Source organism: Streptomyces bambusae, from assembly GCF_020532645.1.
Classification (GTDB): Bacteria; Actinomycetota; Actinomycetes; order Streptomycetales; family Streptomycetaceae; genus Streptomyces; species Streptomyces bambusae.
On record NZ_JAJAUZ010000005.1, the window covers coordinates 1 to 109,104 of the forward strand.

Genomic DNA, 109,104 nt, shown 5'->3' on the forward strand with positions numbered 1-109,104 from the left:
GCCCGGCTGCGGCAGCTCACCGCCGCCTACCACTCGGCGGCGGCCGAGGCGTTCGCGGCGGCCGAGGGCGCCCCGCGGGTGGTGGGGTCCCCGTGACCGAGACCGCCGCCACCCGCATCACCGACGGCCTGGAGCCCAAGAACTGGCTCCTCGCCGTCACCCTGCTCGTCGGCTGGCACGCGGACCGGATGACCGGCGTCGCCTGGGGCCTGGTCGCCGGCGTGTTCTGCGCGGCGCTGCCGGCCCTGTGGATCGGCTGGGGCCGGCGGCGCGGCTGGTGGGGCGACCGGCACGTGCGCCGGCGTCAGGACCGGCTGCTGGTACTGCCGGGGATCATGGCCTCGGTGGCGGCGGGGATCGCCCTGATCGTGCTGCTCGACGGGCCGTTCGAGCTGGTGGCCCTGATCGCCGCCATGCTGGTGGCGCTCGTGGTGTTCCTGGGTGTCACCACCGTGTGGAAGATCTCGTTTCACACGGCGGTGCCGGCAGGCGCGATCACCGTGGCGGCAGTGGCCTTCGGACCGTGGGCGCTGGCCGCGGTGCCGCTGCTCGCACTGGTGGGCTGGTCCCGCGTGGTGCTGCGGGACCACACCACGGCACAGGTGTGGGCGGGCGCCCTGCTCGGTGCGCCGATCGCCGGTTTCGTGTTCACCGGCCTCAGCTGACCGGCCCGCGGCTCAGGGGGTGAACACCTGGTCCAGGGTGTCGATCGCCCCGTCCTTGCCCAGCCGGTACGTGAACACCAGGCCCGAGTCCGGGTGCGCCTCCAGCCAGTCGAGGAACTCCTGGACACCGATGGGCTGGTTCTCGGTGCTCGCCACGATCGGGTCGGTGACGGTGATGTTCGCGGCCTGGTTCAGCGGGATGAACGTCTCCTTGCCGACCGTCTCGAACGGCGCGCCGTCCGAGTCGGGCGTGCCGCAGCCCCAGTTGCCGTGCCTGACGATGAGGGAGAGGAAGCCGCCCTCGGGGGTGTAGCGGTAGACGGCGATCTCGTCCGGGGAGATCGGCATCTTGTGGTCGCAGGTGGACCCGGGCTTCGGGACCCCGGGCTTGACCGGCTTGGCGGCGGGCGGCGCCGGCTTCTTCGACGCGGCCGCCGTCGGCTTCTCTGTGGTGCCGCCCGCCGGAGTGGCGGCCGTCGGCTCGGCCGGGGCCGTCGTGGCCGTACTGCCGCCCTTGCCCGCACCGGATCCGCCGCCGGCGGACGGCGCCTGGGCGCTGTCCTCCCCGTTGTTGCAGGCGGTGAGTGCCAGGGCGCCGACCAGGGCAAGGGCGGCGGCGAGGGTGCGTCTGTGGGCCATGGTTCCGTCTCCTCCGTGGGAAGTCCGGCGACACCGTAGCGCGGCGCGGACGGGACGGAGAACGGCCGGATCCCGTTCGTCACAGAGCCGGGATCACGCTGTTGCCCGTCAGCGAACTCGTCCGCCCGGGACGGATTCGAGCAGCACGCTGCCGAGGGCCGTGATGGTGTGCAGGACGGCGCCGCCGCGCCGGTTCGTGGTGATGAGGTTGGCGTTGCGCAGCACGGTCGCGTGCTGGCTGGCCGCGGCCGGTGTGACGCCGAGCCGGCGGGCGAGTTCCGTGGTGTTGCAGCCGTGCACGGTGGCCCGCAGCGCGGCCGCCCGGGTGCGGCCCAGCAGCGCCCCGAGGGCCTGCTCGGGTGGTTCGCCGTCCTCCCACAGCCGGGCGGCGGCCACCGGATCGGTGAGGGTGGGCACGGACAGCACGTGCGGGGCGGTGTCGTCGGACGGGTCCCAGTACACCTCCGCCTCGCGGCGGCTGAACACCGTCGGGACGAGGACCAGGCCGCGGCCGCCGAGGCGGATGTCCTTGTCCCGCGGGTGGTCGACTTCCAGGACCGGCGGCCGCCAGCGGATCAGCGGCACGCACAGGGTCTCCAGCACCCGTTCGACCCCGCCGTCCAGGAGGGTCCGGGCGACATCGGCGCGTACGGCGTCCAGATGGGCGGCGGCGCGCGGCCACCAGGGGGCGACGGCCGTGCGGTGGACGGCCCGCAGTGCGTGCGCGACCTCCTCCCGCGCCTCCCGGTCGCCGTCGGCGAACCGCTTCACCCAGGGCAGGTGGCGGGGGTCGAACCGCAGGTTGCCCAGTTCCTCCCGCAGCCGGTGGGCGGGGGTCGCGAGCAGGGACTCCGCGGCCTCGTCGATGTTCCCGGTGTCGCCGACGAGGGTGAACAGGTCCACGGCCGGCCCGGACCGCGGCAGCAGGGCCAGCAGCGGGCGGACCTCGGGGCCCAGTTCACGCGCGACCCTCGTCCGCCAGGGCCGGAACGGCAGGGTCCGGTCGGGGCAGTCCAGCAGGGACAGCGCCTGGTACGTCTCGGCGGCCGCGCCGACGGTGGTGCCGACGCGGGTCCTGGCCAGGTCCTCCGCCGTGAAGTGGATCCGTATCACCGTGGTCTCCCCCTGCTTTCTCGCCCCGAGTCTGCGGTCCGCGGGGACCGGCGTCTACGAGGGTTTCAGCCCAGACTTAACGGGATGTCGCGGGGGCCGGCCGCGCCGCACAGTGGGGACCGGCGTATCGGAGCGCCGCACTGCGGATCCGCCGCCCGCCCCACGGGGGTGGGCGGGTGGCGGACCGGGGCGCAACCGGCAGGGAACGCCGGATTCCGTACAAGTGGTCCGCACGGCAAGGGTTTTCCCTGCTTCCCTTCCCCTGCACCGGTCTGACATCTTGCGTTCACCCCTTTTATTGAGACAGCCCGGCGGCGCCCTGTGCACCGCCGGGTTTTCGGAGGACGCATTGATACCCCACATATTCAGTCGGCTTCGAACCCCCGTCGTGGCGGCCACCGCGCTGAGCGCCGCCCTGGCTCTTGCGAGCAGCACCGCCTTCGCGGACACCAACCCGCCGGCCGGTCAGCCGGCGGCCAAGGCCGCCAAGGCTCCCGCGGCCGCCACCGCGTCCGCCTCGGCGAAGACGGCCGGCTGGGTCGCCGGCACCCGTGCCTACCTGGTGATCACCGCCCCCGGTGACAGCACCGCGGTCCGCACGGCCGTCGCGAACAACGGCGGTACGGTCTTCGCGAACTACGACGCGATCGGCGTCATCGTCGCCCACTCCGCCTCGGCCGGCTTCGCCTCGGCGATGCGCGGCGTCAGCGGCGTGCAGCAGGTCGGTGCGACCCGTACCTCCGACGTGCCGGCGGACGCCTACAACCCGGCGCTGCCCGCGAACCCGTCGCAGACGACGACCACGCTGACCGAGTCGAACCGCTGGGACATGACCCAGATCAAGGCCGACCAGGCCTGGGCGGTCACCACCGGCTCCGCCACCGTCAAGGTCGGCATCCTGGACACCGGTGTGGACGACCAGCACCAGGACCTGGCCCCGAACTTCAACGCCGCCGACTCGGCGTCCTGCGCCTACGGCAAGGCGGACACCCGGGCCGGTGCGTGGCGCGACGTCGGCACCCACGGCACCCACGTGGCCGGTACGGTCGCGGCCGCCAAGAACGGCAAGGGCGTCATCGGTGTCGCCCCGGGCGTGAAGATCTCCTCGGTGCGCATCGCCGAGCCGGGCAGCAGCCTGTTCTTCGCCGAGAACACCGTCTGCGGCTTCATGTGGGCCGGTGACCACGGCTTCAAGGTCACCAACAACAGCTACTACACGGACCCGTGGCAGTTCAACTGCCCGGACAACGTGGACCAGGCCGCCATCATCGAGGGCGTCCGGCGCGCGCAGGTGTACGCGGAGAGCAAGGGCTCGCTGCAGGTCGCGGCCGCCGGCAACAGCAACTACGACCTGGCGAACAAGACGACCGACAGCGAGTCCCCGAACGACTCCACCCCGGTCACCCGCACCATCACCAACGCCTGCCTGGACATCCCGACCGAGCTGCCGGGCGTCGTGACCGTGGCCGCCATGGGCAACGGCAACGTCAAGGCCTCGTACTCGAACTTCGGCAACGGCGTCATCGACATCGCGGCCCCCGGCGGCGACGGTGCCTCGGGCGTCTACTCCACCCTGCCGGGCGGCAAGTACGGCAACATGAACGGCACCTCGATGGCGTCGCCGCACGTCGCCGGTGTCGCCGCGCTGATCGCCAGCACCAACCCCGGCTACACCCCGGCGGACATCCGCACGGCGCTGGGCGTCCAGGCGAACGACACCGCCTGCCCGTCCGACAGCCGCTGCACCGGCACCACGACGAAGAACGGCTTCTTCGGCGAGGGCCAGACCGACGCCCTGAAGGCCGTCGGCAGCACCCCGCCGCCCGGGAAGTTCTTCGAGACCACCACGGACGTCACCATCGTCGACCGGTCGACGGTGGACAGCCCGCTGACCGTCTCCGGCGTCACCGGCAACGCCCCGGCGGCCCTCAAGGTCGGTGTGGACATCAAGCACACCTACCGCGGTGACCTGGTCGTCTCCCTGGTCGCGCCGGACGGTTCGGTGTACCTGCTGGAGGACTTCGCCAACAGCGACAGCACGGACAACGTCATCAAGACGTACACGGTGAACGCCTCCTCGGAGGTCGCCAACGGTACGTGGAAGCTGCGTGTCCAGGACATCGCGAACCAGGACGTCGGCAAGATCGACGCCTGGAACCTGACCTTCTAGGTCCGGTTCCGCCACCGGCCATCACCGGTAACCCCCCACAGCACCGCCCCCGGGACCCCGCCGTTACGGCCGGGACCCGGGGGCGGTGTTTCAATGCGGGGGTGACCGGATTCCTCAGACGCTCCCTCGGCCGCCCCGCCGCGCAGGCCGCGCCCGCCGCCCCGCCCGGGGTGCACTGCATGCTGCGGCGGACCGCCCTGGCCCGCCGCTGGCGCCCCGGCCGGCTGCTGACCGGGGCCGTCCCGCTGGGCTGGGCGCCGTCGTTCGGCCGCGGCAGCCTCCAGACCCTGCCCGCCGACCTGCGGCGTACCGGCGTGCGCGGCCCGACGGTCCGGGAGGGCATGTCGGTCAACCCCGGCTCGCGGATCGTGGAGTGCGGCTCCGCCGAGGGGCCGGTGCTGATCGCGGTGATGCCGGGCGACCTGGCTGCGGTACTGGCCGCGGTCCCGGAGGCGGCTCCTGCCGCGGACGGCTGAGGCCGCCGCTCCTCCCGGCCGGGGTCAGTGTCGCGGCCGGGCCCGGTGGGTCTGCCAGGCGGCGAGCGCCTCGGCCCGGCCGGCCCCGGGGTGCGCCGCGTGCCAGTCGCGCAGGAAGCGGTTGAGCTCGAACTGCTCGCCGATCTCCTGCGGGCGGGCCGCCTCGTCCCGGGTCTCCCGCCAGTGCCGGGCCGCGTCCGCGAGGGTGCGGCCGGCGTTCCCGGCGATGTAGGCGCGCATGAACGCGTCGAAGTGGAAGGCGGGTCCGAGTTCCTCGCGGAACCATGCCCGCAGCACCTGGCTGCAGCGCTGTCCCTCGGGGATGACGCTGGTGCCGTCGACCGGAGCGGTCAGCTGGCGGGCCGAGGGGCGGCGGGGCGCGGCGTCACGGGCGGGCAGCGGCCTGCCGTCGAGAGCGGCGGCGAGGCGTTCCGTCAGCGCCGCCTTGCCGCCTCCGACGGGTACGGCGAGCAGCCGGGCGAGTCCGGTGAGTTCGGCCAGGGTCCAGTACCAGCGGAGGAGTTCGGTGCCGGTCAGGGCGGCCGTCAGAGCGGGCCGGGCCGGGTCGCCGGGCCTCACGCGGGGCCGCTGTCGAACCGGCTGCGAGCCGTGGACATGCCAGAGGATCTCATCCAATGATCGTAACCCGGGCGTTCCCGGTCTCCGCCGGGCCGGCACGGCCTAACCTCGGGGCATGACCGACAGCAACGACGCAGCGCAGCTCGACGGGCTCGCCTTCCTCCGCGCCATCATCGACGGCCGGATCCCGCAGCCCCCCATGTCGAAGACCCTCGGATTCCGGCTGGTGAGCGCGGAACCCGGCACGGCGGTGTTCGAGGGCGAGACCGGCGAATACCTGTACAACCCGATGGGAACGGTGCACGGCGGCTACTTCGCCACCCTGCTGGACTCGGCGCTGGGCTGCGCGGTGCTCACCCGGCTGCCGGCCGGCGTGGGCTACACGACGGCCCAGCTCAACCTGAACCTGCTGCGGCCGGCCACGGCCGCCACCGGCAAGCTGCGGGCCACCGGCACCGCACTGCACATCGGCCGGACGCTGGCCACGTCGGAAGCCCGGCTGGTGGGCATCGAGGACGGCAAGCTCTACGCCCACGCCACCACGACCTGTGCGGTCTATCCGGCCTGCTGAACGGCGCCCCGGGCCCGGGCACCGGCCCGGGTGCGGCTCGGGGAGGTGGCCCGCCGGGGGTGCCGGCGCAGGTACTCGTCCTCCAGCTCGGCCATCCTGTGACTGTGCGTGTCCAGGGCCTCGTCCGAGCCGTGCAGCAGGGTCTCGTGCCGGGTCCGGTGGATGGCCTCCAGCTCCTTGAGCAGCCTGTCCTCGGCAAGCTCTCCCGGCGGTACGCCTTCGTGGTGATCGGGCATCGCTGACTCCTCCCGGAATCCGTCTCCCCCGACCAGCATGTGCCCCGTCGCCCGGCCCGGCATCCGGACTGCGGAGGCGGCCCGCTAGCGTGTGCGAAACCCGGAGCGGACGCTCGCCGTCCGCTCCGGAAAAATCTTCGGCGGATTTCCGTTATCGCGCGGGCGCCCCGGGGTCTCCCAGGTGTTGGGCAACATCGTCGTCCGGGACAGGCAGGGTTGATCGGAACATGGGCATACAGCAGGGAACGGCACTGGTCGTGGCCGCTCAGGGCGGCGACATGCGGGCGCAGGACGAACTCGTCGGCGCGTACCTGCCGCTCGTCTACAACGTGGTCGGCCGGGCGCTGAACGGCCATGCCGACACCGACGACGTGGTGCAGGACACCATGCTGCGGGCCCTGGACGGTCTGGGCGGCCTGCGGACGCCCGAGAGTTTCCGCTCCTGGCTGGTGGCGATCGCCATGAACCGGGTACGGGCCCACTGGCAGGACCGCCAGGCCCGGCAGGCGGCCACCGGCGCGACCGGACTGGACTCGGCGTACGACGTCGCCGACCCGGGGGCCGATTTCGTGGACCTGACGGTGGTCCGGCTGAACCTGACCGGGCAGCGGCTGGAGACCGCCGAGGCGACCCGCTGGCTGGAGCCCGACGACCGGGCCCTGCTGTCCCTGTGGTGGCTGGAGTGCGCCGGTGAGCTGACCCGCACCGAGGTCGCGGAGGCGCTGGAGCTGTCCCCGCAGCACGCGGCGGTGCGGGTGCAGCGGATGAAGGCGCAGCTGGAGTCCGCACGGGTGGTCGTGCGCGCCGTGCAGGCGCAGCCGCCGTGTCCGGCGCTGGCCTCGGGTCTGGAGACGTGGGATGGCGTGCCGAGCGCCCTGTGGCGCAAGCGAATAGCCCGGCACGCCCGGGACTGCGTCCGCTGCTCGGGGCTGTGGAGCGGACTGTTCCCCGCCGAGGGGCTGCTGGCCGGGCTGGGCCTGGTCGCGCCGGCGGCGGGCCTGATCGCCGCCACCCGGGAGTCCGCGGCGGCCGGCATGGCCTCGGTCGGGTACGGCACGTCGGTGGCGGCGGGCGCCGGGTCCCGCGGGGCCCGGCGGGCGCTGCAGCGGCGCCGCGGCCGGCGCCGGGCGGTGGCCGCCGGTGCGGTGGCCGTGGTCGCGGTGTCGGGCGGCGCGTTCTGGCTGTTCGGCGGTGACGAGGAGCAGGCCGAGCGGTCCCGGCCGCTGGCGGCCCCCGCCGAGCCGGTGTCGGACCCGGCCCTTCCCTCGCCGTCCGCCTCTCCTTCCGCTTCGGCTTCGCCCTCCGCGTCGCCGTCGCCGAGCGCGACCCGCTCGCCGAGCCCGTCGGCGACGACCCGTACGCCCACGCCCGCCCCGAAGCCGGCGAAGACGACGGCGAAGCCGCGCCCGGCCGCGACCCGCGCCCCGGGGGGCTCCGGCGGCGCGACCGGGACGGCCGGGAAGGTCATATCGCTCGTCAACAAGGAACGCGCGGCGGCCGGCTGCGGCCCGCTGACGTCCAACTCCAAGCTGACGGCGGCGGCCCAGGGCCACTCGGACGACATGGCCGCGCGGGACTACTTCGACCACACCAACCCGGACGGCGACGGCCCCGGCGAGCGGGTGACGGCCGCCGGCTACCGCTGGTCGACGTACGGGGAGAACATCGCGCGGGGCCAGCAGTCGGCGGCGGACGTGATGGACTCGTGGATGAACAGCTCCGGGCACCGGGCGAACATCCTCAACTGCTCGTTCAAGGAGATCGGCATCGGCATCCACTCCGGCTCGGGCGGCCCCTGGTGGACGCAGGTCTTCGGCGCGCAGTGACCGTGCCCCGCCGGGCCGGCTCCCTCGTGGGGCGGCCCGGCGGCTCCGGGTCAGACCTCCAGTTCGGCCTCGATGCTCCGCAGCTGGTGGCGGGCCATCGCCAGGTTGGCGCGGTTCTTGTCCAGGGCCAGGTAGAGGAAGAGCCCGTTCGTGTTGCGCGACTTGAGCAGCCGGATCAGGTGGTACTGGCTTCCGAGCGTGATGAGGATGTCCTCGATCTCGTCGTTGAGCTTGAGCATCTCCATGGTGCGGACCTTGGCGCGGACCACGTCGGTGTTGCCGGCGGCCGCGATGTTCAGGTCGAGGTCCTTGCCGCCGCCGAGCAGGCCGAGGGCCATGCCGCTGGTGTAGTCGACGAGGGCTACTCCGATCGCGCCGTCGATGGCCGTCATTGCTTCTTTGAGGGCGGTTTCGGTGTTCGCCATGAGGGTTGTTCCTTTTCTGGTGTGCGTCGTGATGTGACGGTGGTGCGTGTGGGGTTACGGGGTGCGGATGCCCGGGCCTTCGCGGCGGGCGAGCGCGCCGTCGACGAGTTCGCCGATGCGGGCGCTGGAGCGGCGCGCCTCCAGGTGGAGGCGGCCCACGTTGATGCGCGGTTCGGCCAGCAGGGTCAGCACCGCGGAGCGGCCCGCGGCGTAGGTCGCCACGTAGCCGTCCTCACCTCGGACGAGCAGTTCACGGAAGCCGCCCTGCCCGGTGAGGTCGGTCAGCCGCTGGGCGACGCCCAGTGCGGAGGCGGTCAGCGCGGCGACACTCTCGGCCTCTCCCGCCGAGGTCTCGCGCGCGAGCACCAGCCCGTCCACACTGGCGGCCAGGGCTCCGGTCAGCTGCGGCAGGCGCGCCCTTAAGCGGCGGAGCTCTCCGAGCACTTCAGGCTCTGCCGTCATCAGCTGTCTCCTTTCGTCGAGGCTCCGGCCGGCCGTCTTCCCCGTGCGCTGGCGCATCGGGAGCCTCATGACGGCGTACACGCAGCCTGGCCGGCGGAACGGGGGGAGAGCACGGTCACAGGGTTGCCTCCAAGGCGTCACGGAGCCGACGGAGCAGGGCGATGTCCGGGGAGTCGACGTCGGTTACCCAGCCGGGAAGGGTGGTCGGGGGTATCGGGGTGGGGTCGCGCGGGGTCTCGACCAGTCCGGTCGCGGCCAGACGGCGTACTTCCAGCAGGGTGTGGAACGCGGAACGTCCCATGTCCCAGGCGAGCTGGGCCGGGGTGCGCAGGCCGTCGGCCCGGTGCAGCAGGGCGCGCTGCCGGGGCGTGACGGTCTGGCCGGGGGCCGCCGGGCGCGGCACGACGGGGGCGGAGTCGACGACCGGGTACGGCCAGACGCTGTCGAGGAGTTCCCGCCGGCGTACGGTCTCGCGTTCGACGGCGGCCGCCGATACGGAGCGCAGGGAGCCGATCCAGTGGGTGGCGCCGCGTCGGAACCGGGTGGGGCCGCTGCCTGGCCCGAGGGCGAAGAACGCGGCGTCGAAGACCGCGCCCAGGTGGCAGATCTCCAGTTCGCCGCCGCCGACCCGGCCGCTCTCGACGAGGAAGCGGCCCACCTGCCGGTGCGGGCCGGCCCGGTCGACGGCCTCCTGCCAGCTGGAGCGGGGCAGCCGCCCGCCGGCGGTCAGCAGCACGTCGAGGCCGGGCGTGGCCGGGCTCTCCGCGTGGACGATCCGGCCGTCCTCCAGGAACAGCGTGCCGTGGTCGCGCAGCAGGGCGCCGGTGGCGCGTTCGGCGGCGAGCCGCAGGAGCATGGAGGAGACGGCGACCGCCGCGTGCACGCTCATCCCAGGACCAGCTCCCCGGCGAGGTCCCGGAGTCTTATCCGGGCGAGGGCCAGGTTGCCGGCGGAGCGGTCGAGCCACAGGTGGAGGAAGACGCTGCTGTCGAAGCTGGTCTCCACGAATCGCAGGACGTGGTATCCGTTGCGGGTGGTGACGATGACGTCCTCGAGGGGCGGGCCGTCGTCGGCCGGTCCGGGCCCGGGCGCGAAGGACTCGTACTCGGCGGCGGCGCGGGCGAGTTCGGCGGTCTCGGCGGCGGTGGTCTCGTGGTCCCCCACCGGCGACTCCCCGGCCGTTCCCAGTGCCAGACCGCTGCTCCAGTCCACCAGCGAGGCCCCGAGGGCGCCCGGCAGCGCCATGGCCTCGAACAGGCATTCATCGATCCCGGGCACGCGGGCTCCCCTCCCTGCCGGCCGTGCGGGTGGGTCACGTAACGGCGGCGACACAGAACGCTACTCAACATCCGTGTGGAGTAAGTGTGTTCGGGCACATTCCATCGGAACATGCCGAAAAACAGCGGCCCTCGGCCGGAAGAGGATCTTCCGGCCGTCGGCGGTGACCGTACGACGATCGGTTGAGATCACTTCCGACGGGTTCGGGAACGCCGAAGGCCCCGGCGAAACCGCCGGGGCCTCCGCAGCGAGCCGGAATCAGCCCTCGTCGCCCACCGCACCCGCGGCCCGGCGCCGGCGCGCCGCATAGAGCGCCCCGGACCCGAGCAGCAGCGCGCCGACCGCACCCGCCGCAGCCGGCCAGGCCGCCCCGGCACCGGTGTTCGACAGGTTGCCCCCCGTCCCGGCCGTGGTCCCGTACGAGGGCGACGGCGAGGCGGTGGCACTGGCGGACCCGCTCGGCGTGGGCGACGCAGTGCCCGACGGCGTCCCCGAGGGCGTGGCGCTGGGCGAGGGCCCGGGCGTGACCGCCAGGTAGACCGGCGCCTTGTTGTCGGCGGGGTTCACCTCGCCGTTCGCAGGCTCGCTCCCGAGCACGAGCTGCCCGCGCGCCCCCTTCACCTCCTTGAGGATCCGCAGCCGCAGCACCGCCTTCCCGGCGGCTTCGCACGACACCTGCTGGTACTCGTTCAGCCCGCAGTACCGCACCCCGGGCCGCCCCTCGCCGGGCCCGGGCAGCTCCAGCTCGGTCCCCTCGGGCAGGTCCACGCGCACGAACGACGGCCGCGGCCCCTCGGGCACCACGGCCGGGTTGGGCACGTCGGTCTCGACCACGTCACCGACCCGCCCCCGCACGGTGATCCCCTGGACCGTCCAGTCGGCGCCCTGCTCGTAGTCCTCGGACTGGAAGGAGTACTGCCCCTCCCCGCTGAGCGTGTCGGCCGGCACGGACACGAGCCCGAGCGGCTGCCCGGTGCCCCGGACCAGCTTCCGGTAGCCCCGGTCGTACTCGGGCAGCGCCCCGAGCGTCTCGATGCGGTACTCGTACCCGCCCTTCATCTGGTCGTGCACGGTCCGCGCCGTGAACGGCTTCTCCGTCCGGAACGCGGTCCCCGGCTTCAGCCCGCCGGCCTTCGGGAACGCGCAGTAGAAGTACGTCGTGTCCCGCTGCTGCGGATAGAAGCAGTTCGAGTACCGGGGCCCGGTGAACACGGCCTCCGCGGCCCGCACGTACAGCAGCACCCCGCGCGGCGCCGCGACCTGTCCCTCGTTCCCGAAGGCGGGGGTCAGCGGCGGGGCGGCCCGCCGCTGCGCCACGGGGATCCGGTACGCCGGGTGCGCCCCGAGCGCCGCCTTCGGCTTCCCGACGAACACCCGCGTGTCATGCGTGAAGGCGCCCGCGTTCGAGCTGGAGAACCGGGCCCGGACGGTGCCCGCCTCCCCCACCGGCACGCCCGCGACGCTCACCATCGTGAACGGCACGACCTCGGTCCGCTGGTAGAAGTCCCCCCGCCGGCAGGTCACCACGTAGTCCACGGCGGTGCACCCGACACCCAGCCCCGACAGGGTGACCTTCCCCTTCAGTTCCGAGGCGTCGAACTCGGCGACGACGTCCTCGGCGTTGATCTCGTCCCCGCTCGCCGTACGCCCCTTCGCGTACAGCACGGACTCGAACCGGTTCCCCGCGTCCGGCCCGCCCTCGGGCGCCACGAAGTGGAAGTCCTGCGGGGCGTACAGGGCGAGCTCGGGCCGGTCCGCGGCCTGCGCCGGGGCCGTGCCACCCAGCCCCAGCAGTGCGGCGGCCAGCACGGCCCCTCCCCCTCGCCTGCGTCGGCTCACGCTCACCTGGCGCCCCTCTTCCCGGCCGGTCGGCCATGGTGGTTCACATACGTCTGCACCCACAAGACACACGAGAACCACGAAGGGTTGTACGCCCGCAGAGACTTTTTCCGCCGGTCCGGCGGACCGGTCACACCTCGATGATGATCTTCCCGGCCGCCCGCCCCGTCTGACTGAACTCGAACGCCTCGGCGAGCGCCCCCAGCGGGAACGTCCGCGCCACCGGCACCGTCAGCTTCCCCTCCCCCGCCAGCCGCGCCAGCTCCTCCAGATCGCTCCCCACGGGCCGCACCCACATCCACTGCCCGCCGGCCCCGAGCACGGACGCGTCCGCGACGGACGCATGCCGCCCGCCCTCCTTCAGCACGGCCGTGGTCACGTCGAGCACTCCGCCGACGAAGTCGGCCACCACGCTCACCCCTTCCGGCGCGATCTCGTGCACCCGGTCGGTGAGTCCCTCCCCGTACTGCACGGGATCCGCCCCGAGTTCCCGCAGCCGCTCGTGGTTGCGCGGCGAAGCCGTCCCGACGACCCTCGCGCCCAGCGCCCGCGCGATCTGCACCCCCAGCGACCCGACCCCGCCGGCCGCCCCGTGCACGAGCACGACGTCCCCCGGCCCGGTCCCCAGCCGCGTCAGCAACTGGTACGCGGTCAGCCCCGCGAGCGGCAGCCCGGCCGCCTGCTCCCAGCTCATCCCGGCCGGCTTGTGCGCGAGCGCCCGCACCGGCACGGTCACGTACTCCGCGAACGTCCCGCCGTGCACGTAGTCCTTCCGCGCGTACGCGAACACCTCGTCCCCGACGGCGAACTCGGGCACGTCGATGCCGACCGCCGCCACGGTCCCTGCCACGTCCCATCCGGGCACCACGGGAAACACCACGTCCATGAGCGCGTCGAGATGCCCGCCCATGATCTTCCAGTCCACCGGGTTCACGGCGGCCCGGTGCACGCGCACGAGCACCTCGCCGGGGCCGTACTTGGGGCGCGGCACGCGGGTGTCCCGGAGCACCTCGTTCCCGCCGTACTGCTCGTATGTCATCGCCCGCATGTCCTCGGCCATTCCCTGCCCTTCGCTCGGCCCTGCCCCCCTCTCGGCGCGGCCCATCCCATCACACGGCCCCGACCCGTCCGCTGCGCTCGGCCTGCGCGTGTCGCGGGGTCCCGGGCACCACCCGTGATGCAGGTGTCAAGAAGTGGCCTTGAGCCGTTATTCCTGGCAAATCAGCCGCTGCCGGTGATGCACGCAAATCCGTTGCTACGTTCTGCGCGTCGTGACAGCGGCACGGGCCGCCGTCCTTGCAGGGAGGGCATGCATGAGCATCGGAGAACGGCAGTCGAGTCGGCGCGGTCTGCCATGGCAGGCACGGAGCGGTGAGGCGGCCGGCGCCTTCCGCAGGGCGGGAAGAATCCGTACCGGCACGGCGGTCGCCAGAGGCAGAATCGCGGCGGTGATCGGGGCCGTCGTCCTGATCGCCACCGCGATGATCACGGGCACGGCGGGCACGGCCGCCGCTGCGGAACGGGGAGCCCGGGCCGCGACGTCCGGGTGGGCCTGCTCCGGGACGCCCGTTCCGGCCGGGTACGTCATCACCGACTACAACCGCAGCCTCTGCAACGGCCAGGGCGCCTGGTACCAGCAGCCCGTCTACGACGGCGTGTGGGCCTGCACGGGCTCGCCCATCGTGCCCGGATACGTGATCACCGACCACAACCGCAACCTCTGCAACGGCCAGGGCGCCTGGTACCACGCCCAGCCCCGCAACGGCACCTGGGCGTGCTCCGGCTCGCCCATCGTGCCCGGCTACGTCATCACCGACCACAACCGCAACCTCTGCAACGACCGCGGCGCCTGGTACCACGCACCGGCCCGCGACGGCATCTGGGCCTGCTCCGGCTCGCCCATCGTCCCCGGCTACGTCATCACCGACCACAACCGCAACCTCTGCAACGGCCAAGGCGTGTGGTACCACCAGCTCGCCCGTGAGGGCCTGTGGACCTGCTCGGGCTCACCCATCCCGTCCGGCTTCCGGACCACCAACGACAACAACCGCAACGGCTGCAACGGCCAGGGCTCGTGGTACCTCGTGCGCACCTGACGTTCCCCCAGGGGGCGGCCGGGCTCTCGTCGGCGGCCCATGTCCGGCCGCCGACCGGCCCGGTGGCCGCCGGGCGGGGGCGACTGCGCAGCGGTCGGAGGCGCGGGCTCCGCCCGCACCCCGCCCCCCATCACCTCCCCCGCCCCCGGCCCCTCAGCACGCAATCCCCGCAGTACCCCCCGCCCTCCACCCGGTAGTACAGGCAGCAGCTGTTGCGCATGAACGCGAAGCCCAGGCCCTGCTCGTGGATGAAGGTGCCCGTCCCCGCCAGGGGGCCGGTGTCCAGCAGGGAGGCCGCCAGCGGGACGGGGTCGTGAGGTGTGCCGGGGAGCGCTCCGGTGAGGACCCTCAGGGCCCCCACCAACGCGGATGCGGAGTTGCCGCGCAGGACCTTCGGCGAGATCCCGTACCCGCCTCCCCGCAGCGCCTCGTCCAGAACGTTCAGGTTCGCTTCAGCCACCGCCGTCAGGCCGTCCCCCACCGGCCCCGGCAGCGCCACCGGCTTCGGCAGGGCCAGCACCAGTGAGCCGCCCGTCGGCACCCGCCAGTGGACCCGCTCCGGTGACAGGTCCGGGACCTGCCCCGAGAGGGCCGCGGCGCCGAGCGCGAGCGACCACAGCCGGGAGGCGATGCCCAGGTGCGCGGTCGAAGCGGCCACCTTGTCCGGCCCGGTGCCGATGCGCAGCCCGACCTGGGCGACGTACCCGGCGAGCCCGTCCCCGTACAGCTCGGTCAGTGGCCGGTACCCCTCCCCCTCGCCCGCATCGGCAGTGAAGAACGGCCCGACGGCCGCGAGCGCGCGCATGATCTCTTCCACACCCAGAAGTATCCAGGCACGGGCATGCCCTCAGCCGAGGGTCCCCTCACCCGGCCACCGCCACCGGCGACGACCCGCCCGGCACGAGGATGCGGGCCTTCCCCGTCCCGTCCGCAGGAACAGCCCACACGTCCGGGGTGCCCTTGCCCATCAGCGCGTACGCCACCGTCCGCGCGTCCAGCCAGGCCGCCTGGTCGTCGACGCTGCGGGTCTCGGCGAGCGGAGTCTCCCGCATGGTCCGCAGGTCGAGTACGTGCAGCCGCCAGGGCCGGCCGGCGTCGCCGGACACCTTCTTCTTGAAGGCGATCCTCGTACCGTCGGGCGACAACGAAGGGCACTCGACGTTCTTCCGCAGCGCCTTCGCCGACCACTTCCGCACGTCCCCTTCAACGAGGTACGTCCGCCCCTTCGTGGCGACGGTCGCATAGAAGCGGTTGTCGTCGCGGGCGAAGGTGACACCCCAGTAGTTCACGTCGGGCGCATGGTGGCGACGCCCGTCCACGGACAGCGGGATCTGCTCGATCGACGTCACGAGGTACCCGGTCCGCAGGTCCAGGACGCCCGTCCGGGTCGAGAACCCTCCCCTCGCGTACGAGTCCCCGGACGCGAACACGGTCCACGACAGCATGCGCCCGGAGGCCGACACCCGGGCCCGGTTGGGAACCCCGGGCACCGTCACCCGCCGTACCTCCCGCATCCGCCGGTCCAGCACGAGCACGTGGGTCCTCGGCGCCGAGAGCCCCGGCGCCGCCCGCAGGCACACGGCGGTCCCGGCCGCGGCGTGGAACCGGTCGCACCGGGGCCCGCCACGGTGGCGCCCCGTCCGGCTCACGCCCCCGCCCACGTCCCCGTACGCCACCCGCCCCGTCCCCGCGTCGCGGAAGTACAGCGCCGGCCCGCTCAACCGGAACCCACGGTCTTCCGGCTGTTCCCGCCCGGCCGCCCCCTCCGCTCCCCGGACCACGGCCCCCACCGCCACCACGGCGAGCACGACCAGCCCGACCACGAGAGCCACGGCCCGCCCCCGTGCACCCAACGGCAGCGCAGACGCCTCCCCGCCCCCGCCCACGTCAGTGGCACCCGTACGCCGGGCTGGTGTCCTTCGCCTTGCCGTCCACCCCGATGTAACTCCAGCTGAAACCGGCGTCGTTGAAGTCCAGCTTCACCACCCCGTACCCGCCGCTGATCCGCTTCTGGCTGTTGGGCCGAACGTTCTCGATCGGATAGGGATCGGCTCCTCCCATCCCGCCCACGATCTCCGTGATGCCGTCCGCCGCGGCCCGCCCGTCGGGGTCCTGCGGCGCGAACCGCTCGTAGTGGTGGTCGTGCCCGTTCAGCACGAGGTCCGCCTTCGCCCCGTAGAGGATCTTCCACACGGGCTTGCTCACCGGGTCGTTGCCGTGTCCGCCGGAGGAGAACAGCGGGTGGTGCCAGTAAGCGGCGATGCATGTGCGGGTGTTGGCGGCGAGGTCGGCCTTCAGCCAGTCGATCTGGGCCTTCTGGTCGAAGGAGTTGGAGTCGAGGGCGATGAAGTGCCAGTTGCCCTCGTCGTAGCTGTAGTAGCTCTTCCCCTGCGGGTAGGCGAGGGCGCCGAAGTACGCCTTGTAGCCGGCGAGCGGTCCGGCGGGGTCGTACGTCTCGTGGTTGCCGGGCGTCGGGCGGGTCTTGGCCTTGAAGGTGCCCCAGGTCTTGTCGTAGTAGGCGCGGAAGTCGGCGAGCCGGGCGTCGTCGTACTGGTTGTCGCCCATCGTGAGGTAGAACTTCGGGTTGATCTGGCGGGCGAGGGCGGCCGTCTTGGGGTGGGCGCACCCGCTGTCGGAGGCGGTGCACTGGGCGGCGATGTCGCCGGCCGCGACGACGCTGAAGGCGCCGGTGGGCGGGGTGCCGCCGTCGAGGGTGCCGTAGACCTCGGCCTCGTACAGCGAGTAGCCGTAGGCGGTTCCGCGGGCGGTGCCGTACATCCGCAGGTAGCGGCCGGTCCCGGAGAGCGAAGTCCACTCGTCGGTACCGCCGTTGCCTGCGGTCTCCTGGGCCAGTGTGGTCCAGGCGGCGCCGTCGGCGGAGATCTCCAGCCGGTAGGCCTTGGCGTACGCGGCTTCCCAGCTGAGCTTCACCCGGCTGATCCGGGCGGTGGCGCCGAGGTCGACGCGGAGCCACTGCGGGTCCCGCCCCTCCTCGCTCGCCCAGCGGGTGGCGGGGTCCCCGTCGAAGGCCTTCTCCGGCCCGAAGGCGGAGGTCTCCACGGACGAGGAGGCGGCGGGCTTGCCGCGCGACACGAGCGGATCGGCCGCCGCCCCGGCCCGTGCGGAATGACTGAGGAGCAGCCCCGCGACCAGGGCCGCCACGACGACCAGCAGCAGAACCACCCGCGACGGACGCAACCCCGACGCCTGCGACAACGGAACAGATCCACGCATCCGAGAACCCCTGACCGAGAGTCTTTCAGGACGACGACACGGCCCGGATGCTAGCGAATAGGAAACTTTACTACCAGTCCCTGAACGGGATCCGGACCCTCGGAATCCTCCATCCACGCACCCGTCGGAATCCTCGTCGCCGGGTTCCCGCCCGCGCGCCCTTCAGCCTCCTGCCCGCCCCAACTCCCCCTCCGCGCTGTCCAGCAGCATCTCCAGCGCCACCGGATACGCGCTGTCCTTCATCCGCGCCGCCAGCAGCGGGGCCGTGGCCGCGATGTGGGGATAGGCCTCGGCCGGCAGATGCGCGTACGTCGTCTCCCACAGCCCCTCGTCCGCCTCCCGGGTCTCCGCGGCGAGGGCCAGCGAGCCTGCGTCCAGGGCCGCGAACGCCAGGCTCTGGTCGATGAACGCGTGGTAGATCCGCACGGCCGCCCCGTCCGGGAACCCGGCCCGGCGCAGCACGCCGAGCACCGCCTCGTCCGCGGCGATCTCGCGGGGGCGGCCGGTGACCCGGCTGGCCGTGAGGACCGCGGCCTGCGGGTGCGCGAGGTAGGCCCGGTGGATCCGCAGCCCGAGGTCCCGCAGATCGCTCCGCCAGTCCCCGCCGGGCCGCCAGCCGTCGAGCGCCCGGCCGGTCAGCTCCTCGCCGATGGCCCGGGTCAGCTCGTCCATGCCGCCGAAGTACCGGTACAGGGTGCTGGGGTCGGCGCCGAGCACCGCACCGAGGCGACGCGCGCTGAGCCCGGCGCTCCCGTGCTCGCGCAGCATCCGCAGCGCCGTCTCGACGATGAGCGCCTCCGAGAGCACCGTTCCGCTCCGCGTCGGCCGGCGCCGCCGGCGCGCAGCCTCGGACACCACGGGCTTGGCCATGGCACACCCCTTCCCCTCCGCCACGGAGGGCATTGACACCACTACACTCCGTGCGCACATGCGCCTTATGCCAACACCATTGACGTTATCGCGGCCCCGCGGGTTACATCACCCTCCAAGGCGCCCCACCGGTCACATCAGCACAAATCGTGAGGTACTCCCATGCGTGTTCTCCTCGTCGGTGCCGGCGGTGTCGGTACGGCCATCACCCGGATCGCCGCCCGCCGCTCCTTCTTCACCCGCTTCACCGTCGCCGACTACGACCTGTCCCGGGCCGAGGCCGCCGTGTCCTCGGTCGCCGGGGTCACCCCGCCGGGCGGCACGACCGCCCCCTCACCCCGCTTCGACGCCGTCCGCGTCGACGCCTCCGACGAGCCCGCGGTGACGGCCCTCCTCGCCGAGGGCGGCTACGACGTTCTCCTGAACGCGACCGACCCCCGGTTCGTGATGCCGCTGTTCCAGGCAGCGCTCGCGGGAGGCGCGCACTACATCGACATGGCGATGTCCCTGTCGTACCCGCACCCGGAGCGGCCGTACGAGCTGACCGGGGTCAAGCTCGGCGATGCGCAGTTCGAGCGGGCGGCGGACTGGGAGAAGGCGGGCCGGCTGGCGCTGGTCGGCATGGGCGTGGAGCCGGGGCTGTCGGACGTGTTCGCCCGCTACGCGGCCGACGAGCTGTTCGACGAGATCGAGGAGGTCGGCATCCGCGACGGCGCGAACCTCACGGTCGAGGGCCACGACTTCGCCCCGTCGTTCAACATCTGGACCACCATCGAGGAGTGCCTGAACCCGCCCGTGGTCTACGAGGCGGACCGCGGCTGGTTCACCACGGAGCCGTTCAGCGAGCCCGAGGTGTTCGACTTCCCCGAGGGCATCGGGCCGGTGGAGTGCGTGAACGTCGAGCACGAGGAGGTCCTGCTGGTGCCGCGCTGGGTGGACGCCCGGCGGGTCACGTTCAAGTACGGCCTGGGCGCCGACTTCATCGACAAGCTCAAGACCCTGCACGCGCTGGGCCTGGACCGTACGGAGCCGGTGACGGTCCGCACCGGTGAGGGCCCGGCCCGGGTGGCGCCGCGCGACCTGGTGGCGGCGGCGCTCCCGGACCCGGCCACGCTCGGCGACCGGATGACCGGCAAGACGTGCGCCGGCACCTGGGTGAAGGGCGTCAAGGACGGCCGGGCGCGCGAGGTGTACCTGTACCACGTGGTCGACAACCAGTGGTCGATGGCCGAGTACGGCTCCCAGGCGGTGGTCTGGCAGACGGCGGTGAACCCGGTGGTCGCCCTGGAGCTACTCGCCGACGGCCGCTGGGGCGGCGCGGGCGTGCTCGGCCCGGAGGCACTCCCGCCCCGCCCCTTCCTCGACCTGCTCACGGCGTACGGGTCGCCGTGGGGAATGCGCGAGCAGTAGACGCCGGGCGGCTACCGCGCCCCGGACCCGCCCGGCCCGCCCGGTCCGCCGGGTCCGCCCGCCGGCGGGAACGGGATCTCGGCGAGCACCGGGATCAGGGACTCCTCCTCGTAGTCCAGGTGGGCGGTCAACTCCCTGGCCATCCGGTCGAGATCGGCGAGGAACGGCTCCGCTTCGCTCTCCGCGATGCCCCCGAGCAGGGCCAGCAGCTCCGCCTTGATCCGGGCGACCGTCCGGTGCTCCTCCCGCAACCGGGCGAGCGGCGCCGCGAGATGGGCGTACTGCGCCTCCAGCGCGGGGAAGACGTGTGCGTCCTCCGCGGTGTGGTGGAACTCCAGCGACTCGCAGAAGGCCAGGCAGTGCTGGCGCAGTTGGAGTCCGAGACCCGGCGCGGGCGGGGCGCCCTTCCCCCGGTGCGCGGCGCGCGCGGCGAAGTGGGCCGTCGCCTCGTCCCGTACGTGCCCCAGCTGGGCCCGCAGCCAGCCGTGGATCTCGACGAGCTTCTCGGCCATGTTCGTGGCTGCGGCCTGCGCCTGCACCCCGGCGCTCTGCAGCATCACCACCGGCAGGACCCGCCGGGTCTGCCGCTGGTAGTCGCCGTAGCCGGGGGCGGTGCGTACGGCCGCGGCGAACAGCCGGGCGTGCTGCTCGCCCTCGGCGGGCACGGCGACGGCCTCGAACTCCTCGGTCCCGAGCTCGACCCGGACCATCGGGTGGGCGAGGAGGTTGTGGTACCAGGCGGGGTGCCGGTCGGCGCCGCCCGCCGAGCCGATGACGAAGAGCACGCCGCCGTCCCGTACGTAGCCGAGCGGGACGGTGTGTTCGGTGCCGGAGCGGGCTCCGACGGTGGTGAGCAGCAGCAGGTCGCCGCCTTCGAAGGGGCCTCCGACCTTTCCTCCGCCCGCGCGGAATTCTTCGATGACGCGCTGGTTGAAATCGGCGAAGGCGGGGTCGGGGGATTCAGTGGACACGGAAGAGGACATGACGGTGGAAGTCTCCGGACTCGTGTGAGGAATGGCGCCGGCACGTCCGGACGGACGCGCGCACGGCGGCAGATGAGAATGAAGCGGGACGGCACGGCGCTCCAAGACGCTCGTGCCGTGCACGCTGGATGTCGTACGCGCCGAATGCCGCGGGCTTCGCGGCTACGGGCAGCGCAGCAAGGCGGTTGCACCACAAGGCAACCGGGCGGCTACGCGGCTAGGCGGAGTGAGTACTCATGACATCGCCCCCTGTGTGAAAGGTGCTTGCCCGACGACCGGCCGGCCCACTGCTCTTTGGCCGGTGCCACACAGCACCTTTCCCCATACAACCCTCAACGGCCCGGCGTGTCAACGCCGGTTCTCCCGGGCCCCGGTCACCCCGGGGCCGGGCTCACTCCCCGTCGTACGCCTTCTGCAGTGCGGCGATGTCGAACTTGACCATCTTCAGCATGGCGGCGGTCGTGCGGGCGGCCCGCTCCGGGTCCTCGTCGCCGATCAGGTCGACGACGATGCCGGGCACGACCTGCCAGGACACTCCGTACTTGTCCTTGAGCCAGCCGCAGGCCACCCCCTGACCGCCGTCCGCGGTGAGCCGGTCCCAGTAGTGGTCGACCTCCTCCTGGTCGGCGCAGTGGATCTGGAACGAGACGGCTTCGTTGAACGTGAACTCGGGTCCGCCGTTGATCGCGACGAACTTCTGGCCGTTGAGCGTGAATTCCACGGCGAGTACCGAACCGGCCGGTCCCGGACCCGCTTCCGTGTAGCGGCCGATCCGGCCCAGCCGGGAATTCTCGAAGATCGACAGATAGTGGGCGGCGGCTTCCTCGGCCTGCCCGTCGAACCACAGACAGGTGGTGAATCCGTCACCGGAATTCCCGAGGGTCATGATTCTCTCCTTCGCATCGTTCGCATCGTTCCTGTAGCGGTCTTATCGGGATGGACCGCCCGGCGGCCGGAAACACGTCCGCACCCACTCGTATGGCCCCGCCGCTGCTCACATACCGGACGGCGGGCTCCGCATTCAGGGTCGATTTCCGGCCGGGCGGTGAATTGGAGAGGATGGGGCCCATGACCGAGATCTACACCCCCCGTCTCCTGCTCCGCCGCTGGCGCGAGGAGGACGTGACCGCCATGGCCGAGATCCACGCCGACCCCGCAGTCATGCGCTGGATCCGCGACGGTTCCGTCCTGGACGTGGACCGGACCGCGGAGGCGATCGAGCGGTGGGAGGAGGAGTGGGACGACGAAGGTTTCGGGCTGTTCGCCGTCGAGCTCCTCGGCTCGGGCGAGCTGGCCGGCTTCACCGGCCTGTCGGTGCCGCACTTCCTCCCGGAGCTGAGCCACGAGGTCGAGATCGGCTGGCGGCTCGGCCGCCCGTTCTGGGGCCAGGGCTACGCCTCCGAGGCCGCGCACGCCTCGCTGGAGTTCGCCCTGCAGGACCGCGGCCTGGAGCGCCTGGTCAGCATCTGCAACCCGCAGAACACCGCCTCCCTCAACGTCATGCGCAAGCTCGGTCTGGCCCTGGAGCGCGAGACGGTCCACCCGGAGTACGGCCACCCGCTCCTGGTGCACGGCATCGACCTCACCGAATACGCGGCCTGACCGGCCCGCCCGCACACCACCCCTCGCAGCACCCGCACCACCCACCCCCGCGTCCGACCCGCACGTCGCGCACCACCCCCACCCGCAGGAACGAGGCACGACGCATGACCATCGAGTGGCGCTACACCACCCAGCAGGGCCTGGGAGTCCTCTCGCTGGCCGGATATCTCGGCCCGGACGCGACCGGACGGTTCACCGGAGCGGTGGGCTGGGCCCTGGCCCGCGGCACCGGCCCGGTCGTCCTGGACCTGACCGAGCTGCGCGGCTGGTCCGCGGGCGGCCGCACGGCCGTCGCCGAGGCGGCGCGGCGGCTGGCCGCCGGCGGCCGGGCCCTGGAGCTGGCCGCGGTGCCGGCCGAGGGCGCGCTCGCCCCGGACGGCTCGCACCCGCCGATCCCCGTCCACCGCGACCTGGAGTCGGCCCTCGCCCGCCACGGGGACCCGTCCGGTGCCGCCCGCGAATGGCGCACGGACGCCTGGCCCACCGGCAGCTGACCCCGCCGGGCGGCCCGCCGCCTCGCCCCGCCCCGCCCCCTCACGTCCCGTCACGTCCCGTCACGTCCCGTCACGTCCCGTCACGTCCCGTCACGTCCCGTCCCGGAAAACCCTTTCGCTCCCGCCCCTCCGCCTCCTTACCCTCCCGCCATGGGCAAACCTCTTGTCGCCATCCTCAGTGGAGCCGGCATCTCCACGGATTCGGGCATCCCGGACTACCGCGGACCGAACGGCCTGTGGCGCCGTGATCCCGGCGCCGAGAAGCTGGTGACGTACGACGCGTACATGGCGGATCCCGAGGTGCGCCGCGCCTCCTGGCAGCTGCGGCGCGAGGTCGGGGCGCTGGCCGCGCAGCCGAACGCCGCGCACCGGGCGGTGGCGGCGCTGGAGCACAGCGGGGTCGCGGTCCGGGTGCTCACCCAGAACGTGGACGGACTGCACCAGCTGGCCGGCGTGTCCGAGCGCAAGGTGCTGGAGCTGCACGGCACCGCCCGTGCCGTGACCTGTACCCGGTGCCACGCCCGGTCCCCGATGGCGGAGGCGCTGGACCGGGTGGCGGCCGGCGAGGCGGATCCGGCGTGCCGGGCCTGCGGCGGGGTGCTGAAGGCGGCGGTGGTGATGTTCGGCGAGCGCTTGGACCCGGTGGTGCTGGGCCAGGCGATGGCCGTGGCGAAGGGCTGCACCGTTTTCATCGCGGTCGGTACGACCCTCCAGGTGCAGCCCGCCGCCTCGCTGGCGGGCATTGCGGCGGACGGCGGGGCGCGGCTGATCATCGTGAACGCCGATCCCACGCCGTACGACGATCAGGCCGCCGAGGTGATCCGGGAGCCGATCGGCACGGCGCTGCCGGCGCTGCTGGCCCGGCTGACAAGCGAGGCCTGATCCGCGAGGGATTCGTGGGCGGCGGCCGGCGGGGTGTCCTCCTTGGTGTCGGTGTGCCGGAAGACGGACGAGCCGACGGGGATGCCGCGCTCGGCGCCCAGCTGGGCGGCGAGTTCCTGGAGGACCACCGCTTCCAGGACCACTCGGGGTGCCTCGGCGGCACCGGGCAGCCGGACGGTGAAGAGGTGCTCGGCGGGTTCGACGCGGGCGGTGGTGATCAGCAGGGTGCAGTGGCCGGCGGCGGCGAGGGAGCGGGCGAGGGGGATCTCCCGGCCCGCGCCGATGATCACGTGCAGGGTGTTCCCGGCGGATTCCATGGAGCCGTGGAGGTAGTTCCGGGTGGCGGCGGCGGTCGCTGCCATCCGGGCGACCTCGCGCAGCAGGAGCGCGCCTTCCTCGGCGGAGGCCCGGGAGGTGCCGGCGGCGACCACGTCGGCGGCGATGCACTGCGCGGCGCGCCGGCGGAGGCCGGTGACGACGGCTGCGGCGTGGCGGCGGACGGCGTCGGTGCGGGCTGCGATGTGCGCCCAGCCGTCCTCGTGCCGGGGCCGGCCGGTGAGGGCGCCGGTGATCAGGTCGAGGGCGACGAGGGTGCCGGTGTAGCCGACGGTGGAGGCCAGCGAGTCGGGTTCGCCGCCGAGGTGCACGACGCGGTCGGCGAGCCGGCCCAGCGGTGAGGAGGCCGCGTTGACGACGGCGGTCTTCGTCTCGTCGGGTGCGCTGCGGAAGGCGGCGAGGGTCTCGGAGCTGCGCCCGCCCTGCGAGATGGCGATCAGTGCGTCGGTGTCGAAGCCGCGGGGGCCGTCACCGATCTCGCTGGCGAGCACGCGTTGGGCGAACACGCCGTGCCGGCGCAGTTGTTGGACGGGCAGGGCGAGGGCGGCGTACGAGGCTCCGATGCCGGTGAACAGGGGGCGGCGGGCGGTGCGCAGCCTGGCCATGCCGGGTTCGGCGAGGGTGCGGCGGACCCGGGCGGTGATGCGTTCCAGGGCGGCGCCCTGGCCGGCCTGGCCCTGGAGGAACGTGATGCGGGATCCGGACATGCGGTTTTCCTTTCGGCAGCGCGGACTTCGGGCAGCGGTCGGCTGTGCGTAGGGTCCGACGATGACGCAGGGCAGGTCCGGGCAGTAGGGGTGCGGGCGGTCGGGTTGGAGCATGTGCGGGGCGAGTGACACGCGAACATGCCGGGACCCGGGACCCGGCGGGCCCCGGGTCCCGGGCATCACCGGCCTCACCTGGCCGTCTTGTCCCGCGTGGGTCGCGCAGCCGTGCGCCGCGCACGCTCCCGCCCGTGCTCCCGGGCGCCGGTCCGCCCGCCGTCGCGCGGGCCGGAGCGAGCCGGAACGGGCCGGCGGGCAAGGTCCTGCCCTGCATCACCCCAAGAGAAGGAAAAGCGGGCAACCTGCGGCGCCTGATCGACATCTTCAGGACGGAACCCGAAGAAGCACAGTCCGGAGCAGTCAGAAGATGTCGTACGCACCCCACGGCGCACCTCAGGGCGCACCCCACGAGCACCGGCCCGAGGGCCGCCGCCCCCGCCGCGCTCGGCGCTGGGTGATCGCCGGCGCCGCCACGGCCGCCGTCGGCGTGATCGCCTGGCAGGTGATGGCGTACTACGAGATACCCCCGTTCACCGACAAGGGCGACCCGGTCTCGTTCGGTGCCCCGGCCGACCGGACGCACACCGGCCCCCCGAAGACGGGCGGCGGCGGGAAGCAGCCGGGGCGGAAGTCGCAGGTGCTGATGCCGACCGGGCCGGCCGCCGACTTCAAGAACTCGATGACGCTGCCGGACGGCACGCACGTGGCGGTGACCACGTTCGACGGCAAGAAGTCCGGTTTCAAGGGCAAGGTGTGGGTCTGGGCACCGAAGGAGTACGGCGAGAAGGAGTTCGCGAACAGCGGCTTCCCGGTGATGATCGCCCTGCCCGGCGGCCCCGGCTTCCCGAGCAACTACTGGATGGGCACCGACCTGGGCCTCCAGACGAGCATCTCCCGGTGGTACTCGGAGGGGAAGAGCAAGCCGTTCCTGCTCGCGATGCCGGTGCTCAACCCGGCGCCCGACGACAACGGCATCTACTGGGATGGCTCGGACATCCCCGGTCAGCCGAAGATGGGCACCTGGCTGACCGAGGACGTCCCGGACCTGATGCGGGAGAACTTCCGCACCATCGACTCGCGTGACGGGTGGGCCTTCATGGGCTCCTCCACGGGCGGGTTCGCGGGCCTGAAGGCGGTGCTGAAGCACCCGGACAAGTTCAAGGCCGTGATCGCCTCCGGCCCGGACATCGTCCCGGACTCCCCGCTGTGGAAGGGCCACGAGCAGGAGAAGGCGGCGAACAACCCGGAGCTGCTGGCCAAGGAGCTGATCGCCCGCAAGGGCCCGGACGTCTACCTCGCCTTCCAGGTCGGCACCAACGAGAGCAATGCGAACACCCTGCCGAACGTGAAGAAGTTCATCGCCACCTACGGCAAGGGCCCGGTCCACACCCACCTGAACGTGATCCAGGGCGGCCGGCACAACGCGAAGACGTACGTGCCCGCGATGGGCGAGGGCTCCATCCAGTGGATCAGCAGGCACATGGCGGGCCCGGTCTCCGACTGACCCCGCCCAGCGGTCCGGGTGCGTGCGGGGCGTGTGCCCGTACCCGGGCCGGTCAGACGAGCACGTCGTCCGCGCCGGAGGCGGTGCCGGCCGGCGGGCGGGTCGTGCCGGCCGGTCCCTGGCCGGACCGCCGGCCCCGCACCGGGGCCGCGTCGAAGCGGTACGGGCGCTCCGCGGAGTCCCAGGCCGGCCAGCCGGGGTCGCCGTCGGTGGCGAACCGCACCCAGGCCGCGTGCATCCGGTCCGCGAGCTCCTGCGGCGCCTCCGGCCCGGCCAGCCAGGACGACTCGGGCACGTCCAGGGTGTCGAAGACGAACCCGAGCTCCAGGGCGTGGCAGGCGCCCATGCCCTCGACGCCGGACGTCCAGGCGAACTCGTACACGTGGCAGGGCGTCCCGGTCCGGGAGCGGGCCAGCTCGCGCAGCGGATCACGCAGCAGGTGGTCGGTGAGCAGCTGCCCGATCACGTCGCCGGCTCCCTCGCCGGGCTGGGCCGCGCGCCGCGCGCGCACCTCGGCGAGGCTGCGGCCGGAGCGCAACATCCCGAACCCGAGGGTGAGCGGGCCCAGCCGGTTCAGGCGGGGCAGCAGCCCGGTGGGCGCCAGCCAGAGCCGGTACTCCTCGGTGGTCCAGCCCAGCAGAAGCGGGATCCCCTCGGCGGCCCGGCCGGCCGCCAGCGCGGTCCGCGGGTCCTCCGGGAGCACGTCGCCGTCGACGACGATGCCGAAGGCCGGGCCGCCGATCAGCGGGCCGGAGCGGCGCAGGGCGGCGGCCTGGGCGGCGAGCACGGCGCCGCGGTCGGCGGCGGCGAAGGCGGCGGCGGTGGCGGGCACCTTCAGGCTGCCGGCCATCCGGCGGACCATGGCGCGGACGGTGTCGCGGGGCAGTGCCTCGGGGGCGCCGCTCTGCAGGACCGCGCGGGCGTAGAGGCCCCGGGCGCGGGGGGCGGCCAGCAGGGCGCCGATGCTGATGGCGCCGGCCGATTCGCCGAACAGGGTGACGCGGGCGGGGTCGCCGCCGAAGGCCGCGATGTTGTCGCGGACCCATTCGAGGGCGGCGATCTGGTCGCGCAGGCCGCGGTTCTGGGGTGCGTCCGGGAAGACGCCGAAGCCCTCGACGCCCAGCCGGTAGTTCACGGTGACCAGCACGACCCCGTCGCGGGCGAAGGCCCGGCCGTTGTAGACGGGCACCGCGGAGGAGCCTCGGGTGAAGGCGCCGCCGTGGATCCACACCATGACCGGCAGCCGGGCGCCGCGGTCCGGGGCGGGGGTCCACACGTTCAGGTTGAGGCAGCCGTCGCCGGGCACGGACGGGTCGGGCAGCAGGCCGTCGTACGGCGGGGTGTGCGGGACCTTGGGCGCGGTGGGTCCGTAGACGGCGGTCTCGCGGATGACCTCCCAGGGCTTGGGCGGTACGGGTGCGGCGAAGCGCAAGGGGCCGAACGGGGGAGCCGCGTACGGGATGCCGCGGAAGACGGCGATGCCGTCCTCGGTGCGGCCCCGGACCCGGCCGTGGGTGGTCGTGACCTCGGGCTGCGCGTTCTCCATAGGACACTCCCTGCTCTCCTGCGTACTGCCGTGCCGCCCATCCCAGCATCCCGCGGCCGGTGCCGCCAGTTGCCCCAACGGGTGACGTGGCGTGACCTGCGTCCGGACGGGTGGTTGAGCCAAGGGCGGCCGGGTGCCGGTCCGCCGTCGGCAGCGCCGATCCCCCGATCCCACGGACACCGCGAGGCTTCCATGCGTTTCCACACCACCCTCCTGCTGGCTGCGGCGGCCGCCGCGGCGGGCGCCGCTCCGGCCCATGCCGCCGGTCCGGAGTTCCAGTACCTGGGGACCGACGACAAGGTCCACGTCGTGCGGACGACCGAGGGCTGCGTGCCCGCATCGGGCGGCGCGGGGCAGGGCGTGGTGAACCGGACGGGGCGGCCGGCGGTGCTGTACGCGACGCCGGACTGCAGCGGTTCGCCGGTCGCGGTGGTGGCCGCCGGGGGCAGCCGGATCGTGCCCGGTTTCGGCTCGGTGGAATTCCCCGTCACCAGGTAGGACCAGCGGCCGTGACCATGAGGCCGCGGCTGCGTTGTATGCCATGTCAACGCCGCGGGTTCCCCGCGGTTCTTCAGCTCTCAAGGAGATACTCGATGTCGCGTATCGCGAAGGCGGCGGCCGTCACCGCTGCCGCCGGTAGTGTTCTGGCCGCCGGCGCCGGTCTGGCCGTTGCCGATGCCGGAGCGCACGGCGCTGCGATCGGCTCCCCCGGCGTCGGCTCGGGCAACGTCGTTCAGGTCCCGGTCCACGTCCCGGTGAACGTGTGTGGCAACGCGATCAGCGTGATCGGCCTCCTGAACCCGGCCTTCGGCAACAACTGCGCCAACGTCTCGGACCACGACGAGAAGGCCGCCTACGGCGACTGATCGCCGGCTGACGGATCACGTCGTACGGCCCCCCTCCGCAGCCTGCGGAGGGGGGCCGTTCCGTCTGCGCCGCGGGCGGGGGCCGCGGGCGGTCAGACCTCGTACCGGTAGATGCCCTTGTGGCTCATGAGCTGGGCGGGGGTGACGTTCCACGGGGGCATCGGGTCGTCCCGGGTCAGCACGCGGCCGCGCTGGCGGTCCCAGCGGTCGAGCGGGGCGGCGGGCAGGTAGCCGGAGCCCGGGTGGCGGGCCTGCCAGCGGTCCCAGATCAGGTCCACGAAGGCGTGGTGCAGCCAGAACACGGGGTCGTTGGGGGCGGTGCCGCCGGTCATGTGGCCGCCGATCCACTGGTGGACCTTGTTGTGGTTGCTCCACCGCTCGGCGCCGTTGCGGGCCCAGCCCTCCAGCTTGTTGCGGAAGCTGCCGGAGGCCCGGGAGTCCCACGGGGAGACGTCGTACGCCGGCTCGTCGATCGCCCACTTCAGCTCTTCGGCCGTGGGCAGGGTGATCGGCTTGTGCGGGCGGCCGAGGTTGCGGGTCAGGTAGCGGGCCTCGGTGACGCCGACGGTGATCTCCCAGTTGCCGCGGTCGTGGGCGAACGGGCCGGTGTCGACCTTGCGGTCGGGTCCGCGTCCGGTGCCGCCCATGAAGTCCTCGCCCCACAGGGAGGAGGCGGGGCTGCGGTCGGTGGTCCAGTCCCAGTACGGGACGGACACGGTGGGGTCCAGGTCCCGGAGGGCCCGCTCGAAGTCGAGCAGGTAGCGGCGGTGCCAGGGGAAGAACGACGGGGACATGTGTCCCACCCGCAGGCCGTCTTCGTCGTCCGGCACGAAGTACCGGTCGTGGGTGCGGACGAACTCGTCGTAGGTGCCGTTGCGCTTGAGTTCCAGGACGGCGGCGACGAAGCGTTTGCGCTGGGCGCTCGTGAGGTTCTTCTGGTTCTGGCGGGTGTACACGCGGGCGGTTCCCCTTGCGGCCGTGGTGTCGGGTGGCGGCTGTGTTCAGCCGTGGTGGGCGGGTGCGGCGGCGAGGCGGACGGATCCGAGCTCGTCGACGGCGGCGCGCGCGAGGTCCAGCGGGCTGTCGAAGGACTCGAAGTGGTTGACCCCGCTGAGGTAGCTGCCGTCGGCGCGGCGCATGACGTGCAGGGGCCGGCCGTCGATCCGTACGTCGAGCCCGCCGCGGGAGCCGTCGGCGGCCGGGGCGGCGCTGATGTGCCGGCCCCGGTAGGTCTCCTCGAAGAGCGGGGCGGGCCGCGGGCCGGGGGTGGCGGCGGGCGCCACGGTGCGCCGCGAGCGGAACACGGGCGCGAGGGCCGCCGCGGTGGCCGAGACCACGCCAGCCGTGAACACGGTGCGCAGCACCGCGCGGCGGGTGAGTACGGCCGCGGCGGTGCGCGGGTTGCACCGGGTGGGGTACGGGCGCATGGGTTCTCCTCGGGTCGCGTCGTTGACCGCCTCTGGCGGTCTAACGCGGCGGTGGACCCGAGGTCACCGGCCGGCGGTCCCGGGCGCAGCCGGACGGAGTCGGGCCGGCTGCGCCGTGTGGGTTACGCGCGGGGGCCGGGGAGGTCGGCGAGGGCGGCGATGCGGGTGCGGTGGTGGCCGGGGGTGCCGAAGGCGAGGGCGTCGGCCTTGGCCCGCTTGAGGTAGAGGTGGGCGGGGTGTTCCCAGGTCATGCCGATGCCGCCGTGCAGCTGGACGCACTCCTCGGCGGCGTGGACGGCGGCGGTGGAGCAGGAGGCCTGGGCGACGGCGACGGCGAGGGCGGTGTCGGGGGCGCAGGTGGCCAGGGCGTCGGCGGCGTTGCGGGCGGCGGCGCGGGCGCCGGCGATCTCCAGCCAGAGCTGGGCGAGGCGGTGTTTGAGGGCCTGGAACGAGCCGACGGGGCGGTTGAACTGGTGACGGCCGCGGACGTGCCGGACGGTCTCGGCGAGGCACCACTCGGCGAGGCCGAGCTGTTCGGAGGCGAGGAGACCGGCGCCGGTGGTCAGGGCCCGGTCGAGGGCGGCGCGGGCGGTGGCGGGTCCGGCGAGCAGGTCGCCGGGGGTGCGGTCGAGGGTGATGCGGGCGAGCGGGCGGGTCAGGTCGAGCGGGGTCTGCGGGGTGATCGCCGCGTCCCGGGTCCGTACGGCGTACAGGCCGGTGTCGGCGGGGACGAGCAGGACGTCGGCGGCCGCGCCGTCGGCGACCGCGGAGACGGTGCCGGTGAGGCGGCCGTCGACGGTGGTGACGGCCGACGGGTGGGGCGCGCCGGGGCCGAGGGTGAGCGGTACGGCGAGCACGCACAGGGTGCTGCCGGCGGCGAGGGGACGCAGCAGGCCGGCCACGGCGGGCTGCGCGGTGTCGCAGCCGAGGAGGGCGGTGGCGGCGGTGACGGGGCCGGTGAGGTAGGGCAGCGGGGCTGCGGAGCGGCCGAGTTCTTCGAGGACGACGGCGGCTTCGCGGGGGCCGGCGCCGTGGCCGCCGAGGTGTTCGGGAACGAGGAGTCCGGCGGCGCCGATGCCGGTGGCGAGGGTGTGCCAGAGGGCGGGGTCGTGGGGGCTGCCGGCCTCGGCGCGGGCGAGGGTGGCACCGTGGTCGGCGGCCTTGGTGTCGAGGAGGGCGCGGACGGCGGCGCGCAGGTCGTCCTCGGCGGCGGTGTAGAGGAGGTCGGGGGTGGCGGTCATCGGGCCAGGTCCTTCCAGGGCAGGTCCTTGTCGTCGCGCGGCTCGGCGGGCAGGCCGAGGACTCGTTCGGCGACGATGTTCAGGAGGATCTCGCTGGTGCCGCCCTCGATGGAGTTGCCCTTGGAGCGCAGGTAGCGGTAGCCGGCGTCGCGTCCGGTGAAGTCGACGAGTTCGGGGCGGCGCATGGTCCAGTCGTCGTACAGGAGGCCCTCCTCGCCGAGGAGTTCCACTTCGAGGCCGCTGATCTCCTGGTTGAGGCGGGCGAAGGTGAGCTTCATGCCGGAGCCTTCGGGGCCGGGGCGGCCTGCGGCGAGCTGCTGGCGGAGCCGTTCGCCGGTGAGGCGGGCGACTTCGGCCTCGACCCACAGCTCCAGGAGCCGCTGGTGCAGGGCGTGGGTGCGCAGGGCGGGGCGGTCCCGCCAGACGGCGGCGAGCGGGGCGATCATGCCGCCTTCGCGCGGGAGCCGCATGCCGCCGATGGAGACGCGTTCGTTCATGAGGGTGGTGCGGGCGACCTCCCAGCCCTGGCCGACGGCGCCGAGGCGGTGCCGGTCGGGGATGCGGACGCCGGTCAGGAAGACCTCGTTGAACTCGGCCTCGCCGGTGATCTGGCGCAGCGACCGGACCTCGACGCCGGGGTCGGTCATGTCGCAGAGGAAGTAGGTGATGCCCTGGTGTTTGGGCAAGGCGGGGTCGGTGCGGGCGACGAGGATGGCCCAGCGGGCGAGGTGGGCACTGGAGGTCCACACCTTCTGGCCGTCGACGATCCAGTCGCCGGTGTCCTCGTCGCGGACCGCTCGGGTGGCGAGGGCGGCGAGGTCGGAGCCGGCGCCGGGCTCGCTGAACAGCTGGCACCAGACTTCCTCGCCGGTCCACAGGGGGCGCAGGAAGCGCTGCTTCTGCTCCTCGGTGCCGTAGGCGAGGATCGTGGGGGCTGCCATGCCGAGGCCGATGCCGATGCGGCGGGGGTCGTTGTCGGGGGCGCCGGCGGCGCCGAGGACGCCGTCGACTTCGGTCTGGAGGGTGCGGGGGGCGCCGAGGCCGCCGAGGCCTTCGGGGAAGTGCACCCAGGCGAGGCCGGCGTCGAAGCGGGCGCGCAGGAACGCGGTGCGTCCGGTGCGGGCGGGCGGGTGTGCGGCGAGGAACTCCTCGGTGCGGCGGCGCAGGGCGGCGGCGTCGGGGGCGGCGCTCATCGGGCGGCCTGCTGCGGGAGGACGGCGATGCGGCCGGTGGTGGTGCCGTCGGCGAGGCGCTGGACGGCGTCGGAGGCTGCGGCGAGCGGGACGCGTTCGCTGACGAGGGGGCGGATGGCGCCGGTGGCGGCGAGCCGGGTGAGTTCGTCGTGGCAGGTGCGGACGGCGGCCGGGTCGTGGGTGGCGTAGAGGCCCCAGTGGAGGCCGACGATGGCGTAGTTCTTGATCAGGGCGTGGTTGAGGGCCGGGGTGGGGACGGTGCCGCCGGCGAAGCCGACGACGAGGATGCGGCCTTCGAAGGCGATGCACTTGGCGGAGGCGGCGTAGGCGTCGCCGCCGACCGGGTCGTAGACCACGTCGGCGCCGCGGCCGCCGGTGAACTCCTTGACGCGGGCGGCGATGTCCTCGGTGGTGCGGTCGATGACGAGGTCGCAGCCGAGTTGTTCGGCGACCCGGGTCTTGTCCTTGCCGCCGGCGACGCCGATGACGGTGGCGCCGGCGGCCTTGCCGAGCTGGACGGCGGCGCTGCCGACGCCGCCGGCCGCCGCGTGCACGAGGAGGGTTTCGCCGGGCTGCAGCCGGGCCCGGCGGTGCAGGCCGAACCAGCCGGTCTGGTAGCCGATGTGGAGGGCGGCGGCCTCGGCGTCGTCGAGGGAGTCGGGGGCGGGCAGCAGGGCGGCCGCGTCGGCGGTGGCGTATTCGGCGAAACCGCCGTGCGGCAGGCGGGGGTTGGCGATGACCCGGCGGCCGTCCTCGGTCTCGCCGCAGATCTCGACGCCGGGGGTGAACGGGAGCTCGGGCCGGATCTGGTACGTCCCTCGGACGAGGAGGGCGTCGGGGAAGTTGACGTTGGCGGCGAGGACCCTGAGCCGGACCTCGCCGGGTCCGGGGTCGGGCGCCGGTACCGTGTCGAGGCGCATCGCCGCGCGGGGTTCGCCGTGGGTGTGTACTCGCCAAGCCTGCATCCGGGGCCTCCAGCCGCCGTCGAGGGACCGCACTCGGCGGCATACTAAGCGGTCGCTTGGCCTCAGGGGAACAGGGGGTGTCCCTCGCGGGGGCGATACCGCGCCGGATCCGGCCGGAAAGCGGTTGATGATGTTCCGCCCCGTTCTGCCCGGACACAGGGCACCATGTTCGACGCACACCGTTGTGCAACATCCGTACTGGCCGGGCTCCGGCCCGATGCTCGGCCTGCCGCGGCCGGCCGCGACCGGCGCCTCGGGCGCCGAGGCGGTCTCCGACAGCGACCGCGTCGGCGGCTACGCGGTGAACGCCAAGGGTGTCCGCAAGGCCGTGGTGTGGACCTGCGCGAGCAAGCAGGCGTACCTGCCGGGCTGATGCGGGCCGGCGCGACCATGGCCTTCTGGGCCGGTGCGCGCTATCGATGGCGCATGACCGAGCCTCCGCAGAGCCAGCACCGCGCCGCGTCCGGCCCGCCCGGACTGCCCGCACCGCCGCCGCCCGGCACCAGCGCCCTGCCCTCCGGTACGTACGAGGGGCGGGTGGTGCTGGTGACGGGCGGCGGTTCCGGGCTGGGCAAGGCCATCGCGGCGGAGTTCGCCCGGCTGGGCGCCGATCTGGTGATCGCCGGGCGGACGGCCGGCCGGCTGGACGCGGCCCGGGCCGAGCTGGCGGCGATCGGCGGCGGGCGGGTGGCGGCCGCCGTGTGCGACGTCCGGGACCCGGAGCGGGTGGCGGCGGTGTTCGACGCCGCCGAGGCGGCCTGCGGGCTGCCGGACGTGCTGGTGAACAGTGCGGCCGCCAACTTCCCCTGCCCGGCCGAGGACCTGTCCCCGAACGCCTGGCGGGCGGTCGTCGACATCACCCTGACCGGCACCTGGTTCGCCACCCGCGAGTTCGGCCGCCGCCACCTCGCCGCGGGCACCCCCGGCTCGGTCCTCAACGTGGGCGCCTCGTACGCCTGGACGGGCGGGCCGGGGTTCGCGCCGAGCGCGGCCGCCAAGGCGGGGGTGAAGAACCTGGTGGAGACCCTCGCCGTCGAGTGGGGCCCGTACGGGATCCAGGTGAACGGGCTGGTCCCGGGCCTGTTCCCGCACGCCGACCTGCCCGCGGGGATCCGGGCGGGCCTGGCGGCGGCCGGGCCGGATCCGGCCGGCGCCCGGCAGCCCGCGCTGCGGGTGGGCCTTCCGCGGGAGCTCGGCTGGGCGGCCACCTTCCTGGCCTCGCCGTACGCGCGGTTCATCACGGGGCACACGCTGGTGGTGGACGGGGCGAACTGGCAGCGGCGGGCGGTGGTGGCGCCGGCTGCCGTCCCGGTGCGCGAGCAGCTGGGGCGGGGGCCGTTCGCGGGCCCGTGAGGGCGGTCAGCGGCCGCCGAACTCCGGGGGCCGGCGGGCCGCCTGGGCCCGGTAGCCTTCGGCGCAGTCCTCCGAGGTGAGGGTGAGCGCGGCGGTCATCGCGGTGCGTTCCAGCGCGGCCGCCAGCCGGTCGTCGGCGAAGGCGTCGACGGAGCGTTTGATGCCCTGCACGGCGAGCGGCGCGTTGGCGGCGATCTCCGCGGCGACCGTGCGGGCCTCGCCGTCGAGCGCGGCGGGCGGGACCAGCAGCTGGACGAGGCCCAGCCGGTGGGCGGTGGCCGCGTCGATGCGGCGGCCGGTGAGGGCGAGGAACTTCGCCCAGCCCGCGCCCGCCTCCCGGGCGATCCGCAGGTCGCCGCCGGCGTCCACGGCGACGCCCAGCCGGGCTTCGGGGAGGGCGAACACGGCGTCCTCGGCGGCCACCCGGACATCGGCCATCAGGGCGAGCTCGAAGCCGAAGCCCAGGCAGTAGCCCTGGACGGCGGCGACGACGGGCTGCGGGAGCCGGGCGAGGACGGCGAACCGCTCGTGCGCCCAGCGGACGCCCTCGTAGTAGTTGCGGGTGCGGGCGGCCGGGGAGTCGCCGGTGATGCCGCCGCCGGGCGCGGTGACGTCGATGCCGGCGCAGAACGCCCGGCCCTCGGCACGCAGCAGGACCACGCGGACCGCCGGGTCGAACCGGATCCGGTCGGCGAGCAGGCCGAGTTGCCGGGTGGACTCCCAGCTCCAGCCGTTGAGGGTGGCCGGGCGGCAGAGGGTGAGGACGGCGATGCCGTCGTCGCCGACGTCGAGGCGGATCCGCTCCTCGCCCTCCGCGATGTCCGTGCCGATGGTGTCGATCACCGCACCCACCCCCTCCTGACGATTCGTCAGAATAGGGGGGCCGGGTCAGCGGGGGAAGAGTTCGAAGGGGACGGCGGGCCGGCCGCCGAACCGGGCCGCGGTGCGGTCGGCGACGCCCGTGAGGAAGGTGCGGCAGTACGCCTCGGGGTCCTCGTCGGTGAGCGCCTCGATGTAGGCGCGGTGCGCCAGCAGCGACTGCACGGAGCGCTCCAGGCCGGCGGTGGCGTCGGCGGCGTGGGTGGGGGTCGGGGAGTTGGCGACGGCCACCCAGCGGACCCCGTCCCAGGGCTCCAGGCCCTGCTCGCGGAGTTCGGGGAAGATCCAGCGGTTGCCGGCGTCGGCGGCCGCGTCGAGGACGGCCCGGCCCACGGCGCGGTGGTCGGGGGTGTTCCATCCCTGTCCGGGGCCGGGGCCCCAGGTGTCGCGGTGGTTGAGGGTGACGACGAGTTCGGGCCGGTGGCGGCGGATCGCGGCGGCGATGTCGCGGCGCAGGGCGGTGCCGTACTCGATGATGCCGTCGCGGTGGTCGAGGAACTCGACCGCGTGCACGCCGACCACCGCCGCGCTCGCCCGCTGCTCGGCCTCGCGGAGCGGGGCGCAGGCGTCGGGGTCCAGGGTGTCGATGCCGGCCTCGCCGCGGGTGGCGAGCAGGTAGGCGATCTCGCGGCCGCCGTCGGTCCAGTCGGCGATGGCGGCGGCGCAGCCGTATTCGAGGTCGTCGGGGTGGGCGACGACGGCGAGGGCGCGCTGCCAGTCGGTGGGCATGGGTTCCAGCTGGTCGGTCATGATCGCACCCTAGGTCATGCCTGCCCATGGGCAGGCGAACTGTCCGCTCAGCGGGCAGACTTGACGGCGGCGTGCGGCCGGCCGGGGCGGACCCGGCCGGAGGAAGGGGGGAGCCGGGATGGCCGTGGATCTTGAGGTGGTCGCCCTGGTGGATGCCGCGGGGACGTTTCCCGAGCCGGCCCGGCAGGCGTTCCCGAACGCCTCGGAGGCCGACTGGGAGCGGGCCGCCGCGGCCGATCCGGGGGCGTTCGGGCCGGCGGACGGCTGGCGGCTGGACTTCCGGTGCTTCGCCGTGCGGCGGCCCGGCGGCCGGGTGGTCCTGGTCGATGCGGGGGTCGGCGGGCCGGGCAGTCCGGCCGCGGACTGGGCACCGGTCCCCGGGCGGCTCCCGCAGGCGCTCCGGGAGGCGGGGATCGCCGCCGCCGACGTGGAAGCGGTGGTGCTGACGCACCTGCACAACGACCACACCGGCTGGGCGGTCGGGCCGGACGGCGCACCGTTCTTCCCTGGGGCGCGGTACGTCGTCCAGCGCGCGGAGACGGCGGCGCTGGCCGCGGAGGCGGCCGTGCAGGAGCACGTCGTACGGCCGCTGCGGCGGGCCGGGGTGCTCCAGGAGGTGGCCGGCCGGCACCGGCTGTGCCCGGGAGTGGAGCTGCTGCCCACCCCGGGCCACACGGCCGGGCACCAGTCGGTGCTGGTCACCGCTGCCGGGCAGGAGACGCTGCTGACCGGTGACGTGCTGGTGCACGCCGTGCAGTGGGTCAACCCGGCCGTGCGCTACCTCTACGAGGACGATCCGGAGCGGGCCCGGGAGACCCGCGAGGCACTGCTGGCGCGGGCCGCGGCGCGCGGGCAGGTGCTGGGCACACCGCACCTGACCCGCGCGTTCGTCCGCGCGTTCGTCCGCCCGTAGGGGCAGCCGCCGGCTCGCGTCAGAGTTCGTCGTGGACGAGCGCGAGGAGGCGGTCGAGGACGCGGGGGCCGCCGGCGCGGACGCCGTCGTGCTCGAACTCGTCGGTGACCCAGGTGCGCAGGCCGCGGACGGCCCGGGCGGTCTCCAGGGAGTGCGCGGTGTCCACGTACATGTCGTCGTGGTACACGGCCGCGGCGACCGGCACCTCGTTGGCGCCGAGCCGGGCCGGGTCGTACAGCGGCTGCCAGCCGGTGCGCTCGGCGAGGAGGTGGGCGGTCTCGCGGAGCGGGGCGAGCGCGGGGTCGGTCTCGAAGTGCCAGGGGTGGATGGTCTCGCCGCCGAAGAGCACCGGGTCGTCGCCGGCGAGGGCCTTGGCGGCGTCGAAGCCGGGGAACTCGGCACGGACCCGTTCCGCGGCCCAGCCGGTGGGGCGGGCCGGGTCCTGGGCGTAGATGGCCTCGTGCAGGACGGCGTAGAGCGGGTTGGCGGCGAACGACAGCTGCGCCTGGACGGCTTCCAGGAAGGCGTCGGAGAGTTCGGTGCCGGCCGGGGTGCGGACGAAGGCGTTCTCCAGCAGGTAGTGCAGGTGGTGGCTGCCGTCGCCGGAGCCGAGCAGCATGCCGAGGGACTGGAAGGCCTCGGGGGTGAGCCGGTGGCCGTTGCCGAGGACGGCGGGCCGTTCGGCGAGGTGGGCGGCGATCCGGCGGGCCCGCTCGACGTCCATGGGGTACCGGCGGTAGTGGGCTTGGTTCTTGCGGGCGATGCGCGGGTACGCGGCCCGGTAGACCTCGTCGGCGGTGGCGTGCAGCGAGGGCAGGCCGCCGGTGATCAGGGCGGCGCTCAGGCCCTCGGGGGCCGTGGAGAGGTAGTGGGTGGTGCAGAACCCGCCGAAGCTCTGGCCGAGCACGGTCCACGGCGCGCCGCCGGTGAGGGTCTTCCGGATGCTCTCGCAGTCGCGGACGATCGCGTCGGCGCGGAAGTGTGCGAGGTAGCCGGCCTGTTCGGCGGGGGTGCCGCGGAGCGGGAGGGTCTGCCGGTTCGCCGGAGTGGAGCGGCCGGTGCCGCGCTGGTCGAGCAGCAGGACGCGGTGGTCGCGGACGGCGCGGCCCAGCCAGGCCTGGCCGCCGACGAAGCGGCGGGCGGCGCAGCCGGGGCCGCCCTCCAGGTACACCAGCCAGGGCAGGCCCGACGGGTCCTTGCCGGCGGCCACCACCTCGCGGGCGTACAGCTCGATCTGCTCCCCGGCCGGGTTCCGGTGGTCCAGGGGGACGGTGAAGTGGTGGTCGGTGAGGACGACTCCGGGCTGGCGGTAGCTGCTCGTCACGGGTGTTTCCCCTGAGGTGTCGGCGGTGCGGCGGTGGCACGAGTGTATGCAGCACCGGCCGAGCCCCCGCGGGGGCCGTGTCCCGGCGCGGAGCGGGAGGCTCCGCGCCGGGGCGGGTCAGAGGACGACGACGGAGCGGAGGACCTCGCCGCGTTCCATGCGGGCGAAGGCCTCCTCGATCCCGTCGAGCGGGATGGTCTCGGAGACGAACGCGTCGAGGTCGAGGCGGCCCTGGAGGTACAGGTCGATGAGCATGGGGAAGTCCCGCTCGGGCAGGCAGTCGCCGTACCAGCTGGACTTCAGGGCGCCGCCGCGGCCGAACACGTCGAGGAGCGGCAGTTCCAGCTGCATCTCCGGGGTGGGGACGCCGACCAGGACGACGGTGCCGGCGAGGTCGCGGGCGTAGAAGGCCTGGCGGTAGGTCTCGGGGCGGCCGACGGCGTCGATGACGACGTCGGCGCCGTTGCCGTCGGTGAGGGCCTGGACGGCCTTGACGACGTCCTCGGAGCGGCCGTTGACGGTGTGGGTGGCGCCGAGGCCGCGGGCGAGCTCCAGCTTGCGGTCGTCGAGGTCCACCGCGATGATCTTCCCCGCGCCGGCCAGCCGGGCGCCGGCGACGGCGGCGTTGCCCACTCCCCCGCAGCCGATGACCGCCACCGAGTCGCCGCGGCCGACGCCGCCGGTGTTGACGGCGGCGCCCAGTCCGGCCATCACCCCGCAGCCGAGGAGGCCGGCGGCGGCCGGGGCGGCCGCCGGGTCCACCTTGGTGCACTGGCCGGCGGCGACGAGGGTCTTCTCGGCGAAGGCCCCGATGCCGAGGGCGGGCGCGAGCGGGGTGCCGTCCTCCAGGGTCATCCGCTGGGTGGCGTTGTGGGTGGCGAAGCAGTACCAGGGGCGGCCGCGCCGGCAGGCCCGGCAGCTGCCGCAGACGGCACGCCAGTTGAGGATGACGAAGTCGCCGGGGGCGACGTCGGTGACGCCGGCGCCGACGGACTCGACGACGCCGGCCGCCTCGTGGCCGAGGAGGAACGGGAACTCGTCGTTGATGCCGCCCTCGCGGTAGTGGAGGTCGGTGTGGCAGACGCCGCAGGCCTGGACGCGGACGAGCGCCTCCCCCGGGCCCGGGTCCGGCACCAGGATGGTGGTCAGCTCCACCGGCGCGTTCTTGGCGCGCGCGATGACTCCGCGAACGTGATGCGTCACAGTCAACCGCCTTGATTCGTCGTCAGACCAGGGCTTCCGAACGTAGCAGCCCGGACGGCGGTGTGCGCCGTCCGGGCCGACGCCGTGTCAGCTCGGGATCAGTCGACGACCCGGATCACCTTGCAGTCCATGTCGGCGTACACGTATCCGCCGCGGCCGTAGGCGTCGCTGTAGTACGGGCGCACCGACGGGTCGTTGGTGCCGTCGAAGACGAACGGCTCGACGATCAGGTAGCGGGAGGTGGGCTTGGTGACCCCGAGTTCCTTCTGCGAGCGGGTGAGCAGGGCGGGCAGGGCCTCCCACTTGACCTTGCTCATGTCGATCAGGTTGCCCTGGTCCTTGACGATGCCGCCGGGGCCGCGGTTGGTGACCTTGCCGTTGCGGTACTCCCACTCGTCGGCGACGCCGGCGTCCTTCGTGGGGACCGAGGCGAAGGCGTACTCGGGGTAGATCTTGAGGTCGACGAAGACGGTGGTTCCGGTCTTCTTTCGGAAGGCCTCGACGACGGCGCGGGCGCCGGCCGTGGTGAGCAGGTCGTCGGGGGCCTCGGCCTCGTCGCCGGAGTCGGTCCCGCCGCTCGCGTCGCCGGCGGCGGGCCCGGGGCCGCCGCTCTCCGTGTCGGTGACCTTGTGCGTGGCGCTGCCGTTCGGGCCGGCGGAGGTGCTGGTGTCGCCGCCGTTCGCCCCGGTCTTGCCGCCGTCGTCGCCGGGGAGCAGCTTGACGACGCCGAAGGTGCCGCCGACGAGGGCGGCGGCGACCAGCAGGCCGGTGAGCGCGTTGGTGCGGGCGCGGCGGGGGCGGACCGGCTCCGGGTAGGGCACCGGGGTGGTGGCCGGGGGCACGAAGGCGCCGGGTGCCGGGGCGCCGCCGGCGGGGTGTGCGGCGTACGGGTTGGAGGCCGCGTACGGGTTGGCGGGGCCTGGCGTGTGGGGGTAGCCGTAGCCGGGTGCGGGCGTGGCGGCGGCCGGCGGGACGGTCGCGGGGCCGGGCACCGGGGCGGCGGGCGGGGCGGTGCCGTCGCCGCCGGCCGCCTGCAGGAGGCGTTCCAGCTGCTCGCCGTCGGGCCGGGCGGCCGGGTCGCGGACCAGCAGCCCGGCCAGGACGGGGGCGAGCGGCCCGGAGCGCACCGGGTACGGGATCGGCTCGTCGAGGACGGCGACCACGGTGGCGAGGCTGGTGGCGCGGCGCAGCGGGTGGGTGCCCTCGGCGGCGACGTACAGCATCATGCCGAGGGACCAGAGGTCCGAGGCGGGGTTGCCCTCCTCGCCGCGGACCCGCTCGGGGGCGATGTACTCGGGCGAGCCGATCAGGTCGCCGGTGGCGGTGAGGCTGGTGGACTCGCGGAGGGCCGCGATGCCGAAGTCGGTGAGGACGGCGCTGCCGTTGGCGCGCAGCAGCACGTTGGCGGGCTTCACGTCACGGTGCTGGACGCCCTCGGCGTGCGCGGCGCGGAGCGCGGAGAGCACTTCCAGGCCGAGCCGGCGGACCTCGGCGACCGGCATCGGGCCCTGGACGAGGCGGTCGTAGAGGGAGCCGCCCTTGACGAACTCCATGACGATCCACGGGTGGGAGCCGTCGGCGGGTTCGACGATGTGGTGGATGGTCACCACGTGCGGGTGGGAGAGCCGGGCGAGGGCGCGGGCCTCGCGGACGGCCCGCTGGCGCAGCTGGACGGCGAGGTCGGGGCGGGCCTCGGCCAGCGCGGGGTCGGGCGGACGGACCTCCTTGAGGGCGACTTCGCGGTCGAGCGCGATGTCGCGGGCCCGCCACACGGTGCCCATGCCGCCGCTGCCGAGCGGGGAGATCAGTTCGAAACGTCCGTCGACCAGCCGTCTGCCGGCCTCACTGGTGTCCATGGCGGGCAATCGTATGAGGCGAGGATCGGCTGCTCCAGCCGGGTGGTCCCCAGCCGGTGCCGAGCGTGCCGCAGGCCGCGGCGCGGCTGCCGGACGCCCTTGTAGAGCACAGGACCAGTGGAGCTACTGGAGGTGCGATGAACGACGGAGGCACGGACCACGGGCCGAGCCGGCGGGACGTCCTGCGGACCACGGCCGGGGTGGCCGGCACCGCGGGTCTCGGGCTCGGGGCCGCGGGCGGGGCACCGGCCGCGGCGGCCGGGCCGGGGGCGGCGGCCCGGGGCGAGGGGGCGGCCGGGGGCGACGGGACGGAGGCGCGCCGGTATCCGACGATGGCGGGGGTGCCGTTCGAGGGGCGCAGCACGGTCCGGGTCGGGATCGTGGGCCTGGGCAACCGGGGGGCGCTGATGACGGACCTGTTCCTGCTGCTGCCGGGGGTGCGGGTGGTGGCGGTGTGCGACCCGGTCCGGGCGAAGGTGGAGCGGGTGGCCGCGAAGGTGGTGAAGGCGGGTCAGCCGGCGCCGGGGGCGTACGCGGCGGGCGAGGAGGACTACGCGAACCTGTGTGCGCGGGGTGATCTCGACCTGGTGTACGTGGCGACGCCGTGGGAGTCCCATGTCGAGGTGGCCAGGTCGGCGATGCTGCACGGCAAGCACGTCGGGGTGGAGTGCCCGCTGGCGATGGAGGTCGCCGAGCTGTGGGAGCTGGTGGACCTGTCGGAGCGGACCCGCCGGCACTGCATGCAGCTGGAGAACTGCTGCTACGGCCGCAACGAGCTGCGGGTGCTGCGGATGGCGCACGCGGGCCGGTTCGGCGAGCTGCTGCACGCGTCCGGCGCCTACCACCATGATCTGCGGGAGCTGATGTTCTCGCCGACGTACTACGAGGGGCCGTGGCGCCGGCAGTGGCACACCCGGCTGCGCGGTGACCTGTACCCGACGCACGGGTTCGGGCCGGTGGCGAACTACCTGGACGTGAACCGGGGCGACCGGGCGGTGTCGATCAGCAGTTTCGGCACGCAGGCGCTGGGGCTGGCGGAGTACCGGGAGGCGAACACCCCGGCGGGCGACCCGAGCCGCGGGGAGACGTACGTGGGCAGCGACCGCACGGTCAGCCTGGTACAGACGGCGCTGGGGCGGCTGATCCGGCTGGAGCACGACGTGTCGACGCCGCACCCGTACAGCCGGGTCAACAGTCTGGGCGGCACGCGGGGGGTGTTCGAGGACTATCCGGCCCGGATCTACCTGGAGCCTGACCACAAGGACGAGAAGTGGGGCGACTTCGCGGCGTACGCGAAGGAGTACGACCACTGGCTGTGGAAGGAGCACGCCAACCCGCCGGGCGGGCACGGTGGGATGGACTACATGATGCTGTTCCGGCTGGTGCAGTGCATGCGGCTGGGTCTGGTGCCGGACTTCGACGTGTACGACGCGGCCACCTGGTCGGCACCGGTGCCGCTGAGCCATGCGTCGATGCGGGCGCAGGGTGCGCCGCAGCCGATCCCCGACTTCACGCGCGGGGCGTGGCGTACCGCGCGCCCGGGCATCGACGCGCCGAAGCCGGTGTGAACGGCCCGGGCCCGGGGGGCGTGCCCCGGGCCCGGGGCGGCGGTCAGCAGCGGCGGCGGTCCTGGGTGACGGTGCCCTGGGCGGTGCTCACGGTGCGGTCGTGGCAGCCGCCGGAGCCGTACGCGCGGTAGCGCTCGGTGGTGGTGCCGACGGCGTGCCGCTGGTCGCGCGGGACGCCGGTGGTGTACGTGGCGTCGCCGCTGTAGCGGTGGTCGCGGCGGTGCCGGGCGGTGGGGTGGCCGGCCCGGTGGGTGGCGGAGTCGATGCGGTCGCCGAGGGTGAGGACCGTGCGCAGCCGGGCGTCGGCGCCGAGGACGGTCTCGCCGTCCATGGTGTAGGTGCGGTCGGTGTGGGTGGTGGTGCGGTCGGTGGTGACGGTTTCGCGGTCGGTCCAGGCGGCGGTGAGGGCGTCGCGGTCCTCGCCGTCGGTCCAGCGGTGGGCGGAGGTGTGGGCGAGGGTGCGGGTGACGGTGGTGGTGACCCGGCCGTGCGAGGTGTCGAGGTGGCCGGCGGTGGTGAGCCGGTGGCCGGCGCGGGTGTCGACGCGGTGGCCGGTGCCGGGGGTGTGGACGGAGGAGTTGGCCGGATCGCTCTGTTCGTGGCGGGTGAGGGCGCCGGTGACGACGGTCCGGCCGTGGTCCTGCCAGAGCAGGAGGTTGGCGGGGGTGCTCCAGCCCGCCTGGCCGGCGGGCACGCCCGCGACGGACACTTCGATGCGGTGCGGGCGGCCGTCGTTGAGGACGGCGGCGAACGGGGTCAGGTCGTAGACGACGGGTTCGACGTCGAAGGCGCGCGGGGCGGGGGTGACGTACCAGAGGAAGGGGTTGGACCAGCCGCCGGTCCAGACGGTCGGGAAGGGGGTGGCGATGCCGGCGAGGCGGCCGTCCACGGAGATCTGCACCTCGCGGTTCGGGCCGCCGGCGGCCTTGCAGGAGTAGGGGGCGGGGTCGGGGACGGTCAGGTACCAGTACTCCTCGCAGCCGCCTCCGGAGCCGGTGGCGTACACCTCGGCGAGGATCCGTTCGGCGTTGCGCGGGGTGGTGAGGGCCTCGCCGGTGACGGGCAGCACCCGGTCGGGGGTGTCCGCGGCTCCGGTGCGGCCGCCGGTGGCGTAGAAGGTGAGGGTGACGCGGACGTCGATGACTCCGGTGTAGGTGTCGTTGACGACGTTGCCGATCAGCATCTCGACGGGCTGGGGGCGGCCGAGGGTGTCGCGGTAGCGGGTGACGTCCTTCTCGACGGACCAGGTGATGCCGTCGGGCGAGGGCTGGGGCGTGGAGGTGCGGAGGATTTCGACGCCGCCGACGGCGAGGTGGCCGAGCCGGTCGTACTGCCGTCCCTTGACCTTGCCTTCGAGGCGCAGCACCACCTTGCTCCAGGCGGTTCCGCAGCCCGTGGGCGGGGTGTAGCCGCCGCGGTACGGGGTGAAGTCGCGGAACTGTGCGGCGGCGAGGGTGACTTCGCAGGAGCGGGTGGCGGGCCGGGTGACGGGCGGGGCGGCGGTGAGCGGATCGTGCCAGTCGGTGCCGAACTCGGCGGGAGGGGTGGTGCCGCCGGTGCGGGGGACGGCTGCGGGTGCGGCCGCGGCGGGTCCCGCGGCGGCCAGCAGGCCCGCCGCGAGCACCAGCCCGCCGACCGCCCTCATGATCCTCTGTCGTGTCATGGCCAGGCAGTGAAGCGCCCGGTCCGGCCCCGCACCAGAGCGGTCCGGCGGCCCGCGGCCGAAAACCGATGCGGTGCGCACGGGCTGCGGCACCGGGTGGTCCGGGGGCAGCATGGAAGGAGCAGTGGGAGGGGACCCGGTGGCGGGCCCCGGATCCGGCGTGCGGGCCCGTGCCCCGGTGCGGCGGCGGAGGGAGTGACGGGTGACAGCCGAATCCTTCCGGGCGGAGGACGGTGGCCCGGGCGCGCCCCTGCCCCCGTGGGGCCTGCTGGACGTGCTCGGCATCGCGGCGGTGGTGCTGGACGCCGAGGGCCGGATCGTGTTCTGGAGTCCGCAGGCCGATGCCCTGTTCGGGTACACGGCCGCGGAGGCGCTGGGGCGGTTCGCGGGCCCGCTGCTCACCCATCCGGAGCACCTGGGGCTGGTGATGCAGCTGTTCGCCGGGGTGCTGGGCGGCGGCGACAGCTGGTCGGGGGCGTTCCCGGTCCGCCACAGGGACGGCAGCACCCGGGTGGTGGAGTTCCGCAACATGCGGCTGCTCGACTCGTACGGGGACGTGTACGCGCTGGGCATCGCCGCCGATCATGCGGCGGTACAGCGGGTGGAGACGGACCTGGCGCTGTCGGAGCGGCTGGTGTCGCAGTCCCCGATCGGACTGGCGGTCCTGGACACCGACCTGCGGTACGTGCTGGTGAACCCGGCGCTGGAGCGGATCAACGGGATGCCGGCGGAGGAGCACATCGGGCGGCGGCCGGGCGAGATCCTGCCGGAGCTGGAGGCGGAGTCGCTGGAGGCGGCGCTGCAGCAGGTGCTGGATTCGGGGGTGCCGGTCCTCGACCACTACACGGTCGGCCGTACCCATTCGGATCCGGAGGTGGAGCGTGCCTGGTCGGTGTCGTTCTTCCGGCTGGAGGGGCCGCGGCAGCGGGTGCTGGGGGTGGCGGCGTCCGTGGTGGACGTCACCGAGCGGCACAGGGCCACCACGGAGGCGGACCGCAGCCGGCGGCGGCTGGCGCTGATCGCGGAGGCTTCGGCGCGGGTGGGGACGACGCTGGAGGTGGACACGACGGCCCGGGAGCTGGCGGAGGTGGCCGTGCCGGAGCTGGCCGACATCGCCGCGGTGGACGTGCTGGACTCGGTGCTGTCCTGGCGCCGGCCGGGGGCGCCGGACTCCGGCCCGGAGCTGTTCCGGGCGCTGGCGGTGGCGGCCCGGGCGCCGGAGGAGGCGCTGGAGGCGGCCGACCCGGTCGGCGGGATGGCGATGTACGGGGCGGACCGGCTGGTGACCCGGTGCGTGCACACCGGCCGGCCGGTGCTGGTGCCGGAGGTCGGGCCGGACGATCTGCGGGACATCGCGCGCAGTGCGCGGGCCGCCGAGCTGCTGGCCCGGTCGGGGGTGCATTCGTACCTGGCGGTGCCGCTGATCGCGCGCGGCGAGGTGCTGGGGGCGCTGGACCTGAAGCGGATCGGGAATCCGCTGCCGTTCGACGCGGACGACGTGGTGCTGGCGTCGGAGCTGGCGGCGCGGGCCGGGGTGGCCATCGACAACGCCCGCTGGTACCAGAGCGTCCGCAACGACGTGGTGACCCTGCAGCGCAGTCTGCTGCCGGGCCGGCCGTCTCAGCCTGCGGGGCTGGAGGTGGCCTCCCGCTACCAGCCGGCGCTGGCGTCGACGGAGGTGGGCGGGGACTGGTACGACGTGATCCGGCTGACCGGCGACAAGACGGCCCTGGTGGTGGGCGACGTGATGGGCAGCGGCATCGACGCGGCGGCCACGATGGGCCGGCTGCGGACCGCGACCTGCGCGTTCGCGGACCTGGACCTGGAGCCTGCGGAGGTGCTGCGGCACCTGGACCGGATCACGGAGGGGCTGGAGCACTACATCGCCACCTGCCTGTACGTGGTGTACGACCCGGCCCGGTCGCGCTGCCGGCTGGCGAACGCGGGTCACCTGCCGCCGGCGCTGGTGCGGGCGGACGGCCGGGTGTCGCTGGTGGACCTGCCGACGGGGGCGCCGCTGGGGGTGGGCGGGGTGCCGTTCGAGGCCACGGACATCGTGTTCGGGCCGGGCGACCAGCTGGTGCTGTACACGGACGGGCTGGTCGAGACGCGCGACGATCCCATCGACGAGCGGCTGGAGGTGCTGCTGGGGCTGCTGGACGATCCGCGGCGGCCGCTGGAGGAGACGTGTGATCTGCTGCTGACGGCCCTGCGGCATCCCGGTGATCCCGACGACGTCGCCCTGCTGGTCGCCCGGGGGCTGCCGTGACGGCCCGGGCGCGCAGCGTCGCCGGCCAGGTGTTCGCCCTGATCGCCCTCATCGTGGTGGTGCTGGTGGCGGCCGCCGTGCTGGCGCTGGTGCTGCAGGCCCGCAGTGACAGCGAGCAGGACGCGCGCAACCGGTCGCTGGCGGCGGCCGAGGCGTTCGCGCAGGCGCCGGGGCTGGCGGCGGCGCTGCGCGCACCGGATCCGACGGCCGTGCTCCAGCCGCGGGCGGAGGCGGCCCGGCGGGCGTCGGGCCTGGACTTCATCGCGGTGATGACCCCGGACGGGGTGCGTTGGACGGACTCGGAGCCGGAGCTGATCGGCGAGCGGGCCACGGGCGACATCGCGCGGGCCGCGCGGGGCGAGTCGTTCACGGAGGTGTTCCGGGGCGAGCCGAGCGATGCGGTGCGCGCGGTGGTGCCGGTGCGGGACGCGAGTGGTGCGGTGGTCGGGCTGGTGGGCACGGGCATCGAGGTCGGCAACGTGGGCGATGCGGTGGAGGGCCGGCTGCCGCTGCTGATCGGTGCGGCGGCGGGCGCGCTGCTGCTGGGCACCGGCGGGGCGGCGCTGATCAGCCGGCGGCTGCGGCGGCAGACCCGCGGGCTGGACGCGGCGGCGATGGCCCGGATGAACGAGCACCACGAGGCGGTGCTGCACGCCGTCCGCGAGGGCGTCCTGATCATCGGCGCCGACCGGCGGCTGCTGCTGGCCAACGACGAGGCGCGCCGACTGCTGGACCTGCCGGCGGACGCCGAGCAGCGGCACGTCACCGAGCTGGGGCTGGACCCGCGGACGGCGGAGCTGCTGGCGTCGGGGCGGGTGGCGACGGACGAGGTGCACCTGGCGGGTGACCGGCTGCTGGCCGTGAACGTGCGGCCGACGAAGCCGTACCGGGGTCAGGAGTCGGGCACGGTGATGACGCTGCGGGACACCACGGACCTGGCGGCGGTGTCGGGGCGGGCGGAGGTGGCGCGCGGCCGGCTGGAGCTGCTGTACGACGCGGGCGGGCGGATCGGGACCACGCTGGACGTGGGGCGTACCGCGGAGGAGCTGTCGGAGGTGGCGGTGCCGCGGTTCGCGGACTTCGTGACGGTGGAGCTGCTGGAGCCGGTGCTGCGCGGGGAGGAGCCGCGGGGTGGTTCGTACACGGAGATGCGGCGGGCGGCGCTGACCGGGATCCGGGCGGCGCATCCGCTGCAGCCGGTGGGCGATCTGATCCGGTTCGAGGTGGCGCAGACGCCGATGGCGGAGGCGCTGGCGGCCGGGCACGGGGTGCTGGAGGCGGATCTGACGACGGCGGAGGGCTGGCGGGCGCAGGATCCGGCGGGGACGACGGAGGCGCTGCGGTACGGGCTGCATTCGCTGGTGGCGGTGCCGCTGCAGGCCCGCGGGGTGGTGCTGGGGATGGCGAACTTCTGGCGGGCGGACACGGTGGAGCCGTTCGGCGAGGACGATCTGGCGTTCGCGGAGGAGCTGGCGGCGCGGGCGGCGGTCTCGATCGACAATGCGCGGCGGTTCACGCGGGAGCACGCGATGGCCGTCACGTTGCAGCGGAGCCTGCTGCCGCGGGTGCTGCCGGACCAGAGCGCGGTGGAGGTGGCGTACCGCTACCTGCCGGCGAAGCCGGGGGTGGGCGGCGACTGGTTCGACGTGATCGCGCTGCCGGGTGCCCGGGTGGCGCTGGTGGTGGGCGACGTGGTGGGGCACGGGCTGCACGCGGCGGCGACGATGGGCCGGCTGCGGACGGCGGTGCACAACTTCTCGACGCTGGACCTGCCGCCGGAGGAGCTGCTGGGGCATCTGGACGAGCTGGGCGGCCGGATCGACGCGGACGGCGGTCCGGAAGGCGGCGCGGACGGCGACCGGTCGGGCATCACGGGTGCCACCTGCCTGTACGCGATCTACGATCCGGCGTCCGGGCGGTGTGCGGTGGCGAGTGCGGGGCATCCGGGGCCGGCGGTGGTGCATCCGGACGGGCGGGTGGAGTTCCCTGAGCTGTCCACGGGACTGCCGCTGGGGGTGGGCGTGGGCGGGATCCCGTACGAGTCGACGTCGCTGGAGCTGCCGGCGGGCAGCCGGCTGGTGATGTTCACGGACGGGCTGCTGGAGGACCGGGACCGGGACTTCGACACGGGTCTGGGGCTGCTGCGGCGGGCGCTGGACCGGCCGGGCGGCCGGACGCCGGAGCAGACGTGTGCGGACGTGCTGGCCGGGGTGCTGGTGCCGGCGCCGGGCGACGACATCGCGCTGCTGGTGGCGGAGACCCGGCGGCTGCCGGCCGACCGGATCGCCGAGTACGAGGTGCCGGCCGATCCGGCGGCGGTGTCGCGGGTGCGGAACGCGGGGACGGCGCAGCTGGGCGTGTGGGGGCTGGACGCCATCGCGTTCAACGCGGAGCTGGTGCTGAGCGAGCTGGTGACCAACGCGATCCGGTACGGGGCCGAGCCGATCCGGGTCCGGCTGCTGCTGGACCGCACCCTGATCTGCGAGGTCGCGGATGCCGGGAGCACGTCGCCGCACCTGCGGTACGCGGCGACGACGGACGAGGGCGGGCGGGGGCTGTTCCTGGTCGCGCAGTTCGCGGACCGGTGGGGTACGCGGTACGCGGAGCGGGGGAAGGTGATCTGGGCCGAGCTGCCCCTGACGGCGGACGCGGCCGTCGAGTCGGCTGCCGAGCCGGACCTCGACGCGTTCGAGGACCTGGCCTGGTGAGGCCCCGGGGGCAGATCAAGCCGGTCCGGCGTTTGAGGAGCGGGGGTCCGGGGGCGGAGCCGCCGTGACGGTACGGGCCATCAGGACGGCCACGTCGTCCTGGGGCTCGCACGGGAGGAGGTCGGCGAGGACCGCGTCGCAGAGGCGGTCGAGCGGCCGCCCCGCGGGGACCAGCGCGCGCGCCAGCCGGCGCATCCCCTGGTCCAGGTCCCGGTCACGCGCCTCGATCAGCCCGTCCGTGTAGAGCACCAGCAGATCGCCGGCGGGCAGCGGCACCTGCTCGGTCCGGAAGTCCTGCCCGCCCGTCCCCAGCGGCGTACCCGACGGCCCGTCGAGGAACGAGACCCGCCCCGCCCCGTCCACCACCGCCGGCGGCGGATGCCCGGCCCGGGCGACGACCGCCCCGCCGGCCGCCGGGTCGTGGACGGCGTAGACGCAGGTTGCCATCTCGTCCTCGCCGAGGTCGGCGACGACCGCGTCGAGGGAGCGCAGCATGTCGGCCGGCGGGATGTCGTGCCGGGCGAGCGTACGGACGGCGGTGCGCAGCTGCCCCATGACGGCGGCGGCGTGGATCCCGTGCCCCATCACGTCGCCGATGACCAGCCCGGTCCGGCCGCCGGGCAGTGCGATGACGTCGTACCAGTCCCCGCCGACGTCGTGATCGCTCGCCGGCAGGTAGCGTCCGGTCAGCTCCAGCCCGGGCACCTCCGGCAGCGCGTGGTTGGCGAGGCTCCGCCGGAGGGTGAGGGCCGCGGCCCGCTGGTCGGTGTACATGCGCGCGTTGTCGATGTTGAGCGCGGCGCGGGCGACGACCTCGTCGAGGAGGACGCAGTCCTGTTCGTCGAACGGCTCGCGGGTCCGCAGGCGGGTGACGGCGACCGCGCCGAGCACCTTGCCGCGGGCGGCCAGCGGGATCAGCCGGGCCGAGCCGATCTCCTGCATCAGGTACGTGCGCAGGGCGTCGGCCCGCGGGTCCTTGATCAGGGCGGGGACGTCGGACTGGTACAGGTTGACGGGCCGCCCGTCGGCGATGATCTGCTCGTACACCGAGCCCGGTGGTATCCGCAGGGTCTGGCCGACGGCGAGCCTCGCGGTGGGGGCGGCCGGGTCGGGGAAGGAGGCGGCCAGCCGGCGCAGCACGCCCTGGGTGGAGGCGGCGGATTCGTCGGGGTCGAGGACGGATTCGAGCATCTGGACGTCGGCGGAGTCGGCGAGGTGCGGTACGAGCACCTGCACCAGCTCGTCGGCCGTCTGCCGCAGGTCGAGCGTGGTGCCGATGCGGGTGCCGGCCTCGGCGAGGAGCGCGAAGCGGGCGCGGGCCCGTTCCGCTTCGACCTGGGCGCGCTGGCCCTCGGTGATGTCGATGATGGAGGCGATCAGGCCCAGGCGGCGGCCGGAGCCGTCGAGCAGCGGGGCGTACGAGCAGGACCAGGTGCGGTCGTGGTCGGGGTCGTCGGGGGTGCGGCCGGTGCGGCGGGCGTCGACGACGGCGGTGCCGCGGTCGAGGGCGTGCTGCATGGTGGCTTCGAGGGCGGCGGCGTTGATCCCGGGCACCACCTCGGTGAGGCGGCGGCCGAGGTGGTCGGCGGCCGGTACGCCGTTCATGCGGGCGAGGGCGGGGTTGACGCGCAGGAAGCGGAGGTCGGGGCCGAGGGTGGCCAGGCCGATGGGCGACTGGGTGAACAGGCTCTGGAGGGCCGCCAGGGAGTCGCGCATGTGCAGGACCTCGGAGGTCTCCACGGCGATCAGCAGTGCGCCGGCGCGGCCCTGCGGGTCGGTGGCCGGCACGATCCACATCTCCATGGTGACCTGGTGGCCGTCGCGGTGCCGGACGGGCAGCGTGCCGACGACGGTCTCGCCGGCCTGGACGCGGCGGGTGAGCTGGTCGGCGAGGTCGCGGTTGCTGTCGGGGACGAGGGAGGCGGAGGCGGGGCGGCCGAGCAGTTCCTCCGGGCGGTAGCCGAGCAGGTCCTGGGCGGCGAGCGACCATTCGACGACCCGGCCCTCGGCGTCCTCCCGCCACAGGGCGATGGGCAGCAGTTCGCGGAGCACTCCGGCGTACCCCATTGCCGGTGCGGGCTGCGACCGGTGTGTGTCCAAGGCAACGACCTCACGCCGTACCGGGCATTTCCTACCGAATCACCCTATCCGAGGACCCGCCCCCAAGCGCTGCGTCCCACCGCCGTCCGGCAGGTGCGGACTGCGGCCCCCGCCGGACGGACGCCTGCCCCGCCGGCGGTCCCCGTGGTGGTTACGCGCTGACTGTTGTACGAGCCCGGTCCCCCGATGGGATGGCGTGCGCGGCCCGTGTCCCTCGGGCGGGTGAGCACGGCCCGGACCCCGCCGGCCGCCCTGCCATGATCACCATCGACCGGCCCCCACCAAGGAGCTTCGATGATGGATCCGTCCACGACCCGCCGCGCCCGCCGACAGCTGGCGGTGCGCTGCCGGGCCGTCACCGAGGATCCCGCCTTCGCGATCCTCGTCTTCGCACTGATCCTTTTCAACGCGGCCCTCCAGGGAGCCGAGACCTACCAGGGGCTGGCGGCGCAGTACCGGGAGGCGCTGCACGCCGCGGAGGTCTGCTGCCTGGTGCTGTTCACGGGGGAGATCGCGCTCCGCCTCGGTGCGCACGCCGACCGGCCGAAAGCTTTCTTCCGGGACCCCTGGAACGTGTTCGACCTGCTGGTGGTGACCGCCGCGTTCCTGCCGTCGGTGCAGGAGAACACGACCTTGCTGCGGATCCTGCGGCTGGCCCGGGTGCTGCGCAGCGCCCGGTTCCTGCCGCAGCTGCGGGTGCTGCTGCTGGCGGTCGGCCGGAGCCTGCCGGGGACGGTCAGCTTCCTGTTCGTCGGCGCGCTGGTGGTCTACGTGTACGCGATGGTCGGCTGGCTCTGCTTCGCGGAGTCCGACCCCCAGCACTACGGGTCGGTCGGCCGGGCCGCGCTGACCCTGTTCCTGCTGACCACGCTCGACGGCTTCGGCGACGCCGTCCACGCAGGTCTGGCGATCTCCCGCTTCACCCTTCTGTACTACGCCTCGTACGTGCTGCTGGCCTCGTTCGTGCTGGTCAACGTACTCATCGGGGTGGTCCTGACCTCGCTGGACGAGGCCCGGGAGACGGAGAAGGAGGCCGAGGCCCAGCGCCGCCTGACCGAGGGCGGCGACCCTCTGCTGGAGGTCCGCCGCCGGATCGCCGCGGCCCGCGAGGCCCTGGACGAGGTCGAGGCGGGCCTCCGTGGCGTCGGCGACGCTCCGACGCCTGCGGCTGCCCGCCCGCTCGAAACGGCCCGGCGCTCCTGAGGCCCGGGGGTCACCAGCGGTACCACCGCCCGTCGCCCGAACGGGCTGCGAATCCGAGCAGCCAGACCACGAGCAGCGCCAGGGCGATCCACCACAGCACGTCGACGGCGAATCCGGCACCGAACAGGACGAGCACGACCAGCAGAACGATGATCAGCGGAATCATGAACCCCACCTCCGCCCTGGCGTCTGCCCGGCAGTCCGCCGCGCACACCTAGGGCCCGCCGCCCGGGCGTGTCGGTGCGGGGCGGCCCGGGGGGCACGTGCGGAGGGGGACGGTGGCGCGGATGCGTTTGCCGTCGCCCGGCAGGAGGGTGACCGTCACCTCGGCGGACAGCAGGTGCACCAGGGGCCAGCCGAAGCCGCCGTGCGCTCCGGCCGTACGGGGTTCGGCGACGTGCGGGAGTTCGGTGCTGGCATCGCTCACGGTGATGCGGACCGCGGCGCGGTCGAGCTCGACGGCGAAGCCGGTGAGCCCGCCCCCGTGCCGGTAGGCGTTCGAGACCAGCTCGGAGGCGACCAGCAGGGCGTCCGTCAGGGCGGCGGCCCCGACGTCCGGGCCGCCGGCCGCGGCCGCCTCGCCGAGGACGGTGCGCACCCTGCGGCGGGCTTCGGCGGCCCCGCGCGGGACTCCCGGCTGCACCCCCTGCGGTGCCCGCCCGGGCCTTTTCGGTGCCCGCTCGGATGCGGCCACGGCCCCTCATCTCCGGCCCGTGCACGGGCGTCCGGTGTCCTGCGCCCGGCACGAGTCCGCTCGGCGGGCGGCTACCCCCGACCCCGCCCACCATGCCCGGATAGAATGCGAAAAACGCTGATACGTCACGCTGTGCCGTGCCGCGCACGGTCCGATGCCATCCGGAGCCGACATGACCGAGCCCGCACGCGCACCGGGCCGGGATGCCGCCGCTCCCCCGCCCGGCTCCGGGGCCGGGCGGCCCGTCCCGGACCCCGGCCCGTCCGCAGCCGCCGAACCGGACCCCGAGCTGGTCGCCGCCGTCCGTGCCCTGACGCGGGAAGTGGCGGAGCTGCGGGCGGACCGGGCGGAGCGGCACCTCCAGGACCTTGCCGTGGGGGTGCTGGTCGGGCAGCTGGGGCTGCGGCCCGGCGAGGCCGAGGACCACCTGGCCGGGTTGGCCTCGCGCACGCAGGCCGGTCCGGCGGACATCGCCGCCGACATCGTCAACGCCGCCGCCGGCTCCCCCGACGCCGCACCCGGTGCGCCTTCCCCGGACGGTGCGCGGGCGGCGCGGCTCGCGCGGCGGACCGAGGCGGCCGTGGCGACCGCCACCGGCGCGCAGCAGGCCGCCGCCGCTCTGCTCGACGGCGGGCTGCGCCGGCTCGGCGCGACCGAGGTGTGGCTGTGGCGGCGGACCGCCACCGACTGTCTGAGCCTGGCCGCGTACGACGGCGGCGACGCCATGCAGGCGACGCACTGGCAGTGGCTGCCGGGCCACGTGCCGGGCCCGCTGCACACGGCCGCCGCCACCGGCACCCCCCTCTGGCTGCCGGCCGGCCCGGAGCACCGGCAGCCGCTCCCGGGGCCGGCCGGCAGCGCCGCCAGGGCCGTGCTGCCGCTGCGCCGGCACGGCATGATCACCGGGGTCCTGCTGGTGGTCTGGCCGCACGGCCCGGTCGCCTTCGACCGCCTGGTCCGGCACGCCGTCGAGGGCATCGGCGAGACCGCCGCCCGCATCCTCGACGAGGACCCCGCCCCCCGGGGCCTGCCCGCGACCCCCATCGCCACGGTCCCCGGCGTCCTCGGCTCGCTCCTGGACAACCTGATCCACGCCGCACTGGTGCTCACCTTCGACGAGAGCGGCACGTCGTGGCGGATCAGCCACGCCAATCCGGTGGCGGCCCGGCATGTGGCCGACGTGCCCGAGCCGGCCGGCCGGACCCTGGCCGAGGTGCTGCCCGCCCACGCGGTGCCCCTGTCCCGGCTGCTGGCCCAGGCCCGGCAGGCGGCCGCACCGGTCCGCGCCGACCGGATCGCGGACCGCCACGGGAACGCGCTGCTGAACGTCCGGGCACTGCCCGTCGGCCCGGGCCGGGCCGTGCTGCTGTGGCACACCGCCGCCGAACCCGGGCTGCTGCTCCCGCAGGTGCTGGACCGACTGGACCACCTCGCACTGTTCGAGGACGACCTGGTCTCCGGGGTCTCGCGCTGGAGCGAGCGGGCGTACACGGTCTTCGGAATGCCGCTGACGGCCGTGCCGGTGCCGCTGCAGGAGCTGGCGCCCCGGGTGCACCCCGAGGACGCGCCCGGCCTGGCCGCCCTGCTGGAGGCGCTGACCGTACGCCGGGAGGGCGCGCAGACCGTGCTGCGGGTGGTCCGGGAGGACGGCGGGCTGAGGCGCGTCCGGATCGCCGCGGAGCCGCTGGTCCAGGGCACCGAGACGGTGTCGGTGACGGGCATCTACCAGGACATGTCCGCCCAGTACCGCACCGAGGTGGCGCTCGGGGCCACGTACGACCAGCTCACGGCGCTGGAGGCGCAGGCACTGGTGCGCCACCAGCTCGTGCTGGGACTGCAGCGGGCGATCATGCCCGAGGAGCCGGAGTCGGCGCAGACCGCGGGGCTGGAGGTCGCGGCCCGCTACCGGCCCGCCGCGCAGGGGTACCGGGTGGGCGGCGACTGGTACGACGTGCTGCCGCTCCCGGACGGCCGGGTGCTGCTGGCGGTCGGCGACATCGCCGGGCACGGCGTGGAGGCGGCCACCGCCATGGTGGGGCTGCGCAACGCGCTGCGCGGACTGGCGGTGACGGGGCGCTCGGCGGCCCGCCTGCTGGGCTGGCTGAACGAGGCGGCCCTGGTCACCGCCGGCCAGCCCACGGCCACGGCGGTGTGCGCGCTGTACGACCCGGCCCGGCGGATGCTGCGGTGGGCGAGCGCCGGGCACCTGCCGATGCTGCTGGCCCGCGACGGGCGGGTGGCGCCGCTCGACCCGCCGCACGACCTGCTGCTGGGCGCGCTGCCCGGGACCGCGTACACGGAGGTGGAGACCCCGCTGCACCCCGGTGACCTGCTCGTGCTCTACACCGACGGGCTCGTCGAACGGCGGCACGGGATCCTGGACGCGGGGCTGGCGGGCCTGGCGCGGGCGGTGGAGCGGGGGGCGGCCGACGGCCTCGCGGCGCTGGCGGACGGGCTGCTGGCGGAAGTGCACGGGGACACGGACGACGACACCAGTCTGGTGCTCGTCGAGGTGCGGTGAGTCAGCGGAGCCAGGTGCGCAGGCGGGCTGCCAGGTCGGCGGCGTCCACGGGTTTGGTGACGTGGTCGTCGGCGCCGGCGGCCAGGGCCTTGTCCCGGTCCCCGGGCATCGCCTGGGCGGTGACGACCACGATCGGCACGTGTGCGTGGGCGGGCATGCGGCGGATGGCCTCGGTGGTGGCGTAGCCGTCCATGCCGGCCATCATCACGTCCATGAGGACCAGGTCGACCTCCCCGTGCGCGGCGAGCACCTCCAGACCGGACCGGCCGTCCTCGGCGCGCAGGACCCGCACCCCTTCGGCGCGGAGGATCTCGGTGAGGGCGAACACGTTGCGCGGGTCGTCGTCGACGACGAGCACGGTGCGGCCCGCCAGGCCGGCCGCGGGGCCGTCGGCCGGGTCGGCCGCAGGGGTACCGGACCCGGTGGCCGCCCCGGCCGGGTGCGCGGCCGGGGTGGCAGGGCCGGCGCGGCGCACCGGGAGGTAGAGGGTGAACACGCTGCCCTCGCCGGGCACCGATTCGGTGCCGATCTCCCCGCCGAGCAGGCCGGCGACCTCGCGGCTGATGGACAGGCCCAGGCCGGTGCCGCCGTAGTGGCGGCTGGTGGAGCCCTCGCCCTGCTGGAAGGCGGCGAACACGGAGTCCAGCCGGTCCGCGGCGATCCCGATGCCGGTGTCGGAGACCCGGAAGGCGAGCACCCCGCCGGTGTCGTCGAGTCCGGTGGGGACCTCCTCGGGGCCGGCCCGCTCCACCCGGAGTTCCACGTGGCCCTGTTCGGTGAACTTGAGGGCGTTGGCGATGAGGTTGCGCAGCACCTGCCGGAGCCGCGCCTGGTCGGTGTGCAGTTCCTCGGGCAGCCCCGGGCCGGTGTGGATGCGGAATTCGAGGGCGCGGGCGGCCGCCACGGGCTGGAAGGTGGCGTCGCAGTACTCGACGAGCTGGCGCAGCGGGAAGGGGGCGACCTCGACGTCCATCTTGCCGGCCTCCACCTTGGACAGGTCGAGGATGTCGTTGATCAGCTGGAGCAGGTCGGAACCGGCGGAGTGGATGACCTCGGCGTAGTCCACCTGCTTCTCGGTGAGGTTTCCGTCGGGGTTCTGGGCGAGCAGCTGGGCGAGGATCAGCAGGCTGTTGAGCGGGGTGCGAAGTTCGTGGCTCATGTTGGCCAGGAACTCGGACTTGTAGAGCGAGGTGCGGGACAACTGCTGGGCGCGGACCTCGAGTTCCCGGCGGGCCTGCTCGATCTCCAGGTTCTTGCGCTCGATGTCGCGGTTGCGGTCGGCGAGCTGGGCGGCCTTCTCCTCCAGTTCGGCGTTGGACCGCTGGAGTTCGCCCTGCCGGGCCTGGAGCTCGCCGGAGCGGGCGCTGAGTTCGGCGGTCAGGTCCTGGGAGCGTTCGAGGAGTTCGTCGGTGCGGGCGCTGGCGATCAGCGCGCTGACGCTGAGCCCGATGGTCTCGACGACCTGGTCGAGGAAGTCGCGGTGGATGGTGGTGAACGGGGTGAGGGAGGCGAGTTCGAGGACGCCGAGGACCTGGTCCTCGACCACGATCGGCAGCACGACGAGGGCGGCGGGTTCGGCGCGGCCGGCTCCGGAGGCGATGGTCGCGTAGCCGGGCGGCAGCCGGTCCACGGACAGGACGCGGCGGGTGCCGGCGCACTGCCCCACCAGGGACTGGCCGAAGCGGAAGCTGCGGGGCGGTTCGGTGGGGTCGTCGGGTGACCCGTACGCGGCCCGCAGGACCAGGTACGGGCCCCGGTCGTCGGTCTCGGCGAGGAAGAAGGCCCCGTACTGGGCGCCGGCGAGCGGGGACACCTCGTTGGTGATCAGCTGGGCGAGGGCGGTGAGGTCGCGGGTGCCCTGGAGGAGGCCGGAGATCCGGGCGAGGTTGGTCTTGAGCCAGTTCTGCTCCTCGTTGGCGCGGGTGGTCAGGCGCAGCGACTCGACCATCGCGTTGATGTTGTCCTTGAGTTCGCCGACCTCGCCGGGGGCCTCGACGGTGATGGAGCGGGTCAGGTCGCCCTCGGCGACGGCGCTGGTCACGGCGGCGATGGCGCGGACCTGCCGGGTGAGGTTGCCGGCGAGCCCGTTGACGTTCTCGGTGAGCCGCTTCCAGGTGCCGGAGACGCCTTCCACCTCGGCCTGGCCGCCGAGTTTGCCCTCCGTGCCGACCTCGCGGGCGACCCGGGTGACCTCGGCGGCGAACGAGGAGAGCTGGTCGACCATGGTGTTGATGGTGGTCTTGAGTTCGAGGATCTCGCCGCGGGCGGAGACGTCGATCCTGCGGGTGAGGTCACCGCCGGCCACGGCCGTGGTGACCTGGGCGATGTTGCGGACCTGGTTGGTGAGGTTGTCGGCCATCGAGTTGACGTTGTCGGTGAGGTCCTTCCAGGTGCCGGAGACGCCCTGGACGGTGGCCTGGCCGCCGAGTTTGCCCTCGGTGCCGACCTCGCGGGCGACCCGGGTGACCTCCTCGGCGAACGAGGACAGCCGGTCGACCATCGTGTTGATGGTCTCCTTCAGTTCCAGGATCTCGCCGCTGGCCTCGACCCGGATCTTGCGGGTGAGGTCGCCGTTGGCGACGGCGGTGGCGACCTGGGCGATGGAGCGGACCTGCGAGGTCAGGTTGTCGGCCATGGTGTTGACGCCGGTGGCGAGCTCCTGCCAGATGCCGCTGACCCGGTGGACCCGGGCGTGGCCGCCGAGCAGTCCCTGGCCGCCGACCTCCCGGGCCACCCGGGTGACCTCGGAGGTGACGAGGGAGAGCTGTTCGACCATGCCGTTGTAGACGGTGCCGATCTCGCCGAGCAGGCCGCCCTGGCCCTCCGGGAGCCGGATCGTGAAGTCTCCGTCGCGCACGGCCGTGAGCCCGTCCAGCAGCCTGCGCAGTGCCTCGTCGTTCAGGTCGGGCTTGCGCCCCGGTCCGTCCATGCCGGTCCTCCGCCTCCACTCTGGCACGGGGCCGGTCCCCGGACATCCCGGCCCCGCGTCCCGTTCACCCGGCGTGCCCGGCCGGCTCCGGTCCGCACTGCTTGGACCCTCTCGGAAGCGGGTATTCCATTTGGGGGATCTCCTAAGAGGGTCCGATGACCAGACACCCGAGCAGCACCCAGGAATCCGTCCGTACCGGCACGGTCCGCGCAGGCGGCGGCCGCCCCGCCGCGCCACCGGCCCTGGCCGGCCTCCCCGAGATCGCCGACCCGCTCGCCCTGAGCACGGCCGACGCGCGCGCGCTGTCCCCGGCGCTGTTCCGGCGGCTGCGGATGCTGGACGAGGGCACCGCGGAGTACTCGTACGTACGGAACACGCTCGTCGAGATGAACCTGAGCCTGGTGAAGTACGCGGCGGCCCGGTTCCGGCGGACCAGCGAGCCGCTGGAAGACCTCATCCAGGTCGGCACGGTCGGTCTGATCAAGGCGATCAACCGGTTCGACCCGGACCGCGGGTGCGAGTTCACGTCCTTCGCGCTGCCCACCGTCCTGGGCGAGATCAAGCGGCACTTCCGCGACGCGACCTGGGCGGTACGGGTGCCCCGGCGGCTCCAGGAGCTGCGCATCGACCTGGCGAAGGCGGGCGACGCCCTGGAGCAGGAGCTGGGCCGGCCGGCGACCGTGCCGGAGCTGGCCGAGCGGCTGCACGTGACGCCCGACGAGGTCGACGAGGGGCGGCTCGCGGCGAACGGCTTCGCCGGGCACTCCCTGGATCTGCCGCCGGGCGAGGAGGCGGAGGGCGGCGGGCTGCCGGACCGGTGGCTGGGGTCCGAGGACACCGGCTTCGAACGGGTCGAGGACCTCGAATCCCTCAAACCGCTGCTGACGGAGCTGAGCGAGCGCGACCGGACGATCCTGTCGCTGCGGTTCGGCGCCGAGCTGACGCAGGCGGAGATCGGCGCCCGGCTGGGCATCTCCCAGATGCACGTGTCGCGGCTGCTGGCCCGCATCCTGGGACAGCTGCGCACGGGTCTGACCGGGCCCGGGGCGCACGTCCGGACGGGCTGAACCGACGGCCGCGGCCGTCAGCCGCCGGTGGCCGGAGACGGGTCCGGCACTGGAGCGGCGACCTCCATCCAGACGGACTTGCCGGTCCCCCTGGGGGTGACGCCCCAGGCGCGGGCCAGCCGGTTCAGCACCATCAGACCGTGTCCGCCGGGCCGGCCCGGGGGGCCCGGCGGACGCTCCACCGGGAGGTCCGGGCTGGCGTCGCTCACCTCGATGCGCAGGTCGCCCGAGGCTCCCGGCCGCCGGGGGTCGGCCGGGGCCAGGGTGATCGCGAGTTCGGTGGGACCGCCGCCGTGCAGGCTGGCGTTGGTCACGGCCTCGGAGACCAGCAGCAGCACGTCCTCGACGGCGGCCGCGCAGTCCTCGTCGGCGGGCCCGCCGGGCTCCCCGCAGCCGGGCCAGCCCCAGTCGGCGAGCGCCGCCCGGCAGAAGTCCCGGCACCGGCCGGTCTGCCCGGAGCGGCCGTACAGGCCGAGCCGCCGGGTCTGGCCGGCGGACCGCAGGGCATCGGTCACCGCGGGCACCGCCGCTCGGGCCGGGGGCTCACGGCTCCTCCCCCGCCAGGCCGGGCGGCAGCTCCGGGTGGACCGTGAAGAGGTCCCGGGCGCCCGTGACGGCGAAGATGCGGTCCACCGGGGGCCGCAGCGCGGCGAGTTCCACCCGGCCGCCGGCCTCCAGCGCGGCCGCCCGGGCCTTCAGCAGGATGTTCAGGCCGGTGGAGTCGCAGAACGCCAGCCGCGCGCAGTCGACGACGATCCGCGGGGTGCCGTCGGAGAGGGCGTCCGCGAGGGCCGTACGGAGCGGCTGCGCGGTGTCCTGGTCCAGTTCGCCGGCGAGGACGACGACCGCCGCGGCCGGCCCCCGGCGCAGGACGGCGCTGAAGCCCCTGCCGGCACCGGGCTCCGGTCCGGTGCGGCCGCCGGCATCGACTGGTGCCATCCGCGACTCCGGCTTCTGCTCCGGGGCAGGTCGTTCCGACCGCTCTCACCGGCGACGATACGCCGCCCGGCACGACGACGCGCGCGGTGACGACCCTCCTAGCGGGAGCGGCGCGGCTTGCCCTGGCGGGTGCCCTTGGCGCCGCCGGCGCCCGAGCCGCCGCGGCCCTTGCCGCCGGAGGTCCTGCCGCCGGCCGGCTTGCCGCCCGAGCGGGCCGGAGTACGGGCCCCGGCCTTCGCGGCGGGCTTGCGGGCGTCCTTCGCCTTCTTCTCCTGGTCGGCGGGCTGGGCCCGCCGGCCGCGGGAGCTGTTGACGGTCCGGCCGCGGACGATGCCGATGAACTCCTCCACCAGGTCGGTGGTCTCGTCCTCCAGCCAGGACAGCGCCACCCGCGACTCGGGCGTGCCGGTCACCGGCCGGTACGTGAGGTCCTTGCGGTGGTGCAGGCGGGCCAGCGACTGCGGCACGACCAGCAGGCCCACGTTGGCCGCGACCAGCTCGATCGCGTCCGCGGTGGTCGCGGGCCGCTCGAACGCGGGGCGGCCGGGCGGCTGCTCCCAGTCCAGGGTGTCGTCCAGCGGGTGGAAGAAGACCTCGTCGGCGAGTTCCTCCACGGCGACCTCCTCGACCGCCGCCACGACGTGGTCCTTCGGGACCACGACCACGGTGGTCTCGGTGTAGAGCGGGATCGCGCTGAGACCGTCGCGGTCCATGGGGAGCCGCAGCAGACCCGCGTCGGCGCCGCGGTCGCGGAGCAGTGCGGGGCCGTCCGCCGGATCCACCGGCACGAGGGTCAGGGGCACGTCGGGGAGGCGCTCGTTCCAGACCCGGACCCACTTGGTGGGCGTCACGCCGGGGACGTACGCGAGCCGGAACGACGACGGGGTTTCTGCAGGGCCTGTCACCCGCCCAGGTTACCGGGCGTGGTCAGAGGTCGTGCACATGCTCGATACCCTTGACGGTATGAAGTCGCACCAGACCTCCCAGACGATGAAGCCCGCGACCGCGGCGAAGAAGCTGGGTGTGTACCTCGAAGCCACCCCTGCCGAGTTCCGGGAGGGCACCGTCTCCCGCAGTGAGCTCAACGCCCTCCAGGCCGAGCCGCCGCAGTGGCTCACCGACCTCCGGCGCACCGGCCCGCACCCGCGGCCCGTGGTGGCGGCGAGGCTCGGCGTCTCCATCGCCGGCCTGGCCCGCGGCGGGGTGACCGAGGCGCTCACCACCGACGAGATCGAGGCGCTGAAGCAGGACATGCCCGAGTGGCTGCAGAAGGAGCGCGCCACCCAGGCCGAGGTCCGCAAGGAGTCGGCGCGGATCAAGGAGCGGAACGCGGTGCGTGCCGCGAAGACCGCCGCCCGCGGGCCGCAGGCCTGACCTTCCCGTCGTGGTTCCGCGGCGCACCCTTGCGCGCGTGCTCACCGCCGATTCAAGGTGGAAGGCAGTAATCCGGACACTGTCCGGGGGAGCCGGGCGAGGGGGCGGGTCTGCATGGCAGTCGCTGGGACATGGCGGTTCACCGACGACCGGGGCGTGACGGCGGCGGGCCGCCGCCCGTTACGGGTGGCGGCCTACGTACGGGCCGGGGCCGCGCTGGCGGACCTGGGCGTACGGCCGGTCGCGGTGTACGGGTCGGGGCACGACGGAGCCGGGCTGGACCCGGCCAAGGCGGGCGGGCTGGCCGCCGGGACCGCGTACGCGGGGGCCGGGCCGGCGCTGGACGAGCGGGCGCTGCGGGACGCGGCGCCCGATCTGATCGTGGACGTCACCTACGACGGTGAACGGGCGTACGCCCTGCCGGACGGGGTGGGCGAACGGCTGGACGTACCGGTGGTGGCGCTGTCCGTGGCCGGTGACCGGCCGCTGGACGGGATCCTCGAACGGTTCGCGGGGCTGGCAGCGGCGCTGGGCGCGCCGGCGCCGGCGGCGGGTACGGAGCTGGCGGCGGCGGAGGAGGCCGTACGGGTGGCGGCCGGCGGGGCCGGGCCGCTGCGGGTGCTGGCGCTGTCGGCGGCCGGGGGCGACCGGGTGCACCTGGCGCGGCCGGCCACCTGGCCGGATCTGCGGCGGCTGGCCGGGCTGGGCGTGCGGCTGGTCGGACCGGAGGCGGGGACCGGGATCAACTGGGCGACCGGCGGATGGGCGGATACCGTCGCCCTGGACGCCGATCTGGTGCTTGCCGACTGCCGGGGCAGCGCTGCACAGCCGCATGATCTTGCGGGGGTGGCCGGATGGCGGAGCCTTGCCGGGCGGGCCGTCGTCGAGGCGTGGAATCCTGAGATCCCGTGCAGCGCGGTGGCCTGTGCGGAGTTCTTCGTACGGGTGGCCGAGGCGGTGGAACTGCTCGGGGCCAAACGGGCCGGCTGAGCGGCCCGGAACCAGCCCGCCCGGCGCTTGAGGACCGGGGGCCGGGGCGGAGCCGGGGAAGCGCCGCCCCGGCCCCGCCTCACGCCCGGTGGTCCAGGCCCGTGTGGTAGTCGCCGATGACGCGGTGGTAGTCGTCGTTGTTCAGGTGGATGGTGCGGTCGAATTCCGGGGCGGCCTTGATCTGGTCCTTCGTGCGGTCGATGTGGACCTCGTGGTTCTCCGTGTCGATGCGGGCGATGGTGCCGGCGGGGAGGAGGACCTCCTTGCCGAAGATCCACGGGCCCGTGTCGACGACGAGGTAGGAGCCTTCCGGTTCATCGACGTGCGTCACCACCTTGCCGATGCTGCCGTCCTGCGCCTCCACCTTGTAGCCGGTGATCTCGCCGGCGAGCAGCCCCACCGGTGCCTGCCGGTACACCCAGATGTTCGCGGGCATGGTGCACTCCCTTCGCGGTGCCGGTCCCCCGGTCCGCGTCTGCCCGGCCGGCGGCCGGTCACGCGTCGCGGTTGCCGCGGGGCAGGGTGGCGACCAGTTCGGCGAGTTCCTCGCAGGCCTTCTCGACCTTGCGCCGGATGTTGTTCTGCTCGGTGACCAGGGCGGCCAGCAGCAGGCCGGTGAGGGCCGCGGAGCCGTTGAGGGCCTGGAGGTTGACCATGACCTGGAACAGGCTGTGGTCGGCGAACGGCCCGTCGTGGTCGATGGCCGCCGAGATCGCCAGGAACGACACGATGAGCGTGCAGGGTGCGGCCCCGGCCAGCTGGAACCGTACGGCGGCCCAGATGAGCAGCGGGAAGACGAGGAACAGCAGGGACTGCTCGCTGCGGGTGGCGACCTCGGCCACCACGGTCGTACTGACGAGCATGGCGGCCCACTCGGCGGTGCGCAGGTGGTCCCGGCCGATCCGGAGCATCGGCAGGGCCAGCAGCAGCGGGGTGCCGACGAGGACCCCCATCGCGTCCCCGGCCCACCAGGCCCACCAGACGGGCCAGAACCTCGCGGCGGGCAGACCGCCGTCGAGGACGATCACGCCGGTGCCGATGGTGGCGCTGATCAGCATGGGCAGCAGGCCTCCGAGGAAGACGAGCGCCAGCCCGTCCCGGAGCCGGTCCAGCTCGGCGCGGAAGCCGGTGCGGCGCAGCAGGGCGTAGGCGCAGAGCGGGGCGAGGGTGTTGCCGGCGACGATGCCGAGGTCGACCGGCTCGAACGCGGAGAGGGTGTGGACGACGAATCCGGCGCCGACCGCGATGCCCGGCCAGATGCGGAGCCCGAACCGGAGCAGGGCGGCGAGCGCGATGCCGGTGGGCAGCCACAGCGGGGTGACGGACGCCCCTTCGACCTCCACCCGCTGGATCAGGCCGAGCAGGCCGGTGACCGCGTACGCGAGCGCGACGGCGCAGATCCACAGCAGGGTGGTGGCGGGGCCTCGCCACTGCTCGGTGCGCACCACCGTATGAGACACCCGGCGCCGCCCGGGACGGGGGTGTGACACGCGCTACGAAGGGGCTTCGTGGCGGAGGACGAGGACGGCGGCGTCGTCGGCGTGGCCGGTGGAGTCGGCCACTTTCATGACCTCGGCGGCCAGGTCGTCGGGGTCGGCGCCGGCGCCTTCGCGGACCACTCTGGCGACCTCGGCGAGGCCCACGTCGATGGGGAATTCCGGGCCTTCGACGACCCCGTCGGTGAGCAGGACCCAGGCGCCGGCCGCGTCGAGGCGGCGGCGGGTGACGGGGTAGCCGCCGCCGGGCAGCATGCCCAGCGGCAGGCCCCCCTCGTCCTCGACGATGCCGCAGCGGCCGTCGACGGTGGCCCAGACGGCGGGTACGTGGCCGGCGCGGGCGCTCTGGAGTTCCCGGGTCTCCGGGTCGTAGCGGAGGAAGGTGCAGGTGGCGAAGAGGTTCCAGTCGCTGGACAGGAGGAGTTCGTTGGCCCGGCTGAGGACTTCGCCGGGGTCGTCCGCGGCGGCCGCGACGGCCCGGAGTCCGAAGCGGAGCTGCCCCATGAACGCGGCGGCCTCCACGTCGTGTCCCTGGACGTCGCCGATGGAGAAGGCCAGCGACCCCCCGGACAGCAGGAAGCCGTCGTACCAGTCGCCGCCGATGTCCAGGCCGTCGCGGGCGGGCGAGTAGCGGGCGGCGGTGCGCAGCCCCGGTATGCCGGGCAGGGTGGACGGCAGCATCTCGCGCTGGAGGGCTTCGGCCAGCTCGACCCGGGCCCGCTGGCGTTCCGCCCCTTCCCGCGCCTGGGCCGTGAGCCGGCCCAGGGTGTGCAGGAGGTCGTCGGCGCTCGTCGACCGGGGTGGGCGACGCGGGGTCATGTACCGCTCCGATGGCTGTCCGGCTCCCCCGCCGCCCCCATCGTATTTCCGGTGCCGGGAGGCCGCCACGGCGCGCCGGGCCGCCGCAACCTTCGTCCGTTCGGGTGAGGTGCGCCCAGACTGGCCCGATGGATCTTGGTATCGCACTGCCCCAGTACGGAAGCCATGCCCGGCCGGAGCTGATCGCCGGCTTCGCGCGGGACGCGGAGGAGGCCGGGTTCGGGTCGCTGTGGGTCGGGGACCGGGCGCTGGCGCCGGTGGACCCGAGCGACCTGTACCCGGGGCACGCGAGGGAGGAGCCCTACCCGCCGGGGTTCCGTACGTTCCTCGACCCGCTGACCGTGCTGACGGTCGCGGCGGCGGCGACCGGGCGGGTGCGGCTGGGCACGAGCACGCTGAACGCCCCCTGGTACCCGCCGCTGCTGCTGGCCCGTTCGCTGGCCACGCTGGACCGGGTGAGCGGGGGCCGGCTGGTCGCGGGGTTCGGGCTGGGCTGGCTGCGGGACGAGTACACGGCGGTCAACGCCGACTTCGGGAGCCGGGGCGCCCGGCTGGACGAGATCCTCGGCATCCTGCGCGGCCTGTGGACCGAGGAGGAGTTCGGGCACGAAGGGCCGCACTGGACGATTCCGCGGGCGTACGTGGGCCTGCGGCCGGCCCGTCCGGCCGGGCCGCCGGTGCTGCTGGGCGGGCTGAGCCCGGCGGCAATGCGGCGGGTGGGGGTGCGGGCGGACGGCTGGGCGGGGGTGGTGCTGCCGGCGGAGCCCATGGCCGCGCTGTGGGACGTGGCGCGGCGGGCCGCGGAGGAGGCCGGGCGGGATCCCGGGGGGCTGGTGCGGCACCTGCGGCACACCCCTGGCCCGCAGGCCGCGGCCGACGGGGTCGCGGCGGTCGTGGCGGCCGCCCGGGACGGCGGCGCGGACGGCTGCATCCTCGACTTCCAGCAGTGCACGGCCGATCCCGCGCAGGCCCTGGCGCTGGGGGTGGAGGTGCTGGAGCGACTGCGGGCGGGCTGAGACCCGGCCGCCGCGCCGCGCGCCGGGCCGCCGGGGGCCGGTCACTCCGGGTCGGCGGCCTGCCAGACGGTGGTGATGTTGCAGAACTCGCGGATGCCGTGGCCGGAGAGCTCGCGGCCGTAGCCGGAGCGCTTCACGCCGCCGAACGGGAACGCGGGGTGCGAGGCGGTCATGCCGTTGACGAAGACCCCGCCCGCCTGGAGGTCGCGTACGCAGCGGTCCACGTCCTGCGGGTCGCGGGTCCACACGTTGGAGCTGAGGCCGAACGGCGTGTGGTTGGCGCGGGCGACCGCCTCGTCGAGGTCCGCCACCCGGTACAGGGTGGCGACGGGGCCGAAGGTCTCCTCCAGGTCGATCCGCATGGCGGACGTCACCCCGGCGAGGACGGTCGGTTCGTAGAACCAGCCGTCCGGCAGCGCCGGGGGCCGGCGTCCGCCGCACAGCACCTCGGCGCCCTGCCGGACCGCGTCGTCGACGAGTTCCTCCACGTCGGTGCGGCCCTGCTCGGTGGCGAGCGGGCCGACGTCGGTGCCCTCGGCCATCGGGTCGCCGACGGTGAGGGCGGCCATCCCGGCAGTGAACCGTTCCGCGAACTCGTCGTACACGTCGGTGTGGACGATGAAGCGTTTGGCGGCGATGCAGGACTGGCCGTTGTTCTGGACCCGGGCGGTGACGGCGGTCTGCGCGGCGCGGGCCACGTCCGCGGAGGGCAGCACGAGGTACGGGTCGCTGCCGCCGAGTTCCAGCACGGTCTTCTTCACCTCGTCGCCGCACACGGCGGCGACGGCCCGGCCGGCGGGCTCGCTGCCGGTGAGGGTGGCGGCGGCGACCCGCGGGTCGCGCAGCACGCCCTCGACGGCGCCGGATCCGATCAGCAGGGTCTGGAAGCAGCCCGCCGGGAAGCCGGCCCGGTGGAACAGCTCGCCCAGGTAGAGGGCGGTCTGCGGAACGTTGGAGGCGTGCTTGAGGAGACCCGTGTTGCCGGCCATCAGGGCGGGTGCGGCGAACCGTACGACCTGCCAGAGCGGGAAGTTCCACGGCATCACGGCGAGGACCACGCCGAGCGGGCGGTAGCGGGTGCGGACCGCGGAGGCTCCGGAATCGGCCACGTCGGCCGGGTCCGGGTGCTCGTCGGCGAGCAGGGCTTCGGCGTTCGCCGCGTACCAGCGCATGGCCTTGACGCATTTGGCGGCCTCGGCGCGGGCCGCCGCGAGCGGTTTGCCCATCTCGGTGGTCATGGTGCGGGCGATCTGCTCGTTGTCCTGTTCCAGCAGGTCGGCGGCGCGTTCCAGGAGGGCGGCGCGTTCGGCGAAGGTCGTGGTGCGGTGGGCCAGGAAGGCCGCGTGCGCGTCGGCGAGGCACTGCTCGATGCCCTCGGGGCCGAGCGCGTCGAAGGTGCGCACTGTCTCGCCGGTCGCCGGGTTGACGGTCGCGATGGCCATGGACGCCTCCTGCTCGGGTTCGGTCGCCTCGACCTTCGCGCGGGGGCTGCGTCCGCGCAACCGCTCGGCTACGCTCATGATCACTGCATTCACATGGGTGATTCGGGGGGAATCATGGCAGAACTCGGAGTGCTGTTCGGTCTGCTCGGCCTGGCCGTGGTGGCTCTGGTGGTGACCGTGCTGCGGCGCGGCCGGCGGCGGCACGACGACGACGGGCACGGGGCGCTGATCGAGCACGAGCACACGGCTCAGGCGGCGCACACCCGCAAGGAGTACAACTCGTTCTCGGTGCACAACAGCCAGTACGGCGGCAAGCAGGGCGGCTACCGGCCGTAGGCCGTAGGGCCGCTGCCCGCGGCCCGGCGGGTTACTCCCCGCGGGTCCAGGCCGCCAGGCGGTCGGCCGGCCAGGTGTTGACGACGCGGTCCGCGGGGACCCCGCACTCCTCGGCGCGGGCGCAGCCGTTGATCTGCCAGGCCAGCTGGCCCGGGGCGTGGGCGTCGGTGTCGACGGCGAACAGGGTGCCGGCGGCGACCGCCTCGCGGAGCAGGCGGCGCGGCGGGTCGAGGCGTTCCGGACGGCTGTTGATCTCCACGGCGGTACCGGCCTCGGCGCAGGCGGCGAACACCTCGGCGGCGTCGAACTCCGACTCGGGCCGGGTCCGGCCGGTGACCAGGCGTCCGGTGCAGTGCCCGAGGACGTCGGCGTGCGGGTTGCGGACCGCGGCCGTCATCCGGCGGGTCATGGCCCGCCGGTCCATCCGCAGCTTGGAGTGGACGGAGACGACGACCAGGTCCAGGCGGGCGAGGAGGCCGGGTTCCTGGTCGAGCGAGCCGTCGTCGAGGATGTCGCATTCGATGCCGGTGAGCAGCCGGAACGGCGCCCAGCCGGTGTTCAGGGCGGCCACCAGGTCCAGTTGTTCGCGCAGCCGGTCCGGCGACAGGCCGCGGGCCACCGTGAGCCGGGGCGAGTGGTCGGTGAGCACGGCCCATTCGTGGCCCAGGGCCGCCGCGGCGCGCCCCATGTCCTCGACGGCGGCGCCGCCGTCGGACCAGTCGGAGTGCAGGTGGCAGTCGCCGCGCAGCGCGGCCCGCAGCTCCGCTCCCAGACCGCCGTTGTCGAGGGGGACGTCCGCCTCGGCTTCCAGGCCGGCCAGGTAGTCGGGGGTGCGCCCGGCGAGGGCCTGCTCGACGACGGCGGCGGTCTTCGGCCCGATGCCGGGCACCGATTCGAGGGTTCCGGCCGCGGCCCGCTGCGCCGCCTCGCCGGGTGCCATCGCGGCCACCCGCTCGGCGGCGGTACGGAAGGCCTTGGCCCGGTACGCGGGGGCCTGGGCGCGTTCCAGCAGGAAGGCGATCCGGCTCAGGGCGGCCACGGGGTCCATGGTGTCTCCGGGCTCGTGGGGGCGGCGGGGCGGCCGGTCAGGGGTGGCGGCGGGGCGGGCCGGTGGAGCTGCTGCCGGGCCTGCCGCCACAGGCGCAGCCATCCGTACCGCCCGGCTCCCGGACCGGTGGCGGGCCGGCCGTCGGTCACGGCCCGGAACCGACGGCGGGTGCGGAGGGACCGGAGCGCTGCGAGGTCGCCCTGGCCCGGCGGCGGGGGCGGCGGGACGCGGTGCCGGGCGGCCCGGGCGGTGTCGACGAGGTACTGCTCGATCGCGGTCATGACTCCAGCCTGGCCCGGTCGCCCGCCGGGCGCCCGCCGATTGACGCGTGGCGTCAATCGTCCTGGTCGGCGCGGGTACCGGGCAGCCCCGGGGGCCGGCGCCGGGAAGGTGTGGCCGAGAATGTCCGCATGAGCGTGACCATCGACATCGCCGGGCTGCCGCGGGAGCGGATCGTGTTCGCCCCCTCGCCGCTCGCCGAGCTGTGCATGGCCCTGCACGCGCTCTCCCAGCCGGCCCACCATCCCGGGCTCGCCTCCTGGGCCGCCGGTACCTCGGCCGCCCTGGACCCGTGCCTGGCGGACCGGCTGCTGGAGGCCGCGTTCCTGTGGCGCAGCACGTTCTCGGACATCTTCATGCCGTTCGCGCGGCCGCCCGGCTGCGGCGTGCCCGCCGCGACGCTCGCCGAGGAGCTCGACGCTCTGGACCGGATGGACGACGCGCAGTTCGTGGCGTCGGCGCTGGAGCACTGCCGGCTCGCGCACTACAACGAGGGCGGCGACCCGTCGCCGCTGACCGACCCGGCCGCGCGGGCGCGGGCGCTGGAGACGGCGGCGGCGCGCGGGCCGCGGGAGCGGGACTTCTCGCAGCGGCTGCTCGACGACCCGGCCGGGGTACGGGCCTGGCTGCGGCGGCTGTTCGAGGACTGCGACGAGGGGTTCTTCGCGGAGACCTGGCGGCGGATAGAGCCGCAGCAGACGGCGGACGCCCGGCACAAGACGCAGGTGCTGCGGCACAAGGGGCTGCCGGCGGTGCTCAGGGAGGTGTCGGCGGCGCTCGGCGTGGACGAGGCGCAGACCGTGATCACCGCCGACAAGATGGTGAACGGCTGGACCACGGCCACCGATCCTGCGGTGGGACCCGGGCTGGTGTTCGTCCCCACCCACTTCGGCTGGCCGCACCTGCTGGTACTGCACGCGCCGGGCTGGACCCCGGTGGTGCACTACCCCCTCGCGTCGCCGGAACTCGCCCGCGAGCCGGGCTCGGTGGAGCTGCTGCAGCGCCGGATGGAGGCGCTGGCGCACCCGATGCGGATGATGCTGTGCCGGTCGCTGGCCCGGTCCCCCTACACGACGAGCGAGCTGGCCTCGGTGTACGGGATCACGGCCCCGGAGGTGTCCCGGCACCTGGGCGTCCTGCGGAAGGCGGGGCTGCTGCACACGCACCGTCAGGGACGTTACGTACAGCACCAGTTGGATCTGGGAACGGTGGCGCGGATCGGCTCGGACTTCATCGAGGGGATCCTGCGGTAGGCGCGGCGGGCGCTGCCCGGGCGGTGCGGCGGGCGGGTGCGCGCAGGGCGCGGAGCAGCGCCTTGCGGGCGGCTGCGGCGACCGGGCGGAGGGCCGGCGGGAGTGGCCGGTCCGGGCGGGCCGGGGCGGACGCGGCCGGGCAGCGGGGGGCGCGTAGGGGCGTGCCGTGGCGCGCGGGCGGGCGTAAGTACGTGGCCAGCAGGGCTGCGGTGCCCGCCAGTTGCCGGGCGAGGAGTCCGGGCCCCGGGCGGGCGGCCCGGTTCGGCCGGGCGGGACGGCGTATGCCGGGCGGGCGGCCGGGCGGCGTCAGGTCGAGGACGGCGGCGGCGCCGCGGCGCCGGGCCCGCGCCAGCAGGGCGGTGGCGGGCCCGGGTTCGGTGCCGGCGGTGACGAGGAGGACGGCGGGCAGCGATCCGATGCGGTCCAGCAGGTGTTCGACCCCGGCCAGGGTCGAGGGGTCGGCCCGGTGCAGGTCGTCGAGGACGAGCAGGCAGCCCTGCCGGGCGGCCGCACCGCCCAGCAGCCCCAGGACGGCATCGGCGACCGCGCGCGGGTCCGTGCCGCCGCCCTCCGCGGCCGGCCGGCCGGCGAGCAGCCGGGCCAGCAGGTCGTGGGTGCGCACGAGCCGCGGCTCAGCGGGCGTGTCCGCGTCGGTGCCGTACGGGTCGTCCGGCGCGGGCAGCAGGCCGGCGCGGGCCAGCGACAGCAGCGCCTCGACGAGAGGGCGGCAGGGGATGGCGGTGCCGTCGGTGCGGGACCGGCCCTGGGCGGTGGCCATGTCGGCCGCGGCCGCGGCGGCGACGGCGGCAGCGGCCAGCCGGGTCTTGCCGGAGCCGGGGCCGCCGGTGACGAACAGGGTGCCGCCGCGCCCCGCCCGGGCGGCGGTCAGGGCGGCCACGATGCGGTCCAGCCCGGGCTGCCCGCCGCCCGGTTCGGCCCGGTACAGGTGGCAGCAGCTGCACGGGGCGGTGGCGGGGTGCGGATACGGCGTCGTCATCTGCTTCTCCTGGACCGGCAGAGCAGGGGGATGACGGGCGCTGTCGCGGCGCCGTGGCGGGACACGGCGCCGGCGGGGGACGACGGGACGGTGTCGTGCGCAGACCGCTCGCGGCGGCACGGCGGCCGGCCCCCTGCGGGCCGCCGGCAGCGCCCGACCGGGGCACCGGCCGGGTCGCCGTACTGCACATCCGGTGGGCCGCGCCCGCGTCCCCACGCGGCCGCGACCCACCGGCCGGACCGGCCCGGTTCCCGCGGGCCGGCCCGTTCGGCACGTCCTTCTCCCCGTCTCGCGGCCACCCGTTCCCCCACGGGCGGCCGACGTCCGGACGCTGGCACAGGTCCGGACGCGGACCAACGGTTCATCCCCCCGGCGAGCCGTTCTGGCGCCGCCGTGGACGACGGTACGAGAGGGGCGGCGGCCCGCCCCAGCCGCCCTTTTGGGGGGGTTGTCCGCCGGGGGGTTGTCCGTCCGGCGGGTCAGTGGCCGAGGGCGCGCTTGAGCTCGGCCTTGTCCATCTGCGAGCGGCCCTTGATGTTGCGCTGCTTCGCCTCGTTGTACAGCTGCTCCTTCGTCGGACCCCGGGCGCCGCTGTGGGACCGCTGTCCGCCGCGCTTCGACGAGGACATGTCGTGCGTCGAGGACCGGCTGGCGGTCTTCGACTCGCCGGCGCGGGCGCGTTCCTTGTTGACGGTCCGGGCGGCGATCTCCTTCGCCCGCTTCTCGGACTCGCCGCGGTCCAGCGCGGACTCCTTGATGTGTTCGTACTGCCGTTCCCGCTTCGGGGAGGAACCGCGGGGCATGGTGTTCTCCTTCCGCTCCGTGGCCGGTGGTCGTCCCGCGGCTACCCGCAACGGCCGGTGTCATGACCCGGACGGCCCTGGCGGGTCCGAAGACGGCCGCCGCGCGGTTGCGCCGGCGCATGCAGGCGGATTCCGCGGGCAGCCGCCCCGGCAGGGGTCCGGCAACGGCACAGGAGGCACCCCATGTCCACCGACGCGATCGTCATGCTGCGGGAGGACCACCGGCGGATGCGCCGGCTGATCCGCGCCTACCGCACGTCGCGGGGTGCCGCGGGCCCGGAGCGGGCCGAGGACCCGGCCGCGGACACGGACGGCGCGGGCGAGATCGTCACCGAGTTCCTGCACGAGCTGACCGTCCACGCGTTCGTCGAGAACGAGGTCGTGTACCCGCGGGTGCGGCTGCTGGCCCCGGACACGACACCCCTGATCCTGGAGTTCCGGGAGCAGCACCACGTGGCGGAGGTGCTGGCCGGCGAGCTGGCGGACCTGTCCCCCGGCGACGAGGCGTACGCAGCCAAGGCGCGCGTGCTGATGGACCTCGTGGGGCGGCACATGGACGCCGAGGAGGAGGCCTGGTTCCCGCAGGTGCGCAGGGAACTGGGGCGTACGGTCCTGCAGGCCGTCGGCACCCGGATGGCCGAGGTCCGCGAACGGGCCCCGCAGCGCCCGAAGAGGCCGCTGCTGCACAAGATCTCCGACGCCATCGCCGCCTAGGGGGTCTGACGGTGCGTTTCCCCGCCGGCCGGGAGTGAACCGGCCGCCGTCGGGCAGACGCGTACGGCGACGAAAGGAGTGGCCATGCTGCTGCTCGGAATTCTGCTGCTGGCGGCTGCCGGGACGTTCACGGGCCTGGTCGTCAGTGAGAACCTCTCCGGCGGGCCGGAGTACACGGTGATGCTGTTCGGCGAGTCCCTGGCCACGCTGGACACCCTGGGCGTGTTCCTCGCCGGGATCGGGCTGGCCCTGGTCTTCTGTGCCGGGCTGGCCCTGGTGGCCGGTGCGGCCAGGCGCCGGCGCGAGGTGTGGGGGCCGGCTCCCGGAGAGGCCGCCCCGCGCACGCACGGGAGGCACCCGGCCGGCGGGTTCCGGCACCGGTTCGGGAGGTGAACGCCTGACGGCGGCGTCCTACGGCCGGGACCGGTTCCCGGCCGTAGGACGCTGCGCCGCCGGATCCGGGGGCCGGGTCGCCACCGGATCGAGGTGGTAGACGGCGAAGGCGCGGTCGATGACGGGCATGGCCACGTTGCGGACCCGGATCCCGCCCGCCGTCATGCCGTGTTCGATGCCCATGTGGGCGTGGCCGTGGACGGCCAGCTCGCAGCCTGCCTCGTCCATGGCCTCGGCCAGCAGGTAGCTGCCCAGGAAAGGGTGGATTTCCGGGGGTTCGCCGGCCAGCGTGTCGGCCACGGGTGAGAAGTGCGTGAGGGCGATCCGTACGGCGCAGCCCTGCCCGGCGAGTTCGTACAGCGAGCGGCGCAGGCCGTCCGCGCACCGGCGGGTGAGCCGGATGAAGGCCTTCATCTCCGGCTCGCCGAACTCGGTCGCGCATCTCCCGGGGAACCCGCCGCCGAAGCCCTTGGTGCCGGCGATGCCGACCGGGCCGCCCGGCAGGTCCAGGCGGACGGCGTCGCCTTCGAGCACGGTGACGCCCGACTCGGCCAGGATCCGGGTGACGTCGTCCTGGCGGTCGCTGTCGTAGTCGTGGTTGCCGAGGACGGCGACCACGGGAACGGGCAGCCCGGCGACCTCGGCCGCCACCACGCGGGCCTCCTCGGGGGTGCCGTGCCGGGTGAGGTCGCCGGCCAGGAGCAGGACGTCGGCACTGCCGGGCAGTGCGGTGAGCGCGGGCCGCAGCCGGCCCTCCGCACCGGGCCCGAGGTGGATGTCCCCCACCGCGGCGACGCGGATCACGGCAGGGCCTCCGCCCGGCCCGGCGGATCGGCGCAGCTGACCTGTACGTCGTGGTGCCAGGACAGGCCGGCCAGCTCCTCCGCGGCGATCCGCAGCACGGTGTGGCGGGTGCCGGGGTCCGGTACCCGGCCGCGCAGCACCGCGGTGGCGCCGTGCAGTTCGACGAGGAGGCCGATTTCGCCGACCGCGTCGTGGGCGAGCCGGTCGCGCAGGCGCTCGATGCGGTATTCCGCCGGGGGCGTCGGGTCCGCGGGGCCCGGCGCGCGGTGGGTGGTCATGGGGTGCGCTCCCTGGGGTCGATGACGCCGAGGCGTTCGAGCAGGTAGAAGAAGGCGTCGGGCAGCGGGGCGTGCCCGTGTGCCGCGTACAGGGCGTCCCAGTCCATGCGTTCGCGCAGGGTGCGGGCCATGGGGAGCAGGTCGCCGAAGTCGCAGTAGTGCTCGGTGAGGGCGGCCAGCCTGCTGTCCATCAGGTCGGTGGGGGCCAGGACGGGCATCCGGACCGAATCCACCGGGAGGACCTGCGCGCGGGACAGCAGGGCGTCGCCGACGGGCCGGCCGGCGAGTTCGAAGATGAGGTCGATCTCCTCGCCGTCGAGGCTGCCCTTGATCAGCCAGTCCTCCGGTGCGCCCCGGATGGCGATCCCGCCGTCCTCCAGGGCGCCGGTGACGGCCTCGGCGTCCTCGCGGCGGACGCAGAAGTCGGTGTCGTGCTGGAAGCGGGCGGGCACGCCGTGCGCGAAGGCGGCCACGCTGCCGGCGAGGGCGAAGGGTTCGCCCGACGCCTTCAGGAGGGCGGCCACGCGTTTGGTGGTCTCCAGGATCGCCTGTGTGTGGTCGTGCGGCAGAGCGTGTTCCGTCCGTGCCGGGGGGCTGCTCACGGCGTCAGTGGGTGTCTTCACCGTTCGGCCTTCCTGTCGCCTGCGACGGACAGCGGCTGCCCCCTACGCGCATCCGGAAACGCGGCCGTGCCGGAGCGGCTGCGGCCGCCGGGCCCGGCGGTGGCCCCCGCGGGCCCGTTCGAAGGGTGCGGGCCGCGGCCGCCGTGGCCGGGACCAGGCCGCCGGACCGGTCAGGGCCGCTTCCGCGGACGGTGTGTGCATCGCCGGTGTCCTCATCTCCGGCTCTCCTTCCGGTGTGCCGGCGGGCCGCGGTGCCCGGGGCGGCGGGGTGGCCGCCCCGGGCACCGGGCGTCCTGTCTCCGGCGGGTGCCCGGTCCTGCGGCGGGCACACCCCCGCGGGGTGGCACGGCGCGTGCTTCGAGCCGGGTGCGCTCGGGGCCGCGGGGCGCGGCGGTGCCGTCCGGTGCCCGGTGGCGGAGGCCGGGCCGTTCGGGGCGACCGGCCCGCGGGCGGGCGCGACGGGTCAGGCCGGTTGGCCGGGCGGGGTGCGGGCGCCGGCTCGGCCGGCCGGCGTGCTGCCGGGGTCTTCGGGGGGCCCGTGGGCCGCGAAGCCGTCCGGGGGGCCGTAGGCGCCGGTCGCGTCCGGGTGGAGCGGCGGGGTGGGCAGGCCGGCGCCGTCGCGCAGGCCGCGGAGGAAGGCGGCGAGGGCTTCGGTGGCCGTGTGCCGGGGCCGCCAGCCGAGTTCGTCCCGGGCCCGGGCGGTGTCGAGCAGCGGCAGCCGCAGCACGGCGTCGTAGAGGCAGGGGTCGGCCGGGACCAGGCGGAGGTGCCAGGCCGCGGCCAGTGCGGCCCGGACGGCGCCCTGCGGCAGCCGCAGCGGCCGGGCGTGCAGCAGCCGGGCCAGCGTGCCGGTGTCGACGACCGGGTCCGCGGCCAGGTTGAACGCGCCGCGTACGGGGCGTAGCACGGCGGCGGCGTAGGCGGCGGCCGCGTCGTCGGTGTGCAGGGCCTGGAAGCGCAGTCCGGGAAGGTCCGGAACGGCGGGGACGAGGCCGGGGCGTACGAGCCGCCCGGGCAGGAGCGGGCCCGCGAAGATCCGGCGCTGCTCGGCGGCCGCGACCTCCTTGAACAGGAAGGCCGGGCGCATCCGGACCACCCGTATCTCGGGATGGGCCGCCTCGAAGGCGTCGAGGCAGCGTTCCAGGTACGCCTTCTCCCGGGTGTAGGCCGCGCCGGGCCAGCCGTGCGTGGGCCAGGTTTCGTCCACCGGGCGGCCGTCCGGCGGGCCGGGGGCGTAGGCGCCGACCGAGGAGGCGTGCACGAGGACGGGCACGCCGGCCGCGGCGGCGGCTTCGAACACCCGGAGGGAGCCGAGTACGTTGGTCCGCCAGGTCGCCACGGGGTCGCGGGCGGGCTGGAACTTCCAGGCGAGGTGGACCACCGCGCCGGCCCCTTCGAAATGGGCCTCCAGGGCGGTGGCGCCGGGCTGCACGTCGGCCGCGGCCCAGCGGACTCCCGGAGGCCGCCAGTCCGGAAGGCGCCGGGCCAGGCCGAGGACCTCGGTCACCTCCGGTTCGGCGGCGAGCCGGCGCACGAGGCTGGTGCCGGCGTTCCCGGTCGCACCGACGACGACGGTCTTCACGGCGGTCAGGCCGCCTCGGGGCGGCCGGGTCCGGAGGAATCGTCCCGGTCGCCGGAGTCGTCGCCGCGGCCGGTGATCATGTCGCGGACCCGGTCGACGAGGCCGAGGCCCGGGGCCAGCAGCTTGTTCGCGGGCGGTTCGGAGGGCAGGCCCGGGTGCGGGCGGGTGGGTGCGGTCTTCTTCGCGCGGCGGATCCGGTCTCCGAGGTCTTCCAGGTCCTCCTGGGGGCAGGCCCTGCGCAGCGCCGGGAACAACGTGCCCTCCTCCTCCCGGAGGTGCGCCAGGACCTCGGCCTCGACCGCGTTCATCGTGTCGGCGAACCCGGCCCCGGAGGAGTCGAGGTCCTGGAGTTCCTTGAGGAGTTGCTCCACGCGGGCGTGGTCGGCGATCTCCTTGTCGGCGACGGCGTCGCCCCCGTCGATGTGGTCGCGGACCGCCGGGTAGAGGTACTCCTCCTCGGCGACCGAGTGGCGCACCAGCTCGATCGTCATCTTGTCGGCCAGTGTGCGGCGTTCGTCGCCCGCCGCGGTCCGACGGATCTGCCGGAGGAACTCCCTGACCTCGTCGTGGTCCGCGGTCAGCTCTGCGATGACGTCCCCGCCGTGCCCCATGGCCGTGCTCCTCACCGTTCGTGGCGTGCCGTCCGGCGGTGCCCGCGGGCGGGCCGGACGGCCGTACGTCCACGCGCCTGCCCGGTCCGCGCACCGGCATGCACGGCATGCACCGGCCAGCCTGGCTTCCGTTCCGGCTCCGGTTTTGGCCGGACCGCACCCTGTCCGGCCGCGGCAGCGGCTTCTACGATTCCGGCACCCGGTCCGTTCGGGCCGGTCTCCCCCGCGCGCCGTGCCGCACGCGCGCGTCCGTACGCGTTCCGCTTCGGTCCCGTCCGCCCGTGGGCCGCACCGGCCGGTCCCGTGCTCCGCCGGCCGTACTCCCCCGCCCGCCGGCACGCCCGTACCTGTCCGCGTGCCGGCGGCCTCCGAGTTCCGCAGCAACGGATGGGAGATCACCACATGGCCGGTGGATTCCTGGTCAGCGGGGCGGCCGTCGCCCTGCTGACCGCCGCCCTGCCCGCGCAGCCCGCCCAGGCCGGCATCATCGACCCGCCTCCGGACCGCATCGTCATCGACGTCGCGACCGTCAACGGGTCCGGCTGTCCGAAGGACACGACGGCGATCGCCGTGTCCGAGGACAACACCGCGTTCACGGTGACGTACAGCCAGTACCTGGCGCAGACCGGCGGCGGGGCGCCGCCGACGGCCGCCCGCCGGAACTGCCAGCTCAGCCTGGTGGTGCACGTCCCGCACGGCTTCACCTACGCGATCGCGAGCGCCGACTACCGCGGCTACGCCTCGCTCGCGCCGGGGGCGACCGGCACCGAGAAGGCCTCGTACTACTTCCAGGGCTCCCCGCAGACGGCGTACCGGCAGCACGACTTCCGCGGCCGGTACGAGGACAACTGGCAGGCGACCGACGAGACCGACTGGGCGCAGCTGGTGTGGGCGCCGTGCGGGGTGCAGCGCAACTTCAACATCAACACGGAGCTGCGCGTCGCCAAGGGCACCTCGGCGCCCGGCGCGACCAGCTACATGACCATGGACTCCACGGACGGCAACATCAGCACGGTCTACCACCTGGCGTGGCGGGAGTGCCCCGCGCGGTGACGGAGGCGGGCGTCCGGGCGGGGTGCACTGCCCGGCCCGGACGCTCCCGTTCCGCGCCCTCAGGGAGCGCGGAACGACCGGGCGCCGGCTCAGCGGCGGCGCCGGCGGCGGGGCGGCGGCTCGGGCTCGGCTTCCTCCTCCTCGTCCTCCTCCTCGTCCTCCTCCTCGTCCTCCTCCTCGTCCTCGTACGCCTCGTCCTCGTATTCCCCGTCCTCGCGTCCGTCGCCGCCCTCGGGCGGATCGCCGCCTTCGTCTTCCTCTTCACTGCTCTCTTCGTCTTCGTATTCCTCGTCCGCGTCTTCGTCCTCGGCGCCGTCCTCCTCCGCGTCCTCGTACGTCTCCGGTTCTTCCTCGTCGTACTCCTCCCCGTCTTCCGCGGACTCCTCCTCCAGTGCCTCTTCGTGGGTCCGGACGACCTCGCCGTCGCGGATCTCGCCGCGCCAGCCCTCCGGTTCCTCGTCGGAGAGGCTCACGTAGCGGAGGAAGTGCTTGAGGTCGAGCCGCAGCCGGCGGCCCTGGGCGCGCCAGAGGTTGCCGGTGCGTTCGAACAGACCGGAGGGGTAGTACTCGACCACCAGGAGCACGCGGGTGAGGGACGGCGCGAGTTCGTGGAACGTGACGCAGCCACGGGTGGTGCCCTTGGCGCCGTCGGAGGTCCAGACGATCCGCTCGTCGGGGACCTGCTCCTGCACCGTCGCCTTCCAGCTCCGCGTGGACGGCCCCACCTTGACCTTCCAGTCGGTGGTCGTCTCGTCGCCCTGGGCCACGCTGCGCACGCCCTTGGCGAAGGTGCTGAACTTCTCGTACTGGGTCCAGTGGTTGTACGCGGTCCGCAGCGGAACGCCGACGTCCACGGCCTCTGCGATGTGCGTCGGTTTGGAACCGGCGCCCTTTCCGCCCTTGCCGCGCTTTCCGCCGCTGCCGACGGCTTCCTTGACCTTGTCCTTCAGGTTGCCGAGCACCCCGCCGGCCGCGGCCTTCAAGGGCGAGTCGCCTTGGAGCAGCCGACCGCCCACACCGGTCAGCGTGCCACCGTTCTCGACGGCGTCCTCCATCCGGTCGGTGAGGTCGAGGACCTTGTCGGTCGCCTTGTCCGCCAACTGGCCCGCCTGGGCTGAGAGATACCCTCCGAGTTCTTCCAGCAGATCATCGAGGGCGGACCGGGTGCCCTTGGAGCGGGCCCGCTGAGTGGTGGCCATGTCCCTACCTCCGTGCCGCCGTCTTGCGGGCGGCCGTCTTCTTCGCGGGCGCCGGCGACTTCCGTGACGCCGCGGCCGTCTTCTTCCGCGGCGCCGCGGTCTTCTTCGCGGGCGCCGCCCGCTTCCGGGCCGGTGCCGCGGTCTTCCTCGCCGGCGCCGTCTTCCCGGCCGAGGTCCTCGCGGCCGTCGTCTTCTTGGCCGTCGTCTTCTTGGCCGTCGTCTTCTTGGCCGGCGCCGCCTTGGCCGTAGTCCTCGCGGACGCCGTCTTCTTGGCCGCCGTCTTCCTCTCCGCCGTCTTCCGGGCCGGGGCCCGCTCGGCCGGCCCGCTCTCGGCCGGCGCCGACCGCCTCGCCGGCGCTCTCTTCGCCGCGCTCTTCCCGGCGGAAGCCGTCTTCGGTGCGGCCCTCTTCGCCGACGGCCTCCGCGGGGCCGCCCTCCTCGCACGCCCTCTCGGCTCTTCCGGTTCCTCCTCGTCCGGCTCCGGTTCCGCTTCTTCCGGCTCCTCCTCGTCCGGCTCCTCTTCCTCGTCCTGCTCCGGCTCCGGTTCCTCGGGCTCCTCGTCGTCCCGGCCGTTGCCGCGGGTCAGTTCGCGCGTGCGCTCGTGGAGGGTGTCCGCCAGGCCGGTCAGTTCGCGCTCGGTGGCGGCCTTGAGGGCCTTGCGGCCCGCCTGCAGCGCCTCGCCGCGGATCTGGTCGCCGAGTTCGGCGAACTGGGGCATCTCCGCGAGCTTGCGCAGCCCCTGGCCGACCAACTGGCCCGGCTGGAGGCCGAACCGGCGGCCCGCCAGGTAGGTGGCCAGCGAGAGGGCCATCCGCCCCTTCTTCACCCGGCCCAGCAGGTAGCCGCCCGCGAGGGCGACGCCCAGGGCGATTCTGCTCGTGTCCTGCATCAGCCTTGCCCTTCCGGCAGTGGATCATCGGGCCGGCTGCCGCCGGCTGTGCGCCGAGGGCCGCCCGGTCCGAGCGTTACCTACAGGGCTGCTCGCCCTGTCGACCTGTATGCACCGATATGCGAAGAACTTTCCTCCGGGATGCATGACCGGATGCCGTGTGGGGAGCGGACAGGGTCCATGGAGATCCGCTGCACGAGGGGAGCAGATGACCGCGCGAGAGCCCGCCCGCAGACGCCGCCCCGGCGGCGACGAGGTGCGCGGAAAGCCCGCCGCCCCGTCCGGCCGCCCGGCGGCCGGCGCACACCGGCCCGGCGTCCGGAAGGCGGCGCCTGTGATCCGGTCGGCCGTCGAGCAGCTCGCGGAGCTGCTGGGCCGCCGCCCGGACTCGGTGTCCTCGCTCCGCCCGACGGAAGACGGCTGGGAGGTCGTGGTGGAGGTGCTGGAACTTGCCCGCATCCCCGACACCACCAGCGTGATGGGCAGCTACACGGTCACTCTGGACCCGGACGGCGAACTGATCTCGTACGAGAGGACCCGGAGGTACAGCCGGGGCATGATCGACCGGCCCGCAGGCTGATGCCGACGGGGCCGGGAAGGGAAGCGCCATGACGATGGTGCCGCAGGGAGCGGGGCCCGTGGCCGGCCGCAGCGGCGGGGGCAACACCAGCAGCCTGTACGACGTCCTGGAACTGATCCTCGACCGGGGGCTGGTCATCGACGCCTTCGTGCGGGTCTCCGTCGTCGGAATCGAGCTGCTGAAGATCGACGCCCGGATCGTGGTCGCGAGCGTGGACACCTACCTCCGCTTCGCCGAGGCGTGCAACCGCCTCGACCTCGAAGCGGGCCCGAACGCTCCGGCAACACTGCCCGACGTGGTCGGCAAGACTCTGGAGGGCGGCAGCAAGGGCAAGGCCAAGGGCGCACTGAGCGGCGCACTGGAGGCGGTCACGCAATCGCTGACCGGCGGCCGCGACGAAGACGAAGAGGAAGCGGACGAAGACGAGTACGAGGAGCCCGCGGAGGAGGACGAAGCAGAGGGCGACGAGGCAGAGGAGGACGAGGCAGAGGCGGAAGCGGAGGAAGCGGAGGACGACGAGGGCCCGGAACCCGAACCGGAACCCGCCCCGCGCCGCCGCCGGTCCTCCCGCCGGCCGGTGCAACGGGAGAGGGGCTGACCCATGGCCGTCCACGTGTACGCCGTCACCCTGCGCGACCACCCCTGCCGGGTGGAGGACCTCACCGGGGTGGGAGGCGACGGCACACCGGTACGGGTCCTCGCCGCCGGCGGGCTCAAGGCCGTGGTCAGCGACTGCGCCGAGGACCTCCGGCCCAAGCGCCGTGACGTGGCGGCCCATCAGGCCGTCCTGGAGCGCCTGATGGCGGACGGCACTCCGCTGCCCGTGCGGTTCGGATACACCGCCGCCGGGGACGACTCCGTGCGCGAGGTCGTCACCGCTCAGGCAGACGTGCACCTCGCGGCCCTGGCCAGGGTCCGGGACTGCGCCGAGTACAACGTCAAGGCATGGCGGGAGCAGGACCTGCTGCTCCGCGAGATCCTCGACGAATCGCCCCGGGCCCGCCGGCTCAACCGGGAGATCCTGGCCGGCGCGTCGGACCCTCGCCTGCCGCTGGAACTGGGGCAGTTGGTGGCGGCCGAGGTCCAGTTCCGCCACACCCGCGCGTCCGGGGAGCTGATCCAGGCACTGGTGCCGCTGGCCCGCGCGCACGTGGTCCACCCGCCGGTCGGGGAGGACTTCCTGAACCTGTCGCTCCTGGTCCCACGGGACGACGGGGGCCCGCTGCTGGCCGAGCACGCCCGGCTCGCGCGGGACGGCGGCGCCGGTGTCCACACCCGGGTGGCCGGGCCGCTGCCGCCGTACAGCTTCGTTCCGTGACCGCCTTCCCGGCCTCGGCCGGGCCGGCGAGAGGAGGTGACCGCGATGGGTCTGGTGACCGCACTGCTCACTGCACCCCTGCTGCCCGTCCGCGCCGTGCTGTGGGCGGCGCAGCGGGTGGCGGAGCGGGCGGAGGCCGAGTACTACGACCCGGCGCCCGTCCTGGCCGGACTCGTCCGGCTGGAGCAGCAGCTGGCCGCGGGAGAGATCGACGAGGACGCGTTCGACCGGCAGGAGGACGCGCTGCTGGACAGGCTGGCGGAGATCGAGGAGTTCCGCCGCGCACGAGCGTCGGGAGGCGACACCACGTGACCGAACCCATGGGCCGCCCGTCGGCCCGCCCGGCGATGGCCGGCTACCCGCCGGCTTCCTCGGCGAGCCTGGCCGACGTACTGGAACGGGTCCTCGACAAGGGCATCGTCATCGCCGGCGACATCCGCATCAACCTGCTCGACATCGAGCTCCTGACCGTCAAGCTGCGCATCCTGATCGCCTCCGTGGACAAGGCGAAGGAGATGGGCATCGACTGGTGGGAGCACGACCCGTCGCTCTCCTCGCGCGGTGGCGACCGGTCGCTGGCCGCGGAGAACCGGCGCCTGCGGGCGGAGCTGGACGCGCTGCACCGCGGCGGGCCCGGAACCGGAACCGCCGCCGGAGCGGAGACCACCGGCGCGCCCGCCGCCCGCGGACCCGGCACCACCGGGCACGACAGTCCTCCCGGCCCAGCGGAACGAAGGCCCCCGCCATGACTGCCCGTCGCGATCCGCCCGCGGGCGTGCCACCCGGCAGCGCCGCACAGATGCTCACCTACGTCTACGCCGTCACGCCCGACGTGCCACCGCCCGTTCCCGGGCCGGTGCTCACCGGTGTCGCGGGCCGGCCCGTCGGCTTCCTCCGGCTGCCCGGCTCCGGTCCGGTCGCCTTCGCCGTGAGCACCGTGCCGGCCTCCAAGTGGAACGAGCACGCCCTCCGCGCCCACTTCGAGGACCTGGAGTGGCTCCAGGACACCGCGCGCGCACACCACCGGGTCGTCGAAAGCCTCGCGGCCCGCACCACCGTCCTGCCGATGCGGATGGCCACCTTGTACGACAGCCGGGCCAGGGCCCTGGAAGCCCTCGCCGGGCAGGCCGAGACCTTCGCCGTGCAGCTGGCCCGGCTGAGCGGGCGCACCGAGTACGGGGTCAAGATCTACATGTCCCCGGTCGCCGACGCGCCCGCCCCCGCGGACACGGACACCGGACCGGGCAGGGCGTACCTGCAGGCGCGGCGGGTCCGGCAGCGGACCCTTCAGGAGCACTACGGCCAGGCGCAGGTGGCAGCCGACCGGATCGCCGAGGCGGGCCGGCGCTGGGCGGACGGGCATGCCTGCCATCCCGTCCAGAGCGGACCGCTCACGGCCGGCACCGCCGAGGAGAACGTCCTGAACGACGCCTACCTCGTGGCGGTCGACCGGGCCGCGCAGTTCCGCGCGGCCGTGGAGGACGCGGCCCGGCACCTGCCGGGCGTCCGCCTGGAGGTGACCGGCCCGTGGGCGCCCTACTCCTTCGCCGCGCCGTCGACCCCGCCCCCCGAGCCGTGAACACCACCGGCCCCCGGGATCCGGCGCTGCCCGCCCGCCAGGTCGCCCTCGTCGACCTCCTGGACCGGCTGCTGGCCGGCGGTGTCGTCATCGTCGGCGACGTGGTGCTGTCCGTCGCCGGGATCGACCTCGTGCGGATCTCCCTGCGCGCCCTGGTGAGCTCCGTCACGGCCGACGGAGCGCCCGACCCTGCGGACGGGGAGGTGCGGCATGGGTTCCGGACCCCGGGTGCCTGACGGCCCAGGCCGGAGCCGCGCCGGTGTGCCGGATCTGCGGGACACCGGACGGGCCCTGGCCGATGCGGTGCGCCTGCTGCCCGCGACCCCGTCCGAGACGGCCTCGGCCGGCGGTCCGGGCCACCGCCTGCGCACCGGCCCGGACTCGGCCGGCGAGGATCTCGTCAGGCTGGTCCTCACGGTCGTCGAACTGCTCCGGCAGCTCGTCGAACGTCAGGCGGTGCGCCGCGTGGAGGCCGGCGGCCTGACCGAGGCGCAGGAGGAGGAGCTGGGCGCCACCCTCCTCGCCCTGCACGACACCATGGCCGAGCTGTGCACCCGGCACGGCTACACCCTCGCGGACCTCAATCTCGACCTCGGGCCGCTGGGCCCGCTCCTGCCCCCGGGACCCTGACGGAGCGCAGGGGCCGGGGCCGTGCGGGCGTCCGGCTCCCGTCAGCCCTCGACCCCCGTGGCGCCGTGCGGGGAGCCGACCGGCTTGGATTCCGGGGAGCCGCGCTGGCGGAGGTAGACCGAGAGGATGGCCATCGCCGCGACGGCCAGCAGCTCGGACTGCCAGTTCTGCAGCGACCGGTTCCAGAAGTCCGCCGAGCCGAGGTACGCGCCCCAGCCCAGGGGTTCCTGGAGCTGCCGCAGCTGCTGCTCGTCGTACGCGGCGACGCCGGCGACGGACTGGGCGAGCCAGGACAGCAGGAAGAGGGCGGCCATGACGGTGCCGAGCGAGCGGGAGTACAGCGTCTGACGCCAGTCCTTGGTCGCGGCCCAGCGGGGCGAGTCGGCACGGGCGTGGTCGCCCACGTGCTGGTCCCGGTCGCTCTCCGGCCCGGCCTTGTGCAGCTCCTTGGACTCCGGCGAGCCGCGCTGGAGCAGCCAGACGGTGCCGAAGACGTACAGGAAGAACTGGAGGAACTCCGACTGCCAGTTCTCGGTGACGTCGACGGCGAAGTCCGAGGACATGAGGTACTCCCCCAGCGTGAGCTGCTGGAGGCCGTCGACGGCCAGCGCCTCGTTGAACTCCGCGTGCCCGGCGAGTGCCTGGCCGGCCAGGACGAGGAAGAACCCGGTGCCGAAGGCCAGGGTGAGGCTGTTGTCGTGCCAGAAGCTCCGCCGTCCGCTCACCGGTGCATCGCCCCGATCGCGAGGAAGTATCCGAGGCCGCCGAGGAGGACCAGCAGGCAGCCGAGGAACAGGACCCGCATCTCTCACTGCCCTTCGACGGTGCACGAGTACGGCTGCTCCCCGCGCGGGGTGCAGCCGGCGGCCGCCACCTTCCAGCCACCGCGGAACTGGGACAGGAAGAGGGTGTCGGCCGTGAGCTTGAGCAGCGCCTGCCGCCCGTACACCTCGGTGGTGCGGACGGCGCCCCCTTGCGGCAGGTGCTGCCCGGGGAGCGCGTCCGGGCAGGGCTTCGACTCGTCCTGCTCCAGCCGGGCGCGGGTGGCGGGGACGAGCAGGGCGCAGGCCGCGCGGTGGTCGGCGGCCGCCAGCGCGCGTTCGAAGGCGGCTCCGGCGTCCCGGGCCCCGTCCCGGCGCCCGGCGGGAGCCCCGCAGCCGGCGAGGAGCACGGCCGCGGCGGCTCCGGCCAGGGCCCGCAGCGGCCAGGGCGGACCGGGGGCTCGGGCGGGCGGCGAGAGGGTGGTGGGCATGACGGTCCCGTTTCTGCCGGGCGGCTCCTCGGCGGCGCGCCGCATGTGTCGCGGTGTTCCGTTCCCGGCCGAGGGCGGGTCGCCGCGGGCGGCGGGCGGAATGCACCCGTCTGCGGTACCCCGGCGGGTCAGCGGGCTGCGGCGGGTGGCCGGCCGGCGGGTCCTCGGGGGGTCAGCCCGGGAGGTGGGCGGTGGGCGGCAGCCAGGCGTCGCCGTCGTCCCGTTCGATGACGGCCGGGTCGGCGGCGAACACGTGGACGCTGACCGTCGGGCCCGCGTCGTGGGCGGCGCGCATACGGTGGTAGAAGGTCTCGTCGAAGCAGAACCCGGTACTCGGGCCGAATTCCCGGGTGTGCGGGGCGCTGCCGAGCCGGACCCGTTCGTGGGTGAGGGTGCCGCGGGCCACGTAGACGGCGCCCCTGATGCCCTCGTGGTCGAGGTAGCAGGTGCCGGGCGGCATGTGGTGCCAGCCGACCGCCCAGACGCCCAGCGGGCCGGACCGGTACAGCAGGATCCAGCTGCGATCCTGCTGCGCGTCCGTCAGCCGCGGGCGCCAGCGCGTGTAGTCGCGTCCGACGTCGCAGGCGATCGTCAGCAGCTCCTCCGGCTCGGGCAGGACGCCGGAAGCTCTCGGGGCCGGTTGTCGCTCCATTCCCTGCGACTGCCCCGGCGGCGGACGGCCCAAGCAGATGCGTCCGGGGCGGGGCGGCGGGGGCATGGCGTGACGGGGCGGCCGGCAGGGCTGCACAGGTCCGGCCGGACCGGCAGGAGGACTGCGCCGGCGCCGGGCACCGGCCGGAGCGCCCGCGGTGGACGCCGCGGGTCCGGACCAGTGGGAGGTTCCCGTGACGCCGCGGGCGGCACGTTCGCCCACTCCTGGACCGGAGGCGGCGGAGATCTGGCCGCCGAGGTGTTCCGTGCTTCTGAGGCCGGGAACGCGCGACGGGGCCTCACGGCCCGGCGCGGCTTCGCCCGGCGGATGCCGGCGCCGGGCCGAGTACCACCGCCGGGGCCGGGTACGCGCGCTTCGGGGACCGCCGCGGCAGGCCGGGCCCCATCCGGAGGAGGAGCGCACTCGTGCACGGCAAAGCGACGACCCGCAGCAAGAGCCCGCCGGAGTTCCCCGACGGGAGCCGGCCGGAAGGGGCCCGGGAGCGGGTGAACCGGCGGTGGGCCGAGATCCTGCAGGAGACGCGGGTCGCGCAGACCGGCGGGCAGATCCTGTTCGGGCTGCTGCTGAGCATCGCATTCACGGCCCGGTTCGACGCACTGACGGCGTTCGACCGCGCCCTGTACGTGGTCACGGTGGTCCTCGCGGCATCCTCCACGGCGGCGCTGATCGCACCGGTGGCGATCCACCGCTGCCTGCGGGGGCTGCGGCGCAAGCACGAGGTGGTCGAGGCCGCGGGGCGCATGATGGCCTGCGGCATCGTGCTGCTCGCGCTGACCATCGCGTGCACTTTGCTGCTCATCCTCGACGTCGTGCTGCCGCGGCCGCTCGCCCAGGTGATCGTAGGGTTCGTCATGCTGTGGTTCGTCCTGTGCTGGTACGTGCTGCCGGTCCGGCTGCGGCGCCGGGCCCGGCCGCCGACCGGCCGGCGGGCGGCCCGCCGACGGGCGGCCGGCATCCGCGGGGCACGCGCCACGCGCCGGCTGCCCGGTGCCGGCGGTCCGGTGCTGGGCCCGGCAGCCGCGACGCGACGCCGGTGAGGGGCTGCGCCGTGCTTCAGCGGCGCGGACGGGGGCAGGGGCGGGTATGGAGACCACGAGCAGCACGGGCGCAACCGGCTTCGAGCTGGTGACCATCGATTTCCTCGGCGACGGGCTCACACGGATCGGCGTACCGGTCGACGGTGAACCGGCGGCCGGGCCTCTCGGCATCCCCGCGGGCACGGTGATCACCGTCGCGTTGACGTTCCGGCTGCACGCGGCCGCCACCGGCCTGGCGTTCACCGAAGTCCGCTCGCGGGACGGCGTGGTGCTGTCGACGGCGCGCACGCCGCTCGGCAGCTACCGCGCCGGTGGCCCGTACGAGGTCCGCCTGCCGCCCGAGCGGGTGCCGAACAGCCGCGCCGATGCCGTGACGTACGAGGTGACGGGCACGTTCACGGATGCGGCGGGCCGGGTGCTGGCCGAGGAGCGGCACTGCATCCGGATCCTGCCCCCGCCCCCCGCCGGCGGCGGGCATCGTACGGCGGCGGGCGAGGGCCGGGGGCGGAGGGTTTTCCGTCCGCATGCCCGGCCCCATCCCGGGGAGACGCACCACATGAACGGCAACCTTCCCGACCCCGATCCCCGTCCCGCTTCCGGCCTGCCCGGCGGAGTCCGCGTACCGCCCGGCGAGACGCCGCCCGCCGAGTCGGGCACCGGCCCGGCCACCGGCCCCTACCGTCCGATCGTGCGCGGCTGGGGCAAGGGCCCGCTTGCCGCCATCATTGCCCTCGCGGTGATCGTGGCCCTGTTCTTCCTGGCCTACGGCATCGTGGTGGCCCTTTGAAGGGAGTCCGCATGACCAGCACCGAAGTGACGGTCGTGCTCGGCGACTGTGCGGAGACGGACGCGCGGGCCGTGCTGGCCGCGCTGGGCGAGGCGTTCCCGTCGGCAGAGGGGCCGGCCGGCCCGGCCGCCGGCGGGGGCGGCGCGACCGTGTGGACGTCCGTCTTCGACGTGGCGGCCCCCGGCGGGCACTCACCGGCCGGGCCGGTGCCGCTGGGCCGTCCGGTGACCGTGGAGGCGCAGGGCGGCTACGGTGCCGTGGACCGGCTCCTGGCCGAACTGGCTGCGGTGTTCGCCGTCGAGGACCAGGGGACGGCCGCCGGCGACCAGGAGAAGGACGTCCACCTGCGGCTCCGGTCGCGGGCCTCGCAGAACGCGTAGCCGCGGGCTGCCCGCCGGCCCGGCCGGCACCGCGGTGGGCGCCTCCGTCGCGCATGGCGGAGGCGCCCGACCGCGGTGCCGGTCAGCCCGGTCGGCGCTCCACGCGCCGGTCGTCCGGCGGGGTGTCCGGTGCCGCACGGCTGATGTCGGCCAGCGCCGAGCCCGGGTCGCGCTCCACGGCGAGGTCCCCGAGGCTGACGATGCCGACGACGTGGCCGTCGTCCATCACGGGCAGCCGACGGACGGCGAACTGCCGCATCAGGTCCACGGCCGCGGACACCGGGTCCCGGGGGCGGACGCTGACGGGCCCGGGGGTACAGGTCTGCCCCACCGTGACCTGCTCCGGTTCGAATCCCTCGGCGACCGCCCGTACGACGATGTCCCGGTCGGTCAGGATCCCGACGACCTGCTCCCCGTAGGCGACGACCACGTCTCCGATGTCGCGGTCACGCATGGCCCTGGCCGCCTCCGCGAGCGAGGCGGCGGGGCGCACCGTGGCGACGCCGGGCGTCATCACGTCCTGGACGAGCACTGTCATGGCTCCCTCCTTTCGGCGGTACCCGGACCGGACCTCCCGGTGCCGGTGCCGGGCGGCTACCCGCCCCGGCCGCCGCCATGCTGCGCGGGCAGTGCCGGGCGCCATGGCGGCGGGGTCGTTTGTGGCGGCCGCGCACCTGGGCCGGGGCGGGACGGGTGCCTAGCCTCCCTGGCACCGCAGTGTCGTGTGCCTGGAGGTTCCATGAGCCCGTCCGACGCCGTCCGGTTCCGCCGGGCCGCATCCCGTGCCCCGTTCCCGCGGCTCCGCCGGTGGGTCGTGCTGATGCTGGTGGTCTGCACGGCCCACCTCGCCGTGCCGGCCGGCGGGGCGGTGGCCGTGCCGGTGACGGTGACGGTGCCGGTGCCGGTCGCCGCCGGGGAGCTGGGGGCGTACCGGGCCGGGGCGGTGTACAGCGCCGGGGTGTCGTCCGGCGGGTACATGGCGACGCAGCTGCACGTCGCGTACTCCGGTACGTTCGCCGGTTCCGCGGCCTTCGCCTCCGGCCCGTACGGCTGTGCGCGCAACGACCTGTCCACGGCGCTGTACGCATGTATGGACACCGTGCAGGACCTCCGGCCGGCCGAGCTGGAGCAGACCGCCCGCAGCTGGTCGGCGCAGGGCCTGGTGGATCCGGTGGCGAACCTGGCCGGTGATCCGGTGTACGTCTTCAGCGGTTCGGGCGACCCGACGGTGAAGCGGCCGGTGGCGGACGCGCTGGCCGCGTTCTACGGCCGGTTCGGCGCCCGGGTCCGGTACGACGACACGACGGCGGCCGGGCACGCCTGGATCAGCCCGCGGGGCCCGAACTCCTGCACGGTCACGCAGAATCCGTGGCTGAACGACTGCGGCATCGACGCCGAGGGGGACCTGCTGGGCCACCTCCTCGGGCCGGTCGCCGCACCGGCCGCCCACCCGGCCGGCACTCTGGTCCGGTTCGACCAGAACAGGTACGCCCCCGGCGGGGCGGCGAAGCCGGTGTCGATGGACGAGCAGGGCTTCCTGTACGTGCCGGCCGGCTGCGCGGCGGGCGCGGAGTGCCGGCTGGTGGTCGCCCTGCACGGCTGCAAGCAGGGCCACTCGTACCAGGGGTTCGGGACGCGGTTCGTGGAGAACGCCTACCTCAACGAGTACGCCGACACGAACGACCTGCTCGTGCTGTACCCGCAGGCGGTGCCGACGGCGACACCGGACAATCCCAACGGCTGCTGGAACTGGTGGGGTTACCTCGGCGATCCGGCGTACGCCCGGCACGGCGGCCGGCAGCTGGAGACGGTGATGAACATGGTCCGGGAGCTGCGCGGCAGGGGTGTTCCCCCGGGACCGGAGCGGGTGGTCATCGCGAGCACCGACGCGCAGGACGGCTACGTGAAGGCCGCTGCCGACGGCTCGGGCGCGGTGCCGGGCACCCTGGAGGACGTGTACGGGCTGGCCGTCGGCCGCGGCAGCGACGGCAGGTTCAACCGGGCGGTGCTGTCGTTCGACACGTCGCTCATCCCGGCCGGGCGGGAGGTCACCCGGGCCTGGGTGACGGTGACGCGCAGCGGCGGGTCCGGCGACCCGTGGTCGCTGCCGGCCGGGAACCGGCTGCTCGCCGATGTCCGGACGGGCTGCTTCGGCGGGAGCTGCGCGGTGGAGGGTGCGGACTGGGCGGCTGCGGCGACCGCGGCGGGGGCTGCGGAGATCGGGTCCTTCGCGGCCGGCCCGGAGGACTCCACCGACGTGTCGGCGGCAGGTCTGGCCGCCCTCGCCCGCTCCGGCACCACGCAGATCCGGCTCCGGTTCCAGTCCGGCCAGACGGCCACCGCGTACGCCTTCCTCAACCGGGACTCCCAGGCGACGCTGACGGTCGAGTACCGCTGAGCCGGGCCGCTCACACCGCCTGCGGGCCGGTGGCGGGCCGCTGACGGGGGGCCGGTGGCGGGGGCTGCCGTGAGGGCCCGCCGTCGGGGGCTGCCGTCGGGGGCCGGCGTCAGCGCCCGCGGGCCGCGGCCCGGTCCGCTGCGTCGAAGCGGGCGAGGGCCAGCGCGCCGGGCCGGACGGCGCGTTCCAGGGCGGCGGCGAGGCCTGCGTCCAGCCCGCCGACCGCTTCGGCGGACTCCTCCAGGACGTCCCGGACGATCTCCTCGGCGACCTCGCGGGCGGGGGTGCGGGGTCCCGTCTTGCTCACGGCGGCCGCGGCGCGGGCGGGCGTGAGCAGCGAGGTGACCTGGCCGAGGAGCCAGCCGGGCACACCGGCGGCACCCTCGGGCGGCACCGTGTGGGGGCGCGCGCCGTCGAAGCGGTCGTCCTCCGCGAAGGCGGGGTGCTTCACCTTGGCGACCGGGCGCGGTCCGGTGCCCGCCGCCGGGCCGGTCCCGCCGGCAGACGCCGCAGCGGCGTCGGGGTCCTGCGACCACCACTCCCCCGCGGGTTTGACGACGAATCCCTCGGCCGCGTTGTCCGCCAGCCCGGGCAGGCCCAGCAGGGCCGGCACCCGGGTCGGGAACACCGGGCTGCGGTCCTGTACGCGGTCGAGCGGGCCTCGGGCGAGCAGCGGGGCGCAGTGCAGACCGGCGGTGTGCGCGGCCTCCCGCAGGGTCCGGTCGGCGACCCAGAGCAGGCCGCCGGGGGTGCCGATCGCCGCGTCGAACGGCAGCCAGAGGAGGCCCGGCGCATACCAGACTCCGGTCTGCACGGGCTCGGCCGCGGGCTCCGGTGGCACGTCCGGGTGCGGGTAGCGGCCGCCGGCGAGTTCGCCGTAGACCGTGACCGGGGCCGAGGCGGGCGCTCCGTGCCGCCGGCGCAGGACGGCGGCGCAGCGGTCCGCGGCGACGGCCAGCGCGGGCCAGATCCGCCCGACGCCGAAGAAGTCGTCGAGCCCGCTCTCCCCGAGCAGCCGGCGCCGCTTCGCCGGGCGGACCCCGGCGGCGTCGCACAGCACGGCGAAGTTCGCGCCGTGGACCTTCTCCAGGGCGGCCCACTCCCGGACCCGCGCCCCGCCGAGCCGGACCCGGGAAGGGATCTTCGGGTACGGCACCCACAGAGGGTCGGGGACCCCGGGCCGCGGGGCTGCGTGGCTCATCGGTCCTCCGTCGGACGCAGTGGTCGGGTGGGGCGGGGCGGGGCGGGGCGGGGCGGGGCGGGGCGGGGCAGCCGATCGTAGCGGCCGGATGCGGGGACGGCCTGCGGTTTTCCCGCGGGAGGAGGGCAGCCGGCCAACCGGCCGGGCGGGGTGCGCCCTTGACGGCCCGCACCGCCTCCGGGACTCTGCGTACGGGCGTCGGGGGGCGCCCCACGGTGACGAGGGGGGACACTCATGCCACTCACGACCGATCTGGCCGAGGCACTGAAGCTGCCGTCCGGCAGTGCCAACCAGCTGGCCCATCTGGGCCGCCTCTGGCACGCCTACGTGTGGCTGGAGAAGGACACGACGACGGCGACCGACGCGCGGACCAGGATCTGCGAGGCCGTCAACGGGCAGCTCGCCACGGCGAAGATCAAGATCACCCGCGGCTTCCAGGCGTACGACCCGGTGGTCCGGCGCGGCCGGCCCAAGCGGTACGTCGCGCTCGCGGCGACGATGTCCGGCGGCACCGACGGCGGCGCCGGGCACGCCACGGCCATCATCGAATGGATCAAGGGCAGCCGGGTGCTGTCCGCCCTGCCGGAGGCGGCGCAGGAGTTCGTGGTCATCACGCACTTCGCCGAACTGGGGCGCGGCTACGGCTCGGAGCTCGACGCCCTGTACAAGCGCCTCGTGGAGATCGCCCAGACCGGCTCGGCGGTGAAGTCCAAGGCGCTGTGGGGGGACTTGGCCACGAAGTGGTCGCCGGTCCTGACGTACAAGGAGGACTCCTCGACCGACTGGGACCCGGAGAAGGACGGCGACACCGAGATGTCGAAGGACTGACGGGCCCGGTGGCAGCGGCGGCGGGTGCGCCGCCGCTGCGGCGTCCCCCGGCCCCGTCCACCCCGTCCGCCCCGTCCGCCCGGTCCGCCCCGTCCACCCCGTCCGCCCCGTCCGCGGCACGTGTGACCATCTCATGATCGGTTCGTTGACCGCGGTGTGGGACGAAGAAACCGGGACGGGACGGCGGTGCGCCGGGCCGAGGCCGTCGTGGTCGAGCGCTATCCGCAGTGGGTGCGCCTCGCCTATCTGACGCTTCCGGCCGGACTGGGCCGGCACACGCGCGTGCTGCGTGCCCACCGTGCCGTGCAGCAGGCGCTGCGCCCGGCAGGCCGGCGGGCCGGGCAGGGCGAGGACCCGGTGGCGGCGGTGCGCACCGAGGTCGTGCGGCGCGCGGCCGGGCGGATGCGGCCGCTGCCGCCGTGGGTCGGCGTGTGGGGGCTGCGGATGTGGCCGGGCGCCGAGGAACTGGAGGAGGCCGCCCGGGACCTGGCCGGGCTGTCCGCCTTCGCGCGCGCCGCGCACGTGCTGTGCCATTGGGACGGGCTGCCCGGGGACGCCGCGGTGCAGGTCCTGGCGGCGGCGGGCGCGCCGGGTCCCGCGGAAGCGGTCCGGGCCGGTCTCGCGGTGGCACCGCGGGCGGCGGCGGGCCGCGGGAGCGCGGCCGGCGTGCACCCGGCCCAGGTGCAGACCCGTCCCGCGGACCTGCTGCTGCGGAGCCACCGGGCGCGGGCGGGGTGGGCGGCGGCCGGAGCCCTGGCGCTCTGTGCGGCGCTCGTCACGGCCTCCGGGGAGGACGGGACACGGAGGCCCGTGCCGTACGCCGGGGCACCGGCGGGACGGGGCGCGCTCGACCCCGGCCGCCTCGTGCAGGTGCCCGGCCGGACCTGGTCGGACACCGGCCGGGTGGACTTCACGGCCTGGCCGGCCCGCGGCGGCCGGACGGCGGACCGGCCCCTGCTGGCCCGCGCGCTCGCCACCTGGGGTGCGCCGCCCGCCGGCGCGGACGTGACCGCCGCGCCCGGCACCACGGACGAACCGCCTTCCCGGTCACCGCAGTTGCTGTACGCCGGAGAGCCGGCGGCCGGGGCCGCGGTGGTGGTGCTGCTGGACGGCGACCGGCTCGTCCGGTACACGGAGCGCGGCGCGTCCCGCAGCCTGGACTTCGTGCGGGTGGACGACGCGAACGTGACGACCGCGGCGGCCGTCGTCCTGCTGCGCGGGGCCGACGGGGCGGGCCCGGTACGGAAGTTGCTGGGACCGTGGATCACGAGCGCAGGCCTCCGGGACCTGACGGCGCCCGGAACTCCGGTGCGCCGCCTGCCGGTCGGGGCCGACGGCACGGTGACGGTGCCGGCCGGGGTGCGCCGGGGCTGCGCGCCGGGACCCGTGCTGGAGGTGGCGTCCTCGGCACGGATCGTGGAGAAGCACGCGTTCCTGCTGGCCGACCTGGGCGGCGTGCTGCCGGTGCACCTGACCTACACGCCGCTGCCGGAGGAGGCCGGGGTGGCCCATGCCCGGCAGCCCCGCGAGGCCACCGGGCGGGCGGCACTGGAGCGCTGGGCCCGGGAGGCCTGCGTGCTGCGGGAGGTGGACGGGCGGGCGGTCCGGGCCGTCAACCTGTGGGACTTCGCGCGGGCCGGTCTTCCCGAGGGAGCCGGGCCGGCGGTGTGGTCCTGCATCCGGGCCACGCACTGGACGGGGCGCGGCGACGTGCTGGTCAGGCTGCGCCCGCCGTCCGGGGAGCCGCTGACGGCGGCCCGGGTGCCGGCGACGGCGGCGTGCGGCCGGTTCGGGCAGCACGTCCTGGCGGGCACGGTGTGGCGTGCTCCGTCCGGGCGGGCGTACCAACTGGCCGCGGGGAGCCGGGAGGTGGCGGGGATCACCGCGTCCGGCTCGGTCCGGGCCGGGGCCGCGGGCCGGACGTTCGCGGCCCCCGCCGCACCGCCGGGAGCCGAGCCGCCCGTCCTGAGCGCCCGCCTGCACAGCGGTACGGTCCTCACCGCGCTGGACGGGGGGAACGGAGGCCGGGACTGACGCCGGACCGGGGGTCCGCGGGGCCGCGGGGCTGGGGGGCCGCGGGGCTGGGGGGCCGCGGGGCTGGGGGTCCGCGGGGCCGCGGACGGCGGTCTCAGCTCCGGCCGAGGGCCGCGGCGCCGAAGGAGACGTCGAAGCGGTCGCACCAGATGGTCATGCTGGTGTAGTCGGCCAGACGGGTGTCTGCCGGGATCGGGTAGTTCTGGTTGCCCTTGTTCCCCTTGAGCTTGCCGAGGCTGAGGTGTTTTCCGTCGTCGAAGACGTGCCAGCCGTCGGAGCCCGGCTTCACCGGGGCGTCGGTGAGCCAGACCCGCAGGTCGGGGCCGTCGCTGGTGTCCAGGCCCTCCAGCCGGAGGATGCGGGAGCCGTCGGGCAGCTCGATGATCTTCACCGTGCCCTTGGTGGCGTGCTCGTGGCTGATCAGGGTGCCTTCCGCGAGGACCCTCAGCCCGCGCTGCACGCCGGGGCTTGCGGAAGCCGCCGCGGTGGGGGTGCCCGAGACGCCCGGCAGGGCCTCGTCCACGTTCGTGTCCGTCCACAGTTTCCACGGCTGGAACCAGTACAGACCGAAGCCCCCCAGGACCGCCGCCACCGCCAGCGCCCCCAGCACCAGTCCGAGCCGCTTGCGCTTCAGCGCCATGCCGCCACCTCGCCCTTCCGCCTTGTCGCCGCCGTCGTGCCGCCGGCCGGGGCCGGCGTGCCCCCGATTCAACCGGCTGGACGGCCCGGGCTCCAGCACAGGGCCGGGGTGGCGGCCGGGGAGGCCGCCGGGACCGGGAGGGGCCGGCCCCGGCGGCCCGTACCGGTCAGGCCGCGGGCTGCTGCTGGGTGACGCAGTGGATGCCGCCGCCGCCCGTGCCGAGGCGGTCGATGTTGAGCTGTTCGACGACGCGGCCGGGGAAGAGGCGGGTGAGGGTGGCCCGGGCGGCGCTGTCCGCGCGGGTGTCGCCGAAGTGGGCGGAGATCACCGCGCCGTTGCAGACGTAGTAGTTGGCGTAGGAGGCGAGGAAGTCCGGGTTGGACGAGCGGATCTTGTAGTAGTCGGGGCCCTGGATCTGGTCGACGGCCCTACGGGTGCCGTCGGCGGCCGTCGACGCGGACAGGATCTGGTACTGCTGCCGGGCGTCCTTCGCGTAGACGTCGGTGTCCGTGCTCAGCGGCATCTGGACGAGGGCCCGGCCGGGGGCGAGGAAGCGGGACGTGGCGTCGACGTGGTCGTCGGTGATGTCCTGGCCGCGGACGCCGTCGAACCAGATGACCTTCGAAGCGCCGTACGCGGTGCGCAGGGCCGCCTCGATCTGCGCCTCGGTCAGCCCGGGGTTGCGGTTGCGGTTCACCAGGCTGCTGCGGGTGGCCATGAGGGTGCCGGCGCCGTCCTGTTCGACGGCACCGCCCTCGCCGACGATGGGGGCGGCGGTGAAGGGGACACCGACGTGGGCGGCGACCCGGCCGGTGACGAGGGCGTCCTTGGCGTGGGTCTGCTTGTTGCCCCAGCCGTTGAAGTTCAGGCCGACCGCGTCCAGGCCGCCGGTCCCGTCGGTACGGAAGACCGGACCGGTGTCGCGCATCCAGCAGTCGTCGACGGGGATCGTCGTCAGGACGGTGACCGACGGTCCGCACAGCGAGCGGGCCCGGGAGGCGCTGCCGGGGTTGGCACACAGGTAGACCGGCTCGTACTTGGCGATGGTGCGGGCGATCAGGGCGATGTCGGACTGGACGCCGGAGAGCTTGCCGCCCCAGATGGCGCTGCTGTCCGGCCAGGCCATCCAGGTGCGGGTGTGGCGGACGTCCTCGATCGGCACCCGGAAGGCTCCGGCCGCGACGGGCCGGGCGGCGGCCCGGACCGGGGTGCCGACGGCCGCGAGGGCGGCGCCGGCGGCGGTGAGTCCGGCCGCGGCGAGGAACCGGCGGCGGTCCAGGCCGGCCCGGGGCGGCAGGTCTGCTGCTGCGTGATCGGTCATGGGGGGTCTCCTTGGAGGGTCAACTCGCCTTGGCAGTAAGGGGAGTTGACCGGAAAATTAAAACTGGCCAAGCGCTCGGTCAAGTCTTTCGGCAGGACTGTTCCGGCGGATCCGGCAAAGCCGCAGGTGGCGCGGCGGGCAGTCGTTAGAGTGCGGCCATGAGTGCCGACGCGAAGGACAACCCGACCGCTGCCGTGCCCGCCGCCCGCGCGGGCCGACCGGGCCGGACCCGGGCCTCGGCGAAGGGCGAGCAGACCCGGGCGCGGCTGATCGCCGCCGCCCGGACGCTGCTCGCCGGCGGCATGAGCGAGCGGTTCACCACCCGTAACGTGGCGGCCCTCAGCGGGGTCTCGCACGGGATGTGCCACTACCACTTCCAGGACCGCACCGACCTGGTGCTGGCCGTCGTCGCCGACATCCGGCCGGAGTGGATCCTGCCGCTGGAGGAGGCGGTCGCGGCGCCCGGCACGTTCGCCGAGCGGGCCGGACGGGTGGTGGACCTGCTGTCCCGGCCGGAGGGTGCCGAACTCTCCCATCTGCACGCGGCGTTGCACTGGCACGCGCTGAACGACGCGCGCGTACGGGAGTGCCTGGAGGCCGAGTACCGGCGGTGGCGCGGCTGCTTCACCGCGCTCTTCGAGGTGCTGGCGGCGGAGCGGGGCGGGGGGGTGGACGCGCGGCTCCTCGGGGAGGCGGTGGCCGCTGCGGTGGACGGGCTGGCGGCGGTGGAGTCGCTGGGGGCGGAGGTGGATCCGGGGGCGGTGCTGCGTGCGCTTCTCCGTACGGTCGCCGCGGGCAGTTGGGCCGGGGCTCCGGAGCGGGGCTCCGCCCCGGACCCCGCGCCTCGCACTCCCCCGGCCGCAGGGGGCTGAAAGATGCCCCCGGCGGGGTTGGACCTGCCCCGTCAGAGCGCGCGCCGGGCCGCGGCGATTGCCTCCGGGTCCCAGCCGGGGCGGGGTACGGACTCCAGGAGGAGCCGGGTGTACGGGTGGCGGGGGGCGGCCAGGACCTCCTCGGTGGCGCCGCGTTCGACCACGGCCCCGTGGCGCATGACGACGACCTCGTCGGTGACGCAGCGGACGACGCCGAGGTCGTGGGTGATGAACAGGTAGCCGATGCCCGTCTGCTCGCGGATGTCGGCCAGCAGGTTGAGGATCTGGGCCTGGACCGACACGTCGAGGGCGGCGACGGCCTCGTCGAGGACGAGGACGGCCGGCTCGACGGCGAGCGCGCGGGCGATGGCCACCCGCTGGCGCTGGCCGCCGGAGAGCTGCCGGGGCCGTGCGTCGGCGGCCCGGCTGCCCAGACCCACCTGGTCGAGCAGTTCCCGTACCCGCGCGGTGTGGTCGCGGCCGGGGAAGTGCAGGGCGAGGGTTTCGCGAAGGGCGGCCGCGACGCCGGTGCGCGGGTCGAGGGAGAGGAAGGGGTCCTGGAAGACCATCTGGACCTCGCGGGCGCGGGCCAGCCGGGCGGCCCGGCCGCGGGCGGGCCCGGTCCGGGTCCGGCCGCGGACCAGGACCTCGCCCCCGTCGGCCTGTTCGAGGCCGGCGACGATCCGGGCGGTGGTGGTCTTGCCGGAACCCGACTCACCGACGATGCCCAGCGAGCCGCCCCCGGGAAGGACGAAGGACACGTCGTCGACGGCGCGGACGCCTCCGAAGTCCCGCCGCAGGCCGCGCACTTCCAGGAGGGCGGATGACGTGCTGTCCGCGGTGCTAGCGGGCATCGGCAGGGCTCCCTTCGAGCCGGTCGCTGTGGTGGCAGGCGGCCGTGTGGTCGGGCCCGCCGGGGGCCGCGGCGGGGGCCGGGGCCTGCCGGTCGCACACCTCGGTGGCGAGCGGGCAGCGGGCCGCGAACCCGCAGCCGGGCAGGGGTTTGCGCAGGTCGGGCGGCTGGCCGTCGATGGCGGCGAGCCGGCCGCGGGGGCCGTCCATCCGCGGCGTGGAGGCCAGCAGGGCGGCCGTGTACGGGTGCCGTGGGGCGGCGAACAGGGCCTGGGCCGGACCGGTTTCGACGATCCGGCCCGCGTACATGACGTAGACCCGGTCGCTGATGGCGGCGGCGAGGTCGAGGTCGTGGGTGACGAACAGCAGTCCGGTGCCGAAGTCCCGCCGCAGCCCCGCCAGCAGGGCGATGACCTCGGCCTGGCTGGTGACGTCCAGCGCGGTGGTGGGTTCGTCCGCGAGCAGCAGGACGGGGTCCCCCATGAGCGCGGCGGCGATCACGATGCGCTGGAGCATGCCGCCGGAGACCTGCGCCGGGTAGCGGCGCATCACGGACTCGTCCAGGCCCACGGCCCGCAGCAGGCGGCCGGCCCGGGCGGCGGCGTCGGCCCGGGTCAGGGCGCCGGTGAGGACGGCGCCCTCGGTGAGGAAGTCGCCGATCCTGCGCAGCGGGTTGACGGCGGCGCGCGGGTCCTGGAAGACCATGGCGGCCGTGCCGGCGCGTACGGTGCGCAGCTCGGCCGGGGTCATGGCGAGGACGTCGCGGCCGTCGACGCGGACCTCTCCGGCGGTGCCGGCGCCGGGTGGCAGCAGGCCGAGTGCGGTGCGGGACGTGAGGCTCTTGCCGGAGCCGGATTCGCCGACGAGGGCGACGGTCTCGCCGCGGGCGACGGCGAGGTCGACGCCGTCGACGACGGGCCGGGCGGTGCCGGGCAGGGTGATGCGCAGTCCCGCGATGTCGAGGGCGTTGCCGGGTGTGGTCATCGGTCTCTCCTGGCGACACGGTCGGCCCAGCGTTCGCCCACCACGTTGAAGGCGACCACGGTGAGGACGATGGCCGCGCAGGACAGGACCGCGGACAGCGGGTAGCCGTGCTGGATCGCGGTCTGCCCGTCGAAGACCATGCGGCCCCAGTCGGGGGTGAGCGCGGGGACGCCGAGGCCGAGGAAGGACAGGCCGGCGAGGTCCATCAGGGCGTAGCCGAAGTTGATGGTGGACTGGGCGAGGACGACGGGGGCGATGTTGGGGAGGACGTGGCGCAGGCAGATCTGGAGGGCGGAGTGACCCTGGACCCGGTAGGCGCTCACGTAGGGGCGTTCGCGTTCGGCGAGGACGAGCGAGCGGGTGAGGCGGCTGACGTACGGCAGGTAGGCGACAGCGAGTGCGAGGACGGGGGCGAGCAGGCCTTCGCCGTACACGGAGATGATGAGGATGGCCAGCAGCATGCCGGGGAAGGCGAAGACCAGCTCGGTGCTGCGGGACAGCAGGGTGTCGAGGCGGCCGCCGCGCCAGGCGGCGGCGGTGCCGATGGCGACTCCGGCGACGGTGGAGAAGACCACGACGCCGAGCGGGCCGAGCAGTGAGGTCCGGGCACCGAGCAGCAGCCGGGAGAGGGTGTCGCGGCCGGCTGCGTCGACGCCGAGCGGGTGTCCGGCAGAGGGTGCGGCGAGGGCGCTGCCGAGGTCGACGGCGTTGGGGTCGTGGGGCACCAGCCAGGGTGCGGCCACGGCGGCCAGGGTGACCAGGACGACGACGGCCAGGCAGAGGTGGTGGAGCGGGGAGCCCGCGGTGCGGATCCGGGCGAGGCCGGGCCGCCGGGTGAGGACGGCGGTCATGCGGCGGCTCCCCTGGTGCCGAGGGTGATCCGGGGGTCGACGAGCGGCAGCAGCAGGTCGACGATCAGGTTCACGGTCATGAACAGGGCGACGATGATCAGGGAGATGGCCTGCACGGTCGGGAAGTCCTTGGTGCTGGTGGACAGTTCGAGGAGCTGCCCGATGCCGCCGACGCTGAACGCGGTCTCCACGAGCACGGTGCACACCAGGAGGGTCGAGACGACGAGTCCGCCGGTGGTGAGCACGGTGCCGAGGGAGTTGCGGAACACGTGGCGCCGGATGACCTGGCGTTCGGGCACGCCGCGGCTGCGGGCGACGGTGACGTGCTCGCTGTCGAGGGCTTCGAGCATCGCGGAGCGGGTGACCCGGGCGAGCATGCCGATCAGGTAGAGGGCGAGGGCGATGGCGGGCAGGGTGAGGTGCCACACCTTGTCGGCGAAGCCTTCGCCGGCGCCGCTGCTGGGGAACCAGCCGAGCCGGACGGCGAACAGGCCCTGGAGCAGGACGGCCGCGACGAACGACGGGGTGCCGACGGCGAAGGTGGTGGCGACGAGCACCGCCGAGTCGGTCGCCCCGCCGCGGACCGCGGCCAGCCGGCCGAGGAACAGGCCGACGACGGCGACCACGAGGAGCGCCATGGCGACCAGCAGCAGGGTGGTCGGCAGCCGGTCGGCGAGCAGCCGGGAGACGTCGGTGCGATAGGTGAGGGAGCGCCCGAAGTCGCCCTGGAGCACGTCGCCGAGCCAGTGGCCGTACCGGACGAGGAAGGGGTCGTCGAGGTGGTACTGGGCCTTGACGGCGGCCAGCGCCTCGGGCGAGGCGGAGCGCCCCGCGAGGAGGAAGCTCGCCGGGTCGCCGGGGGCGAGGTAGAGGGCGCCGAAGACCACGAACGAGGCGGCGAACAGGGTGACCGCCATCTCCAGCAGCCGGCGGGCGGCGAATCCGGCGAAGCTCATCCGGCGGCCCCCACGTCGGCGGCCCACGGGTGGTACATGTAGGAGATGGTGGTGGGGGCGCCGGTGATCCGCTTGCCGAGGAAGACGGCGGTGGGCCACTCGGCGACGGGGATCCACAGCAGCTGCTCGGCCGCGCGGCGCTGCAGCTTCGCCTCGATCGCCAGCCGCTGCCGGGGGTCGTAGGCTGCGGTCGCCTCGTCGACGAGCCGGTCGTAGCCGGGGTCGCTGTAGCCGGCGAAGTTCAGGTACGCGCCGGTCTTGAAGTTGGTGAGCAGGTCGAGCGGGTCGGTGATCGAGTCGTAGTAGGTCAGCGGGAACATGTCGATGCCCTCGCGCGCCTGCGGGTCGGTGAACAGGGCGGTGAACGCGTTCGGAGCGATGGTCTTGAGCCGGATGTCCAGCCCGATCTGAGTACCGGCGGCCTGGACGGCGGTGGCGAGGAGGGAGACGTCCTGGCCGATGGAACTGGTGGCGACGGTGAGGGTCTTCCCGGTGGCGCCGGCCTCCTTGACAAGGGCGCGGGCCTTTTCGAGGTCCTGGCCGGTGGGCGGGAGACCGTCGAAGGCGGTCTTCAGGACGGGCTCGGGGGCGGCGGCCCAGGCGGCGCGGGTGGTGAGGGAGTTGGTGACGGTTCCGGCGCCGCCGAGACCGGCCTTGACGAAGCCGGAGCGGTCGAGGGCGAGGGACAGGGCGCGGCGGACCCGGACGTCGCCGAGCGCGCCGCGCATGTTGGTGACGTTGACGTTGACGGTGCTGAGGCCCTCGCCGAAGTAGAGGGTGCCGGCGCCGCTGCCGCGCAGCCGGGCGTAGCTCTCGGTGGGGATGAGGTAGCCGCCGTCGACCTCGCCGCTGAGCATGGCGTTGGTGCGGGCCGAGGGGTCGGTGAGGAAGCGGAAGACCGCCTTCTTGGCCTTGGCCTTGGTGCCCCAGTAGCCGGCGAAGCGCTTCAGTTCGATGGACTGGCCCTTGTTCCAGGTGCCGAGTTCGAACGGGCCGGTGCAGGCGAGGCCGCCGGAGGTGCCGTAGTCCTTGCCGGCCGCCTCGGTGCCGGCCTTGGAGGCGACGACGCCCGCGGCGGTGGCCATGTACTGCGGGAACTGCGAGTCCGGCTGTTTGAGGGTGACGGTGACCTGGAGCGGGCCGGTCTTGGTCACGGACTTCACGTTGCGGAAGACCTGTGCCCAGGCGGCGGCGTTGGCGGGGTCCGTCTGCCGGCGGAGGCTGTGGACGGCGTCGTCGGCGGTCAGCTCGCCGCCGTTGTGGAAGCGGACGCCGGGCCGCAGGTCGTAGACCCAGGTGGTGGGGTCCGGGTTGGACGCCTTGCGGGCGAGGCCGGGTTCGGTCTTGAGGTCCGGGGTCCAGCGCATCAGGGACTCGCACACGTTGGCCAGGACGGTGTTCTGCGGGTAGTCGAAGGCCATCGTGTAGTCGAGGGTGGGCGGCTCGGCGTACACGGCCCAGGTGAAGGAGTCGATTTCGCCGCGGGCCAGCGGGGTGGACGCGGAGAGCCGTACGTCGGTGAGGGCGGTGCCTGCGTCCCCGGGCGGGCCTGAGCAGGCCGCGAGGAGCGCGCAGGCGGCCAGGGCGGCGGCCGCGGTACGGGTGGGGCCGGACCGGTGCAGGGGGCGTCTGCGGGTGCGGGGCGGGAAGGTGGTCATCGTGGCGCTCTCTGTTCCGGGAGGGATGCGGGGAGGAGGAGCGGGGCGGACCGCCGGGGCGGTCCGCCGGGTACGCCGGGGTGACGGTGCGGGCGGGTGCGCGGTCAGCCGGTGGTGCGCGGCAGGGGGATCTGCTGGGTGATGCAGTGGACGCCGCCGCCGCCGAAGGCGATGGCGAGGGCGCGGACGCCGACGACCTTGCGGCCGGGGTGCGCGGAGGCGATCACGGCGAGGGCCGCTTCGTCCTGGGGCAGGCCGGCGACGGGGACCACGACACCGCCGTTGGCGATGTAGTAGTTGAGGTAGGACACCTCGATCTCGCCGCCGGCCAGGTCTGCGAACGCGGTCTGCGGGACGTCGATGATCTCCAGACGGCGTCCTCGGGCGTCGGTGCTGGCCTCCAGCACGGCCAGGTTGGCGCGCATCCGGACGTAGTCGGGGTGCGCCGGGTCGGCGGGGAGAGAGACGACGACGGTGCCGGGGGCGGCGAAGGCGCAGACGCCGTCCACGTGGCCGTCGGTCTCGGTGTCGAGGAGACCGCCGTACGGCAGCCAGATGATCTTCGTGACACCGAGCCGGGCCTTGAGTTCGGCCTCGATCTCCTCGCGGCCGAGGCCGGGGTTGCGGTTGGGGTGCAGGAGGCACTGCTCGGTGGTGATGAGGGTGCCTTCGCCGTCGACCGTGATCGCGCCGCCTTCGAGGACCATCTCGGAGGGGATGCGCTCGACGCCCAGGTGCTCCAGGAGGAGGGCGCTGATCCGGTCGTCGGCGTCCCACGGGTGGTGCTTGCCGCCCCAGGCGTTGAAGCGGAAGTCGACGGCGGCCCGGTTGCCGTCGCCGTCGAGGACGAACAGCGGCGCGGAGTCGCGGAACCAGGAGTCGTCGACGGGCATCTCGACGATGGTGATCCCGTCCCCGCAGTGGGCGCGGGCGTCGTTGCCGTGACCGGGCGGGGCGACCATGGTGACGGGCTCGAAGGCGGCGATGGCGCGGGCCACGTCCGCGTACTCCTCCTTGACCTCGGCGAGGACGCTGCCCCACAGGTCCTCGCGGGTGGGCCAGGCCATCAGGCAGCCCTCGTGCGCGGACCACTCGGCGGGCATACGGTAATCAGCCATCGGGTGTCTCATTTCTTGCGTTGGAAGAGTCTGACATTCGACTGAAATTTCAGTCAAGAGTCGGGGTGTGAATCGGCTCGCGGCGCGGACGGCCCGGAGAGGCGGCGGCGCCGGGTACGACTACGCCGGCGGGGCGGCCGGGTGCGACTGGGTGGCGCAGTGGATGCCGCCGCCCCCGCTCGCAATGTTGTCGATGGCGATCTGCACCACCTGCCGGTCCGGGTACGCGGCCTGCAGGATCGCGTACGCCACGCCGTCGGCGTACCCGTCGCCGAAATGCGGGGCGACGACGGCCCCGTTCGGCGTGTAGTAGTTGGTGTAGCTGGACAGGAACTCGGCTCCCCCGCCGCGGATGAACCGCTTGTCCGGGCCGGGGAGTTCGGTGATGGCCAGCCGCCGGCCGCGGGCGTCGGTGGCGCCCTCCAGGACCCGCTTCGTCTCCTCGTACACGGCGACCCACTTGGGGTCGGCGCCGGGACCGGGCCGGTCGAGGATGACCCGGCCGGGGGCGGTGAAGCGGGCCAGGCAGTCGATGTGGCAGTCGGTGATGTCCTGGCCTGCCAGGCCGGGCACCCAGATCACCTTGGCGATGCCGAGCGACGTCCGCAGCGCCTCGTCCACCTGCTGGAGGCTCATGCCGGGGTTGCGGTTGGGGTTGACCAGCGAACTGACCGTGGCCATCAGGGTGCCCTCGCCGTCGGTCTCCAGAGAGCCGCCCTCGCCGACGAATCCGGCCCGGATCCGCGGGACCTGGTACTCGTCGAGGAGGATGCCGGCCGCGGCGGCGTCGTTGGCGAAGGGCTGTGCGTACTTGGTGCCGGCCTTGCCCCACCCGTTGAAGCGGGTGTCCACGCCGGCGACGGCCCCCGGACCGGCCAGGAAGGTGGGGCCGAAGTCGCGTATCCACAGGTCGTCGACGGGGATCTCGATGACGTCGACGGCGTACCGGGCGCCGCGCCCGCAGAGGTGGCGGGCATCCGCGGCCTGACCGGGCCGGGCGAGCACCACGACCGGCTCGAACCGCGAGATCGTGTGGGCGACCTCGGCGATGTCGGAGCGCACCCGGTCGAGCGAGCGCTCCCAGACCGAGGAGAGCGCAGGCCAGGCCAGGTACGTGCGGACGTGGCGGTCGGTCTCCGCCGGCATGGTCAGCGCGGGTGCGGCGGCCGCCCGGGCCGGGGCGGCGGCGAGCGCCGGACCGAAGGCCGCCAGCGGCACGGCCGCCGCGCCGAGGCGGAGCATGCTGCGGCGGGAGGGGGTGGGGATGTCCATGGGGTCTCCGTCAGGGGAAGGAGCGGGGAACGATCGGCATCCTTCCGCTAACTGAAAATTCAGTCAAGATGTGAAACGATCTCGCCGACGACACGAAGCAGCGCCACCGTCCGGCGAACCGGCCCGGCCCGCACCCTTGTCGTACGGCCCGGGAGCCCTCCCCGGCCCGTCCCGCCGGTCCGCGATCGGAGCCCGCAGTGCCGAAGAAGTCCCCCGTCCGCCACGAACTCCTCGCTCCCGGCCTGGTGCTCCTCGCCGTCGTCGCGGTCATGGTCACCGGCGGCTGGCTGCAGTTCGGCGAGCGCCAGGCCCTGGACACCGTGTACACCGCCGGCCGGTCCGCCCCCGACCGGGTCGACGTACGGGCGACCGTGCAGCGGGTGGACGCCACCGCCCGGGAAATGGTGCTGCGCGTCCAGGTCACCCCGCGGGGCGCGCTGGCCGAGCCGGGCGGCGTCTCCCCGGTCGAGGACCTCACGCTGCAGACCTCGGCGGCGTCCCGGGGCGACCTCACGTACAAGGCCGGGCAGCGGATCTCCACGGTGGACGTTCCGGTGGCCCTCGTCAGCGGCTCGGTCATGGACTACCCGTTCGACTCCTACGAGACGTCCGTCGAGTTCGCCGCCGTGCTCGGCGGCGAGAGGGTGCCGGTCCAGGTCCGGCTGACCAACAACGACGTGCTGTTCTCGGCGGCGGTCGACACCGCCGAGGCGAACGGCGCCGCGGTCCTCGACCTCGGGCTGGCCCGCTCCAGCAGCGTCCTGGCCTTCGCACTGTTCATGATGGTCGCCATGTGGGCGCTCGCCGTGGCCGTCCTGATCGGCGGCTGGTACCTGGTCACCCGCCGCAAGGGCCTCACCTGGCCGGCCCTGGGCTGGATGGCCGCGACCCTGTTCGCCCTCGCCGCGTTCCGCAACACCGCGCCCGGCGGCCCTCCGATCGGCTGCCTGCTGGACTACCTGGCGTTCATCTGGGCCGAGTTCATCGTCGCCTTCTGCCTGATCACCGTGGTCGTCTCGGCCATCCGCGCCGAACCCCCGGCGGAGCCGGACCCTGCACCGGCCTCCTGACCGCGCCCCGGCCCGCAGGTCCAGAGGCTGCGGAGCGGGCGGCGGACGGCGGACGGGGGGCGGCTCCAGAGGCGGCCCGCAGGGGGCGGGGCGCGGCCGGTGCGTCTTCCCCCGTGCTCTTGCGGGCGTTCACCCGTTTGGGGGTACGGGGCCGGTGGGTAGTTCGGCGGGCGCTGCCCCGCGGACGGCCGGGGGCGGGGAGGGGGAGGCGCATGCGGGCGACGAGGGAGGGGCACGGGCCGGTACGGACCCGGGCGGCGCTCGACGGTCCGGGCGGCCCGCCGGCCCGTGCCTGGTGCGCGGCATCAGGGCGGGCGGGAGTGAGCCCGCGTACCGCCTCCGAAGCGCCCCCGGCAACTGCCGGTCCCGGTGCCCGGTGCGCGAGACCGTTGGCGCTGTCCACCACCACCCGCTGAGGAGATCCCGTGCCCGAAGGCTTCGGCGAGGCGCTCGCCGACCGGGAGTACTACGTGCCGCTGCCGTCCGCGGCCGATCCCGGGCCGCGCTTCGCACCCCGCGACGTGCCGCCGGGCATGCAGGGCGCCGCCCGGGGCATCTGGACGGTCTGGGGCGACACGCGGACCGGGCTCCCCGAGCAGGGCTGGAAGATCCACGTGTCGGCGCGGCTGGACCGGGCGCAGCACGTGCTCGACACGGTCGCCCGGATCTGCTTCTCGGAAGGCGTTCCGTTCAAGCACCTGAGCGCCCGGCTGTTCTTCCTGTTCCTCCACCACAAGCACGCCCCGCGGGCCCAGTCGGGCAAGTTCTGCGCCGTCTACCCGCCGGACCCGGCCACCGCCCGCCGGCTGCTGGAGCGCCTGCGTGACGCGCTCGACGGGGAGGAGGGTCCGTACGTCCTCACCGACCGGCGCTTCCGCGACTCGCGGACGGTCCACTACCGCTACGGCGCCTTCGGTGCCCGCAGCCGGCTGCTGGCCGACGGCACCCGGGAGCCGCTGGTGCGCGACGGCGCCGGGCGCGAGGTCGCGGACCTGCGGGTGCCCGCCTTCCACCTGCCCGCCGGGATCACGGACCCCTTCGCCGGGAAGGAGGAGGAGCCGCACGCGGGCCCCATCCTGATCCGCGACTACGAGGTGACCCGCGCGGTGCGCCTGGGCAACGCCGGCGGCACCTACCTGGCCCGGGACCGGCGCGACGGCCGCACCGTCTTCGTCAAGGAGGC

Annotated in this window: 112 protein-coding genes (1 of these 112 only partly in view); 47 read left to right on the plus strand and 65 right to left on the minus strand. The window is 74.4% G+C overall.

Annotated elements, in window-relative coordinates:
* The first annotated feature begins 92 nt into the window (after positions 1-92).
* A complete protein-coding gene (locus LG634_RS04950) occupies positions 93-665 on the plus strand; it encodes a hypothetical protein (RefSeq protein ID WP_226732368.1) in 573 nt (190 codons plus the stop codon).
* A 12-nt stretch (positions 666-677) separates the two neighbouring features.
* On the opposite strand, the gene LG634_RS04955 is transcribed toward LG634_RS04950, so the two are convergent.
* Positions 678-1,304, minus strand: a complete 627-nt coding sequence (locus LG634_RS04955; protein WP_226732369.1) for a hypothetical protein — start codon at positions 1,302-1,304, stop codon at positions 678-680.
* A 108-nt stretch (positions 1,305-1,412) separates the two neighbouring features.
* Positions 1,413-2,417, minus strand: a complete 1,005-nt coding sequence (locus LG634_RS04960; RefSeq protein ID WP_226732370.1) for a winged helix-turn-helix domain-containing protein — start codon at positions 2,415-2,417, stop codon at positions 1,413-1,415.
* Positions 2,418-2,805: 388 nt separating this feature from the next.
* Here LG634_RS04960 and LG634_RS04965 point away from each other — a divergent pair, with 388 nt between their 5' ends.
* Together LG634_RS04965 and LG634_RS04970 are read left to right on the plus strand one after the other, a co-directional pair.
* Positions 2,806-4,587: a S8 family peptidase gene (locus LG634_RS04965; RefSeq protein WP_372482371.1), complete on the plus strand. Its 1,782-nt coding sequence runs from the start codon at positions 2,806-2,808 to the stop codon at positions 4,585-4,587.
* Between the two features lie 101 nt (positions 4,588-4,688).
* Positions 4,689-5,063 (plus strand): hypothetical protein, encoded by a 375-nt coding sequence (locus LG634_RS04970; RefSeq protein WP_226732371.1) that lies wholly within the window; start codon positions 4,689-4,691, stop codon positions 5,061-5,063.
* Positions 5,064-5,087: 24 nt separating this feature from the next.
* Here the strand turns inward: LG634_RS04970 and LG634_RS04975 are convergent, their stop codons facing one another.
* Complete coding sequence (locus LG634_RS04975) at positions 5,088-5,642, minus strand: DUF6434 domain-containing protein (RefSeq protein WP_226732372.1); 555 nt, start codon at positions 5,640-5,642, stop codon at positions 5,088-5,090.
* 115 nt (positions 5,643-5,757) lie between these two features.
* Between LG634_RS04975 and LG634_RS04980 the strand changes: the two genes are divergently transcribed.
* Complete coding sequence (locus LG634_RS04980; RefSeq protein ID WP_226732373.1) at positions 5,758-6,213, plus strand: PaaI family thioesterase; 456 nt, start codon at positions 5,758-5,760, stop codon at positions 6,211-6,213.
* On the opposite strand, the gene LG634_RS04985 is transcribed toward LG634_RS04980, so the two are convergent.
* Positions 6,198-6,449 (minus strand): DUF6158 family protein, encoded by a 252-nt coding sequence (locus LG634_RS04985; protein ID WP_226732374.1) that lies wholly within the window; start codon positions 6,447-6,449, stop codon positions 6,198-6,200. The genes LG634_RS04980 and LG634_RS04985 overlap by 16 nt on opposite strands.
* Positions 6,450-6,676: 227 nt before the next feature.
* Between LG634_RS04985 and LG634_RS04990 the strand changes: the two genes are divergently transcribed.
* Positions 6,677-8,275: a sigma-70 family RNA polymerase sigma factor gene (locus tag LG634_RS04990; RefSeq protein ID WP_226732375.1), complete on the plus strand. Its 1,599-nt coding sequence runs from the start codon at positions 6,677-6,679 to the stop codon at positions 8,273-8,275.
* Positions 8,276-8,325: 50 nt separating this feature from the next.
* Here LG634_RS04990 and LG634_RS04995 read toward each other — a convergent pair whose 3' ends face one another.
* From LG634_RS04995 to LG634_RS05020, 6 genes are all read right to left on the minus strand, one after another.
* The gene (locus tag LG634_RS04995; protein WP_226732376.1) at positions 8,326-8,700 is read right to left on the minus strand and encodes a hypothetical protein; all 375 of its coding nucleotides are present in this window, start codon (positions 8,698-8,700) and stop codon (positions 8,326-8,328) included.
* Positions 8,701-8,754: 54 nt separating this feature from the next.
* Positions 8,755-9,162 carry a roadblock/LC7 domain-containing protein gene (locus LG634_RS05000; RefSeq protein WP_226732377.1) on the minus strand — a complete coding sequence of 136 codons (408 nt, stop codon included), beginning with the start codon at positions 9,160-9,162 and terminating at the stop codon, positions 8,755-8,757.
* A gap of 115 nt (positions 9,163-9,277) precedes the next feature.
* Positions 9,278-10,051 carry a transcriptional regulator gene (locus tag LG634_RS05005; RefSeq protein ID WP_226732378.1) on the minus strand — a complete coding sequence of 258 codons (774 nt, stop codon included), beginning with the start codon at positions 10,049-10,051 and terminating at the stop codon, positions 9,278-9,280.
* Positions 10,048-10,440, minus strand: a complete 393-nt coding sequence (locus LG634_RS05010; protein ID WP_226732379.1) for a hypothetical protein — start codon at positions 10,438-10,440, stop codon at positions 10,048-10,050. Before LG634_RS05010 ends, LG634_RS05005 begins: the two co-directional genes overlap by 4 nt.
* A 258-nt stretch (positions 10,441-10,698) precedes the next feature.
* The gene (locus tag LG634_RS05015; RefSeq protein WP_226732380.1) at positions 10,699-12,249 is read right to left on the minus strand and encodes an LPXTG cell wall anchor domain-containing protein; all 1,551 of its coding nucleotides are present in this window, start codon (positions 12,247-12,249) and stop codon (positions 10,699-10,701) included.
* A gap of 160 nt (positions 12,250-12,409) precedes the next feature.
* On the minus strand, positions 12,410-13,327 hold the full coding sequence (locus LG634_RS05020; protein WP_226732381.1) for an NADP-dependent oxidoreductase: 918 nt from the start codon (positions 13,325-13,327) through the stop codon (positions 12,410-12,412).
* A gap of 400 nt (positions 13,328-13,727) precedes the next feature.
* On the opposite strand from LG634_RS05020, the gene LG634_RS05025 reads away from it, so the two are divergent.
* Entirely contained in the window at positions 13,728-14,375 is a 648-nt protein-coding gene (locus tag LG634_RS05025) for a hypothetical protein (RefSeq protein ID WP_226732382.1), read from the plus strand.
* A 130-nt stretch (positions 14,376-14,505) separates the two neighbouring features.
* On the opposite strand, the gene LG634_RS05030 is transcribed toward LG634_RS05025, so the two are convergent.
* The 4 genes from LG634_RS05030 to LG634_RS05045 form a co-directional block, all read right to left on the minus strand.
* Positions 14,506-15,192, minus strand: a complete 687-nt coding sequence (locus LG634_RS05030) for a (2Fe-2S)-binding protein (protein ID WP_226732383.1) — start codon at positions 15,190-15,192, stop codon at positions 14,506-14,508.
* Between the two features lie 46 nt (positions 15,193-15,238).
* On the minus strand, positions 15,239-16,207 hold the full coding sequence (locus LG634_RS05035; RefSeq protein ID WP_308072288.1) for a TolB family protein: 969 nt from the start codon (positions 16,205-16,207) through the stop codon (positions 15,239-15,241).
* Positions 16,208-16,262: 55 nt separating this feature from the next.
* The gene (locus tag LG634_RS05040; protein WP_226732384.1) at positions 16,263-17,609 is read right to left on the minus strand and encodes a discoidin domain-containing protein; all 1,347 of its coding nucleotides are present in this window, start codon (positions 17,607-17,609) and stop codon (positions 16,263-16,265) included.
* A 162-nt stretch (positions 17,610-17,771) separates the two neighbouring features.
* Positions 17,772-18,479, minus strand: a complete 708-nt coding sequence (locus LG634_RS05045) for a TetR/AcrR family transcriptional regulator (RefSeq protein ID WP_226732385.1) — start codon at positions 18,477-18,479, stop codon at positions 17,772-17,774.
* Positions 18,480-18,641: 162 nt separating this feature from the next.
* Between LG634_RS05045 and LG634_RS05050 the strand changes: the two genes are divergently transcribed.
* Positions 18,642-19,889, plus strand: a complete 1,248-nt coding sequence (locus tag LG634_RS05050) for a saccharopine dehydrogenase family protein (protein WP_226732386.1) — start codon at positions 18,642-18,644, stop codon at positions 19,887-19,889.
* A gap of 11 nt (positions 19,890-19,900) precedes the next feature.
* On the opposite strand, the gene LG634_RS05055 is transcribed toward LG634_RS05050, so the two are convergent.
* Together LG634_RS05055 and LG634_RS05060 are read right to left on the minus strand one after the other, a co-directional pair.
* Positions 19,901-20,860, minus strand: coding sequence for a nitroreductase/quinone reductase family protein (locus tag LG634_RS05055; RefSeq protein ID WP_226732387.1), 960 nt, complete (start codon positions 20,858-20,860; stop codon positions 19,901-19,903).
* A gap of 403 nt (positions 20,861-21,263) precedes the next feature.
* Positions 21,264-21,758 (minus strand): VOC family protein, encoded by a 495-nt coding sequence (locus LG634_RS05060; protein WP_226732388.1) that lies wholly within the window; start codon positions 21,756-21,758, stop codon positions 21,264-21,266.
* 182 nt (positions 21,759-21,940) lie between these two features.
* Between LG634_RS05060 and LG634_RS05065 the strand changes: the two genes are divergently transcribed.
* The 3 genes from LG634_RS05065 (at position 21,941) to LG634_RS05075 (ending at position 23,850) form a co-directional block, all read left to right on the plus strand.
* Positions 21,941-22,474: a GNAT family N-acetyltransferase gene (locus LG634_RS05065; RefSeq protein WP_226732389.1), complete on the plus strand. Its 534-nt coding sequence runs from the start codon at positions 21,941-21,943 to the stop codon at positions 22,472-22,474.
* 104 nt (positions 22,475-22,578) lie between these two features.
* Positions 22,579-22,968, plus strand: a complete 390-nt coding sequence (locus LG634_RS05070; RefSeq protein WP_226732390.1) for an STAS domain-containing protein — start codon at positions 22,579-22,581, stop codon at positions 22,966-22,968.
* A gap of 150 nt (positions 22,969-23,118) precedes the next feature.
* Positions 23,119-23,850 (plus strand): SIR2 family NAD-dependent protein deacylase, encoded by a 732-nt coding sequence (locus tag LG634_RS05075; RefSeq protein WP_226732391.1) that lies wholly within the window; start codon positions 23,119-23,121, stop codon positions 23,848-23,850.
* On the opposite strand, the gene LG634_RS05080 is transcribed toward LG634_RS05075, so the two are convergent.
* A complete protein-coding gene (locus LG634_RS05080; RefSeq protein ID WP_226732392.1) occupies positions 23,772-24,893 on the minus strand; it encodes an SIS domain-containing protein in 1,122 nt (373 codons plus the stop codon). The genes LG634_RS05075 and LG634_RS05080 overlap by 79 nt on opposite strands.
* A gap of 424 nt (positions 24,894-25,317) precedes the next feature.
* Between LG634_RS05080 and LG634_RS05085 the strand changes: the two genes are divergently transcribed.
* Positions 25,318-26,454 carry an alpha/beta hydrolase gene (locus LG634_RS05085; protein ID WP_226732393.1) on the plus strand — a complete coding sequence of 379 codons (1,137 nt, stop codon included), beginning with the start codon at positions 25,318-25,320 and terminating at the stop codon, positions 26,452-26,454.
* Between the two features lie 52 nt (positions 26,455-26,506).
* Here the strand turns inward: LG634_RS05085 and LG634_RS05090 are convergent, their stop codons facing one another.
* Positions 26,507-28,000, minus strand: a complete 1,494-nt coding sequence (locus LG634_RS05090; RefSeq protein WP_226732394.1) for a carboxylesterase/lipase family protein — start codon at positions 27,998-28,000, stop codon at positions 26,507-26,509.
* A 192-nt stretch (positions 28,001-28,192) separates the two neighbouring features.
* Here LG634_RS05090 and LG634_RS05095 point away from each other — a divergent pair, with 192 nt between their 5' ends.
* Positions 28,193-28,498, plus strand: coding sequence for a hypothetical protein (locus LG634_RS05095; RefSeq protein WP_226732395.1), 306 nt, complete (start codon positions 28,193-28,195; stop codon positions 28,496-28,498).
* Positions 28,499-28,593: 95 nt separating this feature from the next.
* Positions 28,594-28,866 carry a chaplin gene (locus LG634_RS05100; RefSeq protein ID WP_226732396.1) on the plus strand — a complete coding sequence of 91 codons (273 nt, stop codon included), beginning with the start codon at positions 28,594-28,596 and terminating at the stop codon, positions 28,864-28,866.
* A gap of 92 nt (positions 28,867-28,958) precedes the next feature.
* Here LG634_RS05100 and LG634_RS05105 read toward each other — a convergent pair whose 3' ends face one another.
* The 5 genes from LG634_RS05105 to LG634_RS05125 all read right to left on the minus strand — a co-directional run bounded on the left by LG634_RS05105 (position 28,959) and on the right by LG634_RS05125 (position 33,692).
* Entirely contained in the window at positions 28,959-29,822 is an 864-nt protein-coding gene (locus LG634_RS05105) for a tyrosinase family protein (protein WP_226732397.1), read from the minus strand.
* Positions 29,823-29,867: 45 nt separating this feature from the next.
* On the minus strand, positions 29,868-30,293 hold the full coding sequence (locus LG634_RS05110; protein ID WP_226732398.1) for a tyrosinase family oxidase copper chaperone: 426 nt from the start codon (positions 30,291-30,293) through the stop codon (positions 29,868-29,870).
* Between the two features lie 122 nt (positions 30,294-30,415).
* On the minus strand, positions 30,416-31,534 hold the full coding sequence (locus LG634_RS05115) for an acyl-CoA dehydrogenase family protein (RefSeq protein ID WP_226732399.1): 1,119 nt from the start codon (positions 31,532-31,534) through the stop codon (positions 30,416-30,418).
* The gene (locus tag LG634_RS05120) at positions 31,531-32,727 is read right to left on the minus strand and encodes an acyl-CoA dehydrogenase family protein (RefSeq protein ID WP_226732400.1); all 1,197 of its coding nucleotides are present in this window, start codon (positions 32,725-32,727) and stop codon (positions 31,531-31,533) included. Before LG634_RS05120 ends, LG634_RS05115 begins: the two co-directional genes overlap by 4 nt.
* Complete coding sequence (locus LG634_RS05125) at positions 32,724-33,692, minus strand: NADPH:quinone oxidoreductase family protein (RefSeq protein WP_226732401.1); 969 nt, start codon at positions 33,690-33,692, stop codon at positions 32,724-32,726. Before LG634_RS05125 ends, LG634_RS05120 begins: the two co-directional genes overlap by 4 nt.
* Before the next feature lie 184 nt (positions 33,693-33,876).
* On the opposite strand from LG634_RS05125, the gene LG634_RS05130 reads away from it, so the two are divergent.
* Both LG634_RS05130 and LG634_RS05135 read left to right on the plus strand, forming a co-directional pair.
* Positions 33,877-34,065: a hypothetical protein gene (locus LG634_RS05130; RefSeq protein WP_226732402.1), complete on the plus strand. Its 189-nt coding sequence runs from the start codon at positions 33,877-33,879 to the stop codon at positions 34,063-34,065.
* Between the two features lie 53 nt (positions 34,066-34,118).
* On the plus strand, positions 34,119-35,045 hold the full coding sequence (locus LG634_RS05135; RefSeq protein ID WP_226732403.1) for an SDR family oxidoreductase: 927 nt from the start codon (positions 34,119-34,121) through the stop codon (positions 35,043-35,045).
* A 6-nt stretch (positions 35,046-35,051) separates the two neighbouring features.
* On the opposite strand, the gene LG634_RS05140 is transcribed toward LG634_RS05135, so the two are convergent.
* Positions 35,052-35,888: an enoyl-CoA hydratase/isomerase family protein gene (locus LG634_RS05140; protein WP_226732404.1), complete on the minus strand. Its 837-nt coding sequence runs from the start codon at positions 35,886-35,888 to the stop codon at positions 35,052-35,054.
* 45 nt (positions 35,889-35,933) lie between these two features.
* Entirely contained in the window at positions 35,934-36,674 is a 741-nt protein-coding gene (locus LG634_RS05145) for a PIG-L deacetylase family protein (RefSeq protein ID WP_226732405.1), read from the minus strand.
* A gap of 118 nt (positions 36,675-36,792) precedes the next feature.
* On the opposite strand from LG634_RS05145, the gene LG634_RS05150 reads away from it, so the two are divergent.
* Positions 36,793-37,587 carry an MBL fold metallo-hydrolase gene (locus LG634_RS05150; protein ID WP_226732406.1) on the plus strand — a complete coding sequence of 265 codons (795 nt, stop codon included), beginning with the start codon at positions 36,793-36,795 and terminating at the stop codon, positions 37,585-37,587.
* Between the two features lie 19 nt (positions 37,588-37,606).
* Here LG634_RS05150 and LG634_RS05155 read toward each other — a convergent pair whose 3' ends face one another.
* The 3 genes from LG634_RS05155 to LG634_RS05165 form a co-directional block, all read right to left on the minus strand.
* On the minus strand, positions 37,607-38,911 hold the full coding sequence (locus LG634_RS05155; RefSeq protein WP_226732407.1) for an alpha/beta fold hydrolase: 1,305 nt from the start codon (positions 38,909-38,911) through the stop codon (positions 37,607-37,609).
* A 117-nt stretch (positions 38,912-39,028) separates the two neighbouring features.
* A complete protein-coding gene (locus LG634_RS05160) occupies positions 39,029-40,114 on the minus strand; it encodes an S-(hydroxymethyl)mycothiol dehydrogenase (protein ID WP_226732408.1) in 1,086 nt (361 codons plus the stop codon).
* 98 nt (positions 40,115-40,212) lie between these two features.
* Entirely contained in the window at positions 40,213-41,970 is a 1,758-nt protein-coding gene (locus LG634_RS05165; protein WP_226732409.1) for a serine/threonine-protein kinase, read from the minus strand.
* A 137-nt stretch (positions 41,971-42,107) separates the two neighbouring features.
* Between LG634_RS05165 and LG634_RS05170 the strand changes: the two genes are divergently transcribed.
* Entirely contained in the window at positions 42,108-43,538 is a 1,431-nt protein-coding gene (locus tag LG634_RS05170; protein ID WP_226732410.1) for a Gfo/Idh/MocA family protein, read from the plus strand.
* A gap of 43 nt (positions 43,539-43,581) precedes the next feature.
* Here LG634_RS05170 and LG634_RS05175 read toward each other — a convergent pair whose 3' ends face one another.
* Positions 43,582-45,201 carry a peptide-N4-asparagine amidase gene (locus LG634_RS05175; RefSeq protein ID WP_226732411.1) on the minus strand — a complete coding sequence of 540 codons (1,620 nt, stop codon included), beginning with the start codon at positions 45,199-45,201 and terminating at the stop codon, positions 43,582-43,584.
* A 202-nt stretch (positions 45,202-45,403) separates the two neighbouring features.
* On the opposite strand from LG634_RS05175, the gene LG634_RS05180 reads away from it, so the two are divergent.
* Positions 45,404-47,470, plus strand: a complete 2,067-nt coding sequence (locus LG634_RS05180) for a SpoIIE family protein phosphatase (protein ID WP_226732412.1) — start codon at positions 45,404-45,406, stop codon at positions 47,468-47,470.
* Entirely contained in the window at positions 47,467-50,178 is a 2,712-nt protein-coding gene (locus LG634_RS05185) for a SpoIIE family protein phosphatase (RefSeq protein ID WP_226732413.1), read from the plus strand. Before LG634_RS05180 ends, LG634_RS05185 begins: the two co-directional genes overlap by 4 nt.
* A 15-nt stretch (positions 50,179-50,193) precedes the next feature.
* Here LG634_RS05185 and LG634_RS05190 read toward each other — a convergent pair whose 3' ends face one another.
* Positions 50,194-52,245 carry a SpoIIE family protein phosphatase gene (locus LG634_RS05190; protein ID WP_226732554.1) on the minus strand — a complete coding sequence of 684 codons (2,052 nt, stop codon included), beginning with the start codon at positions 52,243-52,245 and terminating at the stop codon, positions 50,194-50,196.
* Between the two features lie 327 nt (positions 52,246-52,572).
* On the opposite strand from LG634_RS05190, the gene LG634_RS05195 reads away from it, so the two are divergent.
* The gene (locus tag LG634_RS05195) at positions 52,573-53,481 is read left to right on the plus strand and encodes an ion transporter (RefSeq protein ID WP_226732414.1); all 909 of its coding nucleotides are present in this window, start codon (positions 52,573-52,575) and stop codon (positions 53,479-53,481) included.
* Positions 53,482-53,491: 10 nt separating this feature from the next.
* Here the strand turns inward: LG634_RS05195 and LG634_RS05200 are convergent, their stop codons facing one another.
* Both LG634_RS05200 and LG634_RS05205 read right to left on the minus strand, forming a co-directional pair.
* Positions 53,492-53,647: a hydrophobic protein gene (locus tag LG634_RS05200; RefSeq protein ID WP_226732415.1), complete on the minus strand. Its 156-nt coding sequence runs from the start codon at positions 53,645-53,647 to the stop codon at positions 53,492-53,494.
* A gap of 48 nt (positions 53,648-53,695) precedes the next feature.
* Positions 53,696-54,175: an ATP-binding protein gene (locus LG634_RS05205; RefSeq protein WP_226732416.1), complete on the minus strand. Its 480-nt coding sequence runs from the start codon at positions 54,173-54,175 to the stop codon at positions 53,696-53,698.
* A gap of 172 nt (positions 54,176-54,347) precedes the next feature.
* On the opposite strand from LG634_RS05205, the gene LG634_RS05210 reads away from it, so the two are divergent.
* The gene (locus tag LG634_RS05210) at positions 54,348-56,696 is read left to right on the plus strand and encodes a SpoIIE family protein phosphatase (RefSeq protein WP_226732417.1); all 2,349 of its coding nucleotides are present in this window, start codon (positions 54,348-54,350) and stop codon (positions 56,694-56,696) included.
* A 1-nt stretch (position 56,697) separates the two neighbouring features.
* Here the strand turns inward: LG634_RS05210 and LG634_RS05215 are convergent, their stop codons facing one another.
* Positions 56,698-59,625, minus strand: a complete 2,928-nt coding sequence (locus LG634_RS05215; RefSeq protein ID WP_226732418.1) for a HAMP domain-containing protein — start codon at positions 59,623-59,625, stop codon at positions 56,698-56,700.
* Positions 59,626-59,780: 155 nt separating this feature from the next.
* Between LG634_RS05215 and LG634_RS05220 the strand changes: the two genes are divergently transcribed.
* Complete coding sequence (locus LG634_RS05220; RefSeq protein ID WP_226732419.1) at positions 59,781-60,692, plus strand: SigB/SigF/SigG family RNA polymerase sigma factor; 912 nt, start codon at positions 59,781-59,783, stop codon at positions 60,690-60,692.
* 17 nt (positions 60,693-60,709) lie between these two features.
* On the opposite strand, the gene LG634_RS05225 is transcribed toward LG634_RS05220, so the two are convergent.
* From LG634_RS05225 to LG634_RS05235, 3 genes are all read right to left on the minus strand, one after another.
* Positions 60,710-61,207 (minus strand): ATP-binding protein, encoded by a 498-nt coding sequence (locus tag LG634_RS05225; RefSeq protein WP_226732420.1) that lies wholly within the window; start codon positions 61,205-61,207, stop codon positions 60,710-60,712.
* A gap of 28 nt (positions 61,208-61,235) precedes the next feature.
* Positions 61,236-61,631: an STAS domain-containing protein gene (locus LG634_RS05230; RefSeq protein WP_226732421.1), complete on the minus strand. Its 396-nt coding sequence runs from the start codon at positions 61,629-61,631 to the stop codon at positions 61,236-61,238.
* 98 nt (positions 61,632-61,729) lie between these two features.
* Positions 61,730-62,536 (minus strand): LysR substrate-binding domain-containing protein, encoded by an 807-nt coding sequence (locus tag LG634_RS05235; RefSeq protein WP_226732422.1) that lies wholly within the window; start codon positions 62,534-62,536, stop codon positions 61,730-61,732.
* Between the two features lie 37 nt (positions 62,537-62,573).
* Here LG634_RS05235 and LG634_RS05240 point away from each other — a divergent pair, with 37 nt between their 5' ends.
* Positions 62,574-63,005: a DUF5997 family protein gene (locus LG634_RS05240; protein WP_226732423.1), complete on the plus strand. Its 432-nt coding sequence runs from the start codon at positions 62,574-62,576 to the stop codon at positions 63,003-63,005.
* Between the two features lie 114 nt (positions 63,006-63,119).
* Positions 63,120-63,995: an ABC transporter substrate-binding protein gene (locus LG634_RS05245; protein WP_226732424.1), complete on the plus strand. Its 876-nt coding sequence runs from the start codon at positions 63,120-63,122 to the stop codon at positions 63,993-63,995.
* Positions 63,996-64,074: 79 nt separating this feature from the next.
* Here LG634_RS05245 and LG634_RS05250 read toward each other — a convergent pair whose 3' ends face one another.
* The 3 genes from LG634_RS05250 to LG634_RS05260 are packed head-to-tail and all read right to left on the minus strand — an operon-like array spanning position 64,075 to position 66,310.
* On the minus strand, positions 64,075-64,431 hold the full coding sequence (locus tag LG634_RS05250) for a PRC-barrel domain-containing protein (protein WP_226732425.1): 357 nt from the start codon (positions 64,429-64,431) through the stop codon (positions 64,075-64,077).
* Between the two features lie 58 nt (positions 64,432-64,489).
* A complete protein-coding gene (locus LG634_RS05255) occupies positions 64,490-65,440 on the minus strand; it encodes an MASE1 domain-containing protein (RefSeq protein ID WP_372482372.1) in 951 nt (316 codons plus the stop codon).
* Positions 65,441-65,488: 48 nt separating this feature from the next.
* A complete protein-coding gene (locus LG634_RS05260; RefSeq protein ID WP_226732427.1) occupies positions 65,489-66,310 on the minus strand; it encodes a PP2C family protein-serine/threonine phosphatase in 822 nt (273 codons plus the stop codon).
* A 128-nt stretch (positions 66,311-66,438) separates the two neighbouring features.
* Here LG634_RS05260 and LG634_RS05265 point away from each other — a divergent pair, with 128 nt between their 5' ends.
* Complete coding sequence (locus tag LG634_RS05265) at positions 66,439-67,326, plus strand: TIGR03619 family F420-dependent LLM class oxidoreductase (protein ID WP_226732428.1); 888 nt, start codon at positions 66,439-66,441, stop codon at positions 67,324-67,326.
* Between the two features lie 41 nt (positions 67,327-67,367).
* Here LG634_RS05265 and LG634_RS05270 read toward each other — a convergent pair whose 3' ends face one another.
* Entirely contained in the window at positions 67,368-68,768 is a 1,401-nt protein-coding gene (locus LG634_RS05270; protein WP_226732555.1) for an NADP-dependent succinic semialdehyde dehydrogenase, read from the minus strand.
* 114 nt (positions 68,769-68,882) lie between these two features.
* Between LG634_RS05270 and LG634_RS05275 the strand changes: the two genes are divergently transcribed.
* On the plus strand, positions 68,883-69,104 hold the full coding sequence (locus LG634_RS05275) for a hypothetical protein (RefSeq protein WP_226732429.1): 222 nt from the start codon (positions 68,883-68,885) through the stop codon (positions 69,102-69,104).
* Between the two features lie 31 nt (positions 69,105-69,135).
* On the opposite strand, the gene LG634_RS05280 is transcribed toward LG634_RS05275, so the two are convergent.
* The gene (locus LG634_RS05280; RefSeq protein WP_226732430.1) at positions 69,136-70,152 is read right to left on the minus strand and encodes a PHP domain-containing protein; all 1,017 of its coding nucleotides are present in this window, start codon (positions 70,150-70,152) and stop codon (positions 69,136-69,138) included.
* Positions 70,131-70,433: a hypothetical protein gene (locus tag LG634_RS05285; protein ID WP_226732431.1), complete on the minus strand. Its 303-nt coding sequence runs from the start codon at positions 70,431-70,433 to the stop codon at positions 70,131-70,133. The genes LG634_RS05280 and LG634_RS05285 overlap by 22 nt, the downstream gene beginning before the upstream one ends.
* A gap of 129 nt (positions 70,434-70,562) precedes the next feature.
* Here LG634_RS05285 and LG634_RS05290 point away from each other — a divergent pair, with 129 nt between their 5' ends.
* Positions 70,563-71,684 carry a DUF5937 family protein gene (locus LG634_RS05290; protein WP_226732432.1) on the plus strand — a complete coding sequence of 374 codons (1,122 nt, stop codon included), beginning with the start codon at positions 70,563-70,565 and terminating at the stop codon, positions 71,682-71,684.
* On the opposite strand, the gene LG634_RS05295 is transcribed toward LG634_RS05290, so the two are convergent.
* Together LG634_RS05295 and LG634_RS05300 are read right to left on the minus strand one after the other, a co-directional pair.
* A complete protein-coding gene (locus LG634_RS05295; RefSeq protein WP_226732433.1) occupies positions 71,662-72,681 on the minus strand; it encodes an ATP-binding protein in 1,020 nt (339 codons plus the stop codon). The two genes, LG634_RS05290 and LG634_RS05295, sit on opposite strands and share 23 nt — an antisense overlap.
* Before the next feature lie 479 nt (positions 72,682-73,160).
* The gene (locus LG634_RS05300; protein WP_226732434.1) at positions 73,161-73,484 is read right to left on the minus strand and encodes a plasmid stabilization protein; all 324 of its coding nucleotides are present in this window, start codon (positions 73,482-73,484) and stop codon (positions 73,161-73,163) included.
* Between the two features lie 183 nt (positions 73,485-73,667).
* On the opposite strand from LG634_RS05300, the gene LG634_RS05305 reads away from it, so the two are divergent.
* Both LG634_RS05305 and LG634_RS05310 read left to right on the plus strand, forming a co-directional pair.
* Positions 73,668-74,198, plus strand: coding sequence for a hemerythrin domain-containing protein (locus tag LG634_RS05305; protein WP_226732435.1), 531 nt, complete (start codon positions 73,668-73,670; stop codon positions 74,196-74,198).
* 84 nt (positions 74,199-74,282) lie between these two features.
* Positions 74,283-74,591: a hypothetical protein gene (locus LG634_RS05310; protein WP_226732436.1), complete on the plus strand. Its 309-nt coding sequence runs from the start codon at positions 74,283-74,285 to the stop codon at positions 74,589-74,591.
* An 18-nt stretch (positions 74,592-74,609) separates the two neighbouring features.
* On the opposite strand, the gene LG634_RS05315 is transcribed toward LG634_RS05310, so the two are convergent.
* The 5 genes from LG634_RS05315 to LG634_RS05335 form a co-directional block, all read right to left on the minus strand.
* Positions 74,610-75,395 (minus strand): metallophosphoesterase family protein, encoded by a 786-nt coding sequence (locus LG634_RS05315; protein ID WP_226732437.1) that lies wholly within the window; start codon positions 75,393-75,395, stop codon positions 74,610-74,612.
* Positions 75,392-75,673, minus strand: a complete 282-nt coding sequence (locus LG634_RS05320) for a hypothetical protein (protein WP_226732438.1) — start codon at positions 75,671-75,673, stop codon at positions 75,392-75,394. Before LG634_RS05320 ends, LG634_RS05315 begins: the two co-directional genes overlap by 4 nt.
* Complete coding sequence (locus tag LG634_RS05325) at positions 75,670-76,296, minus strand: nucleotidyltransferase family protein (RefSeq protein ID WP_226732439.1); 627 nt, start codon at positions 76,294-76,296, stop codon at positions 75,670-75,672. Before LG634_RS05325 ends, LG634_RS05320 begins: the two co-directional genes overlap by 4 nt.
* A gap of 463 nt (positions 76,297-76,759) precedes the next feature.
* Positions 76,760-77,878, minus strand: a complete 1,119-nt coding sequence (locus LG634_RS05330; RefSeq protein ID WP_372482373.1) for an NAD-dependent epimerase/dehydratase family protein — start codon at positions 77,876-77,878, stop codon at positions 76,760-76,762.
* Between the two features lie 5 nt (positions 77,879-77,883).
* On the minus strand, positions 77,884-78,489 hold the full coding sequence (locus LG634_RS05335; RefSeq protein ID WP_226732440.1) for a hemerythrin domain-containing protein: 606 nt from the start codon (positions 78,487-78,489) through the stop codon (positions 77,884-77,886).
* Between the two features lie 402 nt (positions 78,490-78,891).
* Between LG634_RS05335 and LG634_RS05340 the strand changes: the two genes are divergently transcribed.
* Positions 78,892-79,542, plus strand: a complete 651-nt coding sequence (locus tag LG634_RS05340; RefSeq protein WP_226732441.1) for a DUF4360 domain-containing protein — start codon at positions 78,892-78,894, stop codon at positions 79,540-79,542.
* An 89-nt stretch (positions 79,543-79,631) separates the two neighbouring features.
* Here the strand turns inward: LG634_RS05340 and LG634_RS05345 are convergent, their stop codons facing one another.
* Both LG634_RS05345 and LG634_RS05350 read right to left on the minus strand, forming a co-directional pair.
* Positions 79,632-80,741: an SRPBCC family protein gene (locus tag LG634_RS05345; RefSeq protein ID WP_226732442.1), complete on the minus strand. Its 1,110-nt coding sequence runs from the start codon at positions 80,739-80,741 to the stop codon at positions 79,632-79,634.
* Between the two features lie 4 nt (positions 80,742-80,745).
* Positions 80,746-81,630, minus strand: coding sequence for a histone protein (locus LG634_RS05350; RefSeq protein ID WP_226732443.1), 885 nt, complete (start codon positions 81,628-81,630; stop codon positions 80,746-80,748).
* A 208-nt stretch (positions 81,631-81,838) separates the two neighbouring features.
* Between LG634_RS05350 and LG634_RS05355 the strand changes: the two genes are divergently transcribed.
* From LG634_RS05355 to LG634_RS05390, 8 genes are read left to right on the plus strand one after another with little or no spacing between them, the layout of a single operon-like run.
* Positions 81,839-82,210, plus strand: coding sequence for a gas vesicle protein GvpO (locus tag LG634_RS05355; RefSeq protein WP_226732444.1), 372 nt, complete (start codon positions 81,839-81,841; stop codon positions 82,208-82,210).
* A gap of 28 nt (positions 82,211-82,238) precedes the next feature.
* Positions 82,239-82,808, plus strand: a complete 570-nt coding sequence (locus tag LG634_RS05360; RefSeq protein ID WP_226732445.1) for a gas vesicle structural protein GvpA — start codon at positions 82,239-82,241, stop codon at positions 82,806-82,808.
* Positions 82,809-82,811: 3 nt separating this feature from the next.
* Positions 82,812-83,528: a GvpL/GvpF family gas vesicle protein gene (locus tag LG634_RS05365; protein ID WP_226732446.1), complete on the plus strand. Its 717-nt coding sequence runs from the start codon at positions 82,812-82,814 to the stop codon at positions 83,526-83,528.
* Positions 83,529-83,573: 45 nt separating this feature from the next.
* Positions 83,574-83,840 carry a gas vesicle protein GvpG gene (locus LG634_RS05370; RefSeq protein ID WP_226732447.1) on the plus strand — a complete coding sequence of 89 codons (267 nt, stop codon included), beginning with the start codon at positions 83,574-83,576 and terminating at the stop codon, positions 83,838-83,840.
* 8 nt (positions 83,841-83,848) lie between these two features.
* Positions 83,849-84,277, plus strand: a complete 429-nt coding sequence (locus LG634_RS05375; RefSeq protein WP_226732557.1) for a gas vesicle protein — start codon at positions 83,849-83,851, stop codon at positions 84,275-84,277.
* On the plus strand, positions 84,274-85,107 hold the full coding sequence (locus LG634_RS05380; protein WP_226732448.1) for a GvpL/GvpF family gas vesicle protein: 834 nt from the start codon (positions 84,274-84,276) through the stop codon (positions 85,105-85,107). The genes LG634_RS05375 and LG634_RS05380 overlap by 4 nt, the downstream gene beginning before the upstream one ends.
* Entirely contained in the window at positions 85,104-85,343 is a 240-nt protein-coding gene (gene gvpJ, locus LG634_RS05385) for a gas vesicle protein GvpJ (protein ID WP_226732449.1), read from the plus strand. The genes LG634_RS05380 and gvpJ overlap by 4 nt, the downstream gene beginning before the upstream one ends.
* The gene (locus LG634_RS05390; RefSeq protein ID WP_372482374.1) at positions 85,318-85,737 is read left to right on the plus strand and encodes a gas vesicle protein K; all 420 of its coding nucleotides are present in this window, start codon (positions 85,318-85,320) and stop codon (positions 85,735-85,737) included. The genes gvpJ and LG634_RS05390 overlap by 26 nt, the downstream gene beginning before the upstream one ends.
* 41 nt (positions 85,738-85,778) lie before the next feature.
* Here LG634_RS05390 and LG634_RS05395 read toward each other — a convergent pair whose 3' ends face one another.
* From LG634_RS05395 to LG634_RS05405, 3 genes are all read right to left on the minus strand, one after another.
* Positions 85,779-86,462: a DUF6766 family protein gene (locus LG634_RS05395; RefSeq protein ID WP_226732451.1), complete on the minus strand. Its 684-nt coding sequence runs from the start codon at positions 86,460-86,462 to the stop codon at positions 85,779-85,781.
* Positions 86,463-86,545: 83 nt separating this feature from the next.
* Entirely contained in the window at positions 86,546-86,989 is a 444-nt protein-coding gene (locus LG634_RS05400; RefSeq protein WP_226732452.1) for a hypothetical protein, read from the minus strand.
* 172 nt (positions 86,990-87,161) lie between these two features.
* The gene (locus tag LG634_RS05405) at positions 87,162-87,641 is read right to left on the minus strand and encodes a cupin domain-containing protein (RefSeq protein WP_226732453.1); all 480 of its coding nucleotides are present in this window, start codon (positions 87,639-87,641) and stop codon (positions 87,162-87,164) included.
* Between the two features lie 425 nt (positions 87,642-88,066).
* Here LG634_RS05405 and LG634_RS05410 point away from each other — a divergent pair, with 425 nt between their 5' ends.
* The 3 genes from LG634_RS05410 to LG634_RS05420 are packed head-to-tail and all read left to right on the plus strand — an operon-like array spanning position 88,067 to position 89,866.
* On the plus strand, positions 88,067-88,699 hold the full coding sequence (locus LG634_RS05410; RefSeq protein ID WP_226732454.1) for a DUF6328 family protein: 633 nt from the start codon (positions 88,067-88,069) through the stop codon (positions 88,697-88,699).
* Between the two features lie 46 nt (positions 88,700-88,745).
* Entirely contained in the window at positions 88,746-89,486 is a 741-nt protein-coding gene (locus tag LG634_RS38165) for a DUF6480 family protein (RefSeq protein WP_308072292.1), read from the plus strand.
* Positions 89,487-89,497: 11 nt separating this feature from the next.
* A complete protein-coding gene (locus LG634_RS05420; RefSeq protein WP_226732455.1) occupies positions 89,498-89,866 on the plus strand; it encodes a hypothetical protein in 369 nt (122 codons plus the stop codon).
* An 82-nt stretch (positions 89,867-89,948) separates the two neighbouring features.
* Here LG634_RS05420 and LG634_RS05425 read toward each other — a convergent pair whose 3' ends face one another.
* Positions 89,949-90,404, minus strand: coding sequence for a CBS domain-containing protein (locus tag LG634_RS05425; RefSeq protein WP_226732456.1), 456 nt, complete (start codon positions 90,402-90,404; stop codon positions 89,949-89,951).
* A 201-nt stretch (positions 90,405-90,605) separates the two neighbouring features.
* Here LG634_RS05425 and LG634_RS05430 point away from each other — a divergent pair, with 201 nt between their 5' ends.
* Positions 90,606-92,264 carry an extracellular catalytic domain type 2 short-chain-length polyhydroxyalkanoate depolymerase gene (locus tag LG634_RS05430; RefSeq protein ID WP_226732457.1) on the plus strand — a complete coding sequence of 553 codons (1,659 nt, stop codon included), beginning with the start codon at positions 90,606-90,608 and terminating at the stop codon, positions 92,262-92,264.
* A 109-nt stretch (positions 92,265-92,373) separates the two neighbouring features.
* On the opposite strand, the gene LG634_RS05435 is transcribed toward LG634_RS05430, so the two are convergent.
* Entirely contained in the window at positions 92,374-93,465 is a 1,092-nt protein-coding gene (locus LG634_RS05435) for an RNA ligase family protein (RefSeq protein ID WP_226732458.1), read from the minus strand.
* 234 nt (positions 93,466-93,699) lie between these two features.
* On the opposite strand from LG634_RS05435, the gene LG634_RS05440 reads away from it, so the two are divergent.
* Both LG634_RS05440 and LG634_RS05445 read left to right on the plus strand, forming a co-directional pair.
* Positions 93,700-94,293: a hypothetical protein gene (locus tag LG634_RS05440; protein WP_226732459.1), complete on the plus strand. Its 594-nt coding sequence runs from the start codon at positions 93,700-93,702 to the stop codon at positions 94,291-94,293.
* Between the two features lie 156 nt (positions 94,294-94,449).
* A complete protein-coding gene (locus tag LG634_RS05445) occupies positions 94,450-96,327 on the plus strand; it encodes an amino acid adenylation domain-containing protein (protein ID WP_226732460.1) in 1,878 nt (625 codons plus the stop codon).
* A 94-nt stretch (positions 96,328-96,421) separates the two neighbouring features.
* Here LG634_RS05445 and LG634_RS05455 read toward each other — a convergent pair whose 3' ends face one another.
* Together LG634_RS05455 and LG634_RS05460 are read right to left on the minus strand one after the other, a co-directional pair.
* Positions 96,422-96,967: a DM13 domain-containing protein gene (locus tag LG634_RS05455; RefSeq protein ID WP_226732461.1), complete on the minus strand. Its 546-nt coding sequence runs from the start codon at positions 96,965-96,967 to the stop codon at positions 96,422-96,424.
* 166 nt (positions 96,968-97,133) lie between these two features.
* Positions 97,134-98,288, minus strand: coding sequence for an agmatine deiminase family protein (locus tag LG634_RS05460; RefSeq protein ID WP_226732462.1), 1,155 nt, complete (start codon positions 98,286-98,288; stop codon positions 97,134-97,136).
* 158 nt (positions 98,289-98,446) lie between these two features.
* Here LG634_RS05460 and LG634_RS05465 point away from each other — a divergent pair, with 158 nt between their 5' ends.
* Entirely contained in the window at positions 98,447-99,160 is a 714-nt protein-coding gene (locus LG634_RS05465; protein WP_226732463.1) for a TetR/AcrR family transcriptional regulator, read from the plus strand.
* Positions 99,161-99,192: 32 nt separating this feature from the next.
* Here the strand turns inward: LG634_RS05465 and LG634_RS05470 are convergent, their stop codons facing one another.
* From LG634_RS05470 to LG634_RS05500, 7 genes are all read right to left on the minus strand, one after another.
* Entirely contained in the window at positions 99,193-100,014 is an 822-nt protein-coding gene (locus tag LG634_RS05470; protein WP_226732464.1) for an ABC transporter ATP-binding protein, read from the minus strand.
* Positions 100,004-100,996: an ABC transporter ATP-binding protein gene (locus LG634_RS05475; protein WP_226732465.1), complete on the minus strand. Its 993-nt coding sequence runs from the start codon at positions 100,994-100,996 to the stop codon at positions 100,004-100,006. Before LG634_RS05475 ends, LG634_RS05470 begins: the two co-directional genes overlap by 11 nt.
* Complete coding sequence (locus LG634_RS05480; protein WP_226732466.1) at positions 100,993-101,847, minus strand: ABC transporter permease; 855 nt, start codon at positions 101,845-101,847, stop codon at positions 100,993-100,995. Before LG634_RS05480 ends, LG634_RS05475 begins: the two co-directional genes overlap by 4 nt.
* Positions 101,844-102,803, minus strand: coding sequence for an ABC transporter permease (locus tag LG634_RS05485; protein WP_226732467.1), 960 nt, complete (start codon positions 102,801-102,803; stop codon positions 101,844-101,846). The genes LG634_RS05480 and LG634_RS05485 overlap by 4 nt, the downstream gene beginning before the upstream one ends.
* Positions 102,800-104,461 (minus strand): ABC transporter substrate-binding protein, encoded by a 1,662-nt coding sequence (locus tag LG634_RS05490; protein ID WP_226732468.1) that lies wholly within the window; start codon positions 104,459-104,461, stop codon positions 102,800-102,802. Before LG634_RS05490 ends, LG634_RS05485 begins: the two co-directional genes overlap by 4 nt.
* A gap of 104 nt (positions 104,462-104,565) precedes the next feature.
* The gene (locus tag LG634_RS05495; protein WP_226732469.1) at positions 104,566-105,579 is read right to left on the minus strand and encodes an agmatine deiminase family protein; all 1,014 of its coding nucleotides are present in this window, start codon (positions 105,577-105,579) and stop codon (positions 104,566-104,568) included.
* 120 nt (positions 105,580-105,699) lie between these two features.
* Complete coding sequence (locus LG634_RS05500) at positions 105,700-106,851, minus strand: agmatine deiminase family protein (RefSeq protein ID WP_226732470.1); 1,152 nt, start codon at positions 106,849-106,851, stop codon at positions 105,700-105,702.
* A gap of 197 nt (positions 106,852-107,048) precedes the next feature.
* Between LG634_RS05500 and LG634_RS05505 the strand changes: the two genes are divergently transcribed.
* Together LG634_RS05505 and lanKC are read left to right on the plus strand one after the other, a co-directional pair.
* The gene (locus tag LG634_RS05505; RefSeq protein WP_308072294.1) at positions 107,049-107,921 is read left to right on the plus strand and encodes a DUF4436 family protein; all 873 of its coding nucleotides are present in this window, start codon (positions 107,049-107,051) and stop codon (positions 107,919-107,921) included.
* A gap of 425 nt (positions 107,922-108,346) precedes the next feature.
* A protein-coding gene (gene lanKC / locus LG634_RS05510) for a class III lanthionine synthetase LanKC (protein WP_226732471.1) crosses the window boundary here: on the plus strand, positions 108,347-109,104 show its 5' portion. 1,867 nt of this gene lie beyond the right edge of the window; 758 of the gene's 2,625 nt are visible here — the first part of the coding sequence; its start codon is at positions 108,347-108,349; the stop codon falls past the right edge of the window.

Bases quoted from the DNA above. Each gene is read 5' to 3' on its own strand.
- LG634_RS04955 (WP_226732369.1), bottom strand. From the start codon at position 1,304: ATGGCCCACAGACGCACCCTCGCCGCCGCCCTTGCCCTGGTCGGCGCC.
- LG634_RS04980 (WP_226732373.1), top strand. From the start codon at position 5,758: ATGACCGACAGCAACGACGCAGCGCAGCTCGACGGGCTCGCCTTCCTC.
- LG634_RS04985 (WP_226732374.1), bottom strand. From the start codon at position 6,449: ATGCCCGATCACCACGAAGGCGTACCGCCGGGAGAGCTTGCCGAGGAC.
- LG634_RS04990 (WP_226732375.1), top strand. From the start codon at position 6,677: ATGGGCATACAGCAGGGAACGGCACTGGTCGTGGCCGCTCAGGGCGGC.
- LG634_RS04995 (WP_226732376.1), bottom strand. From the start codon at position 8,700: ATGGCGAACACCGAAACCGCCCTCAAAGAAGCAATGACGGCCATCGAC.
- LG634_RS05000 (WP_226732377.1), bottom strand. From the start codon at position 9,162: ATGACGGCAGAGCCTGAAGTGCTCGGAGAGCTCCGCCGCTTAAGGGCG.
- LG634_RS05005 (WP_226732378.1), bottom strand. From the start codon at position 10,051: ATGAGCGTGCACGCGGCGGTCGCCGTCTCCTCCATGCTCCTGCGGCTC.
- LG634_RS05020 (WP_226732381.1), bottom strand. From the start codon at position 13,327: ATGCGGGCGATGACATACGAGCAGTACGGCGGGAACGAGGTGCTCCGG.
- LG634_RS05040 (WP_226732384.1), bottom strand. From the start codon at position 17,609: ATGCGTGGATCTGTTCCGTTGTCGCAGGCGTCGGGGTTGCGTCCGTCG.
- LG634_RS05045 (WP_226732385.1), bottom strand. From the start codon at position 18,479: ATGGCCAAGCCCGTGGTGTCCGAGGCTGCGCGCCGGCGGCGCCGGCCG.
- LG634_RS05050 (WP_226732386.1), top strand. From the start codon at position 18,642: ATGCGTGTTCTCCTCGTCGGTGCCGGCGGTGTCGGTACGGCCATCACC.
- LG634_RS05060 (WP_226732388.1), bottom strand. From the start codon at position 21,758: ATGACCCTCGGGAATTCCGGTGACGGATTCACCACCTGTCTGTGGTTC.
- LG634_RS05065 (WP_226732389.1), top strand. From the start codon at position 21,941: ATGACCGAGATCTACACCCCCCGTCTCCTGCTCCGCCGCTGGCGCGAG.
- LG634_RS05070 (WP_226732390.1), top strand. From the start codon at position 22,579: ATGACCATCGAGTGGCGCTACACCACCCAGCAGGGCCTGGGAGTCCTC.
- LG634_RS05075 (WP_226732391.1), top strand. From the start codon at position 23,119: ATGGGCAAACCTCTTGTCGCCATCCTCAGTGGAGCCGGCATCTCCACG.
- LG634_RS05080 (WP_226732392.1), bottom strand. From the start codon at position 24,893: ATGTCCGGATCCCGCATCACGTTCCTCCAGGGCCAGGCCGGCCAGGGC.
- LG634_RS05085 (WP_226732393.1), top strand. From the start codon at position 25,318: ATGTCGTACGCACCCCACGGCGCACCTCAGGGCGCACCCCACGAGCAC.
- LG634_RS05090 (WP_226732394.1), bottom strand. From the start codon at position 28,000: ATGGAGAACGCGCAGCCCGAGGTCACGACCACCCACGGCCGGGTCCGG.
- LG634_RS05095 (WP_226732395.1), top strand. From the start codon at position 28,193: ATGCGTTTCCACACCACCCTCCTGCTGGCTGCGGCGGCCGCCGCGGCG.
- LG634_RS05100 (WP_226732396.1), top strand. From the start codon at position 28,594: ATGTCGCGTATCGCGAAGGCGGCGGCCGTCACCGCTGCCGCCGGTAGT.
- LG634_RS05110 (WP_226732398.1), bottom strand. From the start codon at position 30,293: ATGCGCCCGTACCCCACCCGGTGCAACCCGCGCACCGCCGCGGCCGTA.
- LG634_RS05115 (WP_226732399.1), bottom strand. From the start codon at position 31,534: ATGACCGCCACCCCCGACCTCCTCTACACCGCCGCCGAGGACGACCTG.
- LG634_RS05120 (WP_226732400.1), bottom strand. From the start codon at position 32,727: ATGAGCGCCGCCCCCGACGCCGCCGCCCTGCGCCGCCGCACCGAGGAG.
- LG634_RS05125 (WP_226732401.1), bottom strand. From the start codon at position 33,692: ATGCAGGCTTGGCGAGTACACACCCACGGCGAACCCCGCGCGGCGATG.
- LG634_RS05135 (WP_226732403.1), top strand. From the start codon at position 34,119: ATGACCGAGCCTCCGCAGAGCCAGCACCGCGCCGCGTCCGGCCCGCCC.
- LG634_RS05145 (WP_226732405.1), bottom strand. From the start codon at position 36,674: ATGACCGACCAGCTGGAACCCATGCCCACCGACTGGCAGCGCGCCCTC.
- LG634_RS05150 (WP_226732406.1), top strand. From the start codon at position 36,793: ATGGCCGTGGATCTTGAGGTGGTCGCCCTGGTGGATGCCGCGGGGACG.
- LG634_RS05165 (WP_226732409.1), bottom strand. From the start codon at position 41,970: ATGGACACCAGTGAGGCCGGCAGACGGCTGGTCGACGGACGTTTCGAA.
- LG634_RS05170 (WP_226732410.1), top strand. From the start codon at position 42,108: ATGAACGACGGAGGCACGGACCACGGGCCGAGCCGGCGGGACGTCCTG.
- LG634_RS05175 (WP_226732411.1), bottom strand. From the start codon at position 45,201: ATGACACGACAGAGGATCATGAGGGCGGTCGGCGGGCTGGTGCTCGCG.
- LG634_RS05190 (WP_226732554.1), bottom strand. From the start codon at position 52,245: ATGGGGTACGCCGGAGTGCTCCGCGAACTGCTGCCCATCGCCCTGTGG.
- LG634_RS05195 (WP_226732414.1), top strand. From the start codon at position 52,573: ATGATGGATCCGTCCACGACCCGCCGCGCCCGCCGACAGCTGGCGGTG.
- LG634_RS05200 (WP_226732415.1), bottom strand. From the start codon at position 53,647: ATGATTCCGCTGATCATCGTTCTGCTGGTCGTGCTCGTCCTGTTCGGT.
- LG634_RS05210 (WP_226732417.1), top strand. From the start codon at position 54,348: ATGACCGAGCCCGCACGCGCACCGGGCCGGGATGCCGCCGCTCCCCCG.
- LG634_RS05215 (WP_226732418.1), bottom strand. From the start codon at position 59,625: ATGGACGGACCGGGGCGCAAGCCCGACCTGAACGACGAGGCACTGCGC.
- LG634_RS05220 (WP_226732419.1), top strand. From the start codon at position 59,781: ATGACCAGACACCCGAGCAGCACCCAGGAATCCGTCCGTACCGGCACG.
- LG634_RS05230 (WP_226732421.1), bottom strand. From the start codon at position 61,631: ATGGCACCAGTCGATGCCGGCGGCCGCACCGGACCGGAGCCCGGTGCC.
- LG634_RS05240 (WP_226732423.1), top strand. From the start codon at position 62,574: ATGCTCGATACCCTTGACGGTATGAAGTCGCACCAGACCTCCCAGACG.
- LG634_RS05245 (WP_226732424.1), top strand. From the start codon at position 63,120: ATGGCAGTCGCTGGGACATGGCGGTTCACCGACGACCGGGGCGTGACG.
- LG634_RS05250 (WP_226732425.1), bottom strand. From the start codon at position 64,431: ATGCCCGCGAACATCTGGGTGTACCGGCAGGCACCGGTGGGGCTGCTC.
- LG634_RS05260 (WP_226732427.1), bottom strand. From the start codon at position 66,310: ATGACCCCGCGTCGCCCACCCCGGTCGACGAGCGCCGACGACCTCCTG.
- LG634_RS05265 (WP_226732428.1), top strand. From the start codon at position 66,439: ATGGATCTTGGTATCGCACTGCCCCAGTACGGAAGCCATGCCCGGCCG.
- LG634_RS05270 (WP_226732555.1), bottom strand. From the start codon at position 68,768: ATGGCCATCGCGACCGTCAACCCGGCGACCGGCGAGACAGTGCGCACC.
- LG634_RS05275 (WP_226732429.1), top strand. From the start codon at position 68,883: ATGGCAGAACTCGGAGTGCTGTTCGGTCTGCTCGGCCTGGCCGTGGTG.
- LG634_RS05280 (WP_226732430.1), bottom strand. From the start codon at position 70,152: ATGGACCCCGTGGCCGCCCTGAGCCGGATCGCCTTCCTGCTGGAACGC.
- LG634_RS05285 (WP_226732431.1), bottom strand. From the start codon at position 70,433: ATGACCGCGATCGAGCAGTACCTCGTCGACACCGCCCGGGCCGCCCGG.
- LG634_RS05290 (WP_226732432.1), top strand. From the start codon at position 70,563: ATGAGCGTGACCATCGACATCGCCGGGCTGCCGCGGGAGCGGATCGTG.
- LG634_RS05295 (WP_226732433.1), bottom strand. From the start codon at position 72,681: ATGACGACGCCGTATCCGCACCCCGCCACCGCCCCGTGCAGCTGCTGC.
- LG634_RS05300 (WP_226732434.1), bottom strand. From the start codon at position 73,484: ATGCCCCGCGGTTCCTCCCCGAAGCGGGAACGGCAGTACGAACACATC.
- LG634_RS05305 (WP_226732435.1), top strand. From the start codon at position 73,668: ATGTCCACCGACGCGATCGTCATGCTGCGGGAGGACCACCGGCGGATG.
- LG634_RS05310 (WP_226732436.1), top strand. From the start codon at position 74,283: ATGCTGCTGCTCGGAATTCTGCTGCTGGCGGCTGCCGGGACGTTCACG.
- LG634_RS05320 (WP_226732438.1), bottom strand. From the start codon at position 75,673: ATGACCACCCACCGCGCGCCGGGCCCCGCGGACCCGACGCCCCCGGCG.
- LG634_RS05335 (WP_226732440.1), bottom strand. From the start codon at position 78,489: ATGGGGCACGGCGGGGACGTCATCGCAGAGCTGACCGCGGACCACGAC.
- LG634_RS05340 (WP_226732441.1), top strand. From the start codon at position 78,892: ATGGCCGGTGGATTCCTGGTCAGCGGGGCGGCCGTCGCCCTGCTGACC.
- LG634_RS05345 (WP_226732442.1), bottom strand. From the start codon at position 80,741: ATGGCCACCACTCAGCGGGCCCGCTCCAAGGGCACCCGGTCCGCCCTC.
- LG634_RS05350 (WP_226732443.1), bottom strand. From the start codon at position 81,630: ATGCAGGACACGAGCAGAATCGCCCTGGGCGTCGCCCTCGCGGGCGGC.
- LG634_RS05355 (WP_226732444.1), top strand. From the start codon at position 81,839: ATGACCGCGCGAGAGCCCGCCCGCAGACGCCGCCCCGGCGGCGACGAG.
- LG634_RS05360 (WP_226732445.1), top strand. From the start codon at position 82,239: ATGACGATGGTGCCGCAGGGAGCGGGGCCCGTGGCCGGCCGCAGCGGC.
- LG634_RS05365 (WP_226732446.1), top strand. From the start codon at position 82,812: ATGGCCGTCCACGTGTACGCCGTCACCCTGCGCGACCACCCCTGCCGG.
- LG634_RS05370 (WP_226732447.1), top strand. From the start codon at position 83,574: ATGGGTCTGGTGACCGCACTGCTCACTGCACCCCTGCTGCCCGTCCGC.
- LG634_RS05375 (WP_226732557.1), top strand. From the start codon at position 83,849: ATGGGCCGCCCGTCGGCCCGCCCGGCGATGGCCGGCTACCCGCCGGCT.
- LG634_RS05380 (WP_226732448.1), top strand. From the start codon at position 84,274: ATGACTGCCCGTCGCGATCCGCCCGCGGGCGTGCCACCCGGCAGCGCC.
- LG634_RS05390 (WP_372482374.1), top strand. From the start codon at position 85,318: ATGGGTTCCGGACCCCGGGTGCCTGACGGCCCAGGCCGGAGCCGCGCC.
- LG634_RS05400 (WP_226732452.1), bottom strand. From the start codon at position 86,989: ATGCCCACCACCCTCTCGCCGCCCGCCCGAGCCCCCGGTCCGCCCTGG.
- LG634_RS05405 (WP_226732453.1), bottom strand. From the start codon at position 87,641: ATGGAGCGACAACCGGCCCCGAGAGCTTCCGGCGTCCTGCCCGAGCCG.
- LG634_RS38165 (WP_308072292.1), top strand. From the start codon at position 88,746: ATGGAGACCACGAGCAGCACGGGCGCAACCGGCTTCGAGCTGGTGACC.
- LG634_RS05420 (WP_226732455.1), top strand. From the start codon at position 89,498: ATGACCAGCACCGAAGTGACGGTCGTGCTCGGCGACTGTGCGGAGACG.
- LG634_RS05425 (WP_226732456.1), bottom strand. From the start codon at position 90,404: ATGACAGTGCTCGTCCAGGACGTGATGACGCCCGGCGTCGCCACGGTG.
- LG634_RS05430 (WP_226732457.1), top strand. From the start codon at position 90,606: ATGAGCCCGTCCGACGCCGTCCGGTTCCGCCGGGCCGCATCCCGTGCC.
- LG634_RS05435 (WP_226732458.1), bottom strand. From the start codon at position 93,465: ATGAGCCACGCAGCCCCGCGGCCCGGGGTCCCCGACCCTCTGTGGGTG.
- LG634_RS05440 (WP_226732459.1), top strand. From the start codon at position 93,700: ATGCCACTCACGACCGATCTGGCCGAGGCACTGAAGCTGCCGTCCGGC.
- LG634_RS05455 (WP_226732461.1), bottom strand. From the start codon at position 96,967: ATGGCGCTGAAGCGCAAGCGGCTCGGACTGGTGCTGGGGGCGCTGGCG.
- LG634_RS05460 (WP_226732462.1), bottom strand. From the start codon at position 98,288: ATGACCGATCACGCAGCAGCAGACCTGCCGCCCCGGGCCGGCCTGGAC.
- LG634_RS05465 (WP_226732463.1), top strand. From the start codon at position 98,447: ATGAGTGCCGACGCGAAGGACAACCCGACCGCTGCCGTGCCCGCCGCC.
- LG634_RS05470 (WP_226732464.1), bottom strand. From the start codon at position 100,014: ATGCCCGCTAGCACCGCGGACAGCACGTCATCCGCCCTCCTGGAAGTG.
- LG634_RS05475 (WP_226732465.1), bottom strand. From the start codon at position 100,996: ATGACCACACCCGGCAACGCCCTCGACATCGCGGGACTGCGCATCACC.
- LG634_RS05480 (WP_226732466.1), bottom strand. From the start codon at position 101,847: ATGACCGCCGTCCTCACCCGGCGGCCCGGCCTCGCCCGGATCCGCACC.
- LG634_RS05485 (WP_226732467.1), bottom strand. From the start codon at position 102,803: ATGAGCTTCGCCGGATTCGCCGCCCGCCGGCTGCTGGAGATGGCGGTC.
- LG634_RS05490 (WP_226732468.1), bottom strand. From the start codon at position 104,461: ATGACCACCTTCCCGCCCCGCACCCGCAGACGCCCCCTGCACCGGTCC.
- LG634_RS05495 (WP_226732469.1), bottom strand. From the start codon at position 105,579: ATGGCTGATTACCGTATGCCCGCCGAGTGGTCCGCGCACGAGGGCTGC.
- LG634_RS05500 (WP_226732470.1), bottom strand. From the start codon at position 106,851: ATGGACATCCCCACCCCCTCCCGCCGCAGCATGCTCCGCCTCGGCGCG.